This is a genomic window from Acidovorax sp. WCS2018Noco2-16, assembly GCF_031843945.1.
Lineage (GTDB): Bacteria > Pseudomonadota > Gammaproteobacteria > Burkholderiales > Burkholderiaceae_C > Paracidovorax.
This window is the reverse complement of record NZ_JAVTJJ010000002.1, coordinates 339,716-453,307: the sequence shown is the minus strand read 5'-3', so window position 1 is coordinate 453,307 and position 113,592 is coordinate 339,716. Positions and strand designations below refer to the sequence as shown.

General features: G+C 65.9%; 101 protein-coding genes and 2 pseudogenes (1 of these 103 running past the window's edge). 74 read left to right on the top strand and 29 right to left on the bottom strand.

Going from position 1 to position 113,592, the window contains the following annotated elements; all coding sequences use genetic code 11:
- Positions 1-193 precede the first annotated feature (193 nt).
- A pseudogene (locus RQI28_RS07485) lies at positions 194-352 on the bottom strand (IS30 family transposase); the annotation flags it as partial.
- 34 nt (positions 353-386) lie between these two features.
- Here RQI28_RS07485 and RQI28_RS07480 point away from each other — a divergent pair.
- The 4 genes from RQI28_RS07480 (at position 387) to purH (ending at position 4,103) form a co-directional block, all read left to right on the top strand.
- Entirely contained in the window at positions 387-884 is a 498-nt protein-coding gene (locus RQI28_RS07480) for a GGDEF domain-containing protein (RefSeq protein WP_404976866.1), read from the top strand.
- A 238-nt stretch (positions 885-1,122) separates the two neighbouring features.
- On the top strand, positions 1,123-2,175 hold the full coding sequence (gene dusB, locus RQI28_RS07475) for a tRNA dihydrouridine synthase DusB (RefSeq protein WP_311221977.1): 1,053 nt from the start codon (positions 1,123-1,125) through the stop codon (positions 2,173-2,175).
- On the top strand, positions 2,156-2,389 hold the full coding sequence (locus RQI28_RS07470) for a Fis family transcriptional regulator (RefSeq protein WP_311221976.1): 234 nt from the start codon (positions 2,156-2,158) through the stop codon (positions 2,387-2,389). Before dusB ends, RQI28_RS07470 begins: the two co-directional genes overlap by 20 nt.
- A 112-nt stretch (positions 2,390-2,501) precedes the next feature.
- On the top strand, positions 2,502-4,103 hold the full coding sequence (purH, locus tag RQI28_RS07465) for a bifunctional phosphoribosylaminoimidazolecarboxamide formyltransferase/IMP cyclohydrolase (protein WP_311221975.1): 1,602 nt from the start codon (positions 2,502-2,504) through the stop codon (positions 4,101-4,103).
- A gap of 133 nt (positions 4,104-4,236) precedes the next feature.
- Here the strand turns inward: purH and RQI28_RS07460 are convergent, their stop codons facing one another.
- From RQI28_RS07460 to RQI28_RS07450, 3 genes are all read right to left on the bottom strand, one after another.
- The gene (locus tag RQI28_RS07460) at positions 4,237-5,097 is read right to left on the bottom strand and encodes an acyltransferase (RefSeq protein ID WP_311221974.1); all 861 of its coding nucleotides are present in this window, start codon (positions 5,095-5,097) and stop codon (positions 4,237-4,239) included.
- Between the two features lie 70 nt (positions 5,098-5,167).
- Complete coding sequence (gene hemL / locus RQI28_RS07455) at positions 5,168-6,481, bottom strand: glutamate-1-semialdehyde 2,1-aminomutase (protein WP_311221973.1); 1,314 nt, start codon at positions 6,479-6,481, stop codon at positions 5,168-5,170.
- Complete coding sequence (locus RQI28_RS07450; protein ID WP_311221972.1) at positions 6,465-7,415, bottom strand: hydroxymethylpyrimidine/phosphomethylpyrimidine kinase; 951 nt, start codon at positions 7,413-7,415, stop codon at positions 6,465-6,467. Before RQI28_RS07450 ends, hemL begins: the two co-directional genes overlap by 17 nt.
- A 115-nt stretch (positions 7,416-7,530) precedes the next feature.
- Between RQI28_RS07450 and RQI28_RS07445 the strand changes: the two genes are divergently transcribed.
- Genes RQI28_RS07445 through RQI28_RS07420 form a run of 6 tightly spaced genes read left to right on the top strand, consistent with a single transcriptional unit; the run spans position 7,531 to position 17,674 of the window.
- Positions 7,531-7,683 carry a rubredoxin gene (locus RQI28_RS07445; protein WP_311222070.1) on the top strand — a complete coding sequence of 51 codons (153 nt, stop codon included), beginning with the start codon at positions 7,531-7,533 and terminating at the stop codon, positions 7,681-7,683.
- 50 nt (positions 7,684-7,733) lie between these two features.
- The gene (locus tag RQI28_RS07440) at positions 7,734-8,132 is read left to right on the top strand and encodes a response regulator (RefSeq protein ID WP_311221971.1); all 399 of its coding nucleotides are present in this window, start codon (positions 7,734-7,736) and stop codon (positions 8,130-8,132) included.
- The gene (locus tag RQI28_RS07435; protein WP_311221970.1) at positions 8,132-8,497 is read left to right on the top strand and encodes a PleD family two-component system response regulator; all 366 of its coding nucleotides are present in this window, start codon (positions 8,132-8,134) and stop codon (positions 8,495-8,497) included. Before RQI28_RS07440 ends, RQI28_RS07435 begins: the two co-directional genes overlap by 1 nt.
- A 16-nt stretch (positions 8,498-8,513) precedes the next feature.
- Positions 8,514-9,041: a chemotaxis protein CheW gene (locus tag RQI28_RS07430; RefSeq protein ID WP_311221969.1), complete on the top strand. Its 528-nt coding sequence runs from the start codon at positions 8,514-8,516 to the stop codon at positions 9,039-9,041.
- 21 nt (positions 9,042-9,062) lie between these two features.
- Positions 9,063-11,345 carry a methyl-accepting chemotaxis protein gene (locus tag RQI28_RS07425; protein WP_311221968.1) on the top strand — a complete coding sequence of 761 codons (2,283 nt, stop codon included), beginning with the start codon at positions 9,063-9,065 and terminating at the stop codon, positions 11,343-11,345.
- Between the two features lie 50 nt (positions 11,346-11,395).
- Complete coding sequence (locus RQI28_RS07420; protein WP_311221967.1) at positions 11,396-17,674, top strand: Hpt domain-containing protein; 6,279 nt, start codon at positions 11,396-11,398, stop codon at positions 17,672-17,674.
- An 82-nt stretch (positions 17,675-17,756) separates the two neighbouring features.
- On the opposite strand, the gene RQI28_RS07415 is transcribed toward RQI28_RS07420, so the two are convergent.
- The gene (locus tag RQI28_RS07415; protein WP_311221966.1) at positions 17,757-19,223 is read right to left on the bottom strand and encodes a deoxyribodipyrimidine photo-lyase; all 1,467 of its coding nucleotides are present in this window, start codon (positions 19,221-19,223) and stop codon (positions 17,757-17,759) included.
- Between the two features lie 21 nt (positions 19,224-19,244).
- Here RQI28_RS07415 and RQI28_RS07410 point away from each other — a divergent pair, with 21 nt between their 5' ends.
- The 6 genes from RQI28_RS07410 (at position 19,245) to RQI28_RS07385 (ending at position 24,113) form a co-directional block, all read left to right on the top strand.
- A complete protein-coding gene (locus RQI28_RS07410; RefSeq protein WP_311221965.1) occupies positions 19,245-19,862 on the top strand; it encodes a YqgE/AlgH family protein in 618 nt (205 codons plus the stop codon).
- On the top strand, positions 19,859-20,299 hold the full coding sequence (ruvX, locus tag RQI28_RS07405; protein ID WP_311221964.1) for a Holliday junction resolvase RuvX: 441 nt from the start codon (positions 19,859-19,861) through the stop codon (positions 20,297-20,299). The genes RQI28_RS07410 and ruvX overlap by 4 nt, the downstream gene beginning before the upstream one ends.
- Positions 20,296-20,841 carry a bifunctional pyr operon transcriptional regulator/uracil phosphoribosyltransferase PyrR gene (gene pyrR, locus RQI28_RS07400; protein ID WP_311221963.1) on the top strand — a complete coding sequence of 182 codons (546 nt, stop codon included), beginning with the start codon at positions 20,296-20,298 and terminating at the stop codon, positions 20,839-20,841. The genes ruvX and pyrR overlap by 4 nt, the downstream gene beginning before the upstream one ends.
- A gap of 1 nt (position 20,842) precedes the next feature.
- On the top strand, positions 20,843-21,805 hold the full coding sequence (locus RQI28_RS07395; protein ID WP_311221962.1) for an aspartate carbamoyltransferase catalytic subunit: 963 nt from the start codon (positions 20,843-20,845) through the stop codon (positions 21,803-21,805).
- Positions 21,806-22,018: 213 nt separating this feature from the next.
- Positions 22,019-23,314 carry a dihydroorotase gene (locus RQI28_RS07390; protein WP_311221961.1) on the top strand — a complete coding sequence of 432 codons (1,296 nt, stop codon included), beginning with the start codon at positions 22,019-22,021 and terminating at the stop codon, positions 23,312-23,314.
- A gap of 58 nt (positions 23,315-23,372) precedes the next feature.
- Positions 23,373-24,113, top strand: coding sequence for a lysophospholipid acyltransferase family protein (locus RQI28_RS07385; RefSeq protein WP_311221960.1), 741 nt, complete (start codon positions 23,373-23,375; stop codon positions 24,111-24,113).
- 92 nt (positions 24,114-24,205) lie between these two features.
- Here RQI28_RS07385 and RQI28_RS07380 read toward each other — a convergent pair whose 3' ends face one another.
- Positions 24,206-25,279: an ABC transporter ATP-binding protein gene (locus RQI28_RS07380; RefSeq protein WP_311221959.1), complete on the bottom strand. Its 1,074-nt coding sequence runs from the start codon at positions 25,277-25,279 to the stop codon at positions 24,206-24,208.
- Positions 25,280-25,462: 183 nt separating this feature from the next.
- On the opposite strand from RQI28_RS07380, the gene RQI28_RS07375 reads away from it, so the two are divergent.
- The 7 genes from RQI28_RS07375 to erpA all read left to right on the top strand — a co-directional run bounded on the left by RQI28_RS07375 (position 25,463) and on the right by erpA (position 30,239).
- On the top strand, positions 25,463-27,097 hold the full coding sequence (locus RQI28_RS07375) for an iron ABC transporter permease (protein WP_311221958.1): 1,635 nt from the start codon (positions 25,463-25,465) through the stop codon (positions 27,095-27,097).
- A gap of 32 nt (positions 27,098-27,129) precedes the next feature.
- On the top strand, positions 27,130-27,489 hold the full coding sequence (gene arsC / locus RQI28_RS07370; RefSeq protein WP_311221957.1) for an arsenate reductase (glutaredoxin): 360 nt from the start codon (positions 27,130-27,132) through the stop codon (positions 27,487-27,489).
- A 203-nt stretch (positions 27,490-27,692) separates the two neighbouring features.
- Positions 27,693-28,124 (top strand): 50S ribosomal protein L13, encoded by a 432-nt coding sequence (rplM, locus tag RQI28_RS07365; RefSeq protein ID WP_056414298.1) that lies wholly within the window; start codon positions 27,693-27,695, stop codon positions 28,122-28,124.
- Between the two features lie 10 nt (positions 28,125-28,134).
- On the top strand, positions 28,135-28,527 hold the full coding sequence (rpsI, locus tag RQI28_RS07360; protein ID WP_311221956.1) for a 30S ribosomal protein S9: 393 nt from the start codon (positions 28,135-28,137) through the stop codon (positions 28,525-28,527).
- A gap of 118 nt (positions 28,528-28,645) precedes the next feature.
- Positions 28,646-29,356, top strand: coding sequence for a DUF6776 family protein (locus RQI28_RS07355; protein WP_311221955.1), 711 nt, complete (start codon positions 28,646-28,648; stop codon positions 29,354-29,356).
- Between the two features lie 55 nt (positions 29,357-29,411).
- The gene (locus RQI28_RS07350; protein WP_311221954.1) at positions 29,412-29,813 is read left to right on the top strand and encodes a polymer-forming cytoskeletal protein; all 402 of its coding nucleotides are present in this window, start codon (positions 29,412-29,414) and stop codon (positions 29,811-29,813) included.
- Between the two features lie 60 nt (positions 29,814-29,873).
- Positions 29,874-30,239 (top strand): iron-sulfur cluster insertion protein ErpA, encoded by a 366-nt coding sequence (gene erpA / locus RQI28_RS07345; RefSeq protein ID WP_311221953.1) that lies wholly within the window; start codon positions 29,874-29,876, stop codon positions 30,237-30,239.
- Positions 30,240-30,308: 69 nt separating this feature from the next.
- Here erpA and RQI28_RS07340 read toward each other — a convergent pair whose 3' ends face one another.
- Together RQI28_RS07340 and RQI28_RS07335 are read right to left on the bottom strand one after the other, a co-directional pair.
- Positions 30,309-31,433 (bottom strand): anhydro-N-acetylmuramic acid kinase, encoded by a 1,125-nt coding sequence (locus RQI28_RS07340; RefSeq protein ID WP_311221952.1) that lies wholly within the window; start codon positions 31,431-31,433, stop codon positions 30,309-30,311.
- Between the two features lie 22 nt (positions 31,434-31,455).
- Complete coding sequence (locus tag RQI28_RS07335) at positions 31,456-32,820, bottom strand: peptidoglycan DD-metalloendopeptidase family protein (RefSeq protein WP_311221951.1); 1,365 nt, start codon at positions 32,818-32,820, stop codon at positions 31,456-31,458.
- 190 nt (positions 32,821-33,010) lie between these two features.
- On the opposite strand from RQI28_RS07335, the gene tyrS reads away from it, so the two are divergent.
- Positions 33,011-34,246: a tyrosine--tRNA ligase gene (gene tyrS / locus RQI28_RS07330; protein WP_311221950.1), complete on the top strand. Its 1,236-nt coding sequence runs from the start codon at positions 33,011-33,013 to the stop codon at positions 34,244-34,246.
- A gap of 73 nt (positions 34,247-34,319) precedes the next feature.
- Here tyrS and RQI28_RS07325 read toward each other — a convergent pair whose 3' ends face one another.
- Positions 34,320-35,330 (bottom strand): LysR substrate-binding domain-containing protein, encoded by a 1,011-nt coding sequence (locus RQI28_RS07325; RefSeq protein ID WP_311221949.1) that lies wholly within the window; start codon positions 35,328-35,330, stop codon positions 34,320-34,322.
- Positions 35,331-35,557: 227 nt separating this feature from the next.
- Here RQI28_RS07325 and RQI28_RS07320 point away from each other — a divergent pair, with 227 nt between their 5' ends.
- Complete coding sequence (locus RQI28_RS07320) at positions 35,558-35,941, top strand: DUF2917 domain-containing protein (protein ID WP_311221948.1); 384 nt, start codon at positions 35,558-35,560, stop codon at positions 35,939-35,941.
- Between the two features lie 125 nt (positions 35,942-36,066).
- Here the strand turns inward: RQI28_RS07320 and RQI28_RS07315 are convergent, their stop codons facing one another.
- A complete protein-coding gene (locus RQI28_RS07315; RefSeq protein ID WP_311221947.1) occupies positions 36,067-36,462 on the bottom strand; it encodes a BLUF domain-containing protein in 396 nt (131 codons plus the stop codon).
- Between the two features lie 77 nt (positions 36,463-36,539).
- On the opposite strand from RQI28_RS07315, the gene RQI28_RS07310 reads away from it, so the two are divergent.
- The 3 genes from RQI28_RS07310 to RQI28_RS07300 all read left to right on the top strand — a co-directional run bounded on the left by RQI28_RS07310 (position 36,540) and on the right by RQI28_RS07300 (position 39,703).
- Positions 36,540-37,298 carry a Crp/Fnr family transcriptional regulator gene (locus RQI28_RS07310; protein WP_311221946.1) on the top strand — a complete coding sequence of 253 codons (759 nt, stop codon included), beginning with the start codon at positions 36,540-36,542 and terminating at the stop codon, positions 37,296-37,298.
- Positions 37,299-37,379: 81 nt separating this feature from the next.
- Positions 37,380-38,867 carry a bifunctional UDP-N-acetylglucosamine diphosphorylase/glucosamine-1-phosphate N-acetyltransferase GlmU gene (glmU, locus tag RQI28_RS07305; RefSeq protein ID WP_311221945.1) on the top strand — a complete coding sequence of 496 codons (1,488 nt, stop codon included), beginning with the start codon at positions 37,380-37,382 and terminating at the stop codon, positions 38,865-38,867.
- Complete coding sequence (locus tag RQI28_RS07300) at positions 38,864-39,703, top strand: ATP-binding protein (protein WP_311221944.1); 840 nt, start codon at positions 38,864-38,866, stop codon at positions 39,701-39,703. Before glmU ends, RQI28_RS07300 begins: the two co-directional genes overlap by 4 nt.
- 39 nt (positions 39,704-39,742) lie before the next feature.
- On the opposite strand, the gene RQI28_RS07295 is transcribed toward RQI28_RS07300, so the two are convergent.
- Positions 39,743-40,234, bottom strand: a complete 492-nt coding sequence (locus tag RQI28_RS07295) for an Lrp/AsnC family transcriptional regulator (protein ID WP_311221943.1) — start codon at positions 40,232-40,234, stop codon at positions 39,743-39,745.
- Between the two features lie 174 nt (positions 40,235-40,408).
- Here RQI28_RS07295 and glmS point away from each other — a divergent pair, with 174 nt between their 5' ends.
- From glmS to RQI28_RS07265, 5 genes and pseudogenes are all read left to right on the top strand, one after another.
- On the top strand, positions 40,409-42,331 hold the full coding sequence (glmS, locus tag RQI28_RS07290) for a glutamine--fructose-6-phosphate transaminase (isomerizing) (RefSeq protein ID WP_311221942.1): 1,923 nt from the start codon (positions 40,409-40,411) through the stop codon (positions 42,329-42,331).
- A 250-nt stretch (positions 42,332-42,581) separates the two neighbouring features.
- Entirely contained in the window at positions 42,582-44,906 is a 2,325-nt protein-coding gene (locus tag RQI28_RS07285; protein WP_311221941.1) for a LysM peptidoglycan-binding domain-containing protein, read from the top strand.
- A 528-nt stretch (positions 44,907-45,434) separates the two neighbouring features.
- A complete protein-coding gene (locus RQI28_RS07280) occupies positions 45,435-45,707 on the top strand; it encodes a hypothetical protein (RefSeq protein ID WP_311221940.1) in 273 nt (90 codons plus the stop codon).
- 225 nt (positions 45,708-45,932) lie between these two features.
- Positions 45,933-47,260, top strand: a protein-coding gene (locus RQI28_RS07275; protein WP_311221939.1) for an IS3 family transposase whose coding sequence is annotated in 2 segments (ribosomal slippage) — positions 45,933-46,410 and positions 46,410-47,260 — 1,329 coding nt in all. Because the reading frame shifts where the segments join, the coding sequence is not laid out codon by codon here.
- Between the two features lie 981 nt (positions 47,261-48,241).
- Positions 48,242-48,409 (top strand): annotated as a pseudogene (locus RQI28_RS07265) (tripartite tricarboxylate transporter substrate binding protein BugD); the annotation flags it as partial.
- Between the two features lie 91 nt (positions 48,410-48,500).
- Here the strand turns inward: RQI28_RS07265 and RQI28_RS07260 are convergent.
- From RQI28_RS07260 to RQI28_RS07235, 6 genes are all read right to left on the bottom strand, one after another.
- The gene (locus RQI28_RS07260) at positions 48,501-49,754 is read right to left on the bottom strand and encodes a hypothetical protein (RefSeq protein ID WP_311221938.1); all 1,254 of its coding nucleotides are present in this window, start codon (positions 49,752-49,754) and stop codon (positions 48,501-48,503) included.
- A 29-nt stretch (positions 49,755-49,783) separates the two neighbouring features.
- The gene (locus tag RQI28_RS07255) at positions 49,784-50,533 is read right to left on the bottom strand and encodes a hypothetical protein (RefSeq protein ID WP_311221937.1); all 750 of its coding nucleotides are present in this window, start codon (positions 50,531-50,533) and stop codon (positions 49,784-49,786) included.
- 32 nt (positions 50,534-50,565) lie between these two features.
- Positions 50,566-51,141 (bottom strand): hypothetical protein, encoded by a 576-nt coding sequence (locus RQI28_RS07250; RefSeq protein ID WP_311221936.1) that lies wholly within the window; start codon positions 51,139-51,141, stop codon positions 50,566-50,568.
- Between the two features lie 6 nt (positions 51,142-51,147).
- Entirely contained in the window at positions 51,148-51,423 is a 276-nt protein-coding gene (locus RQI28_RS07245) for a DnaJ domain-containing protein (protein WP_311221935.1), read from the bottom strand.
- Positions 51,424-51,606: 183 nt separating this feature from the next.
- The gene (locus tag RQI28_RS07240) at positions 51,607-52,617 is read right to left on the bottom strand and encodes a tripartite tricarboxylate transporter substrate binding protein (protein ID WP_311221934.1); all 1,011 of its coding nucleotides are present in this window, start codon (positions 52,615-52,617) and stop codon (positions 51,607-51,609) included.
- Positions 52,614-53,609 carry a tripartite tricarboxylate transporter substrate binding protein gene (locus tag RQI28_RS07235; protein WP_311221933.1) on the bottom strand — a complete coding sequence of 332 codons (996 nt, stop codon included), beginning with the start codon at positions 53,607-53,609 and terminating at the stop codon, positions 52,614-52,616. The genes RQI28_RS07240 and RQI28_RS07235 overlap by 4 nt, the downstream gene beginning before the upstream one ends.
- Before the next feature lie 154 nt (positions 53,610-53,763).
- Here RQI28_RS07235 and RQI28_RS07230 point away from each other — a divergent pair, with 154 nt between their 5' ends.
- The 12 genes from RQI28_RS07230 (at position 53,764) to RQI28_RS07175 (ending at position 67,856) form a co-directional block, all read left to right on the top strand.
- Complete coding sequence (locus tag RQI28_RS07230; RefSeq protein WP_311221932.1) at positions 53,764-55,215, top strand: FAD-dependent oxidoreductase; 1,452 nt, start codon at positions 53,764-53,766, stop codon at positions 55,213-55,215.
- A gap of 74 nt (positions 55,216-55,289) precedes the next feature.
- Positions 55,290-56,132, top strand: a complete 843-nt coding sequence (locus tag RQI28_RS07225) for an IclR family transcriptional regulator (RefSeq protein ID WP_311221931.1) — start codon at positions 55,290-55,292, stop codon at positions 56,130-56,132.
- A 51-nt stretch (positions 56,133-56,183) separates the two neighbouring features.
- Complete coding sequence (locus RQI28_RS07220) at positions 56,184-57,479, top strand: aconitase X catalytic domain-containing protein (protein WP_311221930.1); 1,296 nt, start codon at positions 56,184-56,186, stop codon at positions 57,477-57,479.
- Positions 57,476-57,931 (top strand): aconitase X swivel domain-containing protein, encoded by a 456-nt coding sequence (locus RQI28_RS07215; protein WP_311221929.1) that lies wholly within the window; start codon positions 57,476-57,478, stop codon positions 57,929-57,931. Before RQI28_RS07220 ends, RQI28_RS07215 begins: the two co-directional genes overlap by 4 nt.
- Positions 57,928-59,607 carry a dihydroxy-acid dehydratase gene (locus RQI28_RS07210; protein ID WP_311221928.1) on the top strand — a complete coding sequence of 560 codons (1,680 nt, stop codon included), beginning with the start codon at positions 57,928-57,930 and terminating at the stop codon, positions 59,605-59,607. The genes RQI28_RS07215 and RQI28_RS07210 overlap by 4 nt, the downstream gene beginning before the upstream one ends.
- Positions 59,608-59,722: 115 nt before the next feature.
- Positions 59,723-60,862 (top strand): porin, encoded by a 1,140-nt coding sequence (locus tag RQI28_RS07205; RefSeq protein ID WP_311221927.1) that lies wholly within the window; start codon positions 59,723-59,725, stop codon positions 60,860-60,862.
- A gap of 29 nt (positions 60,863-60,891) precedes the next feature.
- Complete coding sequence (locus RQI28_RS07200; RefSeq protein WP_311221926.1) at positions 60,892-62,316, top strand: MFS transporter; 1,425 nt, start codon at positions 60,892-60,894, stop codon at positions 62,314-62,316.
- Positions 62,317-62,341: 25 nt separating this feature from the next.
- Complete coding sequence (locus RQI28_RS07195) at positions 62,342-63,793, top strand: NAD-dependent succinate-semialdehyde dehydrogenase (RefSeq protein WP_311221925.1); 1,452 nt, start codon at positions 62,342-62,344, stop codon at positions 63,791-63,793.
- 12 nt (positions 63,794-63,805) lie between these two features.
- Complete coding sequence (locus tag RQI28_RS07190; protein WP_311221924.1) at positions 63,806-64,960, top strand: iron-containing alcohol dehydrogenase; 1,155 nt, start codon at positions 63,806-63,808, stop codon at positions 64,958-64,960.
- A gap of 29 nt (positions 64,961-64,989) precedes the next feature.
- Positions 64,990-65,949, top strand: coding sequence for a tripartite tricarboxylate transporter substrate binding protein (locus RQI28_RS07185; protein WP_311221923.1), 960 nt, complete (start codon positions 64,990-64,992; stop codon positions 65,947-65,949).
- Positions 65,950-66,264: 315 nt separating this feature from the next.
- A complete protein-coding gene (locus tag RQI28_RS07180; protein WP_311221922.1) occupies positions 66,265-66,687 on the top strand; it encodes a CopG family transcriptional regulator in 423 nt (140 codons plus the stop codon).
- Positions 66,688-66,704: 17 nt separating this feature from the next.
- The gene (locus RQI28_RS07175; protein WP_311221921.1) at positions 66,705-67,856 is read left to right on the top strand and encodes a PHB depolymerase family esterase; all 1,152 of its coding nucleotides are present in this window, start codon (positions 66,705-66,707) and stop codon (positions 67,854-67,856) included.
- A gap of 188 nt (positions 67,857-68,044) precedes the next feature.
- Here the strand turns inward: RQI28_RS07175 and RQI28_RS07170 are convergent, their stop codons facing one another.
- The gene (locus RQI28_RS07170; RefSeq protein ID WP_311221920.1) at positions 68,045-69,472 is read right to left on the bottom strand and encodes a tetratricopeptide repeat protein; all 1,428 of its coding nucleotides are present in this window, start codon (positions 69,470-69,472) and stop codon (positions 68,045-68,047) included.
- A 159-nt stretch (positions 69,473-69,631) separates the two neighbouring features.
- Here RQI28_RS07170 and RQI28_RS07165 point away from each other — a divergent pair, with 159 nt between their 5' ends.
- Positions 69,632-69,874 carry a hypothetical protein gene (locus RQI28_RS07165; RefSeq protein ID WP_311221919.1) on the top strand — a complete coding sequence of 81 codons (243 nt, stop codon included), beginning with the start codon at positions 69,632-69,634 and terminating at the stop codon, positions 69,872-69,874.
- 61 nt (positions 69,875-69,935) lie between these two features.
- The gene (locus RQI28_RS07160; protein WP_311221918.1) at positions 69,936-72,680 is read left to right on the top strand and encodes an excinuclease ABC subunit UvrA; all 2,745 of its coding nucleotides are present in this window, start codon (positions 69,936-69,938) and stop codon (positions 72,678-72,680) included.
- On the opposite strand, the gene RQI28_RS07155 is transcribed toward RQI28_RS07160, so the two are convergent.
- Genes RQI28_RS07155 through RQI28_RS07145 form a run of 3 tightly spaced genes read right to left on the bottom strand, consistent with a single transcriptional unit; the run spans position 72,602 to position 73,460 of the window.
- A complete protein-coding gene (locus RQI28_RS07155; protein WP_311221917.1) occupies positions 72,602-72,973 on the bottom strand; it encodes a hypothetical protein in 372 nt (123 codons plus the stop codon). The two genes, RQI28_RS07160 and RQI28_RS07155, sit on opposite strands and share 79 nt — an antisense overlap.
- On the bottom strand, positions 72,970-73,263 hold the full coding sequence (locus tag RQI28_RS07150) for a DUF3253 domain-containing protein (RefSeq protein WP_311221916.1): 294 nt from the start codon (positions 73,261-73,263) through the stop codon (positions 72,970-72,972). The genes RQI28_RS07155 and RQI28_RS07150 overlap by 4 nt, the downstream gene beginning before the upstream one ends.
- A gap of 2 nt (positions 73,264-73,265) precedes the next feature.
- Positions 73,266-73,460 (bottom strand): hypothetical protein, encoded by a 195-nt coding sequence (locus RQI28_RS07145; RefSeq protein ID WP_311221915.1) that lies wholly within the window; start codon positions 73,458-73,460, stop codon positions 73,266-73,268.
- Between the two features lie 104 nt (positions 73,461-73,564).
- Between RQI28_RS07145 and RQI28_RS07140 the strand changes: the two genes are divergently transcribed.
- The 16 genes from RQI28_RS07140 (at position 73,565) to RQI28_RS07065 (ending at position 88,393) form a co-directional block, all read left to right on the top strand.
- Positions 73,565-73,750: a DUF2256 domain-containing protein gene (locus tag RQI28_RS07140; protein WP_311221914.1), complete on the top strand. Its 186-nt coding sequence runs from the start codon at positions 73,565-73,567 to the stop codon at positions 73,748-73,750.
- Positions 73,751-73,784: 34 nt separating this feature from the next.
- A complete protein-coding gene (locus tag RQI28_RS07135; RefSeq protein ID WP_311221913.1) occupies positions 73,785-74,060 on the top strand; it encodes a helix-turn-helix transcriptional regulator in 276 nt (91 codons plus the stop codon).
- A gap of 114 nt (positions 74,061-74,174) precedes the next feature.
- Positions 74,175-76,535: a bifunctional salicylyl-CoA 5-hydroxylase/oxidoreductase gene (locus RQI28_RS07130; RefSeq protein WP_311221912.1), complete on the top strand. Its 2,361-nt coding sequence runs from the start codon at positions 74,175-74,177 to the stop codon at positions 76,533-76,535.
- A gap of 1 nt (position 76,536) precedes the next feature.
- The gene (locus tag RQI28_RS07125) at positions 76,537-77,310 is read left to right on the top strand and encodes an SDR family NAD(P)-dependent oxidoreductase (RefSeq protein ID WP_311221911.1); all 774 of its coding nucleotides are present in this window, start codon (positions 76,537-76,539) and stop codon (positions 77,308-77,310) included.
- A 1-nt stretch (position 77,311) separates the two neighbouring features.
- Positions 77,312-77,968 carry a MarR family transcriptional regulator gene (locus tag RQI28_RS07120; RefSeq protein WP_311221910.1) on the top strand — a complete coding sequence of 219 codons (657 nt, stop codon included), beginning with the start codon at positions 77,312-77,314 and terminating at the stop codon, positions 77,966-77,968.
- Complete coding sequence (locus tag RQI28_RS07115) at positions 77,965-78,816, top strand: enoyl-CoA hydratase family protein (RefSeq protein ID WP_311221909.1); 852 nt, start codon at positions 77,965-77,967, stop codon at positions 78,814-78,816. The genes RQI28_RS07120 and RQI28_RS07115 overlap by 4 nt, the downstream gene beginning before the upstream one ends.
- A 134-nt stretch (positions 78,817-78,950) precedes the next feature.
- Positions 78,951-80,135, top strand: coding sequence for an acyl-CoA dehydrogenase family protein (locus RQI28_RS07110; protein WP_311221908.1), 1,185 nt, complete (start codon positions 78,951-78,953; stop codon positions 80,133-80,135).
- Positions 80,136-80,213: 78 nt separating this feature from the next.
- Positions 80,214-81,875, top strand: coding sequence for an AMP-binding protein (locus tag RQI28_RS07105; RefSeq protein ID WP_311221907.1), 1,662 nt, complete (start codon positions 80,214-80,216; stop codon positions 81,873-81,875).
- The gene (locus tag RQI28_RS07100) at positions 81,872-83,062 is read left to right on the top strand and encodes an ABC transporter substrate-binding protein (protein ID WP_311221906.1); all 1,191 of its coding nucleotides are present in this window, start codon (positions 81,872-81,874) and stop codon (positions 83,060-83,062) included. Before RQI28_RS07105 ends, RQI28_RS07100 begins: the two co-directional genes overlap by 4 nt.
- A gap of 43 nt (positions 83,063-83,105) precedes the next feature.
- A complete protein-coding gene (locus RQI28_RS07095) occupies positions 83,106-84,026 on the top strand; it encodes a branched-chain amino acid ABC transporter permease (protein WP_311221905.1) in 921 nt (306 codons plus the stop codon).
- 12 nt (positions 84,027-84,038) lie between these two features.
- Entirely contained in the window at positions 84,039-85,067 is a 1,029-nt protein-coding gene (locus RQI28_RS07090; RefSeq protein ID WP_404976867.1) for a branched-chain amino acid ABC transporter permease, read from the top strand.
- Positions 85,064-85,879, top strand: a complete 816-nt coding sequence (locus tag RQI28_RS07085; protein WP_311221904.1) for an ABC transporter ATP-binding protein — start codon at positions 85,064-85,066, stop codon at positions 85,877-85,879. The genes RQI28_RS07090 and RQI28_RS07085 overlap by 4 nt, the downstream gene beginning before the upstream one ends.
- Before the next feature lie 14 nt (positions 85,880-85,893).
- A complete protein-coding gene (locus RQI28_RS07080; protein WP_404976877.1) occupies positions 85,894-86,649 on the top strand; it encodes an ABC transporter ATP-binding protein in 756 nt (251 codons plus the stop codon).
- Positions 86,646-87,098 (top strand): thioesterase family protein, encoded by a 453-nt coding sequence (locus RQI28_RS07075; protein ID WP_311221903.1) that lies wholly within the window; start codon positions 86,646-86,648, stop codon positions 87,096-87,098. Before RQI28_RS07080 ends, RQI28_RS07075 begins: the two co-directional genes overlap by 4 nt.
- Positions 87,099-87,119: 21 nt before the next feature.
- Positions 87,120-87,512 (top strand): RidA family protein, encoded by a 393-nt coding sequence (locus RQI28_RS07070; protein WP_055833921.1) that lies wholly within the window; start codon positions 87,120-87,122, stop codon positions 87,510-87,512.
- Between the two features lie 11 nt (positions 87,513-87,523).
- Positions 87,524-88,393 (top strand): alpha/beta hydrolase, encoded by an 870-nt coding sequence (locus RQI28_RS07065; RefSeq protein WP_311221902.1) that lies wholly within the window; start codon positions 87,524-87,526, stop codon positions 88,391-88,393.
- A gap of 292 nt (positions 88,394-88,685) precedes the next feature.
- Here the strand turns inward: RQI28_RS07065 and RQI28_RS07060 are convergent, their stop codons facing one another.
- From RQI28_RS07060 to RQI28_RS07040, 4 genes are all read right to left on the bottom strand, one after another.
- Entirely contained in the window at positions 88,686-89,105 is a 420-nt protein-coding gene (locus RQI28_RS07060; protein ID WP_311221901.1) for a tannase/feruloyl esterase family alpha/beta hydrolase, read from the bottom strand.
- A 47-nt stretch (positions 89,106-89,152) separates the two neighbouring features.
- Positions 89,153-89,389: a hypothetical protein gene (locus RQI28_RS07055; protein WP_311221900.1), complete on the bottom strand. Its 237-nt coding sequence runs from the start codon at positions 89,387-89,389 to the stop codon at positions 89,153-89,155.
- A 150-nt stretch (positions 89,390-89,539) separates the two neighbouring features.
- Entirely contained in the window at positions 89,540-90,298 is a 759-nt protein-coding gene (locus RQI28_RS07045) for a tannase/feruloyl esterase family alpha/beta hydrolase (RefSeq protein WP_311221898.1), read from the bottom strand.
- Between the two features lie 198 nt (positions 90,299-90,496).
- Positions 90,497-91,504, bottom strand: a complete 1,008-nt coding sequence (locus tag RQI28_RS07040) for a LuxR C-terminal-related transcriptional regulator (RefSeq protein ID WP_311221897.1) — start codon at positions 91,502-91,504, stop codon at positions 90,497-90,499.
- 255 nt (positions 91,505-91,759) lie between these two features.
- Between RQI28_RS07040 and paoA the strand changes: the two genes are divergently transcribed.
- Genes paoA through RQI28_RS07015 form a run of 5 tightly spaced genes read left to right on the top strand, consistent with a single transcriptional unit; the run spans position 91,760 to position 97,401 of the window.
- A complete protein-coding gene (gene paoA, locus RQI28_RS07035; RefSeq protein WP_311221896.1) occupies positions 91,760-92,413 on the top strand; it encodes an aldehyde dehydrogenase iron-sulfur subunit PaoA in 654 nt (217 codons plus the stop codon).
- Positions 92,410-93,360 (top strand): xanthine dehydrogenase family protein subunit M, encoded by a 951-nt coding sequence (locus RQI28_RS07030; RefSeq protein ID WP_311221895.1) that lies wholly within the window; start codon positions 92,410-92,412, stop codon positions 93,358-93,360. Before paoA ends, RQI28_RS07030 begins: the two co-directional genes overlap by 4 nt.
- A 3-nt stretch (positions 93,361-93,363) precedes the next feature.
- Positions 93,364-95,601, top strand: coding sequence for an aldehyde oxidoreductase molybdenum-binding subunit PaoC (gene paoC, locus RQI28_RS07025; protein ID WP_311221894.1), 2,238 nt, complete (start codon positions 93,364-93,366; stop codon positions 95,599-95,601).
- A 44-nt stretch (positions 95,602-95,645) separates the two neighbouring features.
- Positions 95,646-96,713: an XdhC family protein gene (locus RQI28_RS07020; protein ID WP_311221893.1), complete on the top strand. Its 1,068-nt coding sequence runs from the start codon at positions 95,646-95,648 to the stop codon at positions 96,711-96,713.
- Between the two features lie 22 nt (positions 96,714-96,735).
- Complete coding sequence (locus RQI28_RS07015) at positions 96,736-97,401, top strand: NTP transferase domain-containing protein (protein WP_311221892.1); 666 nt, start codon at positions 96,736-96,738, stop codon at positions 97,399-97,401.
- Between the two features lie 25 nt (positions 97,402-97,426).
- On the opposite strand, the gene glf is transcribed toward RQI28_RS07015, so the two are convergent.
- From glf to RQI28_RS06995, 4 genes are all read right to left on the bottom strand, one after another.
- Complete coding sequence (glf, locus tag RQI28_RS07010) at positions 97,427-98,575, bottom strand: UDP-galactopyranose mutase (RefSeq protein WP_311221891.1); 1,149 nt, start codon at positions 98,573-98,575, stop codon at positions 97,427-97,429.
- A gap of 35 nt (positions 98,576-98,610) precedes the next feature.
- Positions 98,611-101,028 (bottom strand): glycosyltransferase, encoded by a 2,418-nt coding sequence (locus RQI28_RS07005; protein WP_311221890.1) that lies wholly within the window; start codon positions 101,026-101,028, stop codon positions 98,611-98,613.
- 670 nt (positions 101,029-101,698) lie between these two features.
- The gene (locus RQI28_RS07000) at positions 101,699-103,615 is read right to left on the bottom strand and encodes a RecQ family ATP-dependent DNA helicase (RefSeq protein ID WP_311221889.1); all 1,917 of its coding nucleotides are present in this window, start codon (positions 103,613-103,615) and stop codon (positions 101,699-101,701) included.
- Positions 103,616-103,754: 139 nt separating this feature from the next.
- Positions 103,755-104,303 (bottom strand): type 1 glutamine amidotransferase domain-containing protein, encoded by a 549-nt coding sequence (locus RQI28_RS06995; RefSeq protein WP_311221888.1) that lies wholly within the window; start codon positions 104,301-104,303, stop codon positions 103,755-103,757.
- A gap of 310 nt (positions 104,304-104,613) precedes the next feature.
- Here RQI28_RS06995 and RQI28_RS06990 point away from each other — a divergent pair, with 310 nt between their 5' ends.
- From RQI28_RS06990 to ligD, 6 genes are all read left to right on the top strand, one after another.
- Positions 104,614-105,726, top strand: a complete 1,113-nt coding sequence (locus RQI28_RS06990; RefSeq protein ID WP_311221887.1) for a ligase-associated DNA damage response exonuclease — start codon at positions 104,614-104,616, stop codon at positions 105,724-105,726.
- Positions 105,723-107,423 carry an ATP-dependent DNA ligase gene (locus RQI28_RS06985; RefSeq protein ID WP_311221886.1) on the top strand — a complete coding sequence of 567 codons (1,701 nt, stop codon included), beginning with the start codon at positions 105,723-105,725 and terminating at the stop codon, positions 107,421-107,423. Before RQI28_RS06990 ends, RQI28_RS06985 begins: the two co-directional genes overlap by 4 nt.
- Positions 107,424-107,517: 94 nt before the next feature.
- Positions 107,518-110,478: a ligase-associated DNA damage response DEXH box helicase gene (locus RQI28_RS06980; RefSeq protein WP_311221885.1), complete on the top strand. Its 2,961-nt coding sequence runs from the start codon at positions 107,518-107,520 to the stop codon at positions 110,476-110,478.
- A 33-nt stretch (positions 110,479-110,511) separates the two neighbouring features.
- Positions 110,512-111,213 carry a ligase-associated DNA damage response endonuclease PdeM gene (pdeM, locus tag RQI28_RS06975; RefSeq protein ID WP_311221884.1) on the top strand — a complete coding sequence of 234 codons (702 nt, stop codon included), beginning with the start codon at positions 110,512-110,514 and terminating at the stop codon, positions 111,211-111,213.
- 80 nt (positions 111,214-111,293) lie between these two features.
- Entirely contained in the window at positions 111,294-112,319 is a 1,026-nt protein-coding gene (locus RQI28_RS06970; protein ID WP_311221883.1) for a Ku protein, read from the top strand.
- A gap of 15 nt (positions 112,320-112,334) precedes the next feature.
- On the top strand, positions 112,335-113,592 hold the beginning of the coding sequence (ligD, locus tag RQI28_RS06965) for a DNA ligase D (RefSeq protein WP_311221882.1). Its footprint extends 1,304 nt past the window's final position; the window shows 1,258 of its 2,562 coding nt (coding positions 1-1,258); its start codon is at positions 112,335-112,337; its stop codon lies beyond the right edge, outside the window.

Sequence of the window (113,592 nt, the reverse complement as noted above, 5' to 3'; positions counted from 1 at the left end):
GCCAGGCTGTAGCCCGGCACGCCGTCTTTGGGCGGTACCGCGGCTCCCGCGTTGAGGTGGGCTCAGCCGTCGGACCGCTAGCCAAACGATCCACGCTGCGAAGGTCCACGGCGCTGTCGTGATCAGGGCAGACCCGGAGCCCAGAAGTATTGCTTCATAACTTTGGGCTATGGGGTTGCGCTATCTGAAATAGAGGCCTAATGCCACCTGTCTTCACCAAGATGTTTTGGATCGAGGTGTGTGGCCGGTCAAACAGCTGGCCTATCTGGTGCAGCGTCCAACCTTCCTTCCAACGGTCCCACATCAGCGCCTTTTGGCTGTCGGTGTAGTAGTTTCGTGTCCGATACTTCATTTGCAACACTCCGTCTGCTTACGCAGTTATCAGTGTGTTGCATCGACCGGTTGAATCCGCCGACGAAAGCGGCATTTCGCTGTGCCTGGCGGTGATCGACCTGGATCACTTCAAGCGCATCAACGACGAAATGGGTCACCTGGGGGGCGACGAAGTGCTGCGCACCTTCGCCCAGATCACGCAGCAAACAGTGCGCACCGACGATTTCTTCGGCCGCTATGGCGGCGAGGAATTTCTGCTGGTCTTTCCAGCGACGCCGTTGCTGCCGGCCCTCAATAGCTGTGAGCGCATCCGCTCGCACATCGAGTCGTACCCCTGGGACGGAACGCTGCGCGGGCGCGTCACGGTGTCCATCGGGGTGACGCAGTACGTGCTGGGCGAATCGGTGCTGGAATTCTTCTCGCGCGCCGACACCGCGATGTACCTGGCCAAACAGAGCGGGCGCAATCAGGTGGTGGTGCAGGAGCCCGCGGTGGCCGGCGCCCCGGCGGACGACGGCGCTCTTGCGCCCCCGGCGCACGGATACTTTTGACGGCACTGGGGTTGCAGCGCCACTGCGCGCAGGCGCCGGGCGCCGGGTGATGAGGGCAGGGCGGGCGCCAAGCCGGGTCGCCCTGCCAGCGCCTGCTGCCTTGGCGTCCTGCGCCGCCTGTACTGACCACGGCGCGGCCGCACGCTGCGGTGCCCGCGGGTCTTGTGTTGCTGAAAATTTAGGCAGGTACAATCCTGCCTCTTTTTTCACGCGCCTGTTTTCAGCCATCCAGCCCCGTATGCGCATTGGTCACATTCCCCTAGCGAACCGCCTGTTCGTTGCCCCGATGGCGGGCGTCACGGACCGGCCGTTCCGCCAGCTGTGCAAGGCGCTGGGGGCGGGCTATGCGGTCAGCGAGATGGTGACGTCGCGTAAGGACCTGTGGAACAGCCTCAAAACGTCGCGCCGCGCCAACCATGAGGGCGAACCCGGCCCCATCGCCGTGCAGATCGCCGGCACCGACGCCGCGATGATGGCCGAGGCCGCGCTCTACAACGTAGACCGGGGCGCGCAGATCATCGACATCAACATGGGCTGCCCGGCCAAGAAGGTGTGCAACAAATGGGCGGGCTCTGCCCTGATGCAGAACGAGGCGCTGGCCATCGAGATCGCCCAGGCGGTGGTCGATGCCTGCGCGCCGCGCAACGTGCCCGTCACGCTCAAGATGCGCACGGGCTGGAGCCAGGACCACAAGAACGCTGTGGCGCTGGCGCGTGCGTTTGAGGGCGTGGGCATCCAGATGCTGACCGTGCACGGCCGCACGCGCGAGCAAGGCTACAAGGGCCATGCCGAATACGACACCATCGCCGCAGTAAAGGCTGCGGTACGCGTGCCGGTGGTGGCCAACGGTGACATCACCTCGCCCGAAAAGGCGAAGGCGGTGCTGGCCGCCACGGGCGCCGACGCGGTCATGATTGGCCGGGCGGCGCAGGGCCGTCCTTGGATCTTCCGCGAGATCGGCCACTACCTCGCCACGGGTGAGCACCTGGCGCCGCCACTGGTGGCCGAGGTGCGCCGCCTGCTGCTCGACCACCTGCAGGACCACTACGGCCTGTACGGCGAGCTGACCGGCGTGCGCAGCGCGCGCAAGCACATCGCCTGGTATGTGCGCGCGCTGCCCGGCGGCGAGGATTTCAGACAACAGATCAACACGATTGAGGACTGCGCGGTTCAGTGGCAGGCCGTGGCGGATTATTTCGACGCGCTCGGCGCGACGATGGACCGACTGCCCGCCGCCAGCGAGGCCGACGCGGACCCGAGGGAACAGATGCATGAGCAAGAAACACATTGAAGAATGCGTGCGAGACAGCCTGCAGGGCTACTTTCGCGACTTAGGGGGCGAGGCGCCGGACGGCATGTACGACATGCTGGTGCGCCTGGTCGAAAAGCCGCTGCTGGAGGTGGTGATGAGCCACGCCGACAACAACCAGTCCCGCGCGGCCGAATGGCTGGGGCTGAACCGCAACACGCTGCGCAAGAAGCTGGTGGAGCACAAGCTGCTGTGATGCAGGCTCAGCCTGTGCATCACCCTCATTCGCTATAAAAATAATAGCTACTAGCGCTTATCCATAGGGCGCTAGGGCCTGATTTCATTCAAAAACCTCTGCTGAATCCACCATGAACGCACTTCTCTCCGTCTCAGACAAGACCGGCATTGTCGAATTTGCCCAGGCGCTGCACGCGCTCGGCATCAAGCTGCTGTCCACCGGCGGCACCGCCAAGCTGCTGGCTGACAAGGGCCTGCCCGTGACCGAGGTGGCCGAGGTCACGCAGTTTCCCGAGATGCTGGACGGCCGCGTGAAAACGCTGCACCCCAAGGTGCACGGCGGCCTGCTGGCACGTCGCGAACTGCCCGAGCACATGGCAGCCCTCCAGGAACACGGCATCGACACCATCGACCTGCTGGTGGTGAACCTCTACCCCTTCGAGGCCACGGTCGCCAAGGCCGGCTGCACGCTGGCCGACGCCATCGAGAACATCGACATCGGCGGCCCGGCCATGGTGCGCAGCGCGGCCAAGAACTGGAAGGATGTGGGCGTGGTGACCGACGCGTCGCAGTACGACAGCGTGCTGAGCGAGTTGAAGGCATCCGGCAAGCTGTCTGACGCCCTGCGCTTCGGCCTGTCGGTGGCGGCGTTCAACCGCATCGCACAGTACGACGGCGCCATCAGCGACTATCTCTCGTCCGTCACCTTCGAGGTCGAGAAGCTGGCCGAAGACTATGTGCCCGCACGCGCCGCGTTCCCCGGCCAGAGCAATGGCATCTTCACCAAGGTGCAGGACCTGCGCTACGGCGAAAACAGCCACCAGCAGGCAGCGCTGTACCGCGACCTGTACCCAGCGCCCGGCTCCATCGTTACGGGCGAGCAGCTGCAGGGCAAAGAACTCAGCTACAACAACATCGCCGACGCCGACGCCGCCTGGGAATGCGTCAAGAGCTTCGATGCCGCCGCCTGCGTGATCGTCAAGCACGCCAACCCCTGCGGCGTGGCCGTGGGCCTGCATGCAGCCGACGCCTACGGCAAGGCCTTCCAGACCGACCCGACCAGCGCGTTCGGCGGCATCATCGCCTTCAACCGCCCGGTGGACGCCGCTGCGGCGCAACTCGTGGTCAAGCAGTTCGTCGAAGTGCTGATGGCTCCGTCCTTCACGCCCGAAGCGCTGGAGATCTTCAAGCCCAAGACCAATGTGCGCCTGCTGAAGATCGCGCTGCCTGACCACAAGGGCACGACGGCCTGGAACCGCGGCCGCAACGCCATGGACGCCAAGCGCATCGGCTCGGGCCTGCTGCTGCAGACGGCCGACAACCACGAGCTGTCGCTCACCGACCTGAAGGTGGTGACGAAGAAGCAGCCCACGCTGGAAGAGATGGAAGACCTGCTTTTCGCCTGGAAGGTCGCCAAGTACGTCAAGAGCAACGCCATCGTCTTCTGCAAGGGAGGCATGACCATGGGCGTGGGCGCGGGCCAGATGAGCCGCCTCGACTCGGCCCGCATCGCCAGCATCAAGGCGCAGCACGCCAGCCTGTCGTTGAACGGCACGGTGGTGGCGAGCGACGCGTTCTTCCCGTTCCGCGACGGCCTGGACGTGGTGGTGGATGCGGGCGCGACCTGCGTCATTCAGCCCGGTGGTTCCATGCGTGACAGCGAGGTGATTGCCGCCGCCGACGAGCGCGGCGTGGCGATGGTGTTCAGCGGCGTGCGCCACTTCCGGCATTGATCGGCCACCGGCTGCGGCGACCGCCCGATCAGGGGGCGCTGCAGTGCTGGCGACATGGCGGCCTGCGGGCCGCTTTTTGGTTTTATCTGGTCAGAAAGGCCTGTAGCGCTTGCTGCATAAGCGCTGCCTGCTATCAACTTTGATTATCTGGCCGCTGCGCTGCTGCATCCAGCCGCGCATCCTTGTCGCGCCACAGGCCGTCCAGCCAGTCCTGCATGGCATTGCGTGCACCGGCTCGGGCGGGTGCGGCGGGCACTGGGCGCTTTTCGACATGCACGATCACGCGGCCCATCCGGCCCGCCAGTGCGTCGGAAAACGTGGGCACGCCTTCAGGGTAGGCGATGGTCACGTCGAGCACCGAGTCGAGCTGGTCGTGCAGGGTCTGCAGCACGGTGGCCATGCCGCCGTAGCGTGGCACCAGCAGATGGCGGTAGGGCGAGGCCTGCTCGTCGTGCTTGGCCTGTGAAAAGCGGGTGCCTTCCGAGAAGTTCATCACTGCGGTCGGCATGCGGCGAAACTTCTCGCAGGCCTCGCGCGCGGCGCGCAGGTCCTTGCGCGCGCTGGCGCCGCCGCGGCTGCGACGCATGAACGGAAAGTCCAGTGCCCACCAGGCCAGGCCGATCACCGGCACGTAGATCAGCTCGCGCTTGAGAAAGAATTTCAGCAGCGGAATGCGGCGGTTGAACACGCGTTGCAACACCACGATGTCCACCCAGCTCTGGTGGTTGCAGGTCACCAGGTACCAGTGGCGCGGGCTCAAGCCTTCCAGGCCGGACACCTGCCAGGGCGCGCGATTGGCCGCGCCGATCCAAACGTTGTTGATGCCGATCCACAGCTCGGCCAGGGCGCTCAGCACCCGGTCGGTGTGGCGGCGTACGGGCGTGAAAGGCAGCACCAGTTTGGCCAGCGCCCAGGGCATCATCATCGAGAAGACGATCACCGTGTTGAGCGCCAGCACCACGGCGCACACCAGGAATTTCAGCGGGCCGAGCATGGCAGCAGACAGGTCGAAAAGAAGAAGGGGCCGGGCGCGGCGCCCGGCGACCAGGGAAGCGCCAGACGCATCAGGCGCCGGTCCAGGACTGGAAGACTTCGCGCGCGGCGGCCACGGTGGTGGCGATGTCGTCGTCGGTGTGCGCAGCGCTCACGAAACCGGCTTCGTACAGCGCCGGTGCGATGTAGACGCCCCGATCCAGCAGGCCGTGGAACAGCCTGTTGAAACGTGCCCCGTCGGTGGCCAGCACCTGGGGGTAGTTCTGCGGCAGTTCGGGCAGCAGGAAAAAGCCAAACATGCCGCCTTCGCAGTCGGCGCTGAAAGGCACGCCGGTTTCTTGTGCAGCCCGGGTCAGCCCGTCGATCAGCAGCTGCGTGCGGGCGCCCAGCGCTTCGTAGAAGCCGGGCCGGCTGATCTCCTGCAGCGTTGCCAGGCCGCAGGCGGTGGCCACTGGGTTGCCCGACAGCGTGCCCGCCTGGTAGACCGGCCCGAGCGGCGCGAGCTGCTCCATCACAGCACGCGGGCCGCCAAAGGCCGCCAGCGGCATGCCGCCGCCGATGACCTTGCCCAACACCGTGATGTCCGGCTTGAAGCCGGGAATGCTGCGGGCGTACACGCTCTGCGCGCTGCCCAGCGCCACGCGAAAGCCGGTCATCACTTCGTCAAACACCAACAGCGTGCCGTACTGCGTGCACAGCTCGCGGCAGCGCTGCATGAAGGGAACGCTGGCGCGAACGAAATTCATGTTGCCGGCGATGGGCTCGATCATCAGCCCGGCGATTTCACTGCCGTGCAGCGCAAAGGCTTCTTCAAGCTGGGCAATGTCGTTGTATTCGAGCACTAGCGTGTGCTGCACTACCTCCGGCGGCACGCCGGCACTGGTGGCGTGACCGAAAGTTGCAAGGCCCGAGCCGGCCTTGACCAGCAGCGCGTCGGCATGGCCGTGGTAGCAGCCGTTGAACTTGATGATCTTGCTGCGGCCGGTGGCGCCGCGGGCCAGGCGAATGGCGCTCATGCCGGCTTCGGTGCCCGAGCTGACCAGGCGAATCATCTCCATCGACGGCACGTGGCGCAGGATGGCTTCGGCCAGCTCGACCTCGCGTTCGGTGGGCGCACCGAAGCTGAAGCCGTCCAGCGCGGCCTTCTGCACGGCTTCCAGCACGGCGGGGTGGCCGTGGCCCAGGATCATCGGACCCCAGGAGCCGATGTAGTCGGTAAAGCGCTGGCCGTTGGCGTCCCAGAAATACGCGCCTTGAGCGCGCTGCACGAACCGCGGCGTTCCGCCGACGGCCTTGAAGGCGCGAACTGGCGAGTTGACGCCGCCGGGAATGATCGCTTTGGCGCGTTCGAACAGGGGAAGATTCAGGTCAATGCTGGGTGTCATGGGGAGGCATTACGAAGCCATCGATGGCGGTAGGATCTAGCGGGTTCACCTTGTCGTTCTCTTCGTTTTCGTCGTCGTCGGGCTGCGCCCAGAACATGCGATCGGGCAGCACATGGCCCATGCCAGGCCGAAAGCCTGCATCCAGGCAGCTGTCCAGGTAAGTGAGCGATTCTTTTGCTGCTTCCGGCAGGTCGTCTCCACTGGCCACCAGCGCCGTCAGCGCTGCCGACAAGGTCTCGCCGGCGCCGGCGAAGGTGGCTTCGAAACGCTCGAAGCGAGACGAGCTCAGCACGGTCTGCGGCGATGCCAGCACGTTGTCGATGAACTGCTCCGGTGCGGGAATGCCCGTCACCAGCACGTAAGGCACGCCCATGTCGGACGCAGCCTGGGCCAGGTCGCGCGCGGAAGGCGCCTTGTCATTGCTCCAGTCGGGGAGCAGCCAGCGCCGCAGCGTGCTGTAGTTGCCCACCAGCACGGAGGTCTGCGGCAGCAGCAGTTCCTGGAATGCGTCAAGGTACTGATCGATCAGGTCGTCGCGCCACCACGACAAATTGGGCATGTACGCGATGACCGGAACGTCGGCGTAGTCGGATGCCACCTCTGCGATGGCACTGATGTTTTCCGGGCTGCCCACAAAGCCGACCTTGATGGCCTGCACGGGCATGTCCTCGAGCACAGCACGAGCCTGCTCGGCCACGGCTTCGTCGTCCATGGCGTAGTGGTCAAAGATTTCGGCGGTGTCGCGGGCATAGGCCCCGGTGACGATGGCGACCGGGTGGCCGCCCACCGACGCGATGGTGGCGATGTCGGCTGTCAGGCCGCCCGCGCCACTGGGGTCGCTGGCGTTAAACACCATCACGCATACGGGGGAGCTGTCGTCTTCAGCGGCCGCCGCTTCTTCGATATCAGGGGGAAGGGAGGTATTTGTTGTCATGAACAGGTGCCAGCCTAAACCGTGGCACGAAAGCTGCATCCCGCTGAGATGTCTAGATACAATCGTTGCATTCTATGTGAACGCACTTTAAGCTGTGACTGATCCAAAAACCTGGATGTGCCTGATCTGCGGGTGGATATACGACGAGGCGCAAGGCGCCCCGGAACACGGCATTGCCCCCCACACATCATGGGACGACGTACCCATGAATTGGGCGTGCCCTGAGTGTGGTGCGCGCAAGGAAGACTTCGAGATGGTTCAGATCTGAAGCGCGGCTCCTGCCAGCGTTGTTTTACCAATTCCTCAGGAGCAGTGACATTGACTACGACGGGTGCAACCTTCAAGGTGCTGGTGGTTGACGACAGCAACACCATCCGGCGCAGCGCCGAGATTTTTCTCAAGCAGGGCGGCCACGAAGTGCTGCTGGCCGACGACGGATTCGACGCATTGGCGAAGGTCAATGACTATCAGCCTCAACTGATCTTCTGCGACATCCTCATGCCCAAGCTCGATGGTTACCAGACCTGCGCCATCATCAAACGCAATGCGCGATTTGCAGATACGCCCGTGGTGATGCTCTCGTCCAAGGACGGGGTTTTCGACAAGGCCCGCGGGCGCATGGTGGGGTGTCAGGAGTACCTCACCAAACCGTTTACCAAAGACCAGCTGCTGCAAGCAGTGCAGCAGTTTGGCAATGCCCAACAAGGAGCCATGTAATGCCGATCCAGAAAGTGCTGGTCGTTGACGACTCGAAGACCGAGCTGATGTTTCTGACCGATCTGCTGCAGAAAAAGGGCATGCAGGTGCGTACGGCCGAAAACGCCGAAGAAGCATTTCGCCGCCTGGCCGAAGAAAAGCCGGATCTGATCCTGATGGACGTGGTGATGCCCGGCCAGAACGGCTTTCAGCTCACGCGCTCCATCTCCCGCGATCCTCAGTACGCCGACGTGCCGATCATCATGTGCACCAGCAAGAACCAGGAAACCGATCGGGTGTGGGGCATGCGCCAGGGTGCGCGCGGCTACATCACCAAGCCCGTGGATCCCGCGGAGCTGCAGGCAAAGATCGACGCGTTGAACTGAACCGGCTGCGTCGCCCATGGCCAATCGTGAAGCTCTGAGGGAGCTCCAGACCCGTCTTGCCGCCCGACTTCAGGCGGCACGGGGCGAGGGCTCCAATGTGTCGTCGTGGCTGGCCGTCGAATCGGCCGGTCACCGTTTTCTGCTGCCGCTCGAGCAGTCTGGCGAGATCTTTCCCTGGCGCGGCGTTCAACCCGTGCCCTACACACAGCCGTGGTTCCTGGGCGTTGCCAACCTGCGTGGCACGTTGATCGGCGTGGTGGATGTGGCGGGCCTCTTGGGCGAGACGGCCTCCCGGTCCGATGCGGCCCTGGCCGAATCCAGCCTGCTGGCGCTGAATGCGGCGCTCGATGTCAACGTCGCGCTGCTGGTGGATCGCCTGGCCGGCCTGCGTGGCACCGAGGCTTTCGTGTCTTCTGCGCCGCCGGCTGAAGACGCACCGCCCTTTTTCGGTACTTCCTACCAGGACGCCCAGGGCGGTCGCTGGCAGGAGCTCAACCTCCAGGTTTTGTCCCAATACCCTGCGTTTCTCAGCATCAGTGCTTGAGTTTTTCTTCAAGGCCGCACCATGTCAGTCGTCAACCCGTTTGGAAAACTATTCAACCGCAAGCCCGCAGAGTCGGAGGCGGATCTGAACCTGTCCCCCGCGCAGACGGGCCAGGGCGCTGCAGGGCCGGAAGGCGATGCCATCCTGCGCGACAGCTACCCGGTGGACGGTTTGAACAGCGTGCAGGGCGACCCGGACGCTTCGGCGCCCGTTCCTGACCTGGACGACGCGGACGGCGATCTCGTGGCTTTGCCACTGCTGGGGCGCGCCACACCCGCGCGCCATCAACGGCGTTTGCTGATCCTGCTGGCTGCCGGCCTGGTGGTGTTGGCGCTCATCGCGGGCTGGGTGCTGCAGCAGGCCGACCGCTCCGCTCAGCAACTGGCTGCAACCGGGCAGTCGCTGATGCAGTCGCAGCGACTGGCCAAGTCGGTATCGCAAGCGCTGGTGGGCAGCCCGCAGGCGTTCCCTGACGTGGTGGAAAGCTCTGGCGTGCTGGCGCGCAACGTGCGCGCTCTCAACAGCGGCGACAGCGAGCTGGGCGTGCAGTCGCTCGGCGAGTCCTACAAATCCGAACTCGAGGCAGTGACGCCTTTGGTGGACCGGGCCGAGCGCAACGCCGCGGTGGTGATGGGCCAGCAGAAGATCCTGACGCAGGTGGGCGACGCTTTGCGTACCATCAACCGCCAGTCGTCCGACCTGCTGGAAATTGCTGAAACCGTGTCGTCGCTCAAGCTGCAGCAAAACGCGGCTGCAGGCGAGATCTCCGCAGCGGGCCAGTTGGTGATGCTGACGCAGCGCATCGGCAAGTCGGCCAACGAATTCCAGACCATGGAAGGCGTGAGTCCCGAGGCCGTGTTCCTGCTGGGCAAGGACTTGAACTCGTTCAAGGAAATCGCGCAGGGCATGCTGGACGGCAGCGCCGATCTGCGGTTGGCCCCTACACGCGATGCCCAGACGCGCGAGCAACTGGACAGCCTGATCAAGCTGTATGAGCAGACCCGCACGCAGGCTGGCGCCATTTTGGGCAACCTGCAGGGCCTGGTGTCTGCGCGCGAAGCGCAGTCCGCCATCATTGTCGACAGCGAGCCGCTGCGCCGCCAACTCGAAACGCTACAGACTCGCCTGTCCGCACAGACCGGCCTGGGCGCTGGCCAGTTCGCCGCGCTGGCGGTGGCCGGCTTGTTCGTGCTGCTGTGCGGTATCGGCATTTCGCGTGTGCAACTGCTGGACAGCCGTTCGCGCCAGACCGCTGCAGAAACACTGCAGCACGATGCCAAGCGCCAGGAGCATGAAGCCAAGCGCGTGAACGACGCCAACCAGGCTGCCATTTTGCGATTGATGAACGAACTGCAGTCGGTCGCTGAAGGCGATCTGACGCAGGAAGCCACCGTGACCGAAGACATCACCGGCGCCATCGCCGACTCGGTGAACTACACGGTGGAAGAGTTGCGCCAACTGGTGGGCAGCGTGCAGAACACGGCGGCCCGCGTGGCGCAGACCACGGCGCAGGTGGACAGCACGTCGACCGAACTGCTCGCAGCGTCGACCGAACAACTGCGCGAGATTCGCGAAACCGGCCGTTCGGTGCTGGACATGGCGACCCGAATCAACGACGTGTCCACGCAAGCGCAGGAATCCGCCTCGGTGGCGCGCCAGTCGCTGCAAGCGGCGGATTCCGGCCTGCAAGCCGTGCAGAACGCCATCGGCGGCATGAACTCCATCCGCGACCAGATCCAGGACACCTCCAAGCGCATCAAGCGGCTGGGTGAGTCGTCGCAAGAGATCGGTGAAATCACCGAGCTGATTTCTGACATTACCGAGCAGACGAACGTGCTGGCGCTGAACGCTGCCATCCAGGCAGCATCGGCTGGAGAGGCCGGTCGCGGCTTCTCGGTGGTGGCCGAAGAAGTGCAGCGCCTGGCTGAGCGCTCGGCTGATGCGACGCGCCAGATCTCGGCGCTGGTGAAGGCGATTCAGACCGACACGCAAGATGCTGTGGCCGCCATGGAGCGCTCCACGCAGGGTGTGGTGGAAGGTGCACGCCTGTCTGACTCCGCCGGTACCGCACTGACCGAGATTGACCGCGTGTCGCGCCGACTGGCCGAGCTGATCGAGCAAATCTCGTCGTCGACATCTCGCGAAGCTGAACTGGCCAACGAGGTGGCAGACAACATCCAGCACATCTTTGCCGTGACCGAACAGACGGGTGAAGGCACGCGCACCACGGCTCAGCAAGTGCGCGAGCTGTCGCATATTGCCGAAGAGCTGCGCCAGTCCGTGTCGCGATTCAAGATCGCCTGACGCGTTTTTCTCCGATCAACCACTGGCTGGAGGCAGCCGGGGACGAATTCATGCCATCTTTGGACGCCGCAAACGCACCAGCCGCCGACTGGCCGCAGGCAGAGCAGGACCTGGGACCGCTCGCGTGGGTGCTCGATGAGTTGCGCAAGTCGCTTGATGGTGCCGTCAAGTCGCTGCGCCGGTTTGTGCGCGAGGCCGATTTGGCTCGCGAGTCTGACCTGGCTTCGCTGGATGCGGGCGCCCTGCGCATTGCCCGCCAGCAGTTGCACCAAGCCAGTGGTGCGCTGGAAATGGTGGGAATGGCGCCCCCGGCGCTGGTGCTCCGATCCATGGAAGCGGCTGTACAGAAGTTTGTGCAGCGTCCAGAACATTGCGGCGATGACGCGGTTTCGGTACTGGAGCGCGCCAGCTTTGCCCTCGTCGAATATCTGGACAACGTACTGGCGGGCAAGACCACGTCGCCAGTGGCCCTGTTTCCGCAATACCGCGAGGTGCAGGCGCTGACCGGTGCCGAGCGAGTGCATCCGGCGGATTTGTGGCCCGTGGAGCGCCGTTTTCGCGAACCCGATCTGGAAGTGTCTGCGCCTGCGCTGCCCTACGGTCCCGAAGCCCGTGCGCGGCTCGACAGCGCCGTGCTGCGCATCGTCAAGTTGGGCGACAAGACGGCTGCCGGCCAGTTGCGCGATGCCTGCCTGGGCTTCGTTGCATCCCAACCCGATCGCCAGTCACGCGCGTTCTGGAAGATCTGCGCCGGCTTTTTCGATGCGTTCTCTCACGGGCTGCTGACGTCCGATGTCTATGTCAAGCGCGTGGCGTCACGCGTGCTGATGCAGTACGCGACCCTGGCAAAAGGCGATACGGCCATTGCCGACCGGCTGGTGCAGGATCTGCTTTTCTTCTGTTCGCAGGCGCGCACGCCTGAAACCGACGAAGCCACGACTGCACCAGCGCTGCATGCGGTGCGGCAGGCTTTCGGTCTGAGCCGGTTCAAACCGGTGGACTATGAAACCCCGCGTTTCGGCCTGTATGACCCGGCGGTGCTGGCACAGGCGCGCCGGCGCATCGCGGCTGCCGCGGAAACCTGGTCCGCCCTGGCCGGTGGCGACCGCAACAAGCTCAAGCCCTCCGCAGACCAGTTCAGCCTGGTGTGCGATTCGCTGGGCAAGCTGCACCCTGGCAGCGATGTTCTGGCTAGTGCGTTGACCCGTGTTGTCGAAGCCACCGCCCGATCGGGTGAGCCGCCGTCGCCGGCCCTGGCCATGGAAGTCGCCACTTCGGTGCTGTACCTGCAGGCCGCTTTCGAAGAGTTGGACACTGCGCAGGACTACATGGCTGAGCGCGCTGCGCGCCTGGCGGAGCGGCTTGATCGCGTTGCGGCAGGTGGCGAGCCCGAGCCGCTCGAGCATTGGATGGAAGAGCTGTACCGCCGCGTCAGCGATCACCAGACCATGGGCAGCGTGGTGGGCGAGTTGCGCGCCACGCTGGCCGAAGCCGAAAAGGCCATGGACCAGTTCTTCCGCAATCCGGCCGATCTGACCGTGCTTACGCCCGTTCCTGACCGGCTGGCGCAGATGCGTGGGGTGCTGTCGGTGCTTGGGCTGGACCAGGCATCGCTGGCCGTCGTGCGCATGCGCGATACGGTGGAGCGCCTGCTCACCAATGAGATCGCCGATGCCGAACGCCAGACGGTGTTTGAAAAGCTGGGCAACAGCCTGGGCGCCCTCGGTTTCTTGATCGACATGCTGAGCTATCAGCGCACCATGGCGCGCAAGCTGTTCGTTTACGACGAAGAGTTGGGCGAATTGCGCCTGCTGATGGGCCGCGCACGAGCCCGTGCCACTGATACGGAAGACGCCCACGACCACGATGCCGCACCTGCCGCTGCTGAACCCGTGGCGCTGGCAGCTCCCACCGCGCCGGCGCCTGCCGCGCCGCATGTGGAGAGCGCCGTTGATGCGGTCTCCGAGCCCGTGCCTGCATCGGCGCACAGCACTCTATTCGAGCTTGAGTCCGCTACTCCCCCGAAAGCTGCGCCCGTTGCCGAGGCCGATGTCGAATTCTCTTTCGACCTGGATGAGTTGCTGACACCGCAAGAGCAGCACCCCGTCGAATCGCTGGCCGCTGCCGTGCCCTTCGAGCCGGTGCCCGTTCCTGCCGCTGCACCGCTGCCCGCCGCCGACGAAGAAGATCAGGAACTGCTCGATATCTTCCTGGAAGAGGCGCGCGAAGTGGTCGCCAATGGCCTGGCTGCAGTACAGGCACTGCGTGCCGAGCCGGGTGATTTGAGCGAGCAGACCACGCTGCGGCGCGCATTCCACACGCTCAAGGGCAGCTCGCGCATGGTGGGACTGAACCCGTTTGGCGATGCTGCTTGGTCCATGGAGCAGGCCTTGAACGCGTGGCTCGCTGAGCAAAAGCCCATGCCACCCGCACTGCTGGATCTATCCGAGCAGTCGCTGCAGGCCTTTGGCCGCTGGGCCGACGCCATCGCTGAAGGCGACGACAGCGCCTGGCATCCGCAGCCGTTTCGCGACGCCGCCGATACGGCCCGCGCTGGCGAATGGACCGGCCCATTGCAGGTGCCCGGCGCCCAGGCCTTGGCGGACGCAGCACAGGCCGCTCCTGCTGCCGATATCGCTGCAGAAGATTCTCAGTTGCTGGTGGAAGATGTCCCGCACACGTCCCACGACGCGCAAGAAGCCGCACCGCATCCTGATTTTGCGGACACGACCTTGTCCGATTACGAGGCCGACTGGCCGGTGCCGCTCGATGCCGAAGGTGCCGTCCCATTGCCTGTGCAGGACATTGCGGAAGACATCGACTTCGCAGCTTTCACGCAAGCGCTGGAAGATGCCGATGCGGCAGCGGCCGACAAGGACGCGGCCGCAACCTCCGTCGATTTCCTCTCGCTCGAAACCACCGAGATCCCTGAGGCTGAGCTCAACGCTGTGGAGGAGCAAGAAGCTGCCGATTCCAGCGCTGAGACCACGGCCCCGGTGTTGCCCAATGAACTTGCCGACGTCACGTTGAATGCTCCCGAGGACGAAGCTCTGCAAGTTGTGGAGCCACCTTCCGAGGACACTGAGCCGACTCAAGAGCCAGGTGCTGACGATCTGCTTTTGTCGGCCGACCCCGAGAAGCCGCAGGTGGAGCGGGAGATTTATGCGGACCGGGACGAGGTCTCAGTCGTAGACGCAGAAGGCGCACAACCCGAGTCGCTTGCCCCTGTCCAGGGCGATGAGCCTGCAGATGCCGCAGAGCTTTCAGTGCCAGCGACTACCGATGAGGCCGTGAAGGTCATCGACACGTTGCGCATCGGCATTCCGCTCTACAACGTGTATCTGAACGAGGCTGACGAATGGTCGCGCCGCCTGGCCACCACGCTGCAAGAGTGGGCGCTGGAACTGCATGAGCCGCTGCCCGATACGGCAGTTGCCCTCGCGCACTCGCTGGCCGGAAGCTCTGCCACCGTCGGGTTCGCCGCGCTGTCCGAGATGGCTCGCACGCTGGAACATGCGCTGCAACATGTCCAGCTGCAGCCGCGCGGCGTCGCTGCGCAAGCTGCCGTGTTCAATGCCGCGGCAGAGGATATTCGCCGCTTGCTGCACCAGTTCGCCGCAGGGTTCCTGAAAGAACCCAATGCGCAGGTGCTCGAGCAGTTGCGTGCCATTCTGCAGACCGAGGTAGAAACCGGGAGTGCGCCACTGGGCGAGAGTGTGGGCGAAGATCTGCACGAAAGAACCGATTTTTCGGAGGCTTCCGACGCAACGGATTTCCTGCCGCTGTCTGATTTGCCCGCGTCGCTACCTCCTGCGCTCAGCGACGACTTCGATTTCGATGCCGCACCTGAGGTGGTGCCCGGCTACGTGGCGCCGGCGCTGTCTGTGCCGGTGGAGGTCGACCACGACCAACGGGTGGACGACGCCATCGCACGTGCCGTGGCGTTGGGTGCCGACATCGACGACGACATCGATGCGCTCGACGTCATCGACCCCGATCTGTTCCCCATCTTCGAAGAAGAGGCGATCGAACTCCTGCCAAGCCTGGGCGGAGCATTGCGGCAGTGGGTTGCGCGGCCCGACAACATGGGTGCTCGAAGCGAGTTGCTGCGGGCCTTGCACACGCTCAAAGGCAGCTCGCGCTTGGCAGGCGCCATGCGGCTCGGTGAAATGGCGCACCGCATGGAATCCGCGGTCGAGCAGATTGATACCGAAGAAGTGCCCCGCAGCGAGGACATCGAGCCGCTGCTGGCCCACCTGGATGGCCTGCAGGCCAGTTTCGGCGCGTTGCGGGCGATTGGCGCGCAGCCGTTGACCGAGCCCGTGGCGGTAGTGCCGGGCACGATGGCGCCTGCGGCAGAGGCGCTGGAAGCCGCCAGTGCGTCGTTGGCTCCTGTGCAGCCTGTGCGTCGTGTTCCCTTGTCCACCGGGCCGCTCGCGGCACGATCGCCGGCGGCGGGTCATTCGGTGCGGGTACGTGCACAGTTGCTGGACCGCCTGGTGAATCAAGCGGGTGAAGTGATGATCGCGCGGTCCCGGCTGGACGTGCGTGTCGGCCAGATGCGTACCTCGCTGGGCGAGCTGTCCGGCAACCTTGATCGCCTGCGCCAGCAGTTGCGCGACATCGAGGTGCAGGCCGAATCGCAGATGCAGTCGCGCCTGGCGCTGTCCAAGGACAGCGGTGCCGGCTTCGACCCGCTCGAATTCGACCGCTTCACGCGCGTGCAGGAGCTCACCCGCATGATGGCCGAGTCGGTCAACGATGTGGCCACCGTGCAGCGCAACCTGCAGCGCACTGTGGAATCGGCCGAAGACGATTTGATCGCCCAGGGTCGTCAGGCCCGCGAACTACAACGCGACCTGTTGCGTACCCGCATGGTGGAGTTCGAGGGCATCGCCGAGCGCCTCTACGCCGTGGTGCGCCAGACGTCGAAGGAAACGGGCAAGCAAATCAAGCTCGACATCTCCGGCGGCTCCATCGAGATGGACCGGGGGGTGCTCGACCGGATGACGCCGGCCTTCGAGCACTTGCTGCGCAACTGCGTGGCGCACGGAATCGAAAACCCCGAAGAGCGAGCCGCTGCGGGCAAGCCTGCCGTGGGCACCATTACCGTGGCGCTGCGCCAGGAGGGCAACGACGTCTCCGTGGATTTCCGGGACGACGGAGCGGGTTTGAATCTCGACCGCATCCGTGCCCGCGCCGTGGCGCAGGGACTGGTGACTGAAGATGCGGACATCAGTGCGGACGATGCGGCCCACCTGATTTTCCTGCCGGGCTTTTCGACCGCCAGTGAAGTGACTGAGCTGTCTGGCCGGGGCATCGGCATGGACGTGGTGCGCTCTGAAGTGCAGGCTCTGGGTGGCCGCATCGAAACGGGTTCGCAGCCCGGGCAAGGTACCTCGTTCCGCATGGTGCTGCCGCTGACGACCGCCGTCACCCAGGTGGTGATGCTGCGCGCCGGCCACCAGTCGATCGGCGTACCGGCCAACCTGGTGGAAATCGTGCGCCGCGCCACTGCCGCCGAGCTCGACGAGTGCTACCGCACCGGCCAGTTCGAAGATGGTGTGGAAAGCGTGCCCTTCTTCTGGTCGGGGGCGTTGCTGCAATCTTCCGCGCGCAGTAATGAGCCCGCTGGCCGCACGCGGCCCGTGGTGGTGCTGCGCAGTGCGTCGCAGCGCATTGCACTGCACGTGGACGAAGTGCTGGGCAACCAGGAAGTCGTGGTTAAGAACCTCGGCCCTCAGCTTTCAAGATTGCCTGGCCTGGCCGGCATGTCGGTGCTCGCTTCGGGGGCCGTCGTGCTCATCTACAACCCGGTGGCGCTGTCCACCGTGTATGGCGAGCAGGTGCGTGCCGCGGCCCAGGCCGCATCCGCAGCTGGTGCGCGCAGCGGCAAGGGCTCTGCCGGCGTTGCTACTGCACTGCAGTCGGAGCCGAACAGCGTGCCGCTGGTGCTGGTGGTGGACGATTCCATCACCGTGCGCCGGGTGACGCAGCGCCTGCTGCAACGTGAAGGCTACCGCGTGGCGCTGGCGGCCGACGGCCTGCAGGCGCTGGAGCGGCTGCAGGACGAGCGCCCGACGCTGGTGCTGTCGGACATCGAAATGCCCCGCATGGACGGCTTCGATCTGGCACGCAACATCCGCGGCGACGCCGTGTTGCGTGACTTGCCGATCATCATGATCACCTCGCGCATTGCCCAGAAGCACCGCGACCACGCCATGGAACTCGGCGTGAACCATTACCTGGGCAAGCCGTATTCCGACGAGGAACTGCTGAGCCTGGTGAAGCACTACGCGCAGAAGGCGGCTCAGGCACTGGAGGCCTGAACGGCTCGATGAACCAAAGACAAGGGCCGCTGTTTGCGGCCCTTGTCATTTCAGCGGTTCGTCATGCTTCGGCGGGGGCCGATCACCCTGCCTTGACTACCGCGTAGCGCTCCAGCGTGCGCTGCCGGGCTGCATCGTGGTCCACCAGCGGCTCCGGGTAGTCCTTGCCCAGCACTACGCCGGCCGCTTGCAGCTCCAGCGGTTTCGCCAGCCAGGGCGCATGCAGCGCCGCATCGGGCAATTGAGCCAGCTGCGGCAGATAGCGGCGGATGAAACGGCCCTCGGGGTCGAACTTCTTGCTCTGGCTGATCGGGTTGAAGATGCGAAAGTACGGCTGGGCGTCGCAGCCGCTGGAGCTGGCCCATTGCCAGCCGCCGTTGTTGGCCGACAGGTCGAAGTCGTTGAGCTTCTCGGCGAAATAGCGCTCGCCCCAGCGCCAGTCCAGCCCCAAATCCTTCATCAGAAAGCTGGCCACCACCATCCGCAGCCGGTTGTGCATGTAGCCCGTCTGGTTGATCTGCGCCATGGCCGCATCCACCAGCGGGTAGCCGGTGCGGCCTTCGCACCAGGCAGCAAACAGCGCGTCGGCCTGGGCACCGCTTTCCCACTGAATGGCGTCGTAGGCCGGCTTGAAGCTGGCGCCCACCACGTGCGGGTGATGGGCCAGGATCTGAAAGTAGAAGTCGCGCCAGATCAGCTCGCTCAGCCAGGTCGCCGCTCCTGCGCTGCCCTTAGCACTGCGCTCATGGGCCAGTCGCGCTGCCTGCCGGATCGACAGCGTTCCGAAGCGCAGATGCACGCTGAGGTAGCTGGGGCCTTTCACGGCAGGGAAGTTGCGCGCATCGTCGTAGGCGTCGATGCGTTCGAGAAAGTCGTGCAGCAACTGCTGGGCGCCTTGCATGCCCGTGGGCATGCGCAGCTGCGACAACGCGGTCGGCTCGAAGCCCAGTGTCTTCAGGGACGACACCGGGCCGCGCATGCCATCCGGGCGTGGTGTCAGCCGGCGGGCGTGGCGCTCCACCGGGTAGGCGCTCAGATAGAAATCGTCCACCTTGCGCAGCCAGGCGTTCTTGTACGGCGTGAACACCGTGTATGGCGTGCCGGACTGGGTCAGCACCTCGGCGCGCTCGAACACCGAATGGTCCTTGTATGTCAGCAGGCGAATGCCCAGCGCCAGCAGCACGGCGCGCACGTGGTGGTCGCGCTCCAGCGCCAGGGGCTCGTCGTCGTGGTTGGTGAACACGGCCTGCACGCCCAAGGTGCGGGCCAGCGCGGGCACCTCGTCGCGAGCCAGGGCGTGGCGCACGATCAGCCCGCCGTGCGCATCGCCCGACAGCGCACGCAGCGACTCGTCCAGCTCCACCAGCGATTCGCGGATGAACTCCACCCGCAGGTCGGCGCGCGGCAGCGCGTCCAGAATCTCGCGGTCGAAAATGAAGACGCAGTGCACCTGCTGGCATTGGCGCAGTGCGTGGTAAAGCGCCGCATGGTCGTCCGATCGCAGGTCGCGCCGGAACCAGACCAGTCCGGAAGAAAAAGTGGAGTCCATGTTCACCGTTAAAATTGCGGAATGCCTGTCGATTCTGCGCCCATGAACCTGACGCACCATTTCCTGATCGCCATGCCTGGCCTGGAAGACGCGTCCTTCTCGCGCAGCGTGGTCTACGTGTGCGAACACAGTGAACGCGGGGCCCTGGGCCTCATCATCAACAAGCCTTCCGACATCAGCCTGAGCGGCCTGTTCGACAAGGTCGACCTGTCCCTCGGGCGAGCAGACCTCACGCTGGAGCCGGTATTCCAGGGCGGTCCGGTGCAGACCGAGCGCGGCTTCGTGCTGCACGAGGCCATGGTGGCCGCATCGGCCGACACTGGCGCGCCGATCGATCCGGACGAGTCGATCTACGCCTCGACCATGACCATTCCTGGCGGCCTGGAAATGACGACCTCCAAGGACGTGCTCGAAGCCATGGCCACCGGCGCCGGCCCGCGCCGCGTGCTGGTCACGCTGGGTTATTCGTCCTGGGGGCAGGGCCAGCTCGAATCCGAGGTGGCCGAGAACAGCTGGCTGACCGTGGGGGCCGACCTGTCCGTCATCTTCGACACGCCCGTGGGCCAGCGCTACGACCGTGCTTTGGGCTTGCTGGGGCTGCAGTCGTGGACGCTGTCGCCCGAGGCCGGGCGCGCATGAGCGGCACGCCTGCTCCTGCCGCCGCTCCCGTCGTTCCCGCCGTAGTCCCTGCGCATTTCCAATCCTTTCTGGCGTTCGACCTGGGGCTCAAGCGCACCGGCGTAGCGGTGGGCAACCGCATGCTGCGCACCGCTACACCGCAGGCCACCATCCGCGCCGAAGGCGACGCCCGCTTCGCCCAGGTGGCCGAGCGCATTCGCGAATGGCAGCCCGATGCGCTGGTGATCGGCGTGCCTTATCACCCCGATGGCGCCAGCCACGAGAACACCGCGCGCGCGCTGAAGTTCGCACGCCAGATGCGCGGGCGCTTCAACCTGCAGGTGTTCGAGGTGGACGAGCGCTACAGCACCACCGAAGCGCATGCCACCGGCGCGCGCGATGCAGACGCCGCGTCGGCCTGCATCATCCTGGAGCAGTTTTTGAGGAATCTTCCATGAGTGCCCAACCCCTGAACCCTGCCCGCGCCGCGGGCACGCTCGCGCTCGACGCCGAAGCGCTGTATGGCGAACTGCTGCGCGGCGTGCGTTCGCTGCGCACCGGCCAGACGCATCTGGCGGGCATCGCCTCGGGCGGTGCCTGGCTGGCCGAGCGGCTGCAGAAGGACCTGGGGCTGCCGGGCGAAGCCGGCGTGCTGTCGTCTGCCATGCACCGTGACGATTTCTCGCAGCGCGGCCTGGCCAACAGCGCGCAGACCACGCTGCCTTTCGACGTGAACGGCGCCGACATTCTGCTGCTCGACGACGTGCTCTACACCGGCCGCACCATCCGCGCCGTGCTCAACGAGTTGTTCGATTACGGCCGCCCCGCCAGCGTGCGCCTAGCCGTGCTGGTGGACCGCGGTGGGCGCGAGTTGCCCGTGCAGGCCGAATTCGCTGCTGCCCGCGTTGCGCTGCCTGCTACCCAGTCGCTGGCGCTCGCCCGCACGGATGGCGGCGCGTTCCATTTCGATGTGAATGACGTGAAACCCCAAGAGGCCTGACGTGCTTTACAAGCGCAACCCCCAACTCAATGCCAATGGCGAGCTGATCCACCTGCTCTCCATCGAGGGCCTGCCCAAGAGCATCCTCACCCACATTCTCGACACGGCCGGCAACTTCGTCAGCGTGAACGACCGCGAAGTGAAAAAGGTGCCCCTGCTGCGCGGCAAGAGCGTGTTCAACCTGTTCTTCGAGAACAGCACGCGCACGCGCACCACGTTCGAGATCGCGGCCAAGCGGCTGTCGGCCGACGTGATCAACCTGGACATCGCGCGCAGCTCTGCCAGCAAGGGCGAATCGCTGCTAGACACCATCGCCAACCTGAGCGCGATGGCGGCCGACATCTTCGTCGTGCGGCACAGCGAATCGGGCGCGCCCTACCTGATCGCGCAGCATGTGGCACCGCACGTGCACGTGATCAACGCGGGCGACGGCCGGCATGCGCACCCCACGCAGGGGCTGCTCGACATGTACACCATCCGCCACTACAAGAAGGACTTCAGCAACCTCACCGTGGCCATCGTGGGCGACGTGCTGCATTCGCGCGTGGCGCGCTCGGACATCCACGGCCTGACCACGCTGGGCTGCCCCGAGGTGCGCGTGGTGGGCCCGCGCACGCTCGTGCCATCCGACATGGCGCAGATGGGCGTGCGCGTGTGCCACACGCTGGAAGAAGGCATCAAGGACGCCGACGTGATCATCACGCTGCGCCTGCAGAACGAGCGCATGAGCGGAGCGCTGCTGCCGTCCAGCCAGGAATACTTCAAGAGCTTCGGCCTCACGCCCGAGAAGCTGCGCCTGGCCAAGCCCGACGCCATCGTCATGCACCCCGGCCCCATCAACCGCGGCGTGGAGATCGACTCCGCCGTGGTGGACGGCCAGCAGAGCGTGATCCTGCCGCAGGTCACCTTCGGCATCGCCGTGCGCATGGCCGTCATGTCCATCGTCGCGGGGAATGAGGCTTGACCCCCTTGAGTCGCTTCGCGCCTTCCCCCCAGGGGGCGCCACCAGTGGCCCGGCGAAGCCGGTTCCACGGTGTCTGCTGGCCTGGGCAGCGCCAAAAATGCATGCCTTGCTCATTGCCTGGCAAGTGTCGGCGTAACGTGACTGATTTGCTATGTTATTGATAGCTGTTTGCGCTTATCCATCAAGCGCTAGAGGCATATTAGGCTTAAAACCATGAAGATACTGATCCAGAACGGCCGCGTGATCGATCCGGCCAGCGGGTTCGACCAGGTCGGCGATGTGGCCGTGGCTGCGGGCCGCGTCATCGCTCTGGGCCGCGAGGCGCGTGAGTTCGCCCCCAATCGCGTGATCGACGCCACCGGCTGCCTGGTGCTGCCCGGCCTGGTCGACCTGGCGGCGCGCCTGCGCGAGCCCGGCTACGAACACGAAGGCATGCTCGAATCCGAGATGGCGGCGGCGGTGGCAGGGGGCGTGACCAGCCTGGTCTGCCCGCCCGACACCGACCCGGTACTCGACGAGCCCGGCCTGGTGGAAATGCTCAAGTTCCGCGCCGAGAAGCTGCACCAGGCGCGGCTCTTTCCGCTGGGTGCGCTCACGCGCGGCCTGGCTGGCGAAGTGCTGACCGAGATGGCCGAGCTGACCGAATCCGGCTGCGTGGGTTTCAGCCAGGCCGAGGTCGCCCTGCAAAGCACGCAGGTGCTGCAGCGCGCGCTGCAGTACGCCGCCACCTACGGCTACACCGTGTGGCTGCGTCCGCAAGAGCTGTACCTGGGCCGGGGCGTGGCAGCCAGCGGCCCGCTGGCCACGCGGCTGGGGCTGTCGGGCATTCCTGTCGCGGCCGAAACCATTGCGCTGCACACCATCTTCGAATTGCTGAAAACCACCGGCGCGCACGTGCACCTGTGCCGCCTGTCCAGCGCGGCGGGTGTCGAGCTGGTGCGCCAGGCCAAGGCCGCCGGGCTGAAGGTGACGTGCGACGTGAGCATCAATTCGCTGATGTTCACCGACGCCGACATCGGCTTCTTCGACAGCCGCGCGCGCCTGTCGCCGCCGCTGCGCCAGCAGCGCGATCGCGATGCGTTGATGGCCGCGCTGGCCGACGGCACCATCGACGCGCTGGTGTCCGACCACACCCCGGTCGATGAAGACGCCAAGGTGCTGCCCTTTGCCGAGGCCGAGCCCGGCGCCACCGGGCTGGAGCTGCTGCTGAGCGTGGCGCTGAAGTGGTCGCACGACACCAAGGTGCCGCTGTCGCGCGCATTGGGCGTGGTTACCGCCGAGCCGGCCCGTGTGCTGGGCAGCGCCCTGGGCACGCTGCAGGCCAGCGTGGGCCAGATCGTCGAAGGCGGCGTGGCTGACCTGTGCGTGGTCGATGCGGCCGCGGCCTGGACGGTGGAGCCCGCCGCGCTGCGCAGCCAGGGTCAGCACACACCGTTTTCGTCGTACGAGCTGCCGGGCCGCGTGCGCTGGACGCTGGTGGGCGGGCAGGTCGCTTTTGAGCGGCACTGAGCTTCGTTTGCCGCGACCGATGATTTCACCGCCTTTGATGCTTTTTCGGACCTAGCCCATGAGACGCCACGTCCGCGCCAGCGTGCGCCTGCTGCGCCTGTCGACCCACATCGCGGTGGGCCTGGTGACTGTGCTGCTGCGCTTTCCCAGCCTGACCGCCGCGCAGCAAAGTGCGCGGGTGCAGGTCTGGGCCGGCGAGATGCTGCGGCGCATCGGTGTCGAGCTGCAGGTGCGCGGCACGCCGCCCGCGCACGGGCCTGTGCTGCTGGTGGCCAACCACATCTCCTGGCTCGACATTCTGGCGATGCATGCGGCGCGGCACTGCCGGTTCGTGTCCAAGTCTGATGTGAAGCACTGGCCATTGCTGGGCCGGCTGGCGACCGCGGCGGGCACACTCTACATCGAGCGCGCCTCGCGCCGCGACGCGCTGCGCGTGGTGCACACCATGCGCGAATCGCTGCTGGATGGCGACGTGCTGGCCGTGTTTCCTGAAGGCACCACCAGCAACGGCATCGCGCTGCTGCCCTTCCACGCCAATCTGCTGCAGGCGGCGATCAGCGCCGACGCTCCTGTTCTGCCGGTGGGCCTGCGCTTCATCGACCGCGCCACCGGCGCCCACAGCCAGGCCGCCAGCTATGTGGGCGACGAGACGCTGACCGGGTCGCTATGGCGCACGCTCTGCGCCGAGGGCTTGGTGGCGGTGGTGCACTACGGCACGCCGCAGCAGGCAGCAGGCCGCGACCGCCGCACCTGGGCGGACGATCTGCGCGACGCGGTGGATGGTCTGCGGCGCGCCTGAGCCTTTCGGCTGCTTTTGGTGGCTTGCTATCGAATAGATAGCTGCTTGCGCTTGTTGAATAAGCGCTAGAGGCCAATTTGGCTTAAAAATTTTCAGACGCGCGGAAACGTCACCACGTGCTTGACCTGCGGGCGGATGCCGATCCAGTCGCCCACCGCATGGTCGTGATGGCTGGGCACGTGGGCCATCACCGTCAGGCCGTTGGCCAGTTGCAGGGTGTACAAAAACTCCGAGCCGCGAAACGACTTGCGGGTGATGCGCGCCTGCACCGGCGCGTCGTCGTCGTGCACTACGTCGTCGGCGCGCAGCAGCACGTCGCATTCGCCATTGATGACCGCGCCGTTGCCGTGCAGTGCGGCCTCATCCAGGTCGGCCAGATCGCCCAGTGGCGTGCGGGCCACCACACCGCCGCCGGGCTGCGGTTGCAGCGTGGCCGGCGCGAACACGCCGTGGCCGATGAAATCCGCCACGAAGCGCGTCGCCGGCCGGTGGTAGAGCGCATAGGCGTCATCCCACTGGTGCAGCTGGCCTGATTCCATCACGCCGATGCGGTCGCCGATGGCAAAGGCCTCCAGCTGGTCGTGGGTGACGAAGAGGGCGGTAGCGCCGGCGGCTTTCAGAATGCCGCGCACCTCGTGCGCCAGGCGCTCGCGCAGGTCCACGTCCAGGTTGGAAAACGGCTCGTCCAGCAGCATCAGCTGCGGGCGCGGGGCCAGCGCGCGCGCCAGTGCCACGCGCTGCTGCTGCCCGCCGGAAAGCTCATGCGGAAAGCGCGCCGCGCTGCCTTCCAGTCCGACCAGTCGCAGCACCTCGGCCACGCGCGCGGCCTGCTCGGCCTTCGGCGCCTTGTGAATGCCGAAGGCCACATTGCGGCCCACGGTCAGGTGCGGGAAGAGGGCGTAGTCCTGAAACACCATGCCGATGCGTCTTTGCTCGGGCGGCACGCTGCGGCCCATGCCGCCCACCACCGTGCCGCTCAGGCGGATCTCGCCGCCCGTCACCGGCTCCAGCCCGGCCACTGAGCGCAGCAGCGTGGTCTTGCCGCAGCCCGAGGGGCCGATCAGCACGCCGATCTCGCCCGCCGCGAGGCCCAGGCTCACGCCGCGCACGGCGGCTTGCGCGCGGCCGGCATAGCGCACTTCCAGTTGGGAGACTTCAAGGAACATGGGCGCGATTCTAGAAGGCTGCAAGGCGCAGATGCGTAGAATTCGCATTTGCATCGCAGTAGCAGTGCCACGGGCGCAAGGCCCTTGCCTGCCGGGCGCATGCACCGCCGGTCAGTCACCCTTCGCGGCTGCGGGCCTGGGTGCTTTTGCTTGCGTTGTTCTTCCTCTTACCGGCTCCGCTCCTTGTTCCGATTCGTCCGCTCCGCACTGCGCTCCCTTCCGCTCATCGCACTTGCCGCCCTGCTCACGCTGCCCGTGCTGGCGGTGCTGGGGTCCTGGTTGCCTTGGGGCCAGGGCGACGCTGCGGCCGGCGACATCCTGCGCGAGATGGCGGCCACGGTGCTGCCCGGCTACTTCGCCACCACCGTCTGGCTGGGCTTGGCGGTAGCGCTGGGTGCGGCCGTGGTCGGCACGGCCACCGCAGCGGCCGTCACGCTGTTCGACTTTCGCGGGCGGCGCACCATGGAGTGGCTGCTGCTGCTGCCGCTGGCCATGCCGGCTTATGTCACCGCCTATGCGTACACCGACTTCCTGCAATTCAGCGGCCCGCTGCAGGTGTGGCTGCGCGCCACCTACGGGCTGGAAGGGCGGCTGCTGCCCGAAGTGCGCAGCCTGGGCGGCGCGGTGTGGGTCTTCATCTTCTCGCTCTACCCCTACGTGTATCTGCTGGCGCGCACCGCCTTGGGCGAGCGCGCTGCGCACCTGATGGAAGCGGCCCGGCTGCTCGGCGCGCCGCTGTCCCGCCGCATTCGCACCGTGGCGCTGCCGCTGGCCCGCCCGGCCGTGGCCGCCGGCGTGGCGCTGGTGCTGATGGAAACGCTGGCTGACTTTGGCGTGGCCAGCTATTTCGGCATCCAGACCTTCACCACCGGCATCTACAAGGCGTGGCTGTCCATGGACAACCGGCTGGCCGCAGCGCAGCTGGCCACCATCCTGCTGGTGCTGGTCGTCATCCTGTTGCAGCTGGAGCTGCGCGCGCAGCGCCGCATGCGCTTTGCCACCGGCAGCGCCGGGCGCGCGGGCTCGGCCGAGGCACAGCCGCAGCGGCTGAACGGCTGGCGCTGCGTGGGGGCCTGGGCCGTGTGCCTGTCGCCGGTGCTGCTCGGCTTCGTCGCCCCCGTCGCGTTCATGCTGCGCCCGCTGGCGGCCGACTGGTCGGTGCTGCCCTGGAACCGCTTCGTGGAATGGGCCGGCAACAGCGTGCGGCTGGGCGCCATCACCGCCGCGCTGGCCGTGGCGATTGCCATGGCGCTGGCGTTCGCCCTGCGGCGCCGGCCCGATGCGCTGACGCGCGGCGTGGTGCAGCTGGCCAGCCTGGGCTATGCCGTGCCGGGCGCCGTCATCGTGGTGGGGCTGCTGCTGCCCGTGGGCTGGCTGCAGAGCGTGGCGCCCAGCTGGGGGCTGCCCGCGCTGATCACCGCCACGGCCGTGGGTATCGTCTGGGCGTATCTGGTGCGCTTTTGCGCCGTGGCGCTGCAGTCGCTGCAAAGCGGCTATGCGCGCATTCCGGTCAGCCTGGATGAATCGGCGCGCATGCTGGGCGCCAGCGGCGCGGGCCTGCTGGCCCGCGTGCACTGGCCGCTGCTCAAGCGATCCACCGCCGCTGCCGCGCTGCTGGTGTTCGTCGACGTGATGAAGGAATTGCCCGCCACCATGGTGCTGCGCCCCTTCAACAGCGACACCCTGGCCGTCGTCGCGTATCAGCTGGCGCGCGACGAACGCCTGGGCGAAGCCGCGCTGCCGTCGCTGGCGCTGGTGGCCGTGGGGCTGGTGCCGGTCATGCTGCTGAGCCGCACGCTGCGCGCGTCCAGCCGCTGATGGATGCTGCGCTCTGCTTAAACTCCCGAGCCATGACCGACGCTTCCATCACCATCTATCACAACGCCCGCTGCAGCAATTCGCGCGGCGCGCTGGCGCTTTTGCAGGAACGCGGCATCGAGCCGCACGTCGTCGACTACATCGCCACGCCGCTCGACCGCAGCCAGCTGCAGGCGCTGGTCGCCCGCCTGGGCGTGCCTGTGCGCGAGCTGATGCGCACGAAGGAAGCAGCCTATGCCGAGCTGGGCTTGGCCCAGCCGCAAGTGGGCGACGACGAACTCATCGACGCCATCGCCCGGCACCCGGCGCTGCTGAACCGGCCCATCGTGGTGACGCCCAAAGGCGCCTTGCTGTGCCGGCCGCCCGAGCGCGTGCTGAGCCTGCTGGACTGACGCTCAACGCGCCTGAAGTGGCGACGGCGAGCCGCGTTGCAGGGGCTGGTTGTGCCCTTGGCCGGCCGCTTTGTATAATGGCGGGCTTCGCAGCGATTTACAGGTCCCGCGGCGGAGTTTCATCCCCACCTAAGAGGCTTCCTTCAGAGAAGCACCGACCGTGGAAAAGGACCGACCAAACCCCTCTTTTCAGAGAGAAACTCATGACTACTACTTTCAGCGCAAAGCCCGCTGAGGTCGTGCACGAGTGGTTTGTGATTGACGCGACCGACAAGGTCCTCGGACGAGTAGCCAGCGAAGTTGCTCTCCGTTTGCGCGGCAAACACAAGGCCATTTACACGCCTCACGTCGATACTGGCGATTTCATCGTCATCATCAACGCAGCCCAACTCAAGGTCACCGGCACCAAGTCGCTCGACAAGGTGTACTACCGTCACTCGGGTTATCCCGGCGGTATCACGGCCACGAACTTCCGCGACATGCAAGCCAAGCACCCCGGCCGCGCGCTGGAAAAGGCCGTCAAGGGCATGTTGCCCAAGGGCCCGCTCGGTTACGCCATGATCAAGAAGCTCAAGGTGTACGGCGGCGCGGAACATCCGCACACCGCTCAGCAGCCTAAAGCGCTGGAAATCTAAGGAGCCTTGAATGATTGGTGAATGGAACAATGGCACCGGCCGTCGCAAATCCAGCGTCGCCCGTGTGTTTCTGAAAAAGGGTTCCGGCAAGATCACTGTGAATGGCAAAGACATTCAGCAGTACTTCGGCCGCGAAACCTCCATCATGATTGCCAAGCAGCCACTGGTGCTGACCAACCATGTCGAAACCTTCGACATCCAGGTCAACGTCCACGGCGGCGGTGAATCCGGCCAGGCTGGTGCAGCCCGTCACGGCATCACCCGCGCTCTGATCGATTACGACGCAACGCTGAAGCCCGCACTGAGCCAAGCCGGCTTCGTGACCCGCGACGCGCGTGAAGTCGAACGTAAGAAGGTCGGCCTGCGCTCTGCTCGCCGCGCCAAGCAGTTCTCGAAGCGTTAAGCTTCAGCTGCCATGCTGCAAGGGCCGGTCTTTCCGCCTTGCGCGTGCTGCGAAAACCGCCTTTTGGGCGGTTTTTTCGTTTCCGGGCTCAAAGCCCCTTCCTGAGGAGATATGAACCATGCGATTCCGCTTGCTGCGCCGCCGCTTGACCATCAGCGCTCCCCGGGTGTCCATTCGCAGCGCGCTGCCGTGGCCGGTACGCTGGTTGGCGGCCGCCGTGCTGCTGGGGTTTTCCGCCGCGCTCGCGCTCTGGGCTTTCGAATTCGGCAAGAGCATTGCCGGGCTCGAGTCGGGTGCGCGAGAGGAACTGGTTCGGCTGCGCGATGAGGTCAGCCGGCTGCGTGCCGAAACCCGCCAGCAGCAGGAAGTGGCCAGCACGGCGGGCAGCCTGCTGACCGCCGAGCGCGCAGCGCTGGAGCGCGTGCAGGCGCAGATGCGCCAGATGGAAATCGACAACCGGTCGCTGCGCGATGACCTCGGATTTTTCGAAAAGCTCATTCCGGCGGCGCGCACTGACGGGGTGTCCATTCGTGCGCTGCAGGCGGAGCCGCAAGGTGGGCGCCAGATGCGCTGGCAGGTGCTGGTGATTCAGCCGGTGCGCAACGCGCCGGAGTTCAAGGGGCGGCTGGAGCTGTTGCTGTCGGGCACGCAGGACGGACGGCCGTGGACCGGCGCGCAGCCGGCGGTCGCCCAGCCGCTGCAATTCGTGCAGTACCGCCGGGCGGAAGGTGTATTCGACCTGCCGGAAAACGTCGTGGTAAAAACCGTCACCGCCCGCTTGCTGGAAGGCAATGCCGTGCGTACCGTCCACAGCGTGGACATCGAATAATGCCGATATGGCGCGCGGGTGTGGCCTGCGCGCGCATCGCTTCAGGAGCTGCCTCATGTTTTCTCGCAAGAAACAACCCCCTATCAAAAGCCTGATCGCCCAGGGCACGCGCATCGAAGGCAATGTGCTGTTCACCGACGGCTTGCGCATCGATGGCGAGGTGGTGGGCGAGGTGCGGGCCGCGGCCGATACGCCGAGCATTCTGGTGGTGTCGGAATCGGGCCGGGTAGAGGGCGCGCTGCACGCCGTGCATGTAATCGTGAACGGCACGGTAGAGGGCCCCGTGCGTGCGGCCGAGTTGCTGGAACTGCAGCCCAAGGCGCGCATCACTGGCAACGTACAGTACAAAGCGCTGGAGATGCACCAGGGCGCGACGATTGCGGGCCAGATGTCGCCCACCGCCACAGCACTGCTGGAAGAAAAGCCCACACTCAAATTGGCGTCAAACGCATCTTGAACTGAAGACAACGAGGGATTGCCGTACCATTGCCCGCAAACCCTCCCGAAGGAGTACCCGATGAGTGCAGTTGCCGAAAACATCCAGACCGAAATGCCGACCCCCATTCTGTTCACCGACAGCGCTGCTGCCAAGGTGGCGGATCTGATTGCCGAAGAGGGCAACCCCGACCTGAAACTGCGCGTGTTCGTGCAAGGCGGCGGCTGCTCGGGCTTTCAATATGGCTTCACGTTCGATGAAATCACGAACGATGACGACACCACCATGACCAAGAATGGCGTGTCGCTGTTGATCGACGCCATGAGCTACCAGTACCTGCTGGGCGCCGAGATCGACTACAAGGAAGACCTGCAGGGCGCGCAGTTCGTCATCAAGAACCCCAACGCGACCACGACCTGTGGTTGTGGGTCGAGCTTCTCGACCTGACTCGGGTTTTCCGGTTTCCACGCAAGCCGCTCGAACGAGCGGCTTTTTCTTTGGCGTGCGCGTTTGCGATCAGGCGGGGTAGATGGCACCCAGCACCCGTGGCCCGCGAGCCCCTGTGACAGCCGGCAGGCTGGCGGTGGCGCCGTGCAGCGTCTGCCTGGCCAGCCATGCAAAGGCTGCGGCTTCGACCTGTAGGGGGGGCAAGCCGTGTGCTTCTGACGATTCGACCTTCACACCCGGCAGGCGCGCCTTCAGGCGCCGCAGCAGCTGGCCGTTGAAGGCGCCACCACCGCAGACGATCAGCAGTCGGCAGTCGGGCGCGTGACGCGTCACGTCCTGCGCGCAGCTGGCGGCGGTGAACTCGGTCAGCGTGGCCTGCACCGCGGCCGGGTCTGCGGCGCTGAATTCACCCAGCAGCTGCTGCAGCCAGGCCGGGTTGAACAGGTCGCGCCCGGTGCTCTTGGGGGGCAATTGGGCCAGGAAAGGCTCGCGCAGCAGGGTCTGCAGCAGCGGCTCGATGACCTGGCCGCTGGCAGCCCACGCTCCACCCGCGTCGTACAGCTGGCCGGTATGTAGATGGCACCAGTAGTCCATCAGTGCGTTGCCGGGCCCGCAGTCCCAGCCCTGGGCCATGCCGTCGGCATGCAGCACGCTCAGGTTGGAGATGCCGCCCAGGTTCAGCACGGCAACCGTCTGGCCGGGCTGGCCGAAGACGCCTTGGTGGAAAGCCGGCACCAGCGGTGCGCCCTGGCCGCCAGCGGCCACATCGCGGCTGCGGAAGTCGGCCACCACGGTCAGGCCGGTCAGTTCGGCCAGCAGGGCGGGGTTGTTCAATTGCAGGGTGTAGCCGGTGCCGTCGAAAGCCAGCGGGCGGTGGCGCACGGTCTGGCCGTGTGCGCCAATGGCTCTGACCTTTGCGCCGTTCGGCTGCGCTGAAGGCGGAAGCGAGCCCAGCAGCTCATGCACGACGCCGGCATACGCGCGGGCCAACTGGTTTGCGGCCAGGGCAGCGCGGTGCAATTCGTCAGCGCCGGAGGTGTTGAGCGCCAGCAGCTCCGCTCTCAGTTCAGGAGCGAAGGGTGCCGATACATGCTGCGTTACCATGCATTTCGAGTCTGAAATCTGCGCCAGCACGCCATCGACGCCGTCGAGCGACGTGCCAGACATCAGGCCGATGTAGAACTCGGGCGGCATGAACGCCAGCGCCGCCGATGGGTTACTGGGCGCTGGCTTGTTGCACCTGTGCGGCGGAAGACAGCTGCACGCGCATGTTCGACGCCAGGCGGTTGAAAGCCGTGCGGCCGGCTGCGGAGACGGGCTGTGCGGCCTCGCTCTGCTGGGCGATGGTCATCGGGTCTTGGTGCTGACCGTTCACGCGGAATTCGAAGTGCAGGTGCGGGCCGGTGGCCCAGCCGGTGGCGCCCACGGCACCGATCTTCTGGCCCTGTTCGACTGACGCGCCCTGGCGAACGTCGATGCGGCTCAGGTGGGCGTACACGGTGACGTGCTGGTTGCGGTGCTTCACGTAGATCACGTTGCCATAGCCGTTCTGCACGCCGGCGAATTCGACCACGCCGTCGCCCACGGTGCGCACGGCGGTGCCGGTGGGGGCTGCGAAGTCGGTGCCCAGGTGGGCGCGCCACTTCTGCAGGATGGGGTGAAAGCGCATCTGGAAGCCGCTGGAGATGCGCGAGAACTCGACGGGCGACGTGAGGTACGCGCGCCGCATGCTTTCGCCGTTCAGCGTGTAGTAGGCACCTTTGGCGGCGCCAGGCTCCTGGAACCAGACGGCGTCGTGCGTCTTGCCGTTGTTGTGGAACTCGGCGCTCAGCACGCGGCCGCTGCGCAGCGGTTCGCCGTCGGCTTCCAGCGTTTCGTAGACCACCGAGAAGCGGTCTTCCTTGCGCAGCGCGCGGTGAAAGTCGATGTTGCTGGAGAACACCTCGGCCAGCTGGATGGCGACGCCATCAGGAATGTTGGCCGCGTCGGTTGCCGCGAAAAGCGAACTGCGGATGATGCCGCCCGCCAGCCGTGCGCCGACGGACAGGGGCGCGGTCTCGATGCGCGAGACGAAGGCGCCGCCGTCCTTGCGCTCGACCACCAGGCGCTTGAAGTTGCCGCTGTCGTCGGGTGCCCAGCGTGCCGTCAGGCGCACCAGGCGATGGTCGTCGGTGGCTTCCACGGTGACCGAGCGGCCAGCGCGGCCCAGCAGGTTCTGGCGAACCTGGTTGTCGCCGCGCAGAAAGTCGGCGGCGGACGGATCGGCCACGCCCATGCGCTGCAGGATGCTCTCGGCCGTGTCGGCGCCGCGGGTCTGGTCGGTGCGGTAGAGCGAGTAGCTGGGAATGTCCAGCAGGGTCGTCAGCGGCGTGTCGCTGGCCAGCGAATCGACTGCATAAGACACGGTGCTGACAGGCAGATCGGACGCGTCCGGTGCCAGGGAGGCCACTGCGAACGCGCCGCCGCCGCCGGTCAGCAGCAGGGTGGCGATGGCGGCGGTGATGCGCTTCGGGTGCTTGCTGGCGATGGTGGAAATGCGTTCCAGCAAGGTCATGCAAACAGTGGTCAAGCCGTTGGTCAAAGGTCGTACCCCAAAAGGTGCAGCCGGGCCCTGCCGGCCGGTAAGCGCGCCGGGCGGACGAGAGCGGGATGCACGGATGTCGGTGCACAGCGACGGGGCCGGGCCGGGAAAGCGGGCCACTAGAATCAGTCACTGCGAAGTGGGCCGAAGTATAGCGATGCGCCTACGGATCGACCCCTAAAAAACCCTTATGAATCAATCTGCTGTTACAACATTCCCGCTGACCGATGGTGTAGGACAGGCACTGGAGGTCACGTTGCGGGGTGTGGACGAGTTGCTCCCCCGTGATGAGTGGACGCGCAAGCTCGCCCGCTCCGAAGCCACCGGCCAGCCGCTGCGCATCAAACTGGGGCTGGACCCCACCGCGCCGGACATCCACTTCGGCCACACCGTGGTGCTCAACAAGATGCGCCAGTTGCAGAACCTGGGCCACCAGGTGATCTTTCTGATCGGCGACTTCACCACGCTGATCGGCGACCCGTCGGGCCGCAACACCACGCGCCCGCCGCTCACGCCCGAGCAGATCAAGTCCAACGCCGAAACCTACTACACCCAGGCTGCCAAGGTGCTGGACCCGGCACGCACCGAGATTCGCTACAACAGCGAGTGGTGCGAGCCGCTGGGCGCCGTCGGCATGATTCAGCTGGCCGCCAAGTACACCGTGGCGCGGATGATGGAGCGCAACGACTTCCACCAGCGCTTCACCGACGGCAATTCGATCAGCCTGCATGAATTTCTGTACCCGCTGCTGCAGGGCTACGACTCGGTGGCGCTCAAAAGCGACCTGGAGCTGGGCGGCACCGACCAGAAGTTCAACCTGCTGATGGGCCGCCACCTGCAGCAGGAATACGGCCAGGAGCCGCAGTGCATTTTGACCATGCCGCTCTTGGTGGGGCTGGATGGCGTGGACAAGATGTCCAAGTCGAAGAACAACTACATCGGCATCACCGAAGAGGCCAACAGCATGTTCGCCAAGGTGCTGTCGATTTCCGACACGCTGATGTGGGACTGGTACACGCTGCTGTCGTTCAAGACGCTGGCCGAGATCGCGCAGCTCAAAGCCGAGATCGAAGGCGGCCGCAACCCCAAGGACGCCAAGGTGGCGCTGGCCAAGGAGCTGACCACGCGCTTTCACAGCGCCGCGGCAGCCGATGCGGCCGAGGCCGACTTCAACAACCGCAGCAAGGGCGGCGTGCCCGATGAGATTCCGGAGGTGTCGCTGGCCGGCGCGCCCCTGGGCATCGGGGCGCTGCTGAAGCAAGCCAACCTGGCGCCTTCGACCAGCGAGGCGAACCGCCTGATCGAAGGCGGCGGCGTGCGCGTGGACGGTACGGTCATCAGCGACAAGGGGTTGAAGCTGGATGCGGGCACCTTCGTCGTGCAGGTCGGCAAGCGCAAGTTCGCGCGGGTGACGCTGGGTGCCTGACCCAATCTCAGGGTCAAAATAGCCTCCAGCGCTTATCTATCAAGCGCTGGTAGCTATTGATTGCATAGCAGATCTAGTGGGCAGACGATCCATCCAGATCGTCGTTCAGGTCCGAGTCGGGAACCTCGCCAATCGCCTGGCGCGTAGCCTCGGCCTGCAGCAGCAGCCAGGCGCAGAAGGCCTTGATCTCGGGCCGCTGGCCGCTGCGCGGGCCCACCACCATCCAGTAGGCCAGTGGCGAATCGAGCCGGTGGCCGGGCAGCACTTCCACCAGGTCGCCCGCGGCCAGGCCGTCGGCAATGAGCGGCATGCGCGCTAGTGCCAGCCCTTGGCCAGCCAGCGCCGCCTGCACGATCTGCTGGGCGTAGTTGAAGTACAGCCAGCGCTTGGGCTGCAGCTTGCCGTTGCCGTTCAGGTCGAACCAGCGCCGCCAGGTCAGCCATTCCAGGTTCTGCGTGCGGTGCGCGTCGCCGGCTTCGATGAGCGTGAACTGGGCGATGTCTTCCGGCCGGCGAATGGGCGACGCGCTTTTCAGCAACCAGGGGCTGGCGACCACCGCCAACTGTTCGCCGAAGAGCCGGTGCGCGCCGTGTTCGATGCCGCCCGGCAGGCGGTAGCGCAGCGCCAGGTCGACATCGGAGGTTTCCAGGTCCACCACGGTGTCGGTGGCGTCAATGCGGATGTCGATGTCGGGGTTGTCGCGCTGAAATTCTTCCATGCGCGGGATGAGCCACATCGACGCAAAGCTGGCCCAGGTGGTGATGGCCACGCTCTTGCGGCCGGCCGTCTGGCGCACCAGCCGCACGGCGGCGTCCATGCGCTCGAGCGCCGGGCCTACGGCGCGCTGCAACTGCGCGCCGGCGCCGGTCAGCTCCACGGCGCGCGTGTGGCGCAGAAACAGCGGCACACCCACTTCGTCTTCCAGCGACTGGATCTGCCGGCTGACGGCCGACTGCGTCAGCGACAGCTCTTCGGCGGCTGCGCGAAAGTTCAGGTGCCGCGCCACGGCCAGGAAGGCGCGCCAATGCCCGGCCGCCACGGGCCGGGTGCGCAGGTGGGCGATAGGGGGCGAGGTGGTACTCATGGCGCTTATTGATGCGATATTTGCATTAATAAAGCAGGGCTTGATCATGAATCGCAGCGCTGCAGGGGGTGTGCGGAGGCTGAAAGTTGCTCAGTCACCGCTGCGGGATTCTGCCATTGATGCGAATCAGGAATCTTTCAGGCGGCTGCTTTTCATTGGACGCTTCACCAACGCACGCGCACCATCGGGGCCTGGATCCATAGGGGTCCGTTACTGGAGCTAAAGCCATGAACCCGATCAATGTCCTGAATTCGCAAACGTCATCAATGCCTGTCGGCGTGGCCGCGCAGGACATTCACACCATCGCGACCGGTGAGGCCCGCAGCCTGCGATCCCAGGTGCCCATGGCGCTGCGTGTGATGAGCGGGCGCGCCTGGATCACGCTGGATGAAGGCCCGAAGGGTGGCAGCGGCCAGGCGGCTGGCGACGTCTTCCTGTATGCCGGGCAGACGTTCGTGGTTGGCGCCGGGCAGCATGTGGTGCTGGAGCCGCTCGGCCGCAGCGCGTTGCAGTTCTGCTGGCGTGCCGCCAGCGCGGTGCGCGCTGATGCGGTGGCCAGTGCTGCGGCTGGCTGGTCCGGCGTTCAGCCCGGCGGAGCGTGCGGCGCCTGAGCGGCGGCAATCGCCTGACTATTCAGTCAAAAGAGTTTCCAGCGCCCGTCGAATGGGCGGTGGAAGCTCTTTTTTTCATAGCAGTCCTGTGAGCGGCACGGTCAGGCAACCTGGCGACCGCAGCGCTACTCCAGCTCGATCGGCAGATCGACGAAGGCCCGCAGCGCAGCCGGGCCGCGCAAGGTTTCCAGCCGCTCCAGGGCGGTGTCGTCTTCCAGCGTGCTGAACCCCAGGCTGAAATTCTGGAACCGGCGCGCGGCCAGCGGGGCGTCGTGCAGCACCTCGACATAGATATGGCGCGGGTCGCTGCGAATGCGCTCGAGCAGCGCGCGCACCTCCAGTTCGGGGCCTTCGATCTGCTGGCCGAATCGCTGGCCGTCGAACACCAGCAAGCCGGTGATACCGCACTGCTGGTTGTGCCAGCGGGCGTGGCCCGCAATGTGGGCCACGGCGCTCAGGGGCTGGCCTTGGGACAGGGTGCTGATATAGAGAATTTCGTACAAAGGCGACACAGAAGACATTGGCGGCATGCTGCCTTTGGCCCGGCGCGCGCGCAATGTCAAAAGACATAGGCATTCCGCCCTAGAATCGCGCCGCCATGAACGCTGCTGCTGCCCATTCCGTGTGCCCCCGTCACTGCGACGAATGCGGTTTGCGCCGCGCCGCCGCTTTCACGCCCGCGACTGCGGCAGAGTTGGCGACCATCGAGCGTTTGCGCAGCGGCACCCATTCGGTGGTGGCCGGCGGCACGCTGATTCGCGAGCGCCAACCCAACGTGCGGCTTTTCACGCTTTATTCCGGCTGGGCCTTTCGCTACAAGACGCTGTCTGACGGCCGGCGCCAGATCCTGAACTTTCTGCTGCCCGGCGACCTGGCAGGTCTGCAGCAGCAGTTCGGCGAAATGTCACTGCATGGCGTGGACGCCATTACCGACTGCCACTTCTGCGTGTTCGAAGAAGACACGCTCTGGGGCCTGTACAAGGAACACGCCCGTCTGGGCTACGACGTGACGTGGCTGGCCGCGCGCGAAGAAGGCATGTTGGACGAAAACCTGCTGACCGCCGGCCGCCGCACCGCGCCCGAGCGCGTGGCCATGCTGCTGCTGCAGCTGCACCGCCGGCTGGACCGGCTGGGGCTGGTCGAGGCCGATGGATCGGTCCCCTTTCCAGTCACGCAGCAGCACATTGCCGACGCGCTGGGCCTGTCGCTGGTGCACACCAACAAGACGCTGCGCCGGCTCACGCAACTGGGGCTGCACGACCTGTCGGGCGGGCGGCTCAAAATCTTGAACGCGCGCGTGCTGGCGCGCATTGCCGAGTACTACGACACCGTGCCGCGCCTGGCGCCGCTGCTTTAGCGTGCTGCGCGCGGCGTGCAGTGCGCACCGGATAATCGCGGCTGATCCTTTCCACGTCCCGCCGCCTTCCCCGACACATCCATGACCGCTGCCCCCGCCTTCGCCCCCGCCACGGCCCCTGACGCCCTGGACATCATCATCATGGCTGCCGGCAAGGGCACGCGCATGAAGAGCCGCACGCCCAAGGTGCTGCAGCGCCTGGCCGGCCGGCCGCTGCTGTGGCATGTGCTGGACCAGGCTGCCACCCTGGCCGCCCGCCGCGTGGTGGTGGTGACGGGCCATGGTGCTATGGAAGTAGAAGCATCTACCGCAGGCGCAGCAAGCGCTGTGGGCACTTTTGACTTGAAGTTCGTGCGGCAGGAGCCGCAGCTGGGCACCGGCCACGCCGTGCAGCAGGCGGTGCCCGCGCTTTCCGGCGATGGCACGGTGGTGGTGCTGTCGGGCGATGTGCCGCTGACGCGCGCCGATACGCTGGCCGCCCTGGTCGCCGCGTCGCGCCCCGACCGCCTGGCGCTGCTGACCGTGACGCTGCCCGACCCCACCGGCTACGGCCGCATCGTGCGCAGCGGGCAGGGCGAGGGCGGCGGCGCGGTGCAGGGCATCGTCGAGCACAAGGACGCCAGCGACGCCCAGCGCGCCATCGCCGAGGTGTACAGCGGCATCATGGCCGTGCCCGCGCGGCTGCTGGCCGGCTGGCTGGCGCGCCTCTCCAACGACAACGCTCAGGGCGAGTACTACCTGACCGACATCGTCGCCATGGCCGTGGCCGACGGCGTGCCCGTGGTGGCGCACCGCATCGCCGACGCGCTGCAGGTGGCCGGCGTCAACAGCCCGTTGCAGCTGGCCGAACTGGAGCGTGCCCACCAGCTGGCCCAGGCCCGCGCACTGATGGAGCAGGGCGTGCGTCTGGCCGACCCGGCCCGCTTCGACGTGCGCGACGACGCGCGCAGCGGCGCGCGTGGCCGGCTGGCCTGCGGGCAGGACGTGGAGATCGACGTGAACTGCGTCTTCACCGGCCGCGTGGAACTGGGCGAGGGCGTGCAGATCGGCGCCAACTGCTGCATCGCCAACGCATCAATAGCGGCGGGCGCGGTGATTCACCCCTTCACCCACATCGACGGCGAAAAGGCCGGCGCACAGGTGGGCGCGGGCGCGCTGATCGGCCCGTTCGCGCGGCTGCGCCCCGGCGCGCAGCTGGGCCGCGAGGTGCACATCGGCAACTTCGTCGAGGTGAAGAATTCGACCCTGGCCGACGGCGCCAAGGCCAACCACCTGGCCTACCTGGGCGACGCCACGGTGGGCGAGCGCGTGAATTACGGCGCCGGCAGCATCACCGCCAACTACGACGGCGCCAACAAGCACCGCACGGTGATCGAGGCAGACGTGCACATCGGCAGCAACTGCGTGCTGGTGGCGCCGGTGACCATTGGCGCGGGCGGCACGGTGGGTGGCGGCTCCACCATCAGCAAGAGCACGCCGCCGGGCGCTTTGAGCGTGGCGCGCGGCAAGCAGATCACCAAAGAAAACTGGCAACGGCCGGCCAAGCTGCCGGCGGCCCCCAAGGCATGACGGACCAGCGCGCCGGCGCTGGCTTGACGGCTGGCGATTACGCCGGGCTGGATGCCGAGGCGTTGCGCGCGCTGCTGGCCGCGCGCGACCGCGAGCTGGCCGATGGGGCCGCTGCGCAGGAAGAATTCATACGCGCCGTGTCGCACGACCTGCGCGCGCCGCTGCGCCACATCACGTCCTACGGCCCGCTGGTGCGCGAACTGCTGGAGGCGGAAGACGCCGGTTTGCCCGCCGATGCGCGCGATGAAGCGCTCGCCTTTTTGAACACCATGGACCAGTCGGCCCGCCGCATGGGCCGCATGCTGGACGGCCTGATGGAGCTGTCCCGCGCGGCGCGGGCGCCGATCGATCCGGCGCCAGTCGATCTGACTGCGCTGGTGGGCGAGGCACAGGCTGCTCTGAATGGGGCCGCAGCGGGCCGAACGATCGAATGGAGCGTGGCGACCGAGGGCATCACCCTGCATGCCGACGCCGCTTTGCTGCGCCAGTTGCTGGTGGAACTGCTGGGCAATGCGATCAAGTTCACGGCCGGCCCGGCTGCACCGGGCGCCGCGTCATCCGCCCACATTGCCATTCGTGCCGACGCCCTGCCAAACGGCGGCGTGGTGCTGCAGGTGCAGGACAACGGCAGCGGGTTCGATGCAGCGCGCGCCGGCTCGTTGTTCGGCGTGTTCCAGCGTTTGCACCGCGACGCGGACTACGCCGGCGTGGGTTGCGGTTTGGCGACGGCCCGCATCATCGTGCAGCGGCATGGCGGGCGCATCGGCATCACCGGTGAGCGGGGTGCCGGTTGCACGGTGATGGTGGAATGGCCCGCACCAGACGCCATTCTTTGAGTTTGATGCTGTTGCTATTAATTTGATAGCTAATAGCGCTTATGGAATAAGCGCTAGAGGCACTTTTGTATCAAATTTTGCCCGCTTGACGGCGAAGAAGGCCTTCACGTTGCGCACGTTGGCGTCGCCGGTAAAAAGCCGCTGCGCCAGTGCCAGGTAGCCTGGCATGTCCCGCGCCTGCACCACCAGCATGAAGTCAGGCCCCGGCGCCACGCGCCAGCACTGCTGCACTGCCGCGTCGGCCACCGCGCGTGCCTCGAACGCGTCCATCCATTCGGCGCCCTGGCGGTCCAGCGTGATTTCGACCAGCGCAGTCAGCCCGTGGCCCTGCAACTGTGCCAACCGGTCGGGCTGAAGAATGGCCACCTGCCGCTCGATCAGCCCCAGATCGTGCAGGCGCTTGACCCGGCGCAGGCAGGTGGGCGGCGACACGTGCACCCGCTCTGCGAGCGTCTGGTTGCTGAGGCTGGCGTCGGTCTGCAGCCAATCCAGCAGGCGCAGATCGTTCGAATCGAGTGTCAATGATTCCATTTCTTGGATATTAATGAAATCAGATTTCTTCGATTGATGCGGTGGAAATTAAAATTCATATTCAATTCAATATTGATTGGAAATTTTAAACCTGCTTGCCTACGATGCAGGCATTCCAAAGCCCGGGGCAGACGACAGGCCCCATCCACAGTCCACCACCCCAGGAGTCTCCCCATGTGCGGCATCGTCGGCGCGGTTTCCACGCGCAACATCGTTCCCATCCTCGTACAGGGCCTGCAGCGGCTGGAATATCGCGGCTACGACTCGTGCGGAGTTGCGGTGCATGAAGCCAGCCTTGGCGCCTCGCCCACCGGCGGCCTGCGCCGCGCACGCAGCACGGCCCGGGTGGCGGAACTGCTGGAACAGGTGGCAGTCGACCATGTGGAAGGCGCCACCGGCATCGCCCACACCCGCTGGGCCACGCACGGCGCACCGGCGGTGCACAACGCGCACCCGCATTTCAGCCATGGCGCCGGCGTGGGGGCAGACACCGGCGTGGGCGAGCCGCTGCGGCTGGGCCGCGTGGCCCTGGTGCACAACGGCATCATCGAAAACCACGAAGAACTGCGCGCAGCGCTGCAGTCGCGCGGCTACGTCTTCACCAGCCAGACCGACACCGAGGTGATCGCGCACCTGGTCGAAAGCCTGTACGAGGGCGACTTGTTCCAGGCGGTGCAGGCGGCAGTGCAGCAGCTGCACGGCGCCTATGCCATCGCCGTCATCCACAAGGACGAGCCGCACCGCGTGGTGGGCGCGCGCGCCGGCTCGCCGCTGATTTTGGGCGTGGGGCAGAACGAGCACTTTCTGGCCAGCGACGCCATGGCCCTGGCGGGCGTGACCGACCAGATCGTCTATCTGGAAGAGGGCGACCTGGTGGACCTGCAACTGGGCCGCTACTGGATCGCCGCCCAAAACGGCCAGCCGCTGGACACCGTCGCGCGCCCCGTGCGTACCGTGCAGGCCCACAGCGGCGCGGCCGAGCTCGGCCCCTACCGCCACTACATGCAAAAGGAAATCTTCGAGCAGCCGCGCGCCATTGCCGACACGCTCGAAGGCGTGCAGGGCATCGTGCCCGAACTGTTCGACGGACAGAGCCTGCACGGCGAGCCGGGTGCGGCCGCCTGGCGCGTGTTCAAGGAGGTCGATTCCGTCCTGATCCTGGCCTGCGGCACCAGCTACTACAGCGGCTGCGCGGCCAAGTACTGGCTTGAGTCGATTGCCGGCATCCCCACGCAGGTGGAGGTGGCCAGCGAATACCGCTACCGCACCAGCGTGCCCAACCCGCGCGCGCTGGTCGTCACCATCAGCCAGTCCGGCGAAACGGCCGACACGCTGGCCGCGCTGCGCCACGCGCAAAGCCTGGGCATGCAGCACACGCTGACCATCTGCAACGTGGCCACCAGCGCCATGGTGCGTGAATGCAAGCTGGCCTATATCACGCGGGCCGGCGTTGAAATCGGCGTGGCCTCCACCAAGGCGTTCACGACGCAGCTGGCTGGGCTCTTTTTGCTGACGCTGGCGCTGGCCCAATCACGCGGGCGCTTGACCGAGGAGCAGGAGGCCGACCATTTGAAAGCCATGCGCCACCTGCCCGTCGCGCTGCAGGCCGTGCTGGCGCTGGAGCCGCAGGTCATCAGCTGGGCCGAAGACTTCGCCCGCATGGAAAACGCCCTGTTCCTCGGCCGGGGCCTGCATTACCCCATCGCGCTCGAGGGCGCGCTCAAGCTCAAGGAAATCAGCTACATCCACGCAGAGGCCTACCCGGCCGGCGAGCTCAAGCACGGCCCGCTCGCCTTGGTGACCAGCAGCATGCCCGTAGTGACGGTGGCGCCCAACGACACCCTGCTGGAAAAGCTCAAGAGCAACATGCAGGAAGTGCGCGCGCGCGGCGGCGTGCTCTACGTGCTGGCCGATGCAGACACCCGCATCGAAAGCAGCGAGGGCCTGCACGTCATCCGCATGCCCGAACACTACGGCCCGCTGTCGCCCCTGTTGCACGTGGTGCCGCTGCAACTGCTGGCCTATCACACGGCCTGCGCACGGGGAACGGACGTGGACAAGCCACGCAACCTGGCCAAGAGCGTGACGGTGGAGTAAGCCGCAAGGGGGGCGGCTGTGCGGCGTGGCCGCCCCCGCCCCATCCTTTTAGGCCACTGCGGGCTACCCCCAAGTCACTGACGGCCGCCAGGGCAGCGCGCTGACCACCCGCTACAGGTACCAATACCTGGGCGGCTACCAGCAAACCAGCTCCAGCGTCACGCGCGGCAACGCCACGCAGGCCGAGGCCACCACGCACACCTGGCGCGACGCCAACGGCTTCATCAGCAACATCGAGCAGCGCGGGGGCGTGGCTGACAACCGCTTCAATCGCACCTTCGTCAACGACGCGCAAGGCAACGCCGTCTACGTCAACCAGGGGGCGGGCCAAGCGGGCAACCTCGGAGGCCGCATCCAAAACCTGCCTGGGGGCTATGTAGGCGGCTTCATCGGAGACGCCGACAACCCCGGTCACATCCAGCGCCAGCTGGTCGTCAATGGCGAAGTGCTGGCCCGCTACGGCGACGCACCCAACACCGAGAAGCTCCCCACCTCCTCGAGTGAGAAGCCCACCTACCAAAACACCGCAGAGTTCAAGCTCAACGCGGCACCACTCAAGCTCAAGGGCGCCAACCTCGACCCGGTGGCTTACACCATCGTGGGAGGGGAGACCCTCAAGGGCATCGCGCGCAACGTGCTGGGCGACGCCAGCCTGTGGTGGCGCATTGCCGATGCCAACGGCCTGTCGGTATCGGGTGACGGCCAGCTCACACCGGGCCAGACACTGAGCGTGCCCAAGCTGGCACTGAACAGCAACAACGTCGAGACCTTCCAGCCCTACGACCCCAGCCAGGTGACGGGCAGCACGGACCCGCTGCTGCCAGCGCCTGCGGGGCAAGGCGGCAGAGGATGCGGGGGCTTGGGCAGGATCATCATGGTGGTCGTGGCAGTGGTGGCTTCCATCTACACCGCTGGGGCAGCCAGTGCGCTCCTGGGCACCGCCGGAACCACGCTTTCTGGAGCGATGGCAGCCGGTTCGGCTGCCTTGACCGGAGGAGGCCTGGCTGGCATCGGCGCTGGCGCCATGGCGATAGGGGGCGCAGTGGGCTCCATCGCCAGCCAGGCAGTGGGCAACCTCATCGGAGCACAAGACGGCTTCAGTTGGAGAAGTGTGGGGTTATCAGCGATTGGCGGAGGCATCTCCGGCGGCATGGGCGGCTGGGCGCCGTTGGGAGAGGCCACCAGTACAGGCACTGCGGTGGGCAACGCGATGATTCGGGCCGCGGTGGGCAACGTAGCCAGCCAGGGCATCGGCGTGGTCGCGGGATTGCAAAGCAGCTTCAGCTGGCAATCCGTGGCAGCGTCTGCGGTGGGCGCCGGAGTTGGGCAGGCCGTGGGTGGGGCGCTTGGGATGAATGAGCGGGGGTTCAGCGAGCTGAGCTTCGGTCAGCAGTTCGGCACTCGCTTGCTGACGGGCGTGGCTGCGGGCACTGCGGCAGCGATTGCGCGCGGCGGGCGGGTGGCGATCCAGCAGGTGGCGACTGATGCGTTTGGCAATGCGTTGGGCAGCAGCTTGGCTGATGCGATGGGGCAGCAGAACACGGCGCAGGAGAGCTTCCGGCGTGGGGAGATCAACCAGCAGAATGCGCAGGCGCGGACTGATGCGCTGTATGGGTTGAGTAGCAGTGGCTCTGTGCGGCTTGGCGATCCCTCGGGCATGGGAGCGACTGAATGGTGGGGTGGTGTGGATCGTGCCATCTCACGCAATGCGGCTGAGCAGTCCGCCATTGAGCAGCGATTGGCCAATCTTGCGCCACCGTCCTATGGCTCGCAGCCAGGCATCTTGGTGGCTGACGCAAGCGGTAAATTACCGTTCACGCCCGGGCATTCGACTCAATCCATCTTCGCGACCTACAACGACTTGGCGGTTCAGAATTACAACGACGCTAAGCTGCTGTACAACCTCTCGGCTGGATTGCAGAAGACGAACCCGGAGTTCGCGAAGACCTATCGCAGCATGGCAGATGGATACATGGCGGCAGGAGACGACGCGCGCAACAGCGCCAAGAGCTTCTATGTCTACAGCGAACCTATGTGGAAAAATTCGACCGCACAGACTCTGACTGTCGCACCAGGTTGGAACTATATGGGTGCAAACTCGGCTGGAATGGCCAGCGGCGCGGCTATTGGCAACTTTAGCGGCACATTGGGGGGCGGCATCTATGCGGGTGTTGGCGGTGAAGTTGAAATCGAGTTTGCCAGCGGCCAGATCGTGGGCGGCAAAGCAGGTATGGGCATTGGCTATGGCTTTCATCTTAGTCGCAGTGCAGTGTCGGGTGCACTTATGCAAGGGCCTGTTTATGGGTATAAGTCAACGCCGATTGCAGAATTCAACCCACAGCAAGAGGGGAGCATTCGATTTGGCCCTTCTGTGGCAGCAGGAGGTGGGATAGGGATTGTTGGTATTGAGCAATCGTTTGGCATGGGCATCGATGCTTCTAGCGCTGGGAATCGTTTCTATGTCCAAGGGTCTACTAACTGGACCACCGCACCAGTCATTCCTAAGCTGGGTTTTGAGGTAAAGGCAAATATGATCGAGTTCAGCGTGAAACCCACGCCGCCGGGGAGCCGCTGATGGGATGGTGCGAAGACTATCTGAGACGAGACAGCAGCCTGGGTGATGCAGAAGCGAGTCGCCGCTTTGGGTTACGACACAGACTGGGTCTATGGTTCGGTGTCCTGCCGTTTTTTGGATTCTTTTTAGCGGGATTTATATTTGCAAAATTTAAAGGGCACCTGGGTGCATTCGCAGCAGGCTGGATCTTCGGCCTGCTACTACTAGCCTACGTCGGGCTCATGTACCGCTGCCCGCGTTGTGGAACGGTTCCCAGTAGCAGCAAGCCGGGCGCGACCGGCGTATTGCTGTTCCCCAAAAAGTGTCCTAAATGCAAGGCGCCTTTGTTGCCGGATCATCGCTGGGGACAGGATTGACGTTCAGCCAGAGTTTGGTCATCAATCCGGCTGCAACGAACTTAAGTCAAGCCGGATAGGGACCATCTGCAAAACCTCGTTTTTCAAGTAACAAGCCTAATAAAATCAATGACTTACTAGGCCATTTTGAGAGTTTCAGGGGTGTTGCAGACCCTCCATAACGAACCGGCGGATGTTGGAAGTAGCCACCGATGCGTTTGGCAATGCACTGGGCAGTTCACTCGCAGACTACTCCAGCGGCAACACCGCGCAGGAGAGCTTCCGGCGTGGGGAGATTGCGCAGCAAAATGCGCAGGCCGCACCGGTCCAAGGGTTCGGGCCATGGACAGCTGCCGATTACCGCAGTGGATCGGACATCCAAGGCGACGAGGCCTACATGCAGCTGCAGCGCGAGACGCTATATGGTTCAGCACTGGTTCCGATCCATTTAGTTTTAAGACAATAGGTGGCGAAGGGTTGAGCTATGCTGGTCGAAGAGCACCAGCAGCTATGGCGGATGACACCCGGGTAGTAAGTGACTGGGATGATCCGTTTAGCGCTAAAGACCCGGGACAGTTGAACAGGCTTGGCGCACAACTCGTACCACCTGTCAATCCAGCGCTAAACGGTGCGGTGAATCGCCCCGGTTTTGAACTGACCCCCAGAAGTTGGACAAACTTCAAGGGGTTTCATGAAGAAGTATCAGACAGAGTTCAAGCTCAAAGTGGTCAAGAGTTTTATGGCTGGGGACGGTGGGGCAAAGCTGCTGGCGCGCCAATGGTCTGTGCCTGAGGAGAAGATCCGCACTTGGGTGAGCCACTACCGCCTGCACGGCATTGACGGGCTGCGCCCCAAGCGCAGCACGTACAGTGCGCAGTTCAAACTGCAAGTGCTGTCCCATCAGGATCGCGAACAGCTCTCCAGCCGCCAGGTCGCGGCGATCTATGACATCCGCAATCCCAACCAAGTAGTGGTCTGGCGACGCAATCTCGCTCAAGGCCGCCTGCAAGCTATTGAGAACGAGAAAGAAGAGCGTCCCAAGATGAAGCTGGAAGGCCGCTGCGCAGCGCCGTCGGACAAGGTTGCCGCCGACGCAACGCAAACCCTACGAGAAGAGAACGAACGACTGCGCGCCGAGGTCGCGTACCTAAAAAAATTGCAGGCCTTGATTCGGTCGAAGAGATCAGCTGCGCCGACAAAGCGCGTCTGATTGCCGGGTTGAGGCATCACCATAAATTGGCATACCTGTTGCAGGTCGCAGGCCTGCCACGCAGCACGTTCTACTACCAATGCCAAGCGAGCCAGCGCGCCGACCAGCAAAGCGCCTTGGAGGCCAGGATTCGTACTGTCTATGACGAGCATAAAGGACGCTATGGCTACAGACGGATCACGGCCGCGCTATGCAATGCTGTGTTGGAACCGATCAACCACAAGTGCGTGCAGCGTCTGATGCGCAAGATGGGGCTGCGCGCGTTGATTCGGGTGAAGAAGCGATCCCGGCATGTTCTAGGCGTCAGCGATGCGCACGTGCCGAACGTTCTACAGCGCGACTTCCGTGCGACCGCACCAAACCAGAAGTGGGCAACCGATGTCACCGAATTCAATGTGAATGGCCACAAGCTCTACCTGTCAGCTTGCATGGACCTCTACAACGGCGAGATCGTCGCGTACCGCATGGCAAGGCGTCCGGTCTTCGAGATGGTTTCCAGCATGCTCGAGGCAGCGCTGGCACGGACCGCTTGCACGGGGGAACTGATCGTCCACTCGGACCAAGGTTGGCACTACAAGATGCAGCCCTATCGAGCGATGCTTGTGCAACGGGGAGTCAAGCAAAGCATGAGCCGAAAGGGCAACTGCTTTGACAATGCGGCAATTGAGAGCTTCTTCGGCACCCTCAAGGCCGAGTACTTCCGGCTTGCTGCGCCCGACAGCCTTGATACGCTCGAAGCGGGCGTGCATGATTACATTCACTACTACAACCATGAGCGCATCAAGATGGGCTTTTGTTTACGACTTTAGCGATGAGCCATTTCTGAAGGCCCGCCCTGCAGACCGCATGAATGCTGGGCCTGTGTTTACGACTTTAATTACCCGGAATAGCGGCGGAGGAGGAGGGGGACACCGCAGCCCCTGCCGCCTCAGACAACCTGCCGGGCTACCTTCAGGTCACGGACGGCCGCCAGAACAGCGCGCTGACCACCCGCTACGGGTACCAATACCTGGGCGGCTACCAGCAAACCAGCTCCAGCGTCACGCGCGGCAACGCCACGCAGGCAGAGGCCACCACGCACACCTGGCGCGACGCCAACGGCTTCATCAGCAACATCGAGCAGCGCGGGGGCGTGGCCGACACACGCTTCAACCGAGCCTTCGTCAACGACGCGCAAGGCAACGCCGTCTACGTCAACCAGGGGGCGGGCCAAGCGGGCAACCTCGGAGGCCGCATCCAAAACCTGCCTGGGGGCTATGTAGGCGGCTTCATCGGCGACGCAGCCAACCCCGGCCACATCCAGCGCCAACTGGTCGTCAATGGCGAAGTGCTGGCCCGCTACGGCGACGCACCCAACACCGAGAAGCTCCCCACCTCCTCGGACGAAAAACCTACCTACCAAAACACCGCAGAGTTCAAGCTCAACGCTGCGCCGCTGAAACTCAAGGGCGCCAACCTCGACCCGGTGGCTTACACCATCGTGGGAGGGGAGACCCTCAAAGACATCGCGCGCAACGTGCTGGGCGACGCCAGCCTGTGGTGGCGCATCGCCGATGCGAATGGCCTGTCGGTTTCGGGCGCCGGCCAGCTCACGCCGGGCCAGACACTGAGCGTGCCCAAGCTGGCGCTGAACAGCAACAACGTCGAGACCTTCCAGCCCTACGACCCCAGCCAGGTGACGGGCAGCACGGACCCGCTGCTGCCGGCGCCTGCGGGGCAGGGCGGCAGAGGATGCGGGGGCTTGGGCAGGATCATCATGGTGGTGGCGGTGGTGGCGTCCATCTACACCGCTGCCAGTGGCCTTGCAGGACCCGGTGGTCAAGCAGCGCCTGGCGGACCTGAGCTCTGGCGTGCCGCCGATGGACAAGGTCACTCCAGAGGGGTTGAAGACCCATCTGGAGGCCGAGGTCGCCAAATGGGGCCCAGTGATCCGCAAGTCCGGCGTTTACGCAGACTGATGTTCGAACCGGAACCCGGATCCCCGACCCCAGGCGGCAGACGGTGCGGATGCGCGCAACGCGATGGTCGACACGCGACCTCGCTGTCTGCTTACTCGGTGATATTGCACTCTCGGCGCAGCAGCGCCAGCGCATCTTCGGTGGCGTGCACCCGGTCGCTGCGTAGCACGGGCTCGGCGTCTTCGATGAAGGCGTTCCACAGGTGCAGGTAGTCGCCCTGCAACTGCACCGGGGCGTGCTGCAACACGAACTGCCGGGGCAGTTCTGCATCCAGGCCTGAGGCCCGAATCTTCTTGACCAGGCTGGCGGCGGTCTTTCTGGTCAGCAGCGTGGTGGGTTTGCTGTTCGTGGCAATGCGCAGGAACAGTGTCAGCAGTGAACTGTCGTCGCTGTGGCCTTCGGTGGCCTTGTCCCACAGGGCGCTGTGGGTGCGCTCGAAATGGTCCAGGTCGGCCATGGCGTCCTCGTACCAAAAATAGCGCCCCAGGAACGCCGGGGTCTGGTCGAAGAGCTTGCGCACGCCGAGCGTGGCATCCAGGATTCTGGGCATGTCCTGCACGACGGAGGCTTGAACGGCCTTCACCACCTCCAGGTACTGCATGGGCAGATCCTTGGGCAAGCCGATGGAAACTGGCGCCGCCTCGCCGTCGGCTCGCGCCCCGTATTTCTTGCGCAGGCCCAGCACCATCTTCTCGAAGGCACCCCAGTCCGGCATGTCACTGCGTCGGCATGTGCGCACGAGCAGCGCTGTGCGCACCACGGCTTCCGCGTCCTTGCCGGCGTCCTCCAGGTCATCGGCATCCAGGCCCAACTGGGCCGCCATCCACACCGCAGCTTCGACCAAGGTGGTGGCGTGGCTGCGCGCAGCGCGCTCGGCCTGGTATTCGGGCAGGCTGCGCAGGGACCACTTGGCAAGCAAGGGGATGTGCTTGTCCTCGAAGACCCCATGCTCCTGCATGCCGAAGTGGCTGCTCTGGGGCATGGCGATCAGCGCCTTGAGCATGTCCGAGCCGCCCTTGGAGCGCGACAGCAAGCTGTGGTCGCGCAGGGACTCGGCGGCCCGGTCCAGGTCGCCGCCGGTAGAGTGTTCCAGATACAGGCTCACCAGATTGACCAGCCGGTCCCTCGCTCTTTCCAGGTCGGGACGCAGGTACTCGGTGCCAAAGTAGCGCGCGATCTGCACCATGCCCTTGGGGGCTTCCTGGTTCATGGCCGCCAGCTTGGGTGCAGCGATGATGCCGTGGCGCACGCCGTGCTGCAGGGCCTTTTCAAAAAAAGGCCGCTCGTCGAACAGCGCAACGGCCTGTGGGGCAGCGGAGGGGTCTGTGGGGGGCAGCGTGGTCATCGTGGATTCAGGCGCTATGAATAGGGCCGTCAGATCGCCGACTCTTCCTCGTCATCGCGTGCTGCCGGCGTGCTGCGGCCCCGATCGGTGTCGCCGGTCTCCACACGCGTGTCTTCTTCCTCCACCGCTTCTTCCTCGTCCTCCTCGCCCAGGTCGTGGGCACGCGCCTTGGCACGCAAGACCATCAAGGTCTCGGTGAACAGGTCGGGGCACTCGTAGCGCATGCGCCAGGCCAGTTCCATCCAGTCCTGGTCGGCCACCTCGTCCAGCTGGACCTTGGGCTTGGCATAGGCCGACGCCAGCAGCGCGGTCTCGGAAAGCATCTCGCCGTCTTCCTCGACGGTGTCGAAGTTTCCGCTGCGGGCGAAGGATTCGATGCGCGCCCACTTCTCGGCAAAGTAGTTGGCCATGGCTTCGCTGCCGCCTTCCAGATCGCCCACAGCGGTCAGGAAAGACACCGGGTCAGCGTCCTCCCGGAAGACGATGGCGTTCACCATGCCGCGCAGATGGGTGTGGGTAAGGTCCTTGTAGCGCTTCTCGATGACGATGGCGTGCGCGAACTGCTCGGGGGTGACCAGCAGGCTCACGACCGACTCGCGGGAGGGGTCGTACTCGCGCATCACTGCAAGGATGTCCTTGGGCTCCAGTTGGTCCAGCACTACCATCAGCGCCTTGTCACCCTCGGTGTCGGCCAACTCGGTGAGCGCGGATTCGGCGCCGGCAATGTCGCCGGCGGCAATCAGGCTTCGTGTCTTCGTGATCAGGGCAAGGTGATTCATTGTGATGGGTGTGTGCGTGCGTGCGGAGCGGTTCAGTCTTTGCGGTCGAAGCCTTGATCGGCCATCCAGTCGGCGTGGGCCTCCTCGCGGGTCTGGCCATCGGCGTCGTCCAAGTCGTCGGCCGACAAGGGCTGGTGGTCGTCTGTGTCGTTGTCTGCGTCGGCGTTGTCTGCGTCTTCTTCGCTCTCGTCCTCGTCGCCTGCATGGGCGGGCGCATGCCGGGTGCTGCCCGCCATGTATTCCAACGCCGCGGCCACGCTCAAGAAGTTGTCGCCGGCGGCCTGCTCACGCAGCAACTGCACGGTGGGCTGTGCCCAGGGGGCAATGTCGATGGTTTTCTGAAGGCTCTCCCACGTGGACAGGGCCTCGGGCTCGCAGGCCAGCAACTTGTCCATGGCGGGTGTGGACGTGAAGCGAAAGGCCTTGTGCAGCACGACTGCCACCATCTCGGGAGCGACCTCCAGCATGTTGACCAGGAACGCGACCTCGCGGCGCCGCTCGGCCAGCCGCCGGTCCAGCACGAACTGCCCCTCGGAGTCGTGGCGCATGTCGTCGAGTTCCGCCAGATAGGCGGAACGCAGGTTGTGGAAGAAGGGAGATACGTGCATCGAGGCCTAAATGAGCCGTTGGAAATAGTCTGCCCAGATCCCGCGCGCTGTTTCCAGCGGATCGTCGAGCAGATTGCGCTTGCGGTTGTTGTCGTAGGTCTCGCGCTTGGCCTCATCGCCGAGGATGTCGTAAGCCTCCTGCACAGCGCGAAAACGTGCGGCGGCATCCGGCGCCGTGCTGCGGTCCGGGTGGTGGCGGGCAGCGAGTTGGCGGTAGGCCTTCTTGATGTCCGCCAGGCTCGAGCTGCTGCTGACACCCAGCGCGAGATAGTGGTCTTGCATGCGGTGCCTTCCTGCGTTGCGAGTATCACGGCGAACCGCAAAAGCGAGGATTGTAGGAGGCTGGATATGCAGTCCCGAAGACCGCATCGGTCTGCGTATGAATCGCTTGAATGGCGCGGCACAGCGGCACTTCACTGTGAACCGAGCTGCGTCGAGGTGAGATGCCGATGGTCACGCCCGGAATTACAGTTTTCCGAGGCCCAGCCTGCGGATGGCCTCTCCCCACTGGTCGTAGGTCGCGCGCGTCAGCGCGGCAAGTTCTGCAGGGGTCGAGGATTCGGCCTCGTAGGCGCCCTGGCGAAAGAAGTCTCGCGTAGCCGGCATGGCTAACACATGGGTCAATGCGGCGTTGAGCTTGTCGAGCACTGGCGTGGGCATATGAGCCGGCCCATAGAAGCCAAGCCAGCTGGCCATGTCAATACCGGTCACGCCCTGCTCGCCCATTGTGGGCAAGTCAGGCAGCAGGAGGCTGCGCTGGGGCGCGGCCACCGCCAGCATGCGAACCTTGCCGGTGGCGGTGTTCTGGATGGCGTTGGGCGCCGCATCGAAGTAGAACTGCACGCGGCCTGCGAGAAAGTCCTTGGCCACATCGGCGCCGCCCTTGTAGGGCACGTGCACGGCATCCAGCCCGGCCTGGCGTACGAAGGCCTCGCCGTAGATGTGCGACGAGGTGCCAGTGCCGAAGGAGGCGAAGCCGATCTTGCCCGGGTGGGCCTTGATGTACGCCACCAGCTCCTGCACAGTGCGCGCCGGTACGCTGGCATGCACCGTGAGCACCAGCGGCCCGCGCGCACCGAGCGAGATCGGCGTCAGGTCCTTGAACGGGTCGTAGCGCACGTTCGCCAGCGTCTGCGGGTTCTGCGTCACCACGGATGAGGGCGCATACATCAGGGTGTAGCCATCGGGCGCGGCGCGGATCACCTCCTCGGTGGCCAGAATGAAGCTCGCGCCCGGCCGGTTCTCCACGATCACCGGCGTCTGCAGCACCTCGCCGAGCTTGTTGGCCACAAAGCGCGCCTGCACGTCCGATGCACCGCCTGCTGCCAGGCCCAGCACGATGCGGATGGTGCGGCCCCTGGTGGGAAAGGTTTCGGCGGCCTGCGCGACCAGCGCTGAAAGCGCCGTACCGCACGCGCCGAGGGCCAGCCCGGTGGTGAATCGCCGGCGGTGAATATGAGGTTGCATACCGCTCATTGCTTGCTCAATCCAACTTGGTGCACCATCGCGCCCCATTGGTCGTAGCTGGTGCGCGTGATGTTTGCAAACTCCTGCGCCGTGGTGGCGCCGGCCTCGTAGCCGCCATTGCGGTAGAAGTCGCGCACCTGCTGTATCGCTAGCACCTGCGTCAGCGCGCCGTTGAGTTTGTCGACCACGGCTGGCGCCATGCGCGCCGGTCCGTAGAAGCCCAGCCAGCTGGGCAGGTCGAGCCCGGCGTAGCCCTGTTCGGCGAAGGTGGGCACGTCGGCCAGCGCGGGTATGCGCGCACTGGCCGCCACAGCCAGGATCTTCACCTTGCCTGTGCCCGCCGTGATGATGGCCGACGAGGCCGAGTCGAACATGTACTGCACGCGGCCGCCGATGAGGTCCTTGGCTGCGTCGGAGCCGCCCTTGTAGGGGATGTGCACCGCATCGATGCCGGTCTTCTTCACGAAGGCTTCGCCGTAAATGTGCGAAGAGGTGCCCGCGCCAAACGATGCATAGCTGACCTTTCCGGCGTTGGCCTTCACGTAGGCGACCAACTCCTTCACATTGTTCACTGGCACGGTGGTGCTCAACGACAGCACCAGCGGGCCGCGCCCGCCCATCGAGATGGGCGTGAAGTCCTTGAACGGGTCATAGGGAACGTGCGTGAAAGTGTGAGGGTTCTGCGCCATCGTGGATGACGGCGCGTACAGCAGCGTATAGCCATCGGCCGGCGCACGTGCCACCTCGCTGGCTGCCAGCATGGTGCTGGCGCCGGGCTTGTTGTCCACGACCACGCTAGTGCCCAGCACGTCACACAGCTTCTGCGCAACGATGCGCGCCTGCGCGTCTGTGCCACCGCCGGCGGTGAAGCCCACGACGATGCGGATGGGCTTGCCGCGCGCTGGAAAGTCGTGCGCCATGGCAAGTGGCGCAATGCCTGCAAAGGCGGCGGTGCCGATAGCCATGCCGAAGGCGCGGCGGGTACTGTGAAGTCGTTCCATCGTTGTCTCCTTTGTTTGTTGGTTATATTTTGATGTTGAAAATCATAAACAGTCTATGTTTTCCAGGGAAAACCCGGATCATTGCCTTTTTTGATTGACAAAATGGAAGATGAAATCATAATTCAACGAAATAGATTAATCGGGGCCATCATTCATGAAAACAGTCGTCCGCACCGACGAGCGCATTCTGTCTTCCGACATCTTTGACCGCGACAGCCGCACCAAGCGTCCTGACCATGGCAGCTGGGCCGAGCCCGGCAAGAACATTCCGATCTATCACCGCTGCGGCGTACTGGTGGTTGGTGGCGGGCCGTCGGGCACCGCGGCCGCAGCGGCGGCGGCGCGCGCCGGCGCCGATGTCGCGCTGCTGGAGCGCTATAACCACCTTGGCGGCTTGTCCACCGGCGGCCTGGTGATCTGGATCGACCGCATGACCGACTGGGAAGGCCAACTCGTCATACGCGGCTTTGCCGAAGAGCTGTTCGACCGCCTGCCGGCAGACGCCATCGCCGGCCCGGTGCGAGAGGAATGGGGCTCGCAGGACGCGGACAAGGCCGCGCACTGGTCGCAGCGCACCGCTGCCTACCACGGCGTGGTCACCTGGTCGCCTACCATCGACCCCGAGCGCTTGAAACTGCTGAGCCAGGAAATCGTGCTCGAGCGCAAGGTCAAGCTCATCTATCACTCGTGGGCCGCCATCCCCATCGTGCAGGACGGCGCCGTCAAGGGCGTGGTGTTCGAGAGCAAGGAAGGCCGCATGGCCATCATGGCCGACGTGGTGGTCGACGCGACTGGTGACGGCGACCTGTTCGCCCGTGCTGGCGCCGCCTTCGTAAACGACATCGAAGAGGCCGACGTGCACCACTGCATGAACACCTCCTGGCTGTTCGGCGGCGTGGACATGAACCACTGGATCGAGTTCAAGGCCGGCCAGCCCGACGCGTTCAGCGCCTTCATGGCGCGGGGGCGCGAGCAGCTGGGCCTTTTTGAGCGACCCTTCGTCTCTTGGCGCAACGACGTGGCGCTGTTCATGGGGCCGCGCCAGTCGGGCTACTCGGCCCTGGACGTGGACGACCTCACTGCGGTGGAAGTGCGTTCGCACCGAGCGATGGCCGCGCACCTCGACTACTTCCGCGCCCATGCGCCCGGCTTCGAGGATGCCTTCTTGATGCTCAGCGCGCCGCAGATCGGCGTGCGCCATGCGCGGCGCCTGACCGGCGTGGGCGCGGTGCTGCGCAGCCAGTGGCCCGAGGGCGTGGCGCTGCCCGACGAGGTGGGTGTGACGCCCGCGGTGTCGCCCAAGTTTCCGAATATCTCCATCCCCTACGGCGCATTGGTGCCGCAGCAGCTCGACGGTTTGCTGGCCTGCGGGCGCCATATTTCGTGCGACCGTAATTCGCACGGCTTCATGCGCGAGATTCCGCAATGTTGGATCACAGGCCAAGCTGCGGGCGTGGCGGCCGCCCTGGCGTCACAGGGTGGCATCGAGCCGCGCTTTGTCCACGTGGGAGCGCTGCAGTCTGCGCTGCTGGCGCAGGGTGTGTACCTGCGCACCAGCGCCGCGCAGGGCGTGAATTTGCCGGCAACGGCCGACGCCGGCGCATGAATGTTCTCGCCATGAGGGCGACGGACCTTCTTTTGCCAGCCTCTACATTGCAGAGTCTTGCAAAGGATTCTTCCATGTCCACTGACAACAGCAACCCCTCCTTTTCTGCCCCCGAATCCGCCGATGCGCGCGGTGACCGCTCCGACACCGTGAGCGCGCTCGAGCGCGGCATATCGGTGCTGCGCTGCTTCGGCGAAGAGCGTCCGGTGCTCGGCCATGCCGACATCGCGCGCATGACCGGCATCCCGCGGCCTACTGTCAACCGGTTGGTCGCCACGCTGCTCTCATTGGGCATGCTCAAGCCCGCGCAGGCGCCCGACCGTTTCATGCTAGGGCCGGGCGTGGTCTCGTTGTCGCGCGTGTTCCTGGGTAGCCTCGACGTGCGCGCCGCCGCGCGGCCCAGCATGCAGGCCATGGCGGAGGAAGTGGGTGCCTCGGTCTACCTGGCTATACGTGACGGCATGGAGATGGTGTTGATCGAGGCCTGCCGGCCCCGCTCGTCGATGCTCTCGGCGCGGCTGGACGTGGGCTCGCGTGCGCCGCTGGCCAACTCGGCCCTGGGCCGCGCCTACTTGTCGGCTCTTCCCGAGGCACAGCACAACCAGTTAGTCGATTCGATGTGCCTTTTGCGCGGCCCCGAGTGGGACGCCATCGCGCCCAGCATGAACCGCGCCATCGGCGAAGCCCGGCGACTGGGCTACTGCCTGTCGCTGGGCGAGTTCCACCCCGAGATCAACTCGGTGTCGGTTCCCCTCGTCGGGCCTGACGGGGAGGTGATGGCACTCAACGGCGGAGGCGCGGCCTTCGTCTTCACCGAGGAGCGCCTGCGCAATGAACTGGCACCGCGCCTGCGCGGCATCGCGCTGACCATTGCGCGCGACATCGGCGGCCACGTGCCGACACCCTTGCCGGGCTAGCAGGCCCGGCCGGGATTCGTTCCCTGCGAGAAAAAAACGGAGACACAGGCCATGTACCTGAGCGATGAAGAACAAGCCATGATGGACGGCCGCGACGGGCCGGCCCTGCAGAAGGCGATGGACCTGCTGGTGCGCTATGGCGAGGCCCTGGGGGCCGAGCGCTTGGTGGAGACGCGCAACGTCTGCGCCAGCATCACCTCGACCACACCCTTCCAGCGCGACTTCGCGCTCGCCAAGGGCGGCGGCATGGACGCGGTGTTCTCCGAATTCAGCCTGGACAGCCAGGAGACGGTGAAGATCCCCAAGTTCAAGGTCTTCACCAGCCACCTGCAACTGGGCTTCGATCCCGGCCAGCCCGAGCGCATGGGCGTGAGTCAGGAGATCGTGCAGTTCTACAACAAGAGCGAGCGCCATGCGGCGGGCCTGGGCGCGCAGATCATGAACACCTGCACGCCCTACCAGGTGGGCAACATCCCGACGCGCGGCGAGCACTGCGCGTGGATGGAATCGTCGGCGGTGGTGTACTGCAACTCGGTGCTGGGCGCGCGCACCAACACCGAGGGCCGCGAGAGCACCGGCGCGGCCATGCTCACCGGCCGCATCCCCTACTGGGGCTACCACCTGGACGAAAACCGCCTTGCCACCCATGTGGTCGAGCTCGACGTCGAGGTGGAATCAGTGCAGGACTGGGGCCTGCTCGGCTACTACATGGGCGAGCATGTGCAGGAGCGCGTGCCCGTGGTGCACCGCAAGGGCGGCATTGGCCGCGTGCCCAACCTGCCGGGGCTCAAGCACTTCGGTGCCGCAGCCTCATCGTCGGGCGGCGTGGAGATGTACCACATCGTCGGCGTCACGCCCGAGGCGCTGACCCTGGAGCAGGCCCTGGGCGGCCGCAAGCCGGTGCAGGTGCTGCGCTACGGCGAGGCCGAGCGCCGCGCCACCTACGAAAAGATCAACGCCACCGGCAAGGATGCCGAGGTCCAGTATGTGATGCTGGGCTGCCCGCACTACACCATCGAGCAGATCTGGGAGGCCGCGCAACTCATCGAAGGCCGCAGGATCCACCCCGATTGCGAGCTGTGGGTCTTCACGCCGCGCGCCATCAAGTCGCTGGCCGACCGCAATGGCTACACCAAGATCATCGAGGACGCGGGCGGCATCCTCATGACCGACAGCTGCTCGGCCATGAGCCGCGCCGTGCCCAAGGGCACGAAGACTGTGGCGCTCGACTCGGCCAAGCAGGCGCACTACCTGCCTGCCATCCTGGGTGTGCAGGCCTGGTTCGGCAGCACGGCCGAATGCATTGACGCGGCCTGCACCGGCCGCTGGAATGGGGGCCACGCATGAGCGATGCAGTCGTCACTGAAACAACCATTGTCATCCGTGGCCGCAAGGTGGTGGGCGGCGTTGCCGAAGGCGAAGCGCTGGTCACGCGAGACCGCATCTCGGGCTGGGGCGGGATCGATCCGCGCACCGGCACCGTCATCGAGACCCGGCACCAACTGCGCGGCCAGAGTTTCGCTGCCAAGGTGCTGGTGTTTCCGGGAGCCAAGGGCTCCTCGGGATGGTCGGCCATGTTCCATATGACGCGACTCATGAACGTGGCACCCGCGGCCTTTCTGTTCAACGAGATGACGACCAAGATGGCGCTGGGCGCCGTGGTCACGCACGCGCCATCGATGACCGATTTCGAGCGCGACCCGCTCGACTACATCGCCACCGGCGACTGGGTGCGCGTGGACGCCGACCGCGGCGTGATCGAGATCACGAAGAAAAACCAGTTCGGAGGCCGCCCATGAACCGCCCCTTGCGCAGCAACTTCCCGCGCGGCTCCTACCTTTGGTCCATGCGCAACGCGCATTGGCGGGCACTGGGCATCCCCGAGGCCGATTGCGAGAAGCCCAAGATCGCCGTGGTGAACAGTTCGTCCGAGCTGGCCGCCTGCTTCAGCCACCTCGACCAGGTGGCGGCCGAAATCAAGGCGGCCATCCGTGCAGCGGGCGGCGTGCCGTTCGAGATCCGCACCGCCGCCCCCAGCGACTTCATCACCGGCGCCGGGGCGCGTGGCGCCTACATGCTGGCGGTGCGCGACCTGGTGACCAACGACATCGAGGTGGCAGTCGAGGGCGCGCAGCTGGACGGCATGGTGTGCTTGACCTCCTGCGACAAGACCGTGCCCGGGCAGTTGATGGCAGCGGCGCGGCTCGACATTCCGTCCCTGCTCGTGCCCTGCGGCTACCAGCCCAGCGGCGAGTACCGAGGCAAGCATGTGGACATCGAGGACGTTTTCATTGGCGCCATGCACGCCGTCACCGGCAACCTGCCTCTGGAGGAACTGGTGGGCATGAGCCGCGAGGCCGTGCGTGGCCCCGGCGTGTGCTCTGGCCTGGGCACGGCCAACTCCATGCACATTGCCTGCGAGGCACTAGGCATGGCGCTGCCGGGCACCGCGCCCGTGGCCGCGCTCAGCCCCAAGATGATGGCCGACGTGCGCGCGGCCGGCGAGCGCATCGTGCAGATGGTGTGGGACGACCTGCGGCCCTCGGCCATCTACACGCCGGGCGCCTTCGCCAACGCCGTGCGCGCGGTGCTGGCCGTCGGGGGCAGCGTCAACTGCGTCAAGCACCTGCAGGCCGTGGCCGTGGAGGGCGGTGTGGACGTGGACGTCTACCGCCTGTTCGAACAGCTGGCCGACGAGGTGCCGGTGCTGGCCGGGCTGCGGCCGGTGGGCGAGCACCTGATCGAGCAGTTCGAGGCCGCCGGCGGCGCCCGCGCGCTCCTCAAGCAGCTGGAACCGCTGCTGGACGGCGACGCCATGACCGTCACCGGCCAGACCGTGCGCGAGAACCTGCGCGATGTGCGGGTGCAGGACGAAGAGATCATCCGACCGCGCACGCGACCGGTGGCCACGCGCCCAGCCATCGTCGTGCTGCGCGGCAACCTGTGCCCGGACACGGGCATCGTCAAGACAGGCATCCACGAGCGCAAGCACCGCCGCTTCACCGGGCCGACGATCTGCTTTGAGACCGCGGACGAGGCCATCGCCGCGCTGAAGGACGGCACGATCCGCGCCGGCCATGTCGTCGTGATGCGCGGCGCCGGCGTGCGCGGGGGGCCAGCCATGGGTGGCGGCGCTTCGCGTGTGGTGTTCGCCATCGACGGTGCAGGCATGGGCGAGCAGATCGCGCTTTTGACCGACGGCCATCTGTCCGGCCTGGTCTGCAAGGGCCTGGTGGTCGCCGAGCTGACGCCCGAGGCCGCCACCGGCGGCCCGCTGGCGCTGCTGCGCGACGGCGACGAGGTGACGATCGACCTGAACACGCGCCGTTGCGACGTGGCCTTGACCGACGCCGATCTGGCAACACGCCTCGCCGCGTGGCGACCGGCTCCGCCGAAGTTCGATACCGGTTGGCTGCAGATCTATCGCCGCAATGTGACGCCCGTGCACCAGGGCGCCGTGCTGGTCCGCAACTAGGCCCGCCGCCCCCCCGCTTTGCCGCCTGCACCGCCCGTTTCAACCGGCGGGTGGGCTCGCCTGCGCCCGCGTGGCGCGCCTGGCTCCGTTTTCATCACCCAAGGAGAAGAGAGACATGCACAAGAATCCCCACATCCTCAGCTTCGGCCTTGTGCTGGGCCTGGCCTGCGGCAGCGCCGCAGCGCAGTCCGGCGTCACGCTCTATGGCATCGTGGACCTGGCCATTCAACACAACCGCGCTGGAGGCGTCGGCAGCAGTACGGACATGGTGAGCGGTGGCAACTCGACCAGCCGCATTGGTTTTCGCGGCCGGGAGGATCTGGGCGGCGATCTGTATGCGGCCTTCCACCTGGAAAGCTCGGTGAACGCCGACACAGGTACCGGACGCCCTTCCAACACCAACAACCAGGCGAGTGGCGCCGTCGCGAACAACGGGGCCCTCACCTTCGACCGCATGGCCTTTGTGAGCCTGGGCCATGTGCGGTACGGCGAGCTGCGGCTGGGCCACGACTTCATGCCGCACCACTACAACAGCATCCTGTTCGAGCCGTTCACGGCCGTGGGTGCAGCCCGCGCCGGCAACCTCACGTTCTCCGCCGTCGGCACCGGCCCTTTGTTTACCACCATCACCGGCAGCAACACCGTGAGCTACTGGCTGCCCAAGGACATCGGCGGGCTTTATGGCATGGCCATTCTCGGACGTGGCGAGAACGCGGCCGGTTCTGCCAACAGGCAGGACGGCAATTTTTTCGGTGGCCGCCTAGGCTTTGTGAGCGGCCCGTTCGACATGGCTGCCGCCGTGACCCGAACGCGCTACGCCACCACCCCCACCCTTGGGGACTACACACATGCCAATCTGGGCGCCAGCTGGAATGCGGGCTTCGCCAAATTCTTCGCGCTGTACAACATGATCGAGGTCGAGCTGCAGGCCGGTGACGCGCGCAAGCACACGGCCGAGTTGGGTGTGCAGATTCCGATCACTGCGCACAGCCGCATCCGCGCCAGCTATGTGCGCCTGGACGACCGCAGCAGCGCAGTGCTGGCCAATGCCGACGGCTCGCAACGCAGCGGCAACGATGCGCAGCAGTTTGGCGCCGGCGTGGTGCATGACTTGTCCAAGCGCACGGCGCTGTATGGCACCTACGCCAAGGTGCACAACCGTGGCCAGGCCACATACCTGCCAAGCGGCGCGCGGGCGCCGCTGGCCGGGCGAAATGCGTCTGCGCTGGAGCTCGGCATCCGCCACACGTTCTGAACCGACACACAGCCACTCAAGGAACCTGTATGAATTCCCATGCCTCCACCACCGCAGGCGCGCCACCAAGCCTGGATCTGTCTCGACTGATCGAAGCGCAGAAACCGGGCCGCTTCATCGCCGGCCTGCTGCTGGTCTGTGCGTTGATGATGCTGACCGAAGGCTACGATCTCGGCGCCATGTCTTTTGCCGCGCCTTCACTGGCGCGTGAATGGCAGCTCAACCGTGGCGCCTTCGGCCCGGTGTTCGGGGCCTTCGTCATCGGAACCGCCATCGGTGCCATCGTGCTCGGCCACGTGGGTGACGCCATCGGGCGAAAGCGCACGATGGTCTGGTGCGGCATTGCGGTATCGCTGCTGACCTTCGCCACCATGTGGGCCCAGTCGGTTCCGCACCTGATCGTGCTGCGCCTGCTCGCCGGCATTGGTGTTGGCGGTGTGCTGCCCAACGTGATGTCCTACGTCACCGAATTCGTACCAAAGCGCTGGCGCGCTACCTCGGTCACGCTGGTTTACACGGGTTACGCGATTGGCACCGGCGCCGGCGGCGTGGTCGCAGCCTGGCTGATCCCGCATTTCGGCTGGCAGTCCGTGTTTTTCATTGGTGGCGTCGGACCGCTGCTGGGCGCTCTGGCGCTGTGGCGGCTGCCGGAATCGCCACGCTTTCTGGTGCTGCGCAAGCGCGAGCCGGGCACGGTGGCGCGTATTGCCGAGCGCCTGCAGCCCGGGCTGCGCGTGGCGCCGGACACGCAGTTCTCGATGACCGACGAGCCATCGACGCATGCCTCGACGCGCGAGATATTCACAGGCCGGCTGCGTCTGGTCACGCCGACGCTGTGGCTGGTCTATATCGCCAACTCGATGGCGCTGTTCTTCTTGATCAGCTGGCTGCCCATGCTGATCGAGTCTGTCGGCGTGGCGCCTGAACGTGCGGCATTGGTTTCGCTGGTGTTCTCCATCGGCGGCACGATCGGCGGCCTGGCGCTGATGCGATTCGTGGATCGCCACGGCGCGCTGGTCATCACCGTGCTGCCGCTGGTCGGCTTCCCGCTGGTGGCAGTGATGGGTGTGCCCATGCCCGAACTGGCACTGACGGCCGTGGCATTCGCCGTAGGTTTCTGCGTGGTCGGCACGCAGTTCGGCCTGAATGCCGTTGCTGCCATGGTCTACCCCACGGCGCTGCGCTCGAAGGGCGTGGGCGCGGCCATCGGCGTGCAGAAGATCGGTGCTTTTGCCGGCCCCGTGATCGCCGGAGCGCTGCTGTCGGCTCAGCTGTCGGTGCAGCAGCTATTCATGTTCGGCGCCGCGCCGGTGTTCATCGTCATGTTGCTGTCGTTTGCGTTGGGCCGCGCTTGCCGGCGCTCCGGCGTCGACGGCAGTGGATCGATCACGGCCGACACCCCGCCGACCTTGGCTGCCAACCGGACGCCGTTGCCGACCAACACCACCATCTGACATTCACGACCTTCGGAGACCTGCCATGTATCCCCCTTTGTACCTGTACATCGACGGCGATTTTCTAGACGGCGACGGCCGCCAGCACTCATCGGTGCACGACCCAGCCACGGGCGAGAGAATCGCAGAATTGCCGCATGCCAGCTTGGCCGACCTGGACCGCGCGCTGGCAGCGGCCGAGCGAGCCTTCACGACCTGGCGTCACGTCTCGCCGGTAGCGCGTGGCGCCATCCTGCAGCGCGTCGCCGTGTTGGCGCGGGAGCGCGCTGCCGCCATCGGCCATGCCATTACGCGTGACCAGGGCAAGCCGCTGGCCGAGGCCATTGGCGAAGTCACACGCTGCGCCGACCACTGCGATTGGCATGCCGAGGAAGCGCGTCGCATCTATGGCCGTGTGATCCCTTCGCGTCAGCCCAATGTTCGACAGTTGGCGTTGCGCGAGCCGGTTGGTGTGTGCGCGGCCTTCACGCCGTGGAACTTCCCGTTCAACCAGGCCATTCGCAAGATCGCGGCCGCACTCGGCGCTGGCTGCACCATGGTGCTGAAAGGGCCGGAGGATTCGCCCAGTGCGGTCGTCGCCATCGCCCAGCTGTTCCACGACGCGGGCCTGCCGCCAGGCGTGCTCAACATAGTCTGGGGTGTTCCCGCCGATGTGTCGAATCACCTGGTTCGTTCTCCCATCGTGCGCAAGGTGTCCTTCACGGGCTCGGTGCCGGTCGGCAAGCAACTGGCCGCCCTGGCCGGCGCGCACATGAAGCGCATCACCATGGAGTTGGGCGGCCATTCGCCGGTGATCGTCTGTGCCGACGCCGATGTCGAGCGCGCGGCCGAGATGCTGGTTCATCTCAAGTTCATGAATGCCGGGCAGGTCTGCGTGTCTCCCACACGCTTTTATGTCGAGGCACCAGCGTTCGACCGCTTTATGGAGCGCTTTCTCGACAAGACGGCGCAAATCTGCGTCGGCGCGGGTTTGGCCGAAGGCACGACCATGGGGCCGCTGGCCCAGCCCCGCAGAGTGGCGGCCATGCTCGAACTGGTTGACGATGCCGTCGCACGCGGCGCACGCCTGCAGGCCGGCGGCCAGCGCCTTGCCGCGCAGGGCGCGCACGCAGGCCCAGGCGGGAACTTCTTCATGCCCACCGTGCTGACCGACGCGCCGGACGACAGCCTGGTGATGCGCACTGAACCCTTCGGCCCGCTGGCCGTATGCCAGCCGTTCTCCCAGTTGGACGACGCCATCGCCCGCGCCAACGCCTTGCCCTACGGACTGTCCGCCTATGCGTTCACGGGCTCGAGCCGCCGTGCGATGCAACTGCAGAACCAACTGGAGTCCGGCACCGTGAACATCAACCACCTGGGTGCGCTCGTGCCAGAGGTGCCGTTCGGCGGCATCAAGGACAGCGGCATGGGCAGCGAAGGCGGCAGTGAGACTTTCGACGGCTACCTGACGACCAAGTTCGTCACCCAGATGGACTGAAATGGAGCTCCGATGAACGACTTTGTTTTCGAGACCCCGCCTCGCATCGTTAGCAGGCCCGGTGCCGCTCTGGACCTGGCCGCTGAACTTGCGCCCTTGGGCGTGCGCCATGTGTTCGTGGTGACCGACCCCGGCTTGATGCGTGCAGGCGTCGTGCAGCCGCCAGTGGACGCGCTGCGCGCCAGCGGCCTGCAGGTCACGGTGTTTGCCGAAATCCAGGCCGAGCTGCCAGAGGCCAACGTGCTTGCAGCGGGTGCCATCGCGCGCGCAGCCGGTGTCGATGCCGTGATCGGCCTGGGTGGCGGAAGCGCGCTGGATGCAGCAAAGCTGGTGGCGCTACTGGCCGTGTCGCAACAGCCCATCGCCGAGATGTACGGCGTAGGCCTGGCAACCGGACGACGGCTTGCGCTGGTGCAGGTGCCGACGACCGCGGGCACCGGCTCGGAGGCCACGCCGGTGGCCGTGGTGGCACGGCCGGACCACATCAAGCGCGGCGTGGTGTGTCGCCAGATGCTGCCCGACGTGGCCGTGCTCGATGGCGCGCTGACCACCGGACTGCCGCCTGCCATCACGGCGATGACCGGCATCGACGCCATCGTGCATGCAGTCGAAGCCTTCAGCAGCCGGCGGCGCAAGAACGTGCTGTCGGACGCGCTGGCCGTGCAGGCGCTGCAGCTGCTGTATGCGCATCTGCCACGCGTGGTGCAGCAGGGCGACGATGTTGCGGCACGCACCGCCATGCTGCAGGGTTCGCTGTTTGCAGGAATGGCCTTTGCCAATGCTTCTGTGGGCGCGGTGCATGCGCTGTCCAGCCCGCTCGGCGGCCATTTCCAGGTACCGCACGGGTTGTCGAACGCGCTGATCTTCTGCGCCGTGCTGCGCTTCAACCTGCCTGAAACCCAAGTCGCCTATGCCACGCTGGGCCGAGCGCTGCGACCCGAGCTGCAGCATGCCAACCATGAGCAGGCCGCCAGCGGCTTCGTGCAGGCGATGCAAGACCTGGTCAGGACACTGCCGATCGCGCAGTCGCTGCGTGACGTCGGCGTGCAGGCCGGCGACCTGCCGCGGCTCGCGCAAGACGGCATGAGCTTCAGCCACATGTTGGACAACAACCCGCGCGTGGTACGCCAAGAAGACGCGCTGGCCATCCTTGCCGAAGCCTTGTAGGTCGGCTTTCACGCCAACAGGAGAGTCTCATGTACAGAAGGCAGCTCATCACGGCACTGGCCACTGCGGCGCTGCCGCTGGCAGCGCGGGCGCAGGACCGTTACCCCAGCCGCGCGGTGCGCGTCATCGTCGGCTTCGCGCCAGGTGGCGGCGCGGACGTGCTGACCCGCATCATTGCGCAAGGCCTGTCCAAGCAGCTGGGCCAGCCCGTCGTGGTGGACAACCGGCCCGGCGCCGACGGCACCCTGTCAGCCCTGGCCGTGGCCAGCGCACCAGCCGATGGCTACACCTTGCTGATGGGCACCAACACCGCCATGGTTGCGGCTCCCACCTTGCGTCCGACATCGCCCTACGACCCGTTCAAGGCCTTCACGCCCATCAGCTCGGCCGGGCAGTTTTCGATGTTCCTGGTGGTGCCGGCCAGCCTGCCCGTCAAAAGCGTGAGCGAGCTGCTGGCCTTGGTGGCGGCCAAGCCGGGCGACTACAACTCGGCGTCCAGCAACAGCGCCTCGGAGTTGGCCATGCTGCAATTGCTTGGCGAGCAGCGCAAGGTGGTCAACGCGCGATATAAGGGCGACATGCAGGCCATAACTGACTTGCTGGGCGGGCAGATCCACATGATGTTCACCACCGGCACACTGGCGCCGGGCTTCGTGAAGGAAGGACGCATTCGCGCGTTGGCCACGCTGCTGCCCCAGCGCAGTGTCCTGCTGCCCGACGTGCCCACCGGCGCGGAACTGGGGTTGAACAACCTCACTATTACCCCATGGGCTGGCTTCTTCGGGCCGTCCGGACTTCCCCAGGCCATTACGGGCAAGCTGTCGCAGGAACTGCAAAACACCCTGCAACGGCCAGACGTGCGCGCGCAATTGGTGCAGCAGGGCTTCGAGGGCTACGGCATGAGCCCGGCGAAGTTTGCCGAGTTCTTTCGCATGCAGTACGACGCCTTCGGCGCAACGACACGGGAACACAACGTAAAGTTCGAGTGACCTTGATCGTTGCGGCAAGGAGCCGCGAGCATCGCAAAAAAAGCAAAAGGCTTGTTCGGGCTGCCCTGCTCCAAATACGTGAAGCCGTGGAGGTCTCGGTGGTTCTCGGTACCGATGTCTTGCATGTCGGACACACAGAGTTCGCGGCCAGACGACACGCGCTTTGACCCGCACTTTGGGCAACAACGCGCAGGGTTTCATGCGCGCGCCCCTTCCCCAAGGCCGGCTCCAGAGCAGCAACCAGTTGGTCAATTTTTCTGGGCAGGCTTGAAAACATCCATATGCCATCCATTTGGATGGTAATAGGATGGCTTAATGAACTCTTCTAGTACTACCCAACGCACTCTCAAGCCCGGCGACTCCGAAAAAATCACGATCAATCTCGGCCATGTCGATCTTGGGCAGATCGACTTGCTGGTGGCCGAGGGCTTCTACGGCAACCGCACCGACTTCATCCGCACGGCGATTCGCAATCATCTGGCGACACATGCTGACGCGGTCAAGCAAGTGGTAGCACGCAAGATGCTGGTGCTCGGGCTGCAGCATTTCAGCGTCGCCGATCTGGAAGCCGCCCGCTCTGCAGGCCAGCGCCTGCAGATCCGCGTGCTGGGGCTGGCCAGCATCGATGCGGCCGTCACGCCGGAACTGGCCTTGGCCACCATCGAATCCCTCACCGTACTCGGAGCGTTGCAGGCCAGCAGCGCCGTCAAGACCGCGTTGGCCGGACGCATCCACTGAATCCCACGAAAGCCCCCATGAACGAACTCTTCCAACAGCTGATGGCCGGTGCGGCACGGTCCACACAACAAGGGAGGCTTGCCGAGGCCACCCAGACGATACGGCGTGCTTTGCGCGGAATGGCCCGCGACGGCTCTCTGGCAACGCCCCCACCGCAAACCACTGCGTCCGCTGACACCTTGGGGAAGCTTGTGCCGGCCGGTCTGACTCGAGTGGTTGATGACGCGGCGGCGCCATCGCCGGTGGACTCGGTGAAGCCAGCCCACACCGGGCGCGGTGAATGTTGGCAGCGCGCAAGCTTCACCCACCAGGGACGTACGCTGGCATACCGGTTTTACCTGCCACCCACTGCATCGGGTGATACCGCTCTGCGGCCCATGGTGGTGATGCTGCATGGATGCACGCAAGGCGCGGACGACTTTGCCGCTGGCACGCAGATGAATACGCTGGCCAGGGGCTTGGACATGGTGGTGCTGTACCCCGAGCAGACGCAACACGACAACGCGCAGAAATGCTGGAACTGGTTCAAGCCGCAGCACCAGCGCCGCGGGCGGGGCGAGCCGTCGGTCATTGCTGCCTTGGCGCAGTCGATCGGTACCGAACACCGTGTGGATCCCGCCAGGATCTACGTGGCGGGGCTATCTGCGGGCGGGGCGATGGCAGACATCGTCGGACACTGCTACCCCGATGTGTTTGCAGCGGTGGGAGTGCATTCCGGGTTGCCGCAGGGATGTGCGGCGGACGTGATGTCTGCGCTGTCGGTCATGCGCAGTGGCAGCCCCTCTGCGGCAGCTGTCCAGCGGCGTGCTTCAGCGCTGCCGACCATCGTGTTCCATGGAGACGCCGACTCCACCGTGCATGTCAGCAACGGAGAAGCCATCGCCCGTGCTGTCAGCAGCGCTGGAGCTGATGTCGTGAATGGGGCGGGCGGAGAATCCGGCAAGGTGACGAAACGTGCGACCGAGGGAACATCCCACCGCGGCGAGCGGCACACGCGCACTGTCTACACCGATGGTGACGGTAGGACACAAACCGAATACTGGCAACTGCATGGCGCAGGACATGCGTGGTCGGGTGGCAGCGCCAGTGGCAGCTACACCAATCCGAATGGCGTCGATGCCAGCGCGGAGATGCTCAGATTCTTTATGGCGCATCCTCGCTCTCGGTAGGGGCGCTCAGGTTGCACTGTCTGATGAAGGCCATCACGCTGCCACCCGAGCCACGCTGGGTCAACCGTACGGATTAACTGCCTCCCAGGAGCTTGTACTGGCTTGCCGGCCAGGCGCTCCGGTGGGTTGGTGACAGTCACGACCAGACAGCCCGTACCTTTCTCATCCCAGATGGCGCTGCCATGCCATCATGCCGTTCGTGTTGCCATCAACAACAATCCCTGGACCGGACGTCCCAACTCTTTGCGGATGGCCAGCGACTTCATCTCCCGCACGGTAAAGCCGCGCTCCTGCAGGGTTCGCAGCAGATAGTCCTTGCGGTGGCTGTATCGGCCCGAAGGTTGCAGGACATAGCCGGACTCCATCGAAGTCTCGCTTTCACCGGCTGCTGTTTCATCCTTGACTTCAAACGATGCCAGAAGGCTACCCCTGCTGGCCAGCGCAGCGTGTGCGGCCGTCGTGAACGGCACCAGGCTTCCAAAATAGATCAACACGTCTGCCGCGACCAGCACGTCCCAACTGGCAGGCGCGCATGCAGTCAGGTACTCCACGATATCGCGTGAATGCAGGTTGTTGTACACCCCTTTTTCTTTAGCGACAACGAGCGACTTGGTAGACAAGTCCACGCCTTCGAGTTGCCTGGCGAATGGGCGAAGCTCGGGTCCGCACAGGCCGGTGCCGCAGCCGGCGTCCAATATGCGCAGGCTGTGTGCCGGTGTCTGCAGGGCCGCCAGCATGTCGCCAACGAGCGCCGGAATGCCGTATTCCAGATCACCCACCAGTTTGTTTTCGAAGGTATCGGCATAGGCGTCGAAGTAGGTTTGCAGATACTCCGAGGACGCGCGGTCGAGGGGTGCGTGCCCACGACTTGCCGCAAGCAGGTGCGACGCGATGGGATGGCCAGGTTCGTCGACCAGCCAGGCGGTGTAGACCTGTGCGGCTTCTTCGTGACGTCCGAGCTGGCTGTACGCGATGCCCAGAATGTCGCGGCGTCTTTCCTCGGCCGGTCTCAACACGTACTCCGCGCAGTAGCACAGAGCAGCGGCGTGGGCGTCTCCAGCTTGCCGCCATGCATCTCCGAGGTTTTGGTGGGCGGCCCGGAATGAGGGATCCAATTCGACCGCGTTGCGCAGTGCAGCGATGGCATCTTGCGCATGGCCCAGGGTCAGCAGTACGGCACCCAGATTGTTCCAGGCATGGATGTGGCGAGCATCCAGTTCCAGAGCAGCCATGAAAGCGGCCACAGCTTCCTCGCTGCTGCCTTGCGCCGACAGCATGTTGCCCCAGGTGTTGTGCCAGTCGGGCCGATGTGGTTGTAGGGCCAACGACTGCTCAACCAGCGCTCGACCTTCATCTTCATGCCCTTGCTGGTGTCGCAGCACGCCGAAGAAATGCAACGCCTCTGCATGCCCGGGGTCGGCGGCCAGCATGGCGCGGTACAGCCCCTCCGCTGCGTCCCACCGGCCTGCAAGTTGATGCTCAAGCGCGATTTCAAATGAGGAGGGCTCTGCGTGTGAAGAGCCTGCTCGTCCGTCGATGGCGAGCGCTGTCGCACCGGCCCACTCTTTTGATTCGTTCGTTGGCATCGCCTCTCCTGGTCTGTTCTGTTCATGCACGACACATGTCCAATGGCATCAAACCATCGCATGATCGACCCCTTTCGATGATGCCTTCAACCTATAGCGAAGCCTTGGCTGACAACAGCTTCCACTTTGTCCCACAAACCGTGGCGGTTCTGCCAGCTAGTTTGAAGCTTGGATCAACAGGAGATAACCATGGCCCAGGCTGAGCAGCAAAAAGATAATTCCCGTACGACTGGTGAGAAGAGGGATGCGCCACAGTCCAAGTACAGGGCGCCTACCATCCGCATCATCGTGGCGGTGGTCGCCATTGCGGCCATTGCTGTGGGTGCCACAGCGTTTTTGATGCGCGACAAGATGTACGACCCTGCAAACAGCTACGGCACCGAGTCGCCGCATGTCTCTGCGCCAGGTACGTCCATTCCTGCATCACGTTAAGCACCGTACCCGGTTCCCCAATACCGCTCGTTTTCCAGAATTTCGTACTCCCATCGCGCACATGCCACGCCCATCGAAGCAGCCCCCTATCTCGTTCGATGGATTCATTCGCGTGCGGGGCGCCCGAGAACACAATTTGAAGAACGTGGATGTGGAGATTCCACGCGATGCCATCGTAGTGTTCACCGGCGTTTCCGGCTCCGGCAAATCGTCTCTGGCCTTCGGCACGATCTACGCCGAGGCGCAGCGCCGGTATTTTGAATCTGTGGCCCCTTATGCGCGGCGCCTTATCGATCAGGTGGGCGTGCCGCAAGTCGACGCTATCGACGGCCTGCCGCCGGCTGTGGCGCTGCAACAGCAGCGGGGCACGCCTACGGCGCGTTCGTCGGTAGGAAGCGTCACCACCATCTCCAGTCTGGTGCGCATGCTGTATTCCCGGGCGGGCCGCTATCCGGCCAGCCAGCCCATGCTCTATGCGGAAGACTTCTCTCCCAACACGCCGCAAGGTGCGTGTGGGCATTGCCACGGACTGGGCCGGGTGTATGAGGTGACCGAAGCATCGATGGTGCCCGACGACTCGCTCACGGTGCGCCAGCGCGCCGTGGCCGCCTGGCCCAGCGCCTGGCAGGGGCAGAACCTGCGCGACATCCTGACCACGCTGGGCCATGACATCGACGTGCCCTGGCGCGACCTGCCGCGCAAGACGCGCGACTGGATCCTGTTCACCGACGAGCAACCCACCGTGCCGGTGTACGCCGGCTTCGCGAGGGAAGAAGCGCGCCGTGCCCGTCGCGCCGGCCAGCAGCCCAGCTACATGGGCACCTTCACCGGCGCGCGCCGCTATGTGATGCATACCTTCGCAACCAGCCAGAGCGCAATGATGAAGCGCAAGGTGTCGCAGTTCGTGGTGGGTACACCATGCCCCGTCTGCCACGGCAAGCGGCTCAAGCCCGAAGCCTTGTCCGTCACGTTCTGCGGGCTGGACATCGGCGACTTCACGCACTTGCCGCTGGCGGCGTTGGCCGAGGTTCTGGGGCCGATAGCCGGGGGGGTGCAACCGCAAGGCTCGGCAGCAGGTGCTGACAAGAACGTCCTCCCCAAGGCCGCTAGTGCGCGCGCCACTGCCAAGCGGGTGGCTGGGGGAGGGACGTCCCATGTCAGCGCTCCTGATATCCGCCGCACCCCGAACCAGTCGGCAGAAAAACAGCTGGCCGCCCAACGCATTGCGCAGGAGTTGCTGGCCCGTGTTCGAGCGTTGACAGACCTGGGCCTGGGCTACCTCTCGCTCGACCGGGCAACACCCACCCTGTCCCCCGGCGAACTGCAACGGCTGCGCCTGGCGACACAGCTGGCCTCGCAGCTCTTTGGGGTGGTTTACGTGCTCGACGAGCCCTCCGCCGGGCTGCACCCGGCCGACACCGAGTCGTTATTGGCAGCGCTGGAGCGTTTGAAGGCTGCCGGCAATTCGATCTTCGTGGTGGAGCACGACGTGGCCACCATGCGCCGTGCTGATTGGCTGGTGGACGTGGGCCCGAAGGCTGGCGAGCGCGGCGGCCGCGTGCTCTACAGTGGCCCGCCACCCGGGCTGGCCGACGTGCCGGATTCGCAGACCCGTCGTTACCTGTTTGAAGATGGTGAGCGACTTCGCCGTGCCCCACGCACCCCCCAGTCCTGGCTGACGCTCGAGGATGTGCACCGTCATAACCTGCGCGGAGTGAATGCTGCGTTTCCCACCGGTTGCCTGACTGCGGTCACGGGCGTCTCCGGCTCGGGCAAGTCCAGCCTGGTCAGCCAGGCGCTGCTGGAGTTGGTCGCGGCGCATCTAGGGCAAAACGCATCGCCGGCAGGGCAGGACGGATTGATGGACAGCCCGCCTAACGCCACCGCGGGCGACGACGACCCGGACGCGATTGGTGCAGAGGGCGAAGCAGCCCCCATCGGCGGCCGGCTCGGCGGCTCGCTGGATCAAGTGCGCCGGCTGGTGTGCGTCGACCAGAAACCGATTGGCCGCACACCTCGGTCGAACCTTGCCACGTACACCGGTCTTTTCGACGCCGTGCGCAAGCTGTTTGCTGCCACACCGGCCGCGCGCAAGAAGCGCTACGACGCAGGCCGTTTTTCGTTCAACGTCGCCAAGGGCCGGTGCCACACTTGCGAGGGTGAGGGCTTTGTCAGTGTGGAATTGCTTTTCCTGCCCAGCGTGTATGCGCCGTGCCCCACCTGCCACGGTGCGCGCTACAACCCCCAGACGCTGGCCATCACCTGGAGCGGCCTCACGATTGCCGACGTGCTGCAACTCACGGTGGACGCCGCCTGCGAGGCCTTCGCTTCAGAGCCCGGCGTGCTGAGGCCGCTGCAGGTGCTGCGCGACATCGGGCTCGGCTACCTGCGGTTGGGGCAGCCGGCCACCGAGCTGTCAGGCGGTGAGGCGCAGCGCATCAAGCTCGCGACCGAGCTGCAGCGTACGCAACGCGGCCACACGCTGTACGTGCTGGACGAGCCCACGACGGGGCTGCACCCGGCCGATGTGGACCGATTGCTGCAGCAACTCGACGCACTGGTGCAGGCGGGCAACATGGTGGTCGTCGTCGAGCACGACATGCATTTCGTCGCTTCGAGCGACTGGGTGATCGACATGGGTCCGGGCGCGGGTGAGGAGGGTGGTCGCATCGTGGCCAGTGGCACGCCTGAAGACGTGGCGCGGTGCGATGGCTCCCGCACGGCGGCCTATTTGGCTCGTGCACTGCGGCCTGCAGCTGATGGTTCGGTGTCTGTGGCGCCGGTGTCATCGGCCCAAGCCGCATAGGACGTATTGCGCACCAGTTTGCGGTTCTCATCGGGCGTCCCATCGCCCCACCAGACCGGCCCCCGCTCACCCAGCGCCACTTTCGCCCGTTGCACGGCCTGTCGCGCTGCGGCTTTCGCTTCTGGGGTCGGCGTTCCTCTGAGCGCACGGCGTGCATCCATCAGTTCCTTGACCAGCGCACTGCGCTGCATTTCGTTCAATGATGGGTCGGCCATGCGCCAGAGCCGCCCGCGCACGACGAAGTAGCGCCCATCCGGAGTGACGGGATATGGCGACCCGGAAGGCAGCGTCATGGGATGGCGCGGCCCAGGCGGATGGGGCCGCCGGGCTCGTTCGAGTCCACGGGCTCGCCGCGCCGGGTCACGCTGAGGCGGTGTTCTTTCACCAAGCCTCCAGCCACGTCACGGATCTGCGGCATCAGATCACGCCACGGCCCGTCCGCCCCCGCCAGGGATCGCGCCACTTCTGACGGGCAAATGGTGGCGCCCTCTTGCCGTGTCGCCAGCAAGAAAAAGATCCGGACTTCGATCATGGCTTCGGATATCGCCGCGTTCGGCGCATCTGCGGAGTGAGCGACCGCCATGGTTACTGCTTTGAAGCGCTGGCCGCCGCGCGCATGTTGTCCACCAGATTCGGGTAGGGCCGGCCTGCTTCCTTCGCATGCCGCTTGGCAGAGGCTTTCTGGGCCGGCGTCAGGTGCTTCTTCTCTTCCCCTTCCTTGGGGTTGTCCTTGTTCCATGGCTTGGCGCTGTCTGCCTTCTTGCGCTGAGACGTAGTCATGACAGTCTTCTCCTGTAGGGCTGAAGCGCAATCACATCCGATCTCGCACCTGCGGGCCGTGGGTGGCGGGCGGCGTACGGTGTGGGACTGGATACCATCGCCCGATGTCCCGAGCTAAGTCCAACACAGGCGGTAACGGTGCGGGCCGCCAACAACCCGGTAACAAGGCCGATTTGCCGAGCAAGATCTGCGCAGCCTGCGGCCTGCCGATGACGTGGCGACGCAGCTGGGCGAAGAACTGGGCCGAGGTGAAGTACTGCTCCGACCGATGCCGTCGCCAGAAAGGCTGAGGCCGATTTTCGTAACGCGCGTCAGAATGCAGTCATGGCCCAAGGCAAACGTGTATCCATAGACATCGCTGACGACGCACTCGCGGCCATTCGCGCGCTGGGCGCTGCGGCCAGGCAAGCGCGGCTTTCCGCGGGCGAAGGCCAGGCGGCGGCGGCAACCCGGTTGGGCGTGCATGTGCAAACCATTGGCCGCATCGAATCGGGCGAGCCCGGGGTGGCCGTCGGCCATGTGCTGGGGCTGCTGGCGCTCTACGGAATCACCGTGGATTGCAAGCCGGCTGTCGCCACTGCTGCGAACCTCACACCCTGAAAGCAGGTTCAGCCATCGCTGGCTGCACGGCTTGCCCTGCAGACGTCAATTTAGTTGACAACTAAACTAATTGACAACAAACTGGCCGCTTCTGGACTTGGAAAGCGGCGTGTCATGAAGATTGTCTGCATCGGCGGTGGGCCTTCGGGCCTGTATTTCGCGCTGCTCATGAAGCTGCAGAACCCGGCCCACGAGATCCGGGTGGTGGAGCGCAACCGGCCCTACGACACCTTCGGCTGGGGCGTGGTGTTCTCCGACCAGACGCTGGGCAACCTGCAGGCGGCCGACCCGGTCACTGCGGCGCAGATCCTCGACGCGTTCAACCACTGGGACGACATCGAGGTGCACATCCAGGGCCACAGCGTGCGCTCGGGCGGCCACGGCTTCTGCGGCATCGGCCGCAAGCGCCTGCTCAACATCCTGCAGGCGCGCTGCGAGCAACTGGGCGTGGAACTCGTCTTCGAGACCGACGTGCAGGACGACACCGCCTACGCCGACGCCGACCTGGTCATCGCCGCCGACGGCCTCAACAGCCGCATCCGCGCCAAGTACGCCGCCACCTACCAGCCCGACATCGACCTGCGGCTGTGCCGCTTCGTCTGGCTCGGCACCCACAAGCTGTTCGACGCCTTCACCTTCGCGTTCGAGAAGACCGAGCACGGCTGGTTCCAGGCCCATGCCTACCGCTTCGACGACAGCACTTCCACCTTCATCGTCGAGGCGCCCGAGGACGTCTGGCGCGCCGCCGGCCTGGAGACGATGGAGAAGGAAGACGCCATCGCCTTCTGCGAGAAGCTCTTTGCCAAGCAGCTCGATGGGAACCCGCTGATCTCCAACGCCAGCCACCTGCGCGGTTCGGCCCAATGGATCCGCTTCCCGCGGGTGGTCTGCGGCCACTGGGTGCACCACAACGGCCATGCGCCGGTGGTGCTGATGGGCGACGCCGCCCACACCGCGCATTTCTCGATCGGCTCGGGCACCAAGCTGGCGCTTGAGGATTCGATCGAGCTGGCCCGCTGCATCGGCCGCAAGCCCGGCGACCTGGCCGCCGCACTCGCCGACTACGAGGCGGTGCGCAGCATCGAGGTGCTGCGCATCCAGAACGCGGCCCGCAATTCGACCGAATGGTTCGAGAACGTCGACCGCTACGCCAGCCTGCCGCCCGAGCAGTTCGCCTATTCGCTGCTCACCCGCAGCCAGCGCATCAGCCACGAGAACCTGCGGTTGCGCGACAAGGGCTACGTGGAGCGCTACGAGGACTGGATCGCCCAGCGTGCGGGCCTGCAGCGCGGCGCCAACCAGCGTGCGGTGCCGCCGATGTTCACCCCCTTCACCCTGCGCGGCGTGACGTTGAAGAACCGGGTCGTCGTCTCGCCGATGGCGCAGTACTCCTGCGTCGACGGGCTGCCCGCCGATTTCCATCTGATGCACCTGGGCGCCCGCGCCATGGGCGGTGCCGGCCTGGTCTTCGCCGAGATGACCTGCCCCTCGCCCGATGCCCGCATCACGCCCGGCTGCCCCGGCCTGTGGAACACTGCCCAGCGCGACGGCTGGAAGCGCATCGTCGACCTGGCCCATGCGCAGAGCGGCGCCAAGATGGCGCTGCAGCTGGGCCACGCCGGTGCCAAGGGCGCGACGCGGCTGGCCTGGGACGGCATCGACCAGCCCCTGCCCGAGGCCGACCGCTGGCGGCTGCTGTCGGCCTCGCCGCAGCAGTACCTCGACGGCGTGAGCGACTGGTCGCACGCCATGACCCGCGAGGACATGGACCGGGTGCAGGCCGAGTTCGTGCAATCGACCCGCTGGGCCGACGAGGCCGGCTTCGACTGGCTGGAGTTCCACTGCGCGCACGGCTACCTGTTCAGCAGCTTCATCTCGCCGCTGACCAACCAGCGAACCGACGACTATGGCGGCTCCCTGGAGAACCGGCTGCGCTATCCGCTGGAGGTGTTCGCCGCGATGCGTGCGGCCTGGCCGGAGGACAAGCCGATGTCGGTCCGCATCTCGGCGCACGACTGGGTCGCGGGCGGCATCACGCCCGACGATGCGGTACGGATCGCGCGGGCCTTCAAGGCGGCCGGCGCCGACATGATCGACTGCTCGTCGGGCCAGGTCAGCAAGAAGGAAAAGCCGGTCTACGGCCGCATGTTCCAGACGCCGTTCTCCGACCGGGTGCGCAACGAGGCGGGCATCGCCACCATCGCGGTCGGCGCGATCTCCGAAGCCGACCATGTCAACAGCATCATCGCCGCCGGCCGGGCCGACCTGTGCGCCGTGGCGCGGCCGCACCTGGCCAACCCGGCCTGGACGCTGAACGAAGCGGCGCGCATCGGCTACTTCGACGTGGCGTGGCCCAAGCAGTACCAGGCCGGCAAGGTGCAGCTGGAACGCAACCTGGAGCGCGAAAGGACCGTCGCAGCGCAGGCCGCCGCAATGTCGCCGCTGCAGCTCGCCCAGCAAGCGGAGGCGAGCTGACATGGCGCTCCTGCAAGGCCGCCACGCGGTCATCACCGGCGCGGCGCGCGGCATCGGCGCCGCGATCGCCGAGCGGCTGGCGGGCGAGGGCGCGGTGCTCACGCTGCTGGGCCGCAATCTCGACACCCTGCAGGCGCTGGCGGCCCGGCTGCCGGCATCGGCCCAGGCGTTGCCGGTCGCCTGTGACATCACCTCGGAGTCCAGCGTCGCCGGTGCCTTCGCCACCGCGCGCGCCGCGGCCGGCCCGGTCGCGATCCTGGTCAACAACGCCGGGCAGGCCGAGAGCGTGCCGTTCCACCGGATGGACGCGGCCCACTGGCAGCGGATGCTGGAGGTCAACCTGACCGGCACCTTCACCTGCACGCAGTCCGCATTGCCCGATCTGCTTTCAGCGGGCGCGGGCCGCATAGTCAACGTCGCCAGCACTGCTGGCCTGCGCGGCTACGCCTACGTGGCCGCCTACGCCGCGGCCAAGCACGGCGTGATCGGCCTGACCCGCTCGCTGGCGCTGGAACTGGCGGCCAAGGGCATCACCGTCAACGCGGTCTGCCCCGGCTACACCGATACCGACATCGTGCGCGACAGCGTGGCCCGCGTCGCCTCCAAGACCGGCCGCAGCACGGCCGAGGCGCAGGCCGAGTTCGTGCGCGGCAATCCGCAGGGCCGGCTGGTGTCGCCCGCCGAGGTGGCCGACACGGTGGCCTGGCTCTGCGGCGACGGCGCGGCGGCGGTCACCGGGCAGTCGATTTCCGTTTCTGGCGGCGAGGTGATGTGACATGGCAAAGCCTCCCAAACTGCAACTGGTGCCCGTGCTGGACGACGACCGCATCGGCCACGAAGCCCGCGCCGTGGCGGACGACCATATCGACCTGAAGATCTGGCTGCGCCTGTTGGCCTGCAGCACCCAAATCGAGCAACAGATCAGCCAGCAACTGCGCGTGCGTTTCGCCACCACGCTGCCGCGCTTCGACTACCTGGCCCAGCTGGAGCGCCACCCCGGCGGGCTGCGGATGAACGCGCTCTCGCGCTACCTGATGGTCACCGGCGGCAACATCACCGGCCTCACCGACCAGCTGGAAAAGGAAGGCCTGGTGACCCGGGTGGACGACCCGGAAGACCGCCGCTCCTGGCGCGTGGCGCTCACGCCCAAGGGCCGCACCGAATTCGCCGCGATGGCGGCAGAGCATGAAACCTGGCTCACCGCCATGTTCCAGGGCCTGGGCGTTGGCGACAAGGAACTGCTCTACGGACAGCTGGGCCGGCTGCGTGTCCAGCTGTCGCAGCACCAGACGGCGCTGGAGGCCGCGCCGCCCGCGGCCCCATCCGACCCCGGCACCGAACGGCCCGTCCGCGCGTCGGCAAACAAGGCCGCCGCCCCGAAAACCGCTGCCGCCAAGCCGGCCGCATCCCCCCGCAGGAGACCCGCCCCATGACCGACCGCATCGACCCGGCCCTCGTCGCCGGCAACCGCCAGACGCTGGCCGACTACGCCGCCACCCATTTCCTGTGGCAGGTGGAGGGCGGCGTGGGCACCATCACCCTGAACCGGCCCGAGCGCAAGAACCCGCTCACCTTCGATTCGTACGCCGAGCTGCGCGACCTGTTCCACCGGCTGCGCTTCGCCACCGACGTGCATGTGATGGTGCTGCAGGGCGCCGGCGGCAACTTCTGCTCGGGCGGCGACGTGCACGAGATCATCGGCCCGCTGGTGGCGCTGAAGGCGCCCGAGCTGCTGATGTTCACCCGCATGACCGGCGCGCTGGTGTCGGAGATGCGGCACTGCCCGCAGCCCATCGTCGCGGCCATCGACGGCGTCTGCGCCGGGGCCGGCGCGATCATGGCGATGGCCTCGGACCTGCGGCTGGGCACGGCCCGCAGCAAGACAGCGTTCCTCTTCAACCGCGTCGGCCTGGCCGGCTGCGACATGGGCGCCTGCGCCATCCTGCCGCGCATCGTGGGCCAGGGCCGTGCGTCGGAACTGCTCTACACCGGTCGTTCGCTGCCCGGTGACGAAGCCGAGCGCTGGGGCTTCCTCAACCGCCTGTGCGATCCCGACGCGCTGGCGGCCGAGGCGCAGAAGCTGGCGCAGGACATCGCTGCCGGCCCCACCTTCGCCAACGGCATCACCAAGACGATGCTGCACCAGGAATGGGCGATGACGGTCGACCAGGCCATCGAGGCCGAGGCCCAGGCCCAGGCGCTGTGCATGCTGACCGGCGACTTCGAGCGCGCCTACCGCGCCTTCGTGGACAAGCGCCGGCCAGTGTTCGAGGGCAACTGAGGGCGTTGCCAACGTTAAATTGGTGATGCTATAAATTTAATAGCTAGTAGCGCTTATTGGATAAGCGCTAGAGGCACTTTTTATATAAATCCTGATAGATCGGTCCGCAGGACGGGCCGCACCGGAGACACCGCATGAGCGACACCCGCTACCTCGACTGGCCCTTCTTCGATGACCACCACCGCGACCTGGCCCGCCGGCTCGACGCCTGGGCCGCCGAGCACATCGCCGAGGCCCACGGCCGCGATGTCGACGACGCCTGCCGCGCCCTGGTGCGCAGCTTGGGACGTGCAGGGTGGCTGGCGCACGCGGTCGCGGCGAAGGCCGGCGATGCGATCGACACCCGCGCGATCTGCCTGATCCGCGAAACCCTGGCACGCCATGCGGGCCTGGCCGACTTCGCGTTCGCCATGCAGGGCCTGGGCTCCGGCGCGATCTCGCTGGCCGGCAGCGACGATCAGCGTGCCCGCTACCTGGGCCGGGTGGCGCGCGGCGAGGCGATCTCGGCCTTCGCGTTGTCCGAACCCGAGGCCGGTTCCGACGTGGCCGCGATGGCCTGCTCCGCCCGGGAGGAGGGCGGCGACTACGTCCTCGACGGCGAGAAGACCTGGATCTCCAACGGCGGCATCGCCGACTTCTACGTTGTCTTCGCCCGCACCGGCGAGGCGCCAGGTTCCAGAGGCATCAGCGCCTTCATCGTCGATGCCGACACGCCCGGTTTCGAGATCGCCGAGCGCATCGAGGTGATCGCGCCGCATCCGCTGGCCCGGCTGCGCTTCACCGGCTGCCGCATTCCTGCATCGCAGCGCATCGGGGCCGCAGGCGAGGGCTTCAAGATCGCGATGCGCACGCTCGACGTGTTCCGCACGTCGGTGGCGGCCGCGGCGCTGGGCTTCGCCCGCCGCGCGCTCGACGAGGCTATGGCCCGCGCCACCCAGCGCCGCATGTTCGGCGGCGTGCTGGCCGACTTCCAGTTGACGCAGTCCAAGCTCGCCCAGATGGCCACCGCCATCGACAGCGCCGCGCTGCTCACCTACCGCGCCGCATGGATGCGCGACCAGGGCCACAACGTGACCCGCGAAGCCGCCATGGCCAAGCTCACCGCCACCGAGAACGCGCAGCAGGTGATCGACATGGCGGTGCAGATGTGGGGCGGGCTCGGCGTGGTGAGCGACCAGCCGGTCGAGCGCCTGTACCGTGAGATCCGCTCGCTGCGCATCTACGAGGGCGCCACCGAGGTGCAGCAACTGATCATCGCGCGCGACCTGCTCAAGGAATGGAAGGGCGCCGCACCGCACGGCGGCGCCACCCTAGGGTGATCCCGCTGGCCCGCCAATTGCTTTAGCTCTAAAGTAATTCATGGTTTTGGACGCATCGCACCAAAAGGGGTTTCTCGCATGGCCAGCGCACACACCGACACTTTCGCCCGCGACCGGCTGCCGCCGGCCGAGGCGCAGCCCACGTACCTGTTCGAGCTGCCCGAACTGCAGTTCCCCGAGCGCCTGAACTGCGCCACCGCGCTGCTCGACGACGCGATCGCCAAGGGCTGGGGCGACCGGCTTTGCGTGCAGGGGGCCGGCCTGCGCTGGACTTATGCCGACCTGCTGGCCCAGTCCAACCGCATCGCCCAGGTGCTGGTGAACCGCATGGGCCTGGTGCCCGGCAACCGGGTGCTGCTGCGGGCGCCCAACACGCCGATGCTCGCGGCCTGCTGGTTCGCGGTCATCAAGGCCGGCGGCATCGCGGTGGCGACCATGCCGCTGCTTCGCGCCAAGGAACTGCAGGCGATCGTCGACAAGGGCCAGGTGAGCCACGCGCTGTGCGACCTGCGGCTGGAGGGCGAACTGCGCGCCGCGGCGCTCGAATGCCCGGTGCTGCGGCAGGTATGCTGCTTCAACGACCCGTCGGCCGACGGGCTGGAGGCCGCGATGGCCGCGCAGCCCGCGACCTTCGACAACGTCGATACCGCCGCCGACGACACCTGCATTCTGGCCTTCACCTCGGGCACCACCGGCGTGCCGAAGGCGACGATGCATTTCCACCGCGACGTGATGGCGATCTGCGCCTGCTGGCCGGGCCATGTGCTCAAGCCCGCGGCCGACGACGTGTTCATCGGCAGCCCGCCGATGGCCTTTACGTTCGGCCTGGGCGGTCTGCTGCTGTTCCCGATGGCCGTCGGCGCCTCCACCGTGCTGCTCGAGAAGGCTTCGCCCGTGCAACTGGAGGGCGGCATCCGCGAATTCGGCGCGACGGTGCTCTTCACCGCGCCCACCTCGTACCGCACGTTGGCCGCGCACGGCGACGCGATCCGCGCGGGCACGCTGCGGCGCTGCGTCTCGGCCGGCGAGGCATTGCCGGCGGCGACCCGCGCGCTGTGGAAGCAGGCCACCGGCATCGAGTTGATCGATGGCATCGGCGCGACCGAGATGCTGCACATCTTCATCTCGGCCGACGAATCCGCAGCCCGCCCCGGTGCCACCGGCGTGCCGGTGCCGGGCTACCGCGCCCGGGTGGTCGATGCCGAGGGCCGGCCGGTGCCGCCCAACACGGTGGGCCGGCTCGCGGTGCAGGGCCCGACCGGCTGCCGCTATCTCGACGACGCGCGGCAATCGCAGTACGTGAAGGACGGCTGGAACCTGACCGGCGACGCCTACCTGATGGACGACGACGGCTACTTCCACTACCAGTCGCGCACCGACGACATGATCATCTCGGCCGGCTACAACATCGCCTCGCCCGAGGTGGAAGAGGCGCTGCTGCAGCACCCGGCCGTCGCCGAGTGCGGCGTGATCGGCGTGCCCGACGAAGAGCGCGGCCAGATCGTCAAGGCCTTCGTGGTGCTGCGGCCAGAGCATTCAGACGGACCGGAGACGGTGCGCACGCTGCAGGACTTCGTCAAAAAGACGGTGGCGCCGTACAAATACCCCCGTGCCATCGCGTTCGTGGCCTCGCTGCCGCGCACCGAAACAGGCAAACTCCAGCGCTTTCGCCTGGGGCGTTCCGACGCGCCCGATTCTGGTTCTGCCAACGCCTCCACCGACAGAAAGGTTGCTTCATGAAGACCGTTTTCGCTTCCTCGCTCAAGCCCCTGGCACTGGCCGCGCTCGCTGCCCTGGCCGTTTCCGCCCAGGCCGCCGACGCGGTCAAGATCGGTTTGCTCAGCACGCTGTCGGGCCCCGGCGCGGGCCTGGGCATCGACATCCGCGACGGCTTCCAGCTGGCAGTCAAGCACGGTGGCGGCAAGCTCGGCGGCCTGCCCGCCGAGGTGGTGGTGGCCGACGACCAGCAGAGCCCCGACGTGGCCCGCCAGACGGCCGACCGGCTCATCAAGCGCGACAAGGTCGACTTCATGACGGGTGTGGTCTTCTCCAACGTGATGCTGGCGGTGGGCGCGCCCACCTTCGCCTCGAAGACCTTCTACATCAGCGCCAACGCCGGCCCGTCGCAGTACGCCGGCGACCAGTGCAACCCGTACTTCTTCAGCGCCAGCTACCAGAACGACAACCTGCACGAAGCGGTCGGCAAGACGGTGCAGGACAAGGGCTTCAAGCGCGTCGCGCTATTGGCCCCCAACTACCCGGCAGGCAAGGACGCTCTGGCCGGCTTCAAACGTTTCTACAAAGGCGAGGTGGCACTCGAGAGCTATACGCCGCTCAACCAGCTCGACTACGGCGCCGAGATCGCCAAGATGCGCGCGGCTAAGCCCGATGCGGTCTACATCTTCCTGCCGGGCGGCCTGGGCATCAACTTCATCAAGCAGTTCGTGGGCTCGGGCCTGTCGAAGGACATGACCCTCTTCGGCCCCGGCTTCTCGGCCGACGAGGACGTGATCAAGGCGGTGGGCGAGCCGATGCTCGGCATGTTCAACAGCTCGCTCTGGGCGCACGACCTGGACAACGCGGCCAACAAGAAGTTCGTCGCCGATTTCCAGAAGGAGTTCGGTCGCCTGCCCACGCTGTACGCGGCGCAGGGCTACGACGCGGCCCGCCTGATCGACGGCGCGGTGCGCGACGTGAAGGGCAACCTGGGCGACAAGGCCGCGGTGCGCAAGGCGCTGGAGGCGGCACGCTTCGAATCGGTGCGCGGCCCGTTCAAATTCAACACCAACCACTTCCCGATCCAGGACTACTACCTGCGCGTCATCACCAAGGACACCCAGGGCCGGGTGACCAACCGCACGCTGGGCACGGTGTTCAAGAACCACGCCGACGCGTACGTCGGCAGCTGCAAGATGCCGGCGGCATGAGCGGGCGTCCGATCCATTTCGACCCCATGAGCGGGGAGTTGCCATGACCGGCGTGCTGGTGCTGGAGCAGTCGCTCAACGGGCTGCAGTTCGGGCTGATGCTGTTCCTGCTGGCCGCCGGCCTCACGCTGGTGTTCGGCATCATGGACATGATCAACCTGGCGCACGGCTCGCTTTACATGGTGGGCGCCTACCTGATCGCCACCGCGGCGGCGGCCTCGGGCTCGTTCTGGATCGGGCTGGGCGTCGGCATCGCAGGCACCGCGCTGGTCGGCATGCTGCTAGAGGTGACGGTGCTGCGCCGTCTCTACAAGCGCGACCACCTGTCGCAGGTGCTCGGCACCTTCGCGATTCTGCTGATGGCCAACGAGGGCGTGCGCATGCTCTGGGGCTCGCAGCCGATCGCGCTGAACCCGCCCGACAGCCTGTCGGGCCCGGTCGAGCTGCTGCCTGGCTTCTTCTACCCGGCTTACCGGCTGCTGATCATCGGCGTGGGCCTCGGCGTGGCGGCGCTGCTTTACGTGCTGGTGACCCGCACCCGGCTCGGCATGCAGGTCCGCGCCGGCGCGTCCAACCGCGAGATGGCGCTGGCCATGGGCACCAACGTGCGGCGGCTTTTCACTGCGGTGTTCGGCCTGGGTGCCGCCCTGTGCGCGGTGGCCGGCGGCATGCTGGGCCCGCTGCTGGCGGTGCAGGTGGGCATGGGCGAGAGCATCCTGATCCTGGCCTTCGTGGTGATCGTGATCGGCGGCATCGGATCGATCCGCGGTGCGCTGTTCGGCGCGCTGCTGGTCGGCGTGGTGGACACCGCCGGCCGCGCGCTGATCCCGATGGCCTTCGGCCACTGGCTGGGCGCCGAGGCGGCCAGCAGCGCCGGCCCGGCCGTGGCCTCGATCCTCATCTATCTGTTGATGGCCGCGGTGCTGTTCTGGAAGCCCCGTGGGCTCTTTCCGGCGCACGGCTAAGGACCCGACCGCATGACCAATGCTTCTTCCGTGTTGCCCGTGGGCAGCGCTTCCGCCATGCCGCCTGCCACCGCGCTGGAGGATGCGCCACGCGGCCTGCTCGACCATGCCCTGCACCTGCGCTGGACGGTGCCGGTGCTGCTGGTACTGGCGGCGCTGCCGCTGGTGGCGTCCGCGCTGGGCGAGGACTTCTACGTGGGGCTGGCCACCCGCATCCTTATCTTCGCGCTGGCCGCGACCAGCCTCAACCTGATCCTGGGCTTCGGCGGCATGGTCAGCTTCGGCCATGCGGCCTTCATCGGCACCGGTGCGTACACGGTCGGCATCCTGATGCAGCAGGGCGTGATGTCGGCCTGGGTCGCCTGGCCGGCCGCGGTGCTGGTGAGCGCGCTGTTCGCCCTGGCGGTGGGCGCGATCAGCCTGCGCACCCGGGGCGTCTACTTCATCATGATCACGCTGGCTTTCGCGCAGATGCTGTACTACCTGATGGTGTCGGTGAAGGCCTGGGGCGGGGAGGACGGGCTGACGCTGCCGGCCCGCTCCACTTTCGGCGGCGGCTTCGATCTGGCCAGCGACACCCGCTTCTACTACGTGGTGCTGGCCCTGTTCGTGGCGGCCTTCCTGGCCATCCAGCGGCTGCTCAACGCCCGCTTCGGCCACGTGCTGCAGGCGATTCGCGAGAACGAGACACGCATGGGCGCGATCGGCTTTCCGGTCTACCGCTACCAGCTCGTCGCATTCACGCTGGCCGGCGCGCTGGCGGGACTTGCCGGCGCGCTGCTGGCCAACCAGTCGAGCTTCGTGAGCCCGTCGCTGCTGCAGTGGAACCAGTCGGGCCTGCTGCTGGTGATGGTGATCCTGGGCGGCGTGGGCCACCTGTGGGGCGGCTTCATCGGCGCGGTGGTGTTCCTGCTGCTCGAAGAGATCCTGGCGGCCTACACGATCCACTGGCAGTTCGGCCTGGGGGCCGTGCTGCTGCTGGTGGTGCTGGTCGCGCCGCAGGGCCTGGCGGGCTTCCTGCGCAGGAGGAGGGCGGCATGAATGCTGCGATCCACCCTGGCGCGGCGTCGCCCGTGGCCTCCGACGCCGGCGCGCCTTTGCTGCACATCGACGGCCTGGTCAAGCGCTTCGGCGGCCTCACCGCCACCGACCATGCCGACATCCGGGTGTTGCCCGGCGAGTTGCATGCGCTGATCGGGCCCAACGGCGCCGGCAAGACGACGCTGATTCACCAGATCTCGGGCGCGCTGTCGCCCGACGCGGGCCGCATCGTCTTCCACGGCGACGACATCACCCGGCTGCCGATGCCGCAGCGGGTGCTGCGCGGTCTGGCCCGGTCCTACCAGATCACCAGCATCTTCAAGCGGCTCTCGGTGCGCGACAACGTGGCGCTGGCGGTACAGGCGCGGCAGGGCAGCAGCCTGCGTTTCTGGCAGGCGGCGCGCAGCGAGCGCACCCGCTACGCCGAGGCCGAGCAGGTGGTCGAGCGGGTCGGCCTGGGGCCGCAGATGCACACGCTGGCCGGGTCGCTGGCACACGGCGAGCAGCGCCAGCTGGAGGTGGGCCTGGCCCTGGCCACCGCGCCGAAGCTCTTGTTGCTCGACGAGCCGATGGCCGGCATGGGCCCCGACGAGTCCGAGCGCATGGTGGCGCTGCTGCTGTCGCTGCGCGGGCAGACCACGGTGCTGCTGGTGGAGCACGACATGGACGCGGTGTTCCGCCTGGCCGACCGCATCTCGGTGCTGGTCTTCGGCAAGGTGATTGCCTGCGGCACGCCGGCCGAGATCCGTGGCAACGCCGACGTGCGGCGCGCCTACCTGGGCGACGAGGCGAACGAGGAGGTGGCCGCATGAACACGCACGCAACGATGGACAGTGCAGCCGCCGCACCGGCCGCCGCGCCGCGTCCCGACCGCCCGGTGCTGCTGGAGATCGACGACCTGCAGACCGCCTATGGCAGCAGCCAGGTGCTCTTCGGCGTGGGCCTGCGGATCGACGCGGGCGATGTGGCGACGCTGCTGGGCCGCAACGGCATGGGCAAGACGACCACGGTGCGCTCGCTGCTGGGCCTGGTGCGCGCCAGGAGTGGCACGGTGCGCTTCCGCGGCGAGCGCATTGAGCGGTTGGAGCCCGACCGCATCGCCCGCATGGGCCTGGCGGTGGTGCCCGAAGGACGGCAGATATTTCCCAACCTGTCGGTGTCGGAGAACCTGCGCGCCTTCGGCGCCAACCGCAACCAGTCGCCCGACCCGTGGACGCTGGAGCGGGTCTACGACCTGTTTCCGCGGCTGGCCGAGCGCTCGCGCAACATGGGCAACCAGCTCTCGGGCGGCGAGCAGCAGATGCTGGCCATCGGTCGGGCGCTGATGACCAACCCGTACCTGCTGGTGCTGGACGAGGCTACCGAAGGCCTGGCGCCGCTCATCCGCGAAGAGATCTGGCGCTGCCTGGCGCAGTTGCGTGCGCAGGGCCAGAGCATCCTGGTGATCGACAAGTACGTGCAGCGCCTGGTGCAGCTGGCCGACCGCCATACCATCGTGCAGCGCGGCCAGGTGGTCTGGCAGGGCGATTCCTCCGCGCTGGCGGCCGATCCGGGCCTCTGGCAAAAGTACATTGGCGTATGACTGCACCTTCTCCCTCTTCTTCCCCTTCCACCCATCCGGTCGTGTTCGAGCGGCCGCTGCGCATCCGCTTCGCGCATTGCGACCCGGCCGGCATCGTCTTCTTTCCGCAGTACCTGGTGATGCTCAACGGCCTGGTCGAGGACTGGTTCAACGACTGCCTGGGCGTGTCCTATGCCGGCCTGCTGGGCGCACGGCGCATCGGCATGCCGATCGTGCGGCTGGAGTGCGAATTCCGCGCCGTCAGCCGCATGGGCGACGACGTGACGCTGGGCCTGGCGGTCGAGCGCGTCGGCAACAGCTCGCTCACCCTGGCGCTGCACTGCCGTGCCGGCGAGGAAGAGCGGATGCGATCTCGCCAGGTGCTGGTGGCGACCGACCTCAAGACCCATAAGGCCCGGGCGCTGCCCGACGACGTGCGAGAAGCACTGAGCCGCCTACCGCAAGCCTAAATTCCCCTCTGGAGACCCTGTATGCAGACCCTTCTTCCCCCTGGTTGGCCCCGTCCCCGCGGCTACGCCAACGGCGTGACCGCGCGCGGCCGCATGGTGTTCGTCGCCGGCATGATCGGCTGGGACGCCGAGGGCGTGTTCCACACCGACGACCTGGCCGGCCAGGCCCGCCAGGCGCTGGAGAATGTCGCCGCGGTGCTGGCCGAGGGCGGCGCCAAGACCGAGCACATCGTGCGCATGACCTGGTACGTGACCGACCGCAAGGCCTACGTGGCCGCGTACCCCGAGATCGGCAAGGCCTTCCGCGAGATCATCGGCAGCTTCAATGCGGCGATGACGGCGGTCGAGGTGTCTGGCCTGATCGAGGACCGCGCCAAGGTCGAGATCGAAGTGACCGCCGTCGTCCCCGACTGAGCGGCGCCGTTATGTCCCGGCTCTACCGCGATTTCGAGACGCAGGAGCAGATTGACGCGCAGTACGACACCGCCATCCCGGTGGCCGACCGCGCCGCCGAGATGCGCCACTACGCCGAGCGCAGCGCCCATGCGCGTGCGACGCTGCGCTGCGAACTGCGCGTGCCCTACGGCCCGACGCGCGCGGAAACGCTCGACATCTTTCCGGCCGACGCGCCCGGCGCGCCGGTCTTCGTCTTCATCCACGGCGGCTACTGGCGGGCCTTGTCGGCGAACGATTTCAGCTGCGTTGCGCTGGGCCTGCAGCGCCGCGGCATCACGGTGGTGGTGCCCGACTACGCGCTCTGCCCGGCCGTCACCCTCGACGAGATCGTGCGCCAGATGCGGGCCGCCTGCGCCTGGGTGCTGCGCAACATCGGCGCGCATGGCGGCGATTCACGCCGGGTGGCGGTGGGCGGCAGCTCCGCCGGCGGGCACCTCGCGGCCATGTGCCTGCAGACAGAATGGGCGCGCGACTACGGCCTGCCGCAGGACCCGTTCTGCGGCGCGGTGATGGCCAGCGGCCTGTTCGACCTGGCACCGCTGCGCTTCAGCTATCTGCAACCGAAGATCCAGCTGACGGAAGAACTGGTGCGGCGCAATTCGCCGGTGCTGCATGTGCGGCCCAGCCCCACGCCGGTCCTGCTGACCTGGGGCGGCTTGGAGCAACCCGAATTTGCGCGCCAGTCGCTGGCCTGGCGCGATGCTTGGATCGCTGCGGGCAATCACGCCGAGTTGCTGGCACAGCCGAACGCACATCACTTCAATGCCATCCACGGCTTTGAAGACCCGCACAGTCCACTGTGCGATTGGATGGCCGATGCGTTGATATGCCGGCCCTGACGTGTTGCAGCCATGCTTGCCGACATCGCGTGGCACGGGTTTCCTACATGTGTTGGCATAGTCAAGCATCACCATCTGGCATCACTTCAACGAGGACTCTCATGCGCAAAATGATCTTGATGGCGGTTGCCGGATTTCTCTGGAAAAAGTTCCAGGCCAACCGAGGTGCTGCCGCCACAGCGCCTTATCGCCGCAGATAAGCACTAGGAATTGATTCCCTGCCAGACCCCCTGAGCGGCACATGCCGTTCAGGGGGTCTGTGTCTTAGTAAACGCGTTTCTCAATGCGGTCTTCAGGTCGCAGAGCAAACAAAGTTTTCAGCCTTGTTCGGATCACCGGATCCGTTATATCTTGGGAACTTGGGGTATTCGCACACGGGTCGCTGCTGTGGTGCAACCGTGCTGTCGGCGGCAGGCGCGGTCGTGGCTATGAGTGTGTCGGGCGCGGCGCCGTTGCTGACCCAGTTGTCCAGCGCGGCCAGCAAATCCACTGGACGTGGGCCTGGGCCATCCAGGTTGTGTCCCGCCGAAGGTGACGTCAACATGCGGGCGAAGCTCTGAACCTTGCTGGTCCCCAAGGCTTGCTTGACGCTGTCGAAGTAGGCCGCCGTGCGGGACAGCGACACGCAGGTGTCCGACAGGCCGTACCAGATCAGCAACTTTCCTCCCTTGTTGGCAAAGGCCGAGATGTCGGGGTCTGTGCCATCGATCATTTCTGCCAGTCGCAGGTATTGCGCCTTGAACTGAGTGGGGTCGTGGCTCAGCAGTCAATGTCGGTCCGTCCTTCGACGACTTTGGCTGCCTCGTTGACGGCCATGTAGTTAAAGGAGTCGAGTGCCTCGAAGCTGGTGCCGAACATGTACGCACTCCAGTCGGTGGTAGCGGAGCCGCCACGCCCGTAGCGCGGGTAGCCGATGGCACCACGCGACAGGGGAACCTGGGTGTTGTGCGAGGCGTAGATCAGGCGGATGGATTCGATCTGCCGGCCGTCAGGCAAGAGTCGGTTTCAGCGCCCGTGCACAGCAGATCCGTGGGGACGTAGTTGCAGGCCTCAACATTGCCGATGATGCCGTCCTTGAGTCCGTCAAGCGCATCGCAGGCGCTTGTTTCCAGCCTTGGCGTACAGCGCGATCTTCGCGGGGCTGAGTCAGTTTTCTCGCTGCTCAAATATGTGCCGGATCACGGTAGGACCCAGGTTCACCTGGTGTGCCTGCTGCGCGATGGCCGGTTCCATGGCAATGACTCCGTCGTAGTCCTGGGGGTACTTCTGCGTGGAGATCAAACCGGACCGTCCGCCGTTGGAGTGGCCGAGGTGATAGCGCTGCACCGGCCCTTTGCCGTAGAAACCGGTGGCAATGGCAGTGCCCACTTCTAGCGCGAAATGGTTGGCGTCGAACGCATGGTCGCGCAGCGTCACATCGTCCCTGGTCCACTCGAAACCCCGGCTCTGGTGGCCCGAATCCGAACTGATCCGGACATAGGGCCCGGCCGATGGCCCCACCAGGTTTTGGTAGAACGGGTCGTCCGTGGGAATAAAGCCGTCCAGCGCGCCGCCGCCTACGGTCAGCGTCTTGTCGTTCCACACGCTCCGGGCCGGCAGTTCCACGGCCCAGTGGATGGTGGAGCCAGGCGACGACACGATACTGCCGCGCACAATGCAGACATCGGGAAGGGCGCCTTGCGCCGAGCGCATTTCGGTGCTGGCCATGACCGCGCCGTGGGGCAGCGCAGTCGCCTTGAAGTCTGCGCAGAACTGCGACAGCGGCTGTACGGCGACCGAGTCGCTGCCGCCACCGCCACCGCCGCCGCAGGCTGAAAGCAACAGGGCCAGCAGCATGCCTGATGCTGTGGTGGCGCGCGGCAGCGACCTGAGGGTGGCGGGGGTCGCCAGAGGATTGTGGAACATGCGTGAAGCCTCTTTTTAGACAGTGGTGGAGGTATGCGTACCCAGTTGCTCATAGCCGCTACGCGGGCGCTGATTGGCTGCGGACATGACCATATGGCTGGGCCAGGCACATGCATCCCCTGCAAATGCAGAGGGGAAGGGAAAGTCCCAGGCGTGGCTTGGCGTGGCTTGGCGTGGCGCTGCGGGGGGCCGCAGCACTCAGGCCTTGCGCAGGGCGGCCATGAGTTCTATCTTGTTGCTTACGCCCAGAGCCGAATAGGCGCTGCGCAGGTAGGTGCGCACGGTCGCCGGACTCAGCCCCAGGGTGGCCGCGATTTCCTTGTGCGAGTGCCCGCTGGCATAAAGCATGGCGGCGCTCATCTCCCGCGGCGCGAGGGGCGATTTGGCGCTGCGTGAAGGCAGGCTGACAGCCAACAACGAGCCGCACGCCTCCAGCCGGAACCGGTGCGCCCTGCCCACAGGCACCAGGGTGCAGGGCAACGCCTGAGCGCACTGCACCAACGCTTGCGGCAGCGCGGCCCCTGGCCAGCAGGGGTAGGCCGCTGACAGTGCCAGGCCCATGCGCAGCCCCGCAAAAAGCAGGCGGCCGTCGGGCTCGGCCAGTGCATAGCTTTCCCAGGGATGCTCAGGTGATCCGGGTGCCCACTGCTCCAGCGTGTGGCTCCAGTGGCACAGCAGATGCCGGGTGAATTCAGCCAGCAAGGTGGTCTCCGCATCGCCAAACGGCACCCCTGTGGGCGAGCGGTACATCGATACGAAAAAGAGAAGTCCGCTGCGCGGCAGCTCCACGGTGATGGCCATGCAGTGGTACAGGTTGTGACTCCGGCCGAAGGCAACAAGCTCCTGCGACTCCTCTCGGTCCACTGCCGCGTCCCGCTCCCTGATGACTGTACCGAGACGTTGCATCGACAGGCGCGCGAAATCATCCGCGACGGCGAGTTGGTTCCACTCTTCGGCGAACCCGCGACTGAGCCCGATGCTGCCGTGCAGCCAGTTGCGTGGCGCTGCGTCAGCACTGCCTTGCGACACTTCGCCCCACCAGGCGGAGTCAAAGGGAACCAGTCGTCGCAGCACTTGCATGGCCTCTGCCAGCAAGGTGTGCGGATGACGCCCTTGCGACAGATGCGTGAGGTCCAGCAGTGCATGGCTCAGGGCGCACATGTCCTTTTTCCGGTCGGCCTTCTCCGACGCCGTGGGTTGACGCATCCATAGGTCTCTTGGTCGTTATGGCCCGCAGTGTGCGAGGGCTGTAGTGCGAGCAATGGTAGCGAAAAATGGGATTTTAGTTAGCCTGGCTATTCATTTGCAGGGTGGCACCTTTGCGCCTGCACTGCTCCCGCCCACGGAAGGTTCAGGCGCCTGCCTACAGGCAGGGCGGGCTCTAGCCACGAATCTGTGGCACTGGTGCGCTGTCTGGCGCATGCAGCCCCATGATTCGAGATAAAACCCAATGGAACATCCATGGACTACAACGCCCAGCTTTCTCTTTCGAGGCGCGATCTGTTGATCGCCAGCGCGTCGTCGGCCGCAGCCTCGGCGGTACCAACCTCTGCCACTGCGCAGCCTTCCCCTGCTGATGTGGCTGCTTCCGCGCATGCACCAGTCCACGCCTCCGTCAGCTTGAGCGTGAATGGCGATGCTCGCCAACTCACCGTTGACACGCGTACCACATTGCTCGATGTCCTGCGCGAAAACCTGAAACTGACCGGCACCAAGAAGGGCTGCGATCACGGCCAGTGCGGCGCTTGCACGGTTCTGGTGAATGGCCGCAGAGTGGTGTCCTGCCTGAGTCTGGCTGTCATGCACGAAGGTGCCAGTGTCACCACGATCGAAGGCTTGGGCACGCCCGAGTCACCGCACGCTTTGCAGACGGCGTTTGTTAAACACGACGGCTACCAATGTGGCTACTGCACCCCCGGGCAGATCTGTTCGGCTGTGGGCGTGATCGACGAAATCCGGCGCGGAGCGCCCAGCCATGCCAGCGTGGACATCGTGTCCCAGCCCCTCTTGTCGAAGGAAGAGTTGCGAGAACGCATGAGCGGCAATCTGTGCCGCTGTGGCGCCTATTCCAACATCGTGGATGCGATCACCGAAGTGGCGGAGGCCAAGGCATGAAACCCTTCACTTACGAACGCGTGACATCGCCCGCTCAGGCGGCCGCCGCAGTCGCGGCACGGCCCGGCGCAAAGTTTGTTGCGGGCGGCACCAACCTGTTGGACCTGATGAAGCTTCAGATCGAGACGCCCGCGCATCTGGTGGACGTCAACGGCATCGGCCTGGACGCCGTAGAGCCCACCCCGCAGGGCGGCCTGCGTATCGGCGCGCTAGTACGCAACAGCGATCTGGCAGCCCATCCCCGTGTGCGTAAGGATTACGGTGTTTTGACCCGTGCGCTGGTGGCCGGCGCGTCCGGGCAGTTGCGCAACATGGCGACCACAGCGGGCAACCTGCTGCAACGCACCCGTTGCCCGTACTTCTACGACACCAACATGCCATGCAACAAGCGCGTGCCAAACAGCGGCTGCTCTGCCATCGAGGGCTTCAGCCGCCAACTGGCGGTGATCGGCAGCAGCGACGCATGCATTGCCACGCATCCGAGCGACATGGCGGTCGCGCTGCGAGTGCTCGACGCCACTGTGGAGACCGTGCGTGCAGATGGAGCCAAACGCGTCATCCCTATCGCCGACTTCCATCGACTGCCAGATAAAACGCCCCACGTCGAAACGCAGCTGCAACCGGGCGAACTCATCACTGCAGTGACACTTCCCGCGCCTGTGGTCGGCATGCAGATCTACCACAAGGTACGTGACCGGGCGTCGTATGCCTTCGCGCTGGTCTCGGTGGCTGCCATCGTCCAACGGGATGGCAGCGGCCGTGTCGCATTGGGCGGCATGGCTCACAAGCCATGGCGGGTTGAGGCGGCGGAGGCCGAAATGCGGCATGGCGCCAAGGCCGTGATGGATCGGGTTCTGGCCGGTGCGCGACCTACCCACGAAAACGCGTTCAAGCTGCCGCTGGCCGAGCGCACGCTGGCCGCGGTCCTGCACCAGGCACGGAGCTGATTCATGAAATTCGATACCCCCGCTACGAGCAACCCGATCGATCAGCTCAAGATCGTCGGCAAGCCGGTAGATCGCATCGACGGCTTGCTGAAGACCACAGGAACTGCGCCTTACGCCTATGAACGCCATGAAGCCGTGCCTCACCAGGCATACGGATATGTGGTGGGCTCCGCGATTGCCAAGGGGCGGATCCGCAGCATGGACTCGTCCGTCGCGCGCAAGGCGCCTGGCGTGCTCACCATCGTCACCGCCCAAACAGCCGGCAAGCTGGGCCAGGGAAAGATGAACACGGCCGCGTTGCTGGGCGGGCCGGAGATTGCCCATTACCACCAGGCTGTGGCGCTGGTGGTGGCTGAAACCTTCGAGCAGGCACGCGCCGCTGCTCAGCTGCTGCGGGTGGACTATGAACGCTCTGCTGGCAACTACGATCTGGCCAAGGCCAAAGACACGGCCGTCAAACCCAAGGAGATCAACGGCTCTGCGCCTGACACCCAGGTGGGCGACTTCCACAGCGCTTTTGCCGCCGCGCCGGTGCGGATAGATGCCATGTACACGACGCCCGACCAGTCGCACGCCATGATGGAGCCGCACGCCACCATCGCCAGCTGGAAGGGCGACGAGCTGACCGTCTGGACGTCCAACCAGATGATCGATTGGGGCAAGGGCGAGTTGGCCAAGACGCTGGGCATTCCCAAGGACAAGGTGCGGCTGGTATCCCCGTTCATTGGCGGGGGCTTCGGTGGCAAGCTGTTTCTGCGGGCGGACGCCCTGCTGGCCGCGCTGGGCGCGCGTGCCTCGGGACGCCCGGTCAAGGTCGCGTTTCAACGCCCGTTGATGATCAACAACGCGACGCACAGGCCTGCAACGATCCAGCGCGTGCGGCTGGGTGCGAATGCGGATGGAAAGATCACAGCCATCGGCCATGAATGCTGGTCGGGCGACCAGCCGAAAGGGCAGGCCGATGCAGCGGTGGACCAGACCCGCAAGCTCTACGCCGGCGCGCACCGGATGACGGCCACCCGCCTGGCCGTGCTCGACCTGCCAGAGGCGAACGCCATGCGCGCGCCCGGGGAGGCCACCGGGCACATGGCGCTGGAGATCGCCATGGACGAACTCGCAGAGCAACTGGCGCTGGACCCCGTGGAACTGCGCATTCGCAACGACACGCAGGTCGTGCCCGACACCGGCGAAAAGGCCGAGGGGGATGGCCAGTCCTTCAAGAAGCCTTTTTCGCAACGCGAACTCATCCAGTGTCTGCGAGTGGGCGCCGACCGCTTCGGCTGGAGTCAGCGCAACGTGCGCCCCGCCCAGAACCGCGACGGCCGTTGGCTCGTGGGCATGGGGGTGGCTGCGGCGTATCGCGGTGCGCCGGTAATGAAGTCGGCGGCGCGCGTGCGCTTGAACGGCCACGGGTTCATCACGGTCGAAACCGACATGACCGATATCGGCACAGGCAGCTACACCATCATTGCCCAGACAGCTGCAGAGATGATGGGCGTCCCACTAGGCAGCGTTTTCGTGCGCCTGGGCGATTCCACCTTTCCGGTGTCCGCGGGGTCGGGTGGCCAGTGGGGAGCAGCCAGTTCCACCTCGGGGGTTTATGCGGCGTGTGTGAAGTTGCGCGAAGACATTGCACGCAAGCTTGGCTTCGATCCAGCGCAGGCGAGTTTTGCGGATGGCAAGGTCACGGCGGCAGGTCGCAGTGTTGCGCTGTCCGAGGCTGCCAGTGGCGGTGACCTGGTGGCTGAGGACTCCATCGAGTTCGGCGAGTTGGAAAAGACATCGCAGCAGTCAACTTTCGGTGCGCACTTCGTGGAGGTCGGTGTCGATGCGTTCACGGCAGAGGTGCGTGTACGCCGCATGCTCGCAGTTTGCTCGGCCGGTCGCATCCTGAACCCCAAGTCGGCACGCAGCCAGGTGATTGGCGCCATGACGATGGGCGTGGGTGGCGCGCTGATGGAAGAACTGGCGGTAGACACGCGGCACGGTTTTTTCGTCAACCACGATCTGGCAGGCTATGAGGTGCCGGTACATGCCGACATCCCCCACCAGGACGTGATCTTTCTAGACGGCGTTGATCCGGTGGCGTCTCCGATGAAAGCCAAGGGCGTCGGTGAGCTCGGCATCTGTGGTGTGAGTGCCGCCATTGCAAACGCCATCTACAACGCCACCGGTGTGCGTGTGCGCGACTACCCCGTGACGCTGGAAAAGCTGTTGAAGGGTTTGCCCCGTGCTGCGTAATCCTGCGGCTTGGGAGTCAGAAGTTCTGCCCGGTGGGAGGCGCCATGGATGACCTGGACAGCAGGGTGTTGCGCCGTGCCAGCGAGTGGATAGCGGCCGGCACTCCTGCGGCGCTCGTCACGGTTGTGCGCACCTGGGGCTCGGCCCCCCGGCCGCCGGGCTCGATGATGGCTATCAATGTGCAGGGCGAGACGGTGGGCTCGGTATCGGGCGGCTGCATCGAGGATGATCTGGTCGATCACATCCGCGCTGGCGGCATCGAAAAACTGTGTGCGCAGGGGCTGCCCACCGTGCTGCGCTACGGCATCTCCGCCGACCAGGCGCATCGATTCGGATTGCCCTGCGGCGGCACGATGGAGCTGGTGGTGGAGGCGCTCTCCGCACGCAGTCGGCTGGACGAGTTGCTGCAAGCGTGCCTGCGCCGCGAGAACACTGAACGGTCGCTGAACCTGCAAACGGGGCAGGTAGATTTGCGGCCGGCGTCGCAGGACGGCTTGCCCCGTCTGGACGAGTCCTGCCTGCACACCACGCTAGGTCCGCGTGCCCGAATCATCGTGATTGGCGCGGGCGACCTGTCGGGCTTTCTGTGCCAGATCGCGCTGGGGCTGGGTTTCGAGGCCATTGTGTGTGACCCCCGGGCCGAGCATCGAGCCACCTGGTCAGTGCCGGGCGTCACGGTCAGCCAGGAAATGCCAGACGATCTGATCTTGCGCCTGCAGCCCGACGCACGAACCGCGGTCGTTGCATTGACCCACGACCCCAAGCTGGATGACATGGCACTGATCGATGCGCTGCAGTCGAAGGCGTTCTACGTGGGGGCCATTGGCTCCCGTCGCAACGCCGCCATGCGGGCGGAGCGGTTGCAGGTGCACTTCGGCCTGTCGCCGCAAGATCTGCAGTCATTGCACTGCCCTGCGGGCCTTTACGTTGGAAGCAAGACCCCGGCCGAGATTGCCTTGTCGATCATGGCGGAGGTAGTGGCGGCCAAGAACGGGGTGCTTATTCCCCGGCAAGCGCAGGTGGCTGCGGCAAAGAGTTTGCAAGAGGGTAGCAATCGAGTTGCAGGCAGCAGTGCCGATGCCGCTCATACAGCCGCCCCTTGCGCGCTGTGAGCCTGTGGCGATGATGTAGCCCGTGTTGCAAGTCTTCCCATCTTCTGAAGCCTGCGTGCCATGCGCCGTGGTGCTGGCCGCCGGCCAGGGTCGTCGCATGGGCGGCTGCGCCAAATCGGCGCTGCGATTGGGGGAGTTGACCGTGCTAGAGCACCTCGTGACCGCATTCAGGGGCGCAGGTGTCGAGCACGTCAGCGTGGTGCTGGGGCCTTACCGCGACCTGCTGCTGCCGCTGGTCGAGCGTTGTGGCGCCATGCCTGTCATCCACAGCTTGGCGGAGCCTGAATTGGTGGATTCGCAGCGCCTGGCGCTGGAGGCCCACGCATCCCACCATCCGGGCCATGACCTGATTTTGGTTCTGGGGGACTTGCCGCTTCTACGGGCTGAACATTTGCGGCTGGTGATGAGCGCATGGCAAGGCCGGGCTGCAAGCGTGCAGGCGCTGGTGCCCACTGTTGATGGCACCCACGGTCACCCCGTGGTGCTGTCGTATGCAGCGGTGAGCGCCATCCGGTTGCAGCAGCCCGAGGCCGGGGTGCGGGACTGGATGCGTTCTCACCCCGCGCACATCTGGCACCTGCCTTGCCAAGACCAGGCGCATATTGCCGACCTGGACAGTCCCGAGGACCTTCGGAGGCTTCGGCAGCTGGCTTATCCAAACGCCGCCCACGGACTACTGCCGGGGTAAATATGCGCTGGCCCGGTGCCGTTTGCTAAAGCGGATCCACGACAAAGCTCTCCATCGCGGTGCCCAAGGCAAGGTTTTCCTGAAGCTGCTGTGCCGCATCCAGTGCCTCGGCAATCGTCACGTGCATGTCGATGTAGCGGTAGGTGCCCAGCCTGCCGACAAAGGTGACGCCACGCTCCTGGCGTGCGCGTTCCACGTACTGAGCCAGCAGCGTCTTCTCGTTGACCAGCCGGATGGGGTAGTAGGGAGTGTCTTCCTCATCACACAGGCGGCTGTACTCTTTGAAGATCACGGTATCTGCGTGCTGCTCCCAAGGTGCGAAATGCTTGTGCTCAGAGATTCGGGTCCAGGGCACCGACACGTCGCAGTAGTTGATGACAGCGTTTCCTTGGTAGTCGCCGTGGTGATCCTCGCGCACGAAATCGAGCGTGCGATAGCCCAGGCGACCCGCGTCGTAGCCGAACCACGCGTCGATCGGACCACTGCAGAAGACGTGGTCGTAATCTGAAGCGAGCGATCGGTCGAACGCCGTGCCCAGATGCACGGAGACGTTGGGCAGATCGAGCAGGTTGTCGACGATGGCCGTGTAGCCGTCGCGGGGAATGCCCTGGTACAGGCTCGCGTAATAGTTGTCGTCGTAGTTGAAGCGCACCGGCAGACGCTTGAGGATGCTGGCTGGCAGCGCAGCCGGTGACATGCCCCATTGCTTGGTGGTGTAGCCGGCAAAAAAAGCTTCGTAGAGATCGCGGCCCATCAAGTGCAGCGCCTGCTCTTCGAAGTTCTGCGGTTCGGCATCACCATGCTCGCCAATCTGGGTAAAGAAGGCTGCGGCCTCCTCCGGCGAAAAGGTCTTGCCGAAGAACTGGTTGATGGTCAGCAGATTCAGCGGCAGTGAGAAGACCCGGCCAGCCGTGATGGCCTTGACGCGGTTGACGAAGGGAACAAATTCACCGAACTGGCGAATGTAATCCCACACCTTCAGGTTGCTGGTGTGAAAGATATGCGGGCCGTAGGTATGAACCATCACGCCGCTTTTGTCGTCGCGCGCGGTGTGGCAGTTGCCTCCCACATGCGGGCGGCTGTCGAACACTTCCACGGCGTGGCCGGCCTTGCCCAGCTCCTGGGCCAGGACAGCGCCTGAAAAGCCGGCGCCGACGATTGCAATACGAGACATGGTGCCCTCCTGAGCGAAAACGGAATGGGCGTGAATCACGTAGCGGAGGCGGCTGCCTCAGCCGTATCTGCCGTATTGGCTTGCATCGTGTGCAAAGGCTCCAGTTCGTCGCTGGTGTCGAACCGCTCCAGCAACAGCTGCATGGCCGTTGCGGTGAGGTCCCACGAAGTGGCTGCCACCTTGTCGGTGGCCTTGGCTTCGAACACCGATCGCTCTTCTGCATTCCAGCCCAGAATCTTTTCACACGCTGCGATGAAGTCGCCGTGCGATTCGGCGATGGGCACCACGCCCGCATAGTGCTGGCGCACGTCATGGATGTCGGTGCTCACCACCGGCTTGCCGGCAGCCAGGTATTCCAGAGTCTTGGTGGGGCTGATGAAACGGGTGGAAGCGTTGAGTGCAAAGGGCATCAAACACACGTTCCAGCCCGCCAGGAATGCAGGCAGCTCGTCGTACCGCCGTTGACCCATCCAGTGCAGGTTGGGCCGTTGCGGAAGCTTGGCGGCGTCGATCTTGACGACCGGCCCCACCATTACCCACTGCCACTCCGGATGCGCGTCGGCCGCCGCTGCGATCAGCGCGATGTCGAGCCGCTCGTCGATCACACCGTAGTAACCCAGCCGGGGTTGCGCCAGGCCCGCTTGATCGGGGTGGTCAGCCACGCCGGTCTGCCCGAAGTGCGCGTGGTCGACGCTGCTGGGAAAGCAGTGCACTTCTGCATGCCTGCCGCGCTTGGACTCGTAGAGGCTCCTGCCACCCGCAAAGACCAGGTCGACCGACTTGAACAGTTCCTCTTCACGGGCCAGCAGTTCCTTGGGTGCAAAGTCGAAGGCGGCGAGTTCGTCCATGCAGTCGTAGATCGACCCGCGCGGCATCAGATCCTTCGCAAGAGGAATCGCCATGGGCGTGTAGAACCACAGCAGATAGTCGTCGATACCGCGTTCCTGCAGATGATCCGCAAGCAGCGTGCGCATCGTGTCCATGTGCTGCGCGTCGAAGCCTTGCGCCGTGCCCTGCACGTGCATGCGCACCACTGTGACTCCAGCGCAAGGGCTGTAGTGTTCCAGCCAGGGGCGGTCTGCGCCTGGCATGGGCTCTTCAACGAAAAGCACCGGGTGCTGTGCAGCCAGGCGGGACAGCAATTGCTGCGGGCGCTGATAGACGAAGTCCCAACGGAGATGGGAAAACGCGATGATGGTGTTCATGGGGGACTCCGGTTGCAAAGGTGAAAAAGGGAGGTCGGCACAGGGCCGTTGTTCGAGTCGCTGCTGCCAGTGCTTCAGCCGTTCTGCATAGGGCGTGCAAAGGTGGCGCTGGTAGTCGCCGACGTCCGCGTTCGGCACGTCCCACAAGCCGCTGTGGTGCCAGTGGTGCGAGTCCTGCCAGTCAGGCCGATCGATCAGCGGGTACAGGCACACGCCGACCAGTGGAATGCCGCGCGCTTTGCAGGCGGCCGACTCCGCTGCGACGTGGTCGAACCAGTCGCCACGGCCTATGCCGACATGCCCCGTTTCGGACAGGCACAGCGGCCGCTGATAGCGGTTCCACATCTGCGCGATCAAGTCCGACGGCCGGCGCCGGCGCGTGTCGTTGAGATGCCAATGCAGGCGTGCGTAGCTGCCGTGCTCCCACTGGTTGTTGTGGTAGTAATTCAGCCCCACCAGGTCAAGGTATCGCGGGGCCCCGCCCAACTCAGGGGCCGCCAGCCCGCACAGCATGTCCCAGGCTTCGAACTGGCCTGCATGCTCTAGCGCGGCAGCCGCACACAGGGCAGGCCCGGCGCCCAGCGGTGCTTCCACATGCACGACAGGATCGGTGTGCAAAATTCGCGCATGGGGCGCGATCTCCCAGACCGCGTCGGTGCCACGCAGGGCTGCAAGCACCAACAGCCGCTTGAGCACAGAGCTGCGCTCTGGGTCTGCGGGTGTGTAGGGCCAGATGAGGCCCGTGTGCGTGACAGCCCAGGCCAGAAACGAAATTTCATTGACTGGCTGGTAGACCGCTGCCGGCCCTGCCACCTCGTGCAGCACTCGGGCAACGGTGCGGCAATGTGCCGCAAATGTATCGATGAACTCTTCAGGCCGCTCAAACGGATCCAGGCGATCCGGCCAGCCATAGTGCATCAGGGTCCAGATGACCTGTACGCCGTGGGATGCCGCAATCCTTGCCTGATTGCCCAGCGCGCGCAACCCTGCAGCGCCGGACTGATCCAGAAGTCGCCAGCCCACGCTTTCGCGCACGGTCCGAATACCGAACGGCTGCAATGCGCTGTAGTCTTCGTGCAGCCGGTCAGCGTGGCCGTTGCGCTCGTTCGGATTGAGAGGGATGCCCAAGCCATTGATATGGTCGGCACCTTCGAATCCTCCCAGCCAGAAGCTGAGGAAGGGCTGGTCGTGTGGGTTTGGCGCAGATGCATGCTGCCGCATGGCGGCATGCTGCTTCGTGCGTTGCATGTTGATAGCCGTCACTTCATGCAACCCCATTCAAGTTCGCTCGTGCGCAGGCCGCCGGGTGTTGCGTCTGGTCTGCACCAAAGCCACCGGCAATCCTCGCGCCATAGGCGCTGCCGATTTGCGCTAGCCGCACAAAGGCCACTCCCATTCGGCGGTGAATTCTTTCACCCAGACGGTGTAGTGCTGACGATGACGGAGGGAACACGTGGGGACTTTGAAAGTGTTGGGCGGCCCAATGCCGCGGTCGCTGTGCGTTGAACCCGTGGGAGGGATGTAGTGAGCCTGCGCTCGCAGCCATGCTGCCGTGTAGGCGCACGTGCCGCCCATTCCTCAGGGAAAAGCGCTGGGAAAAAACAGGGGGGCGAGAGTGAAGTCTGCAAGCGCTCAGAAAGCGAGTGCGTGCGAGCCAGTGCAGAGGAGCAATGGCAGTTCACGGGCCGGTGTGGGGTGTGGATGCGCCAGTGCCTATCTGGCTGGCGGTTTCCACAGCGTGTGCGCGACCTTCAATATGGGTCAGCAAGCTTGACGCAGCCCGCACCATGCGGGCAGCCCAGTATGGGGCATGCGGCTAGATATGACTCTAGAGTGGGATTAGGTCTTGCAATCGCTCGCGATCCCCTGGCAATCGAGTGTTGCGCCAAGGGTGGCGATGCCGCCAGGAGTGCCGAGGCTACGCGCTTTGCAGTGCCGGGTGGGCCGCGCTTGGCTCCACTGCCGCGTCGTTCGCAGCGGCCGTCGTAACCGCCTTGGGCTTGCGGGCACGGCGCACAAAGTCCGGCTGAAAGCATCGCCGGCTTCCGTCCGCGAAGGCCACGGTGACCGATTGCGCTTCGATCGACACCACCGTGCCTGCTCCGTAACGCTTGACGCGCACCAGTGCACCGATCTCGAACGGGACAGGTGCCACGTCGCCAAGAATGGCCGTGGCTCTGGCAGGTGAGGGCACCGCCGCCGTCGCAACGCGTGTGAGCGGTGAGTCGGTCGGAATCTGAGTCGACCGCTGGGTCGCAAGATCTACCCGGGCATGTTCCGTCTCGCGCACCAGCGCCATGCGCACGCAGTTGTCGCACACGCCGCAGGCCGGGGCGTCATCAATCTGGTTCATCGTGCCCAGTAGCACCTGCCAGCGGCAACGTCCCGTCTGCGCATAGAACACCATGTGTTCCAGGCCGTCCTGGTCCTGCGTGCGCTTTTGCACATAGTCTTCCACCAACGCAGCCAATGCAGATTCACTGAGGCCGTTGCGCTGCAGCTTGACCTGGCCGTCGGCGTTTTGCACTGCAACCCGGCGGCGCCGCAGCAGGCCCAGCGCCACTTGCAGCTTGGCGCGGGGCCGATCCAGCGTTCGCTGCAGCGAATCAAGAGTCCACGCAACATCGTTCCCGGGTGGTGGGTCTTGCAGTGCTTCGTACAGCGCTGACAGGTCTTCGAGCGTGGGATAGCGGCCGGCCAGAAAAAACTGCTGGACGGCCTTGTCCTTGCGCAGAAACAGCAGCGTGCAGTCGGCAGGCTGGCCGTCCCGGCCCGCACGCCCCGCCTCCTGGTAGTAGGCGTCCAGTCCGCCAGGCATCTGGTAGTGCACCACGAAGCGCACGTCCTGCTTGTCGATGCCCAGGCCAAAGGCGTTGGTGGCCACCATCACCCGGGTGTCGCCCTGCATGAAGCGGTCCTGGGCTTCGCTGCGCTCGGCTGACGGCATGCGGCCGTGGTACAGCCCCACCGATTCCCCCTTGCCAGCCAGCAGGCCATGCGCCTCCTCAGCGGCTTTCACGGTCGCGGCGTAGATGATTCCCGAGCCGGTCGATTGGCGCACCGTGCGCAGCAGCGCATCGCGCTTCTCGGCTTCGGTGGCCAGTTGCTCTGCGTGAAAGCGCAGGTTGGGCCGGTAGGTGCCGGTATCGAGCAGGCCGGCGGCCGGTATGCCCAACTGGCGCCGCACATCTTGCGCTACAGCGCCGGCCGCTGTGGCGGTCAACGCCAGCACTGGCGGCTTGCCCAGGCGGGGCAAGGCCTGGGCGATATCGAGAAAAGCCGGGCGAAAGTCGTGGCCCCACTGCGAAATGCAATGGGCCTCGTCCACCACCAGCAAGCCCACCGGGCCGCTGTCACACAGCAGCGCCATGAACTCGCCATCGCACAGCCGCTCGGGCGTGGTGAGGATGATGCGGGCGCTGCCATCGGCAATGGACTGCTCGGCTGACTGCGCTTCGGCGCTGGACAGCGCGCTGTGCAACTGCACCGCTGCCACGCCACATTCGCGCAGCGATTCGCACTGGTCGCGCATCAGCGCGATCAGTGGCGACACCACCACGGTGCGTCCTTCGATCAGCAGCGCGGGCAACTGGTAGCACAGGGACTTGCCGGCGCCGGTAGGCATCACAGCCAGCGTGTTCTCGCCGCGCAGCACACGTTCAATCACCTCGCGCTGGCCTGCGCGCAATGCGCGCAGGCCGAACACATCTTGCAGCACGGCCTGGATGCGGGCCTTGCCGGGAACGCGGCGAGCAGTGCGGTGTAAGGAGGATTTGGCTGCGGCACCGGCAGAGCGGGGTGCGCGATGGCTGCGAACAGCGTTGGAAGCGGGCATGGTATCTTGAGTGCATGAAGGCCGCGCGGTGCGCCGCCATGAATGCATCGTCTCGCCGCCAAACGGGCCGTTGCGTGGGACGGTGCTTACGCCACCTGTCGTCCCGTGGCGCAAGCCCTCAAATAGGCATCTGGCAGGGTCAGCGCACGCACTCCAGCAGCTTGGCGTTGAACGCGGGCAGGTCGTCCGGCTTGCGGCTGCTGACCCAGCGGCCATCCACGCAGACCTCCTTGTCTACCCAGGTTGCGCCTGCGTTGCGCAAGTCGGTGGCCAGGCTCGGCCAGCTGGTTACCGTGCGGCCCTGCACCAGGCCCGCGTCGATCAGCAGCCAGGCCCCGTGGCAGATCACGGCGATGGGCTTGCCCGCTTCGTCGAACGCGCGCGCAAAGGCCTGCGCCTGTTCGTCCGTACGCAGTGCGTCGGCATTGATCACACCGCCCGGCAGCAGCAACACGTCGAAGTCTTCCGCACGTGCTGCGCCCAGCACGACATCGACCTCGAAGGTGTCCGCCTTCTCGTCGTGGTTGAAGCCTTGTAGTGCCTTGTTTTTCGGAGCAACAATGAGCGTCTGGGCTCCAGCCTGCTGCAACGCATCGCGAGGGCTGGTCAGCTCGATCTGCTCGAAGCCGTCAGTCACCAGAATGGCGACCTTGCGGCCGGGTTGCGATGAGATGGCGGGTGCGTTCATGAACAATCTCCTGTCTGTGAGGGAAGGGAAAGGATCGTCGATCCTCCCGTTGGGATGGGACCGCAGTGGTAGGAGAAGGGCGTGCGCATCCGTCACCGCGGCCCGCCATGCGCGGCTCAAGAATGCTCCGTAGGCTTTGGCTGACATCGCCGTGCGGTGTCGCCCGCCGGACCGGGCTTGGCGGGCCTTCTACATTTCATTCCATGCAAGCGCAGACGGCACTGTTCACTACGTACACGGCATTGGTTCGTGAGGTCAGGCAGGGTGCTTCGGAGCGCTGCTCCCCTTTTGATGACAGGCAGCAACGGCCATGACAACGATGGCCCCAGCTTCAGCCTCCACATCAGGCGATCTCGTCATCGCCCGTCCGCAAGGCCTTTACTGCACTGCTGGTGACTTCTACATCGACCCTTGGCGGCCGGTGGAGCGCGCGGTGATCACACATGGCCATTCGGACCACGCCCGCATGGGGCACGCCCACTATCTGGCGCACACCGACAGCGAAGGCACCTTGCGCCAGCGGCTGGGCGCCGACATCAACCTGCAGACCCTGCCGTACGGCCAGGTCATTGAGCACCACGGGGTCAAGCTGTCGCTGCACCCGGCCGGGCACGTGCTGGGTTCGGCCCAGGTGCGGTTGGAACACGGTGGCCGCGTGTGGGTGGCGTCAGGAGACTACAAGACCGAGGCCGATGGAACCTGCACGCCGTTCGAGCCCGTGCGCTGCGACACCTTCATCACCGAATCCACCTTCGGTTTGCCCATCTACCGCTGGCCGACCCAACCCGTGCTGTTTGCCGACATCAATGCCTGGTGGCGCGCCAACGCGGCCGACGGGCGCCCTTCGGTGTTGTTCTGTTATGCGTTCGGCAAGGCGCAGCGCATCCTGCACGGCGTGGATCGCAGCATCGGGCCCATCGTGGTACACGGTGCGGTCGAGCCGCTGAACGACGTCTACCGCGCAGCCGGTGTGGACTTGCCCGACACGCTGCGCGCCACCGACCCGCTGGTGACGCCGCAGCTGCTAAAGACGGCTTTGGTGCTGGCGCCGCCCTCCGCCCAGGGCACGCCCTGGATGCGCCGCTTCCCGCGCCATTCCGATGCCTTCGCCAGCGGCTGGATGCAGCTGCGCGGCACGCGCCGGCGGCGCGGTGTGGATCGAGGTTTCATCATGTCCGACCATGCCGACTGGCCGGGGCTGCAGTCGGCCATCGGCGGCACGGGGGCCGAGCGCGTGTTCGTCACCCACGGCAGCGTGGCGGTGCTGGTGCGCTGGCTGCGCGAACAGGGGCTGGATGCGCAATCGTTTCATACCGAGTACGGCGACGAAGACGACCAGCCCGAGGTTGCCAAGCCTGCCGATGGCGCAGCCGATGCCACGCCCGACTCCCCGCTGGCCGCGCAGGAACCGGCCGGCGCATGAAGGACTTTGCAGCGCTTTACCGCGCGCTCGACGCCAGCACGTCCAACCTGGCCAAGCAGGCTGCACTGCGTGCCTACCTGGAGGTTGCGCCGCCCGAGGACGCGGCCTGGGCGGTCTACTTTTTGGCCGGCGGCAAGCCCCGCCAGCTGGTGCCGTCCAAGCTGCTGCGCAGTTTTGCGCGCGACGCGGCCGGGCTGCCCGAATGGCTGTTCGACGAAAGTTACGACGCGGTGGGCGACCTGGCGGAAACCATCGCGCTGCTGCTGCCTGCGCCGCAGCAAACCCATGAACTGGGCCTGGCGCAGTGGATGGAGCACCAGCTGCTGCCCCTGCGCGGCCAGCCGCCCGAAGCGCTCGAGCCCACGCTGCGCGCGCAGTGGGCAGCCCTGGCGCCGGACGAGCGGCTGGTGTACTTCAAGCTCATCACCGGGGCCTTTCGCGTCGGCGTGTCGCGCCTGCAGGTGACGCAGGCGCTGGCGGCCGTCAGCGGCGTGGATGCCAAACGCGTCGCCCAGCGGCTGATGGGCTACACGCACATCGGCGCCCGGCCGGGGGCTGCCGACTACCAGCGGCTGGTGGTGGCGGCCGACGCTGCGGGGGACGACGTGGCCGAAGGCGAAGTGCGCGGCCACCCGTACCCCTTCTTTCTGGCGCACCCGCTGCAGTTGCCGGTGGAGCGTTTCGATGACGTGTTTGGCCCGCACGAACGCTGGCAGGTGGAGTGGAAGTGGGACGGCATTCGCGCCCAACTGGTGCGCCGCGCAGCGGCCGATGGATCGGCGGTGGGCACCTGGCTGTGGTCGCGCGGCGAAGAATTGGTGAGCGACCGTTTTCCCGAACTGCAGGCCATGGGCGAGCAACTGCCGCCCGGCACCGTGCTGGACGGCGAGATCGTTGTTTGGCGCGCGGCCGATGGCGACGTGCCGGCGCGAGTGCGCCCCTTCGCCGATCTGCAAAAGCGCATCGGCCGCAAGACGCTGGGCCCCAAGCTGCTGCGCGATCTGCCCGTGGTGTTGCTGGCCTACGACCTGCTGGAAGAGGGCGGCGAAGACCTGCGCACGTTGCCGCAGCACGAGCGGCGCGCGCGGCTCGACGCACTCATCGCCCGCCATCCGCATCCCGCGCTCATCGCCAGCCCGGTATTGCAGGGCGACAGCTGGCAGGCCCTGGCCGAGCAGCGCAGCGGCGCCCGCGCGCTGGGGGTGGAAGGCATGATGCTCAAGGCGCGCGATGCGCAGTACGGCGTGGGCCGCACCAAGGACGTGGGCACCTGGTGGAAGTGGAAGATCGACCCGCTCTCCATCGATGCCGTGCTGATCTACGCGCAGCGCGGCCACGGCCGGCGGGCCACGCTCTACAGCGACTACACCTTCGCGGTGTGGGACGGCGCGCCCGGCACCGAGGGCCGCCAGCTCGTGCCTTTCGCCAAGGCCTATTCCGGGCTCACCGATGCCGAGATGGCGCGGGTGGATGCCGTCATCCGCCGCACCACGGTGGAAACCTTCGGTCCCGTGCGCAGCGTCAAGCCCACGCTGGTGTTCGAGCTGGGCTTTGAAGGCATCGCCCGCAGCAGCCGGCACAAGAGCGGCATTGCGGTGCGCTTTCCGCGCATGCTGCGCTGGCGCGAAGACAAGCCCGTGGCCGAGGCCGATTCGCTGCAAACGCTGGCCGCGCTGTTGCCGCATTCCGATCCATGAAAGCCGACTGCTATCGTTTTAATAGCTACTTGCGCTTGATGGATGAGCGCTGGAGGCCGATTTGGCTTGAAATCTGCTGCGCAGTGGACTGACCGTGACCGCCAAGCAGCTCATCGCCCAGTGGTTTGCCGAGCGCGGCTGGAAGCCGTTCGCCTTCCAGCGCGACGTGTGGCGCGCGATCAGCGCAGGGCAGAGCGGCCTGCTGCACGCCACCACCGGCGCGGGCAAGACATACGCCGTCTGGCTGGGCGCATTGCAGGCGTTCGCCGACGCGCGGCCCGCCGTCAAATCCAAGTCAAAACGGGCTGCAGCGCTTGAAATACGGGCGCAGGTAGCTATTGAAACCATAGCGAAGACGCGTCGCCCGACCCCCGAACCGCTCACCGTGCTGTGGCTCACGCCCATGCGTGCGCTGGCCGCCGACACGCTGCGTGCCCTGCAGGCGCCGCTGGATGCGCTGGCGCCCGAGCACCCTGTGCTGTCGCGCTGGACGGCCGGCGCGCGCACCGGCGACACGGCCAGCGGCGAGCGCAGCGCGCAGTCGCGCCGCCTGCCCACCGTGCTGGTGACCACGCCCGAGAGCCTGTCGCTGCTGCTGGCCCGCGCCGATGCGCGCGAAACACTCGCCAGCGTGCAGCTGGTGGTGGCCGACGAATGGCATGAATTGCTGGGTAACAAGCGCGGCGTGCAGGTGCAGCTGGCCATCGCCCGGCTGCGCGGCTGGAACCCCGCGCTGCGCGTGTGGGGCATGTCGGCCACGCTGGGCAACCTGCCCGAGGCCATGCACACGCTGCTGGGCGAGCCGCCGTCAGATGGCGATGCGGATGCCCCGCCGGCCCGGGGCGTGCTGGTGCAGGGCAAGGTCGACAAGCGGCTGGTGGTGGACACGCTGCTGCCCGATCACCCCGAGCGCTTTTCATGGGCCGGCCACCTGGGGCTGTCGATGCTGCCGGCCGTGGTGCGCGAGCTGGCGTCGTCCGGCACCACGCTGGTCTTCGTCAACGTGCGCTCGCAGGCCGAGGTCTGGTACAAGGCCATCCTCGACGCGCGGCCCGACTGGGCGGGGGAGCTTGCCATCCACCACGGCTCGCTGGACCGGGGCGTGCGCGAATGGGTGGAAGCAGGTTTGAAGGCCGGCCGCCTGCGCGCCGTGGTCTGCACGAGCAGCCTGGACTTGGGCGTGGATTTTCTGCCCGTCGAACGCGTGCTGCAGATCGGATCGGCCAAGGGCATCGCGCGCCTCTTGCAGCGCGCAGGCCGCTCGGGCCATGCGCCGGGCCGGCCCTCGCGCATTACTCTGGTGCCCACGCACAGCCTTGAGTTGGTGGAAGCCGCCGGCGCGCGCGCCGCGGTGCGTGCGGGCCAGGTAGAAATGCGCGCCAGCCCGCGCCGCCCGGTCGACGTGCTGGTGCAGCACCTGGTAACTGTGGCGCTGGGCGGCGGCTTCGAGCCCGAGGCGCTGTATGCGGAAGTGCGCGGCACGGCGGCCTATCGCGATCTGCCGCGCGAGGTGTGGCAGTGGTGCCTGGACTTCGTGCACCGGGGCGGCCCGTCGCTGGCCGCCTACCCCGACTACCAGCGTGTGGCGCCGGACGAAGAGGGCATCTGGCGCGTACCCAGCGCCCGGCTGGCGCGTCGCCACCGCGCCAACATCGGCACCATCGTCAGCGACGCCAGCATGGTCGTGCAGGTGCTGCACGGCGCGCGGCTGGGCACCATGGAAGAGAGCTTTCTCTCGCGCCTGTCGCCGGGCGACTGCTTCGTCTTTGCCGGCAACGTGCTGGAGATGGTGAAGATCGAAGACATGACGGCCTACGTGCGCCGTGCCGCGCGCGGCCGGCCCACGGTGCCGCGCTGGTCGGGCTCGCGCATGCCGCTGTCCACCGTGCTGGCCGACTTCGTGGTGCGCCAACTGGCCCAGGCGGCTGACGGCGACTACAGCGAGCCCGAGATGCGCTGCGTGCGCCCGCTGCTGGAAGTGCAGCAGCGCTGGTCGGCCCTGCCCACGCCCGGCACGCTGCTGGCCGAAACGCTGCGCACGCGCGAAGGCTGGCACCTGTTTCTCTACCCCTTCGCCGGCCGCCATGCCCACACCGGCCTGGCCAGCCTGTTCGCCTGGCGCGCCGCGCAGGGCGAGGCGGGTACCTTTTCCATCGCCGTGAACGACTACGGGCTGGAGCTGCTGAGCGCCACCGAACGCGACTGGACCGCGCTGCTGCCCGAGTTGCTGCGCGCAGAACCCGCGGCAACGCCTGCCGCCGAAAGCCCCGGCCTGGCTGCGGACGAAGCGCTGGCGATCCGCAACACCGCCAACGCCGGCCAGCACGCGAACGACGATGTGCAGGCGGATGCCGCACGCCACGCCCTGCTGCATGAGGTGCTGGCCAGCCTGAACGCGACCGAGATGGCCCGGCGCCGCTTTCGCGAGATCGCTCGGGTGTCCGGCCTGATCTTTCAAAGCCACCCGGGCGAGCGCCGCAGCGCGCGCCAGCTACAGGCCTCGTCGCAGCTGTTTTTCGAGGTGTTTCGCAAGTACGACAGCAGCAACATGCTGCTGCGTCAGGCCGACGAAGAGGTGCTGAGCCAGGAGCTGGACGTCGCCCAGCTGCTGGCCGCGCTGCGGCGCATGCACGCGCAAGAGCTCGAGGTGCGGGCGCTGGTGCGGCCCAGCCCGTTCGCCTTTCCACTGATGGTGGAGCGCTTTCGCGAAAAGCTCACCAACGAGCACCTGGCCGACCGCATCGCCCGCATGCTGGCCAAGCTCGATAGCGCAGCCGACGCACCGGCGGGCGAGCCGCAGGCTGCGCCGCGCGCGCAGGACGTGGTGCTGCCCGATCCGCCGCAGCGGCCCGCCCAACGCCGCGTGCGCAGCAGCACGCCGCCACCGCCGCCATCTGACGCTGTGGTGAGCGAGCCTGTGGAGCTGCAGGCCGCTGCGGCCTCGGTGCGACGCATGCTCGACTTTTCGCTCACCAGCGCCGACGGGCCGCGATCGGCTGCCAGCGGCCGCCCGCGCCGCGTGCGCAAGCCATCACGCCCTTTGCCGCCGCTGTAGCTAGCGTCTGCAGTTCATCACTACCATTCCTGCATGCTTTCCGTTTCCGAGACGCTTTCCCCTGGCACGTTGACTGGCGCCTACGCCACCCTGATCGCCGGCGAGACGGTGCATCTTCTGCCCGATCGCGCGTTGTGGTGGCCCGCGGGTGGCACGGTGTTCGTGGCCGATGTGCATTTGGGCAAGGCTGCCACCTTCCGCGCCCGCGGCATTCCGGTGCCCGGCGGCACCACGCAGGACAATCTGGCACGCCTCAGTGCGATGTTGCAGGGCCTTGCCGCGCAGCGGCTGGTGGTGCTGGGCGACTTCCTGCATGCCGCCGAGGCGCAGACGCCCACGCTGCGCGCGGCGCTCTCCGACTGGCGCCAGCGGCATGCCGCGGTCGACATGGTGCTGGTGCGCGGCAACCACGACAGCCATGCAGGCGACCCGCCGCCCAGCCTGGGCATCACGGTGGTGAACGAGCCCTGGTGCGCTGGCCCGTTCGCGTGCTGCCATCACCCGCAGAGCCATCCCACGCACCATGTGCTGGCCGGCCACGTGCATCCGGCCACGGTGCTTTGGGGGCCGGGGCGCGATGCGGTGCGGCTGCCGTGCTTCGGCATCACCCCGCAGCTCACGCTGATGCCGGCATTCGGTCTGTTCACCGGGGCGGCCACCCTGACGCCCGACCCCGCACGCAGGCTGTTCGCCATCGGCGGTGGGCGGGTGTGGCCGGTGCCCCCCGTGCGCTGAAGCGCCCGCTGCCTCGTCCTACAGCGTGGCGCCAGGGCGGGTGCTACCTTGCCTTGCGCATCCTCTTGATGGAGATTCCCATGGCAGACGACGACGGAAAGGCACCCACTTCCACCCGCACCTTGTGGAAGGGCGCTATCAGCTTCGGGCTGGTGCACATCCCGGTGGGCTTGTATGCCGCCACGCAAAGCTCTGGCATCGACTTCGACTGGCTGGACAAGCGGTCCATGGAGCCGGTGGGCTACAAGCGCATCAACAAGATCACCGGCAAGGAGATCACGACCGCCAACATCGTCAAGGGCGTGGAATACGAAGACGGCCGCTACGTGGTGCTGTCGCCCGAAGAGATCGAGTCTGCGTTCCCCAAGACCACGCAGACCATCGAGATCGAGGCTTTCCTGGACGCCGACGAAATTCCTTTCGTGTACCTGGAGCGGCCCTACTACACCGCGCCGCTGCAGCGCGGCGAAAAGGTGTACGCGCTGCTGCGCGAGGCACTCGCCAAGACCCACAAGGTGGGCGTGGCCAAGGTCGTCATCCAGACCAAGCAGCACCTGGCGGTGCTGATTCCCTGCGGTCGCGCGCTCATTCTGAATCTGCTGCGCTGGGGCGGCGAGATCCGCTCGTTCGAGCAGTTGAACCTGCCCCCGCTGGGCGTCAAGGCCGCGGGCATACGCGAGGCGGAGATGACCATGGCCACGCAACTCATCGAAGATATGACGCAGGGATGGAACGCCGACCAGTTCCGCAATTCCTTCGCCGAGGAAATCAACAAGCTGGTGCATATCAAGGCTGAGGCCGGCGACATTGCCGACGTGGTGAAGGCTGCGGCGAGCGAGTCCGCGCCGGCCAGTGCCGATGTGCTGGACCTGACCGCGCTGCTCAAGCGTAGCCTGGAAGGTGGCAAGGGAAAGAAGAGTGCGAAAAGCAGTTCCGGCTCATCGCCCAAGAGCGAGCCCGCTGCCGTGACCCCGTTGCGCAGCAAGGTCGCCGCGAAGAAGGCAGCGCCTGCGCGCGCCGCCGCTGCCAAGAAGGCGACAGCCGTCGCCAAAAAGGCACCTGCCAAGAAAGCAGCGGCCAAAAAGCCCGCGCGCCGCGCCGCTTGACGGGTCGGACAAGCCATGGCCGCAAAGAAAAAAGCTGCCCCAGTCGTCCCTGCCGCTGGAGACGACTCGCTCGCCCGCTACCGGCAAAAGCGCAATTTCGCCGTCACGCCGGAGCCGGCCGACGGCGGTGCGCCCGGCGTGGAGGCGCTGCAGTACGTCATTCAAAAGCACTGGGCCAGCCGCCTGCACTACGACTTGCGGCTGGAAATTGGCGGCACCATGAAAAGCTGGGCCGTGCCCAAGGGCCCGAGTTTCGATTCCGCCGACAAGCGCATGGCCGTGCAGGTGGAGGATCACCCGATCTCCTACAACCGCTTTGAAGGGGAGATCCCTGCCAAGCAGTACGGCGCCGGCAAGGTCATCATCTGGGACAGCGGTTACTGGACGCCGGTGGGCGATGCGCAAGCGGGCTGGCGCGACGGCAAGCTCAAGTTCAGCTTGCACGGCCACAAGCTGCAGGGTCACTGGACGCTGGTGCGCATGCACAGCGGCGCCAATGAAAAGCAGCCGCCCTGGTTGCTCATCAAGGAGCGTGACGGGCTGGAGCGCCCGGCGGCCGAATTCAGCGTGGTGGACGAGATGCCGGACAGCGTGGCCGGGTTGCCAGCTGTAAAGCTGCCCCGCGCCCAGGTTGGCAAAGCCAAGGCGACGCCTGCCCGCAAACCTAAACGAATGGCCTTGCCAGACAAGCTCGCTCCCCAACTCGCCACGCTGGTGGACGGCCCGCCTGCCGATGCCGCCGACTGGCTGTGGGAGCTGAAGTTCGACGGTTACCGCCTGCTCGCACGGATCGAGCGCGGGAGCGTGCGGCTCATCACCCGCAACGGCAACGACTGGACCGAGCGCATGCCCAGGCTGGCCAAGGCCGTCGCGCAGTTGCCCTTGAAGTCCGGGTGGCTGGATGGCGAAGTGCTGGTGATGGATGACAGCGGCGCCCCGGACTTCCAGGCGCTGCAGAACGCGTTCGACGCCAACACCACCAGCGACCTCGTCTATTACGTGTTCGACATGCCGTTTGCAGACGGGCGCGACTTGCGGCCCCTGCCGCTGGTGGAACGGCGCGAGCTGCTGCGCACCGTGATGACCGATGCACCCGAGGAATCAGGTCGCGCGGTGCGCTTCAGCGAAGCCTTCGAGGCGCTGCCCTCCGACCTGGTGCCGGCGGCCTGCCGGCTGGGCTTCGAGGGCGTGATCGGCAAGCGCCGTTCCGCGCCCTATGCCTCGCGCCGCAACGCCGACTGGATCAAGCTCAAGTGCAGCCACCGGCAGGAGT

Excerpts from the sequence above, each read along its gene's own strand:
- dusB (WP_311221977.1), top strand. The coding sequence starts at position 1,123 with ATGCGCATTGGTCACATTCCCCTAGCGAACCGCCTGTTCGTTGCCCCG.
- RQI28_RS07470 (WP_311221976.1), top strand. The coding sequence starts at position 2,156 with ATGAGCAAGAAACACATTGAAGAATGCGTGCGAGACAGCCTGCAGGGC.
- purH (WP_311221975.1), top strand. The coding sequence starts at position 2,502 with ATGAACGCACTTCTCTCCGTCTCAGACAAGACCGGCATTGTCGAATTT.
- RQI28_RS07460 (WP_311221974.1), bottom strand. The coding sequence starts at position 5,097 with ATGCTCGGCCCGCTGAAATTCCTGGTGTGCGCCGTGGTGCTGGCGCTC.
- hemL (WP_311221973.1), bottom strand. The coding sequence starts at position 6,481 with ATGACACCCAGCATTGACCTGAATCTTCCCCTGTTCGAACGCGCCAAA.
- RQI28_RS07450 (WP_311221972.1), bottom strand. The coding sequence starts at position 7,415 with ATGACAACAAATACCTCCCTTCCCCCTGATATCGAAGAAGCGGCGGCC.
- RQI28_RS07445 (WP_311222070.1), top strand. The coding sequence starts at position 7,531 with ATGTGCCTGATCTGCGGGTGGATATACGACGAGGCGCAAGGCGCCCCG.
- RQI28_RS07435 (WP_311221970.1), top strand. The coding sequence starts at position 8,132 with ATGCCGATCCAGAAAGTGCTGGTCGTTGACGACTCGAAGACCGAGCTG.
- RQI28_RS07430 (WP_311221969.1), top strand. The coding sequence starts at position 8,514 with ATGGCCAATCGTGAAGCTCTGAGGGAGCTCCAGACCCGTCTTGCCGCC.
- RQI28_RS07425 (WP_311221968.1), top strand. The coding sequence starts at position 9,063 with ATGTCAGTCGTCAACCCGTTTGGAAAACTATTCAACCGCAAGCCCGCA.
- RQI28_RS07420 (WP_311221967.1), top strand. The coding sequence starts at position 11,396 with ATGCCATCTTTGGACGCCGCAAACGCACCAGCCGCCGACTGGCCGCAG.
- RQI28_RS07415 (WP_311221966.1), bottom strand. The coding sequence starts at position 19,223 with ATGGACTCCACTTTTTCTTCCGGACTGGTCTGGTTCCGGCGCGACCTG.
- RQI28_RS07410 (WP_311221965.1), top strand. The coding sequence starts at position 19,245 with ATGCCTGTCGATTCTGCGCCCATGAACCTGACGCACCATTTCCTGATC.
- ruvX (WP_311221964.1), top strand. The coding sequence starts at position 19,859 with ATGAGCGGCACGCCTGCTCCTGCCGCCGCTCCCGTCGTTCCCGCCGTA.
- pyrR (WP_311221963.1), top strand. The coding sequence starts at position 20,296 with ATGAGTGCCCAACCCCTGAACCCTGCCCGCGCCGCGGGCACGCTCGCG.
- RQI28_RS07390 (WP_311221961.1), top strand. The coding sequence starts at position 22,019 with ATGAAGATACTGATCCAGAACGGCCGCGTGATCGATCCGGCCAGCGGG.
- RQI28_RS07385 (WP_311221960.1), top strand. The coding sequence starts at position 23,373 with ATGAGACGCCACGTCCGCGCCAGCGTGCGCCTGCTGCGCCTGTCGACC.
- RQI28_RS07380 (WP_311221959.1), bottom strand. The coding sequence starts at position 25,279 with ATGTTCCTTGAAGTCTCCCAACTGGAAGTGCGCTATGCCGGCCGCGCG.
- arsC (WP_311221957.1), top strand. The coding sequence starts at position 27,130 with ATGACCGACGCTTCCATCACCATCTATCACAACGCCCGCTGCAGCAAT.
- rplM (WP_056414298.1), top strand. The coding sequence starts at position 27,693 with ATGACTACTACTTTCAGCGCAAAGCCCGCTGAGGTCGTGCACGAGTGG.
- rpsI (WP_311221956.1), top strand. The coding sequence starts at position 28,135 with ATGATTGGTGAATGGAACAATGGCACCGGCCGTCGCAAATCCAGCGTC.
- RQI28_RS07355 (WP_311221955.1), top strand. The coding sequence starts at position 28,646 with ATGCGATTCCGCTTGCTGCGCCGCCGCTTGACCATCAGCGCTCCCCGG.
- RQI28_RS07350 (WP_311221954.1), top strand. The coding sequence starts at position 29,412 with ATGTTTTCTCGCAAGAAACAACCCCCTATCAAAAGCCTGATCGCCCAG.
- erpA (WP_311221953.1), top strand. The coding sequence starts at position 29,874 with ATGAGTGCAGTTGCCGAAAACATCCAGACCGAAATGCCGACCCCCATT.
- RQI28_RS07340 (WP_311221952.1), bottom strand. The coding sequence starts at position 31,433 with ATGCCGCCCGAGTTCTACATCGGCCTGATGTCTGGCACGTCGCTCGAC.
- tyrS (WP_311221950.1), top strand. The coding sequence starts at position 33,011 with ATGAATCAATCTGCTGTTACAACATTCCCGCTGACCGATGGTGTAGGA.
- RQI28_RS07325 (WP_311221949.1), bottom strand. The coding sequence starts at position 35,330 with ATGAGTACCACCTCGCCCCCTATCGCCCACCTGCGCACCCGGCCCGTG.
- RQI28_RS07320 (WP_311221948.1), top strand. The coding sequence starts at position 35,558 with ATGAACCCGATCAATGTCCTGAATTCGCAAACGTCATCAATGCCTGTC.
- RQI28_RS07315 (WP_311221947.1), bottom strand. The coding sequence starts at position 36,462 with ATGTCTTCTGTGTCGCCTTTGTACGAAATTCTCTATATCAGCACCCTG.
- RQI28_RS07310 (WP_311221946.1), top strand. The coding sequence starts at position 36,540 with ATGAACGCTGCTGCTGCCCATTCCGTGTGCCCCCGTCACTGCGACGAA.
- glmU (WP_311221945.1), top strand. The coding sequence starts at position 37,380 with ATGACCGCTGCCCCCGCCTTCGCCCCCGCCACGGCCCCTGACGCCCTG.
- RQI28_RS07300 (WP_311221944.1), top strand. The coding sequence starts at position 38,864 with ATGACGGACCAGCGCGCCGGCGCTGGCTTGACGGCTGGCGATTACGCC.
- RQI28_RS07295 (WP_311221943.1), bottom strand. The coding sequence starts at position 40,234 with ATGGAATCATTGACACTCGATTCGAACGATCTGCGCCTGCTGGATTGG.
- glmS (WP_311221942.1), top strand. The coding sequence starts at position 40,409 with ATGTGCGGCATCGTCGGCGCGGTTTCCACGCGCAACATCGTTCCCATC.
- RQI28_RS07280 (WP_311221940.1), top strand. The coding sequence starts at position 45,435 with ATGTTGGAAGTAGCCACCGATGCGTTTGGCAATGCACTGGGCAGTTCA.
- RQI28_RS07260 (WP_311221938.1), bottom strand. The coding sequence starts at position 49,754 with ATGACCACGCTGCCCCCCACAGACCCCTCCGCTGCCCCACAGGCCGTT.
- RQI28_RS07255 (WP_311221937.1), bottom strand. The coding sequence starts at position 50,533 with ATGAATCACCTTGCCCTGATCACGAAGACACGAAGCCTGATTGCCGCC.
- RQI28_RS07250 (WP_311221936.1), bottom strand. The coding sequence starts at position 51,141 with ATGCACGTATCTCCCTTCTTCCACAACCTGCGTTCCGCCTATCTGGCG.
- RQI28_RS07245 (WP_311221935.1), bottom strand. The coding sequence starts at position 51,423 with ATGCAAGACCACTATCTCGCGCTGGGTGTCAGCAGCAGCTCGAGCCTG.
- RQI28_RS07240 (WP_311221934.1), bottom strand. The coding sequence starts at position 52,617 with ATGAGCGGTATGCAACCTCATATTCACCGCCGGCGATTCACCACCGGG.
- RQI28_RS07235 (WP_311221933.1), bottom strand. The coding sequence starts at position 53,609 with ATGGAACGACTTCACAGTACCCGCCGCGCCTTCGGCATGGCTATCGGC.
- RQI28_RS07230 (WP_311221932.1), top strand. The coding sequence starts at position 53,764 with ATGAAAACAGTCGTCCGCACCGACGAGCGCATTCTGTCTTCCGACATC.
- RQI28_RS07225 (WP_311221931.1), top strand. The coding sequence starts at position 55,290 with ATGTCCACTGACAACAGCAACCCCTCCTTTTCTGCCCCCGAATCCGCC.
- RQI28_RS07220 (WP_311221930.1), top strand. The coding sequence starts at position 56,184 with ATGTACCTGAGCGATGAAGAACAAGCCATGATGGACGGCCGCGACGGG.
- RQI28_RS07215 (WP_311221929.1), top strand. The coding sequence starts at position 57,476 with ATGAGCGATGCAGTCGTCACTGAAACAACCATTGTCATCCGTGGCCGC.
- RQI28_RS07210 (WP_311221928.1), top strand. The coding sequence starts at position 57,928 with ATGAACCGCCCCTTGCGCAGCAACTTCCCGCGCGGCTCCTACCTTTGG.
- RQI28_RS07205 (WP_311221927.1), top strand. The coding sequence starts at position 59,723 with ATGCACAAGAATCCCCACATCCTCAGCTTCGGCCTTGTGCTGGGCCTG.
- RQI28_RS07200 (WP_311221926.1), top strand. The coding sequence starts at position 60,892 with ATGAATTCCCATGCCTCCACCACCGCAGGCGCGCCACCAAGCCTGGAT.
- RQI28_RS07195 (WP_311221925.1), top strand. The coding sequence starts at position 62,342 with ATGTATCCCCCTTTGTACCTGTACATCGACGGCGATTTTCTAGACGGC.
- RQI28_RS07190 (WP_311221924.1), top strand. The coding sequence starts at position 63,806 with ATGAACGACTTTGTTTTCGAGACCCCGCCTCGCATCGTTAGCAGGCCC.
- RQI28_RS07185 (WP_311221923.1), top strand. The coding sequence starts at position 64,990 with ATGTACAGAAGGCAGCTCATCACGGCACTGGCCACTGCGGCGCTGCCG.
- RQI28_RS07180 (WP_311221922.1), top strand. The coding sequence starts at position 66,265 with ATGAACTCTTCTAGTACTACCCAACGCACTCTCAAGCCCGGCGACTCC.
- RQI28_RS07175 (WP_311221921.1), top strand. The coding sequence starts at position 66,705 with ATGAACGAACTCTTCCAACAGCTGATGGCCGGTGCGGCACGGTCCACA.
- RQI28_RS07165 (WP_311221919.1), top strand. The coding sequence starts at position 69,632 with ATGGCCCAGGCTGAGCAGCAAAAAGATAATTCCCGTACGACTGGTGAG.
- RQI28_RS07160 (WP_311221918.1), top strand. The coding sequence starts at position 69,936 with ATGCCACGCCCATCGAAGCAGCCCCCTATCTCGTTCGATGGATTCATT.
- RQI28_RS07155 (WP_311221917.1), bottom strand. The coding sequence starts at position 72,973 with ATGACGCTGCCTTCCGGGTCGCCATATCCCGTCACTCCGGATGGGCGC.
- RQI28_RS07150 (WP_311221916.1), bottom strand. The coding sequence starts at position 73,263 with ATGGCGGTCGCTCACTCCGCAGATGCGCCGAACGCGGCGATATCCGAA.
- RQI28_RS07145 (WP_311221915.1), bottom strand. The coding sequence starts at position 73,460 with ATGACTACGTCTCAGCGCAAGAAGGCAGACAGCGCCAAGCCATGGAAC.
- RQI28_RS07140 (WP_311221914.1), top strand. The coding sequence starts at position 73,565 with ATGTCCCGAGCTAAGTCCAACACAGGCGGTAACGGTGCGGGCCGCCAA.
- RQI28_RS07135 (WP_311221913.1), top strand. The coding sequence starts at position 73,785 with ATGGCCCAAGGCAAACGTGTATCCATAGACATCGCTGACGACGCACTC.
- RQI28_RS07130 (WP_311221912.1), top strand. The coding sequence starts at position 74,175 with ATGAAGATTGTCTGCATCGGCGGTGGGCCTTCGGGCCTGTATTTCGCG.
- RQI28_RS07125 (WP_311221911.1), top strand. The coding sequence starts at position 76,537 with ATGGCGCTCCTGCAAGGCCGCCACGCGGTCATCACCGGCGCGGCGCGC.
- RQI28_RS07120 (WP_311221910.1), top strand. The coding sequence starts at position 77,312 with ATGGCAAAGCCTCCCAAACTGCAACTGGTGCCCGTGCTGGACGACGAC.
- RQI28_RS07115 (WP_311221909.1), top strand. The coding sequence starts at position 77,965 with ATGACCGACCGCATCGACCCGGCCCTCGTCGCCGGCAACCGCCAGACG.
- RQI28_RS07110 (WP_311221908.1), top strand. The coding sequence starts at position 78,951 with ATGAGCGACACCCGCTACCTCGACTGGCCCTTCTTCGATGACCACCAC.
- RQI28_RS07105 (WP_311221907.1), top strand. The coding sequence starts at position 80,214 with ATGGCCAGCGCACACACCGACACTTTCGCCCGCGACCGGCTGCCGCCG.
- RQI28_RS07100 (WP_311221906.1), top strand. The coding sequence starts at position 81,872 with ATGAAGACCGTTTTCGCTTCCTCGCTCAAGCCCCTGGCACTGGCCGCG.
- RQI28_RS07095 (WP_311221905.1), top strand. The coding sequence starts at position 83,106 with ATGACCGGCGTGCTGGTGCTGGAGCAGTCGCTCAACGGGCTGCAGTTC.
- RQI28_RS07090 (WP_404976867.1), top strand. The coding sequence starts at position 84,039 with ATGACCAATGCTTCTTCCGTGTTGCCCGTGGGCAGCGCTTCCGCCATG.
- RQI28_RS07085 (WP_311221904.1), top strand. The coding sequence starts at position 85,064 with ATGAATGCTGCGATCCACCCTGGCGCGGCGTCGCCCGTGGCCTCCGAC.
- RQI28_RS07080 (WP_404976877.1), top strand. The coding sequence starts at position 85,894 with ATGGACAGTGCAGCCGCCGCACCGGCCGCCGCGCCGCGTCCCGACCGC.
- RQI28_RS07075 (WP_311221903.1), top strand. The coding sequence starts at position 86,646 with ATGACTGCACCTTCTCCCTCTTCTTCCCCTTCCACCCATCCGGTCGTG.
- RQI28_RS07070 (WP_055833921.1), top strand. The coding sequence starts at position 87,120 with ATGCAGACCCTTCTTCCCCCTGGTTGGCCCCGTCCCCGCGGCTACGCC.
- RQI28_RS07065 (WP_311221902.1), top strand. The coding sequence starts at position 87,524 with ATGTCCCGGCTCTACCGCGATTTCGAGACGCAGGAGCAGATTGACGCG.
- RQI28_RS07060 (WP_311221901.1), bottom strand. The coding sequence starts at position 89,105 with ATGATCGATGGCACAGACCCCGACATCTCGGCCTTTGCCAACAAGGGA.
- RQI28_RS07045 (WP_311221898.1), bottom strand. The coding sequence starts at position 90,298 with ATGTTCCACAATCCTCTGGCGACCCCCGCCACCCTCAGGTCGCTGCCG.
- RQI28_RS07040 (WP_311221897.1), bottom strand. The coding sequence starts at position 91,504 with ATGCGTCAACCCACGGCGTCGGAGAAGGCCGACCGGAAAAAGGACATG.
- paoA (WP_311221896.1), top strand. The coding sequence starts at position 91,760 with ATGGACTACAACGCCCAGCTTTCTCTTTCGAGGCGCGATCTGTTGATC.
- RQI28_RS07030 (WP_311221895.1), top strand. The coding sequence starts at position 92,410 with ATGAAACCCTTCACTTACGAACGCGTGACATCGCCCGCTCAGGCGGCC.
- paoC (WP_311221894.1), top strand. The coding sequence starts at position 93,364 with ATGAAATTCGATACCCCCGCTACGAGCAACCCGATCGATCAGCTCAAG.
- RQI28_RS07020 (WP_311221893.1), top strand. The coding sequence starts at position 95,646 with ATGGATGACCTGGACAGCAGGGTGTTGCGCCGTGCCAGCGAGTGGATA.
- glf (WP_311221891.1), bottom strand. The coding sequence starts at position 98,575 with ATGTCTCGTATTGCAATCGTCGGCGCCGGCTTTTCAGGCGCTGTCCTG.
- RQI28_RS07005 (WP_311221890.1), bottom strand. The coding sequence starts at position 101,028 with ATGCAACGCACGAAGCAGCATGCCGCCATGCGGCAGCATGCATCTGCG.
- RQI28_RS07000 (WP_311221889.1), bottom strand. The coding sequence starts at position 103,615 with ATGCCCGCTTCCAACGCTGTTCGCAGCCATCGCGCACCCCGCTCTGCC.
- RQI28_RS06995 (WP_311221888.1), bottom strand. The coding sequence starts at position 104,303 with ATGAACGCACCCGCCATCTCATCGCAACCCGGCCGCAAGGTCGCCATT.
- RQI28_RS06990 (WP_311221887.1), top strand. The coding sequence starts at position 104,614 with ATGACAACGATGGCCCCAGCTTCAGCCTCCACATCAGGCGATCTCGTC.
- RQI28_RS06985 (WP_311221886.1), top strand. The coding sequence starts at position 105,723 with ATGAAGGACTTTGCAGCGCTTTACCGCGCGCTCGACGCCAGCACGTCC.
- pdeM (WP_311221884.1), top strand. The coding sequence starts at position 110,512 with ATGCTTTCCGTTTCCGAGACGCTTTCCCCTGGCACGTTGACTGGCGCC.
- RQI28_RS06970 (WP_311221883.1), top strand. The coding sequence starts at position 111,294 with ATGGCAGACGACGACGGAAAGGCACCCACTTCCACCCGCACCTTGTGG.